Annotated in this window: 102 protein-coding genes, 1 tRNA gene and 1 pseudogene (1 of these 104 cut by a window edge); 59 read left to right on the plus strand and 45 right to left on the minus strand. The window is 64.5% G+C overall.

The window, feature by feature from the left end:
* Positions 1-81 precede the first annotated feature (81 nt).
* From Q358_RS0105850 to tnpC, 3 genes are read left to right on the plus strand one after another with little or no spacing between them, the layout of a single operon-like run.
* Positions 82-291, plus strand: coding sequence for a hypothetical protein (locus tag Q358_RS0105850; RefSeq protein WP_027961196.1), 210 nt, complete (start codon positions 82-84; stop codon positions 289-291).
* Positions 288-644, plus strand: a complete 357-nt coding sequence (gene tnpB / locus Q358_RS0105855; RefSeq protein ID WP_027961197.1) for an IS66 family insertion sequence element accessory protein TnpB — start codon at positions 288-290, stop codon at positions 642-644. Before Q358_RS0105850 ends, tnpB begins: the two co-directional genes overlap by 4 nt.
* 43 nt (positions 645-687) lie before the next feature.
* A complete protein-coding gene (gene tnpC, locus Q358_RS16665; RefSeq protein WP_027962263.1) occupies positions 688-2,289 on the plus strand; it encodes an IS66 family transposase in 1,602 nt (533 codons plus the stop codon).
* A gap of 36 nt (positions 2,290-2,325) precedes the next feature.
* On the opposite strand, the pseudogene Q358_RS16670 reads toward tnpC, so the two are convergent.
* Positions 2,326-3,111, minus strand: a pseudogene (locus Q358_RS16670) (IS256 family transposase); the annotation flags it as partial.
* A gap of 398 nt (positions 3,112-3,509) precedes the next feature.
* Here Q358_RS16670 and Q358_RS0105870 point away from each other — a divergent pair.
* Positions 3,510-4,001, plus strand: a complete 492-nt coding sequence (locus Q358_RS0105870; protein ID WP_156940865.1) for a hypothetical protein — start codon at positions 3,510-3,512, stop codon at positions 3,999-4,001.
* 758 nt (positions 4,002-4,759) lie between these two features.
* Here Q358_RS0105870 and Q358_RS19105 read toward each other — a convergent pair.
* Positions 4,760-5,092: a 5'-methylthioadenosine/S-adenosylhomocysteine nucleosidase family protein gene (locus tag Q358_RS19105; protein WP_211248314.1), complete on the minus strand. Its 333-nt coding sequence runs from the start codon at positions 5,090-5,092 to the stop codon at positions 4,760-4,762.
* 70 nt (positions 5,093-5,162) lie between these two features.
* Between Q358_RS19105 and Q358_RS0105885 the strand changes: the two genes are divergently transcribed.
* Positions 5,163-6,152: an IS481 family transposase gene (locus Q358_RS0105885; RefSeq protein WP_027961200.1), complete on the plus strand. Its 990-nt coding sequence runs from the start codon at positions 5,163-5,165 to the stop codon at positions 6,150-6,152.
* On the opposite strand, the gene Q358_RS18140 is transcribed toward Q358_RS0105885, so the two are convergent.
* Complete coding sequence (locus Q358_RS18140) at positions 6,127-6,729, minus strand: 5'-methylthioadenosine/S-adenosylhomocysteine nucleosidase (protein WP_084286455.1); 603 nt, start codon at positions 6,727-6,729, stop codon at positions 6,127-6,129. The two genes, Q358_RS0105885 and Q358_RS18140, sit on opposite strands and share 26 nt — an antisense overlap.
* A 544-nt stretch (positions 6,730-7,273) precedes the next feature.
* Here Q358_RS18140 and mgrA point away from each other — a divergent pair.
* A complete protein-coding gene (gene mgrA, locus Q358_RS0105890; protein ID WP_027961201.1) occupies positions 7,274-8,302 on the plus strand; it encodes an L-glyceraldehyde 3-phosphate reductase in 1,029 nt (342 codons plus the stop codon).
* Positions 8,303-8,486: 184 nt separating this feature from the next.
* On the opposite strand, the gene Q358_RS0105895 is transcribed toward mgrA, so the two are convergent.
* Positions 8,487-9,038, minus strand: a complete 552-nt coding sequence (locus Q358_RS0105895) for a PRC-barrel domain-containing protein (protein ID WP_027961202.1) — start codon at positions 9,036-9,038, stop codon at positions 8,487-8,489.
* 303 nt (positions 9,039-9,341) lie between these two features.
* Between Q358_RS0105895 and Q358_RS16680 the strand changes: the two genes are divergently transcribed.
* Together Q358_RS16680 and Q358_RS0105905 are read left to right on the plus strand one after the other, a co-directional pair.
* The gene (locus tag Q358_RS16680) at positions 9,342-9,803 is read left to right on the plus strand and encodes a MarR family winged helix-turn-helix transcriptional regulator (protein WP_043487745.1); all 462 of its coding nucleotides are present in this window, start codon (positions 9,342-9,344) and stop codon (positions 9,801-9,803) included.
* Complete coding sequence (locus Q358_RS0105905) at positions 9,796-10,545, plus strand: siderophore-interacting protein (protein WP_027961203.1); 750 nt, start codon at positions 9,796-9,798, stop codon at positions 10,543-10,545. The genes Q358_RS16680 and Q358_RS0105905 overlap by 8 nt, the downstream gene beginning before the upstream one ends.
* A 27-nt stretch (positions 10,546-10,572) precedes the next feature.
* On the opposite strand, the gene Q358_RS0105910 is transcribed toward Q358_RS0105905, so the two are convergent.
* The 3 genes from Q358_RS0105910 to Q358_RS0105920 all read right to left on the minus strand — a co-directional run bounded on the left by Q358_RS0105910 (position 10,573) and on the right by Q358_RS0105920 (position 13,077).
* Positions 10,573-11,853 carry a Y-family DNA polymerase gene (locus Q358_RS0105910; RefSeq protein ID WP_043487765.1) on the minus strand — a complete coding sequence of 427 codons (1,281 nt, stop codon included), beginning with the start codon at positions 11,851-11,853 and terminating at the stop codon, positions 10,573-10,575.
* 2 nt (positions 11,854-11,855) lie between these two features.
* Positions 11,856-12,296, minus strand: coding sequence for a LexA family protein (locus tag Q358_RS0105915; RefSeq protein ID WP_027961205.1), 441 nt, complete (start codon positions 12,294-12,296; stop codon positions 11,856-11,858).
* A gap of 97 nt (positions 12,297-12,393) precedes the next feature.
* The gene (locus Q358_RS0105920; RefSeq protein ID WP_027961206.1) at positions 12,394-13,077 is read right to left on the minus strand and encodes a DUF3047 domain-containing protein; all 684 of its coding nucleotides are present in this window, start codon (positions 13,075-13,077) and stop codon (positions 12,394-12,396) included.
* A gap of 360 nt (positions 13,078-13,437) precedes the next feature.
* Between Q358_RS0105920 and Q358_RS0105930 the strand changes: the two genes are divergently transcribed.
* From Q358_RS0105930 to Q358_RS0105945, 4 genes are all read left to right on the plus strand, one after another.
* Complete coding sequence (locus tag Q358_RS0105930; protein ID WP_027961207.1) at positions 13,438-13,878, plus strand: DUF411 domain-containing protein; 441 nt, start codon at positions 13,438-13,440, stop codon at positions 13,876-13,878.
* Positions 13,879-14,159: 281 nt separating this feature from the next.
* Entirely contained in the window at positions 14,160-16,727 is a 2,568-nt protein-coding gene (locus tag Q358_RS0105935) for an EAL domain-containing protein (RefSeq protein WP_027961208.1), read from the plus strand.
* A 127-nt stretch (positions 16,728-16,854) separates the two neighbouring features.
* Entirely contained in the window at positions 16,855-18,837 is a 1,983-nt protein-coding gene (locus Q358_RS0105940; protein ID WP_051530208.1) for a diguanylate cyclase, read from the plus strand.
* A gap of 98 nt (positions 18,838-18,935) precedes the next feature.
* On the plus strand, positions 18,936-19,988 hold the full coding sequence (locus Q358_RS0105945; protein WP_084286457.1) for an Ldh family oxidoreductase: 1,053 nt from the start codon (positions 18,936-18,938) through the stop codon (positions 19,986-19,988).
* Here Q358_RS0105945 and Q358_RS0105950 read toward each other — a convergent pair.
* The 7 genes from Q358_RS0105950 to Q358_RS0105980 form a co-directional block, all read right to left on the minus strand.
* The gene (locus Q358_RS0105950) at positions 19,985-20,308 is read right to left on the minus strand and encodes an AzlD family protein (protein ID WP_027961211.1); all 324 of its coding nucleotides are present in this window, start codon (positions 20,306-20,308) and stop codon (positions 19,985-19,987) included. The genes Q358_RS0105945 and Q358_RS0105950 overlap by 4 nt on opposite strands.
* Positions 20,298-21,014, minus strand: coding sequence for an AzlC family ABC transporter permease (locus Q358_RS0105955; protein WP_027961212.1), 717 nt, complete (start codon positions 21,012-21,014; stop codon positions 20,298-20,300). The genes Q358_RS0105950 and Q358_RS0105955 overlap by 11 nt, the downstream gene beginning before the upstream one ends.
* Positions 21,015-21,093: 79 nt before the next feature.
* Complete coding sequence (locus Q358_RS0105960; RefSeq protein WP_027961213.1) at positions 21,094-22,473, minus strand: L-serine ammonia-lyase; 1,380 nt, start codon at positions 22,471-22,473, stop codon at positions 21,094-21,096.
* A gap of 92 nt (positions 22,474-22,565) precedes the next feature.
* Positions 22,566-23,789 (minus strand): serine/threonine transporter SstT, encoded by a 1,224-nt coding sequence (gene sstT / locus Q358_RS0105965; RefSeq protein WP_027961214.1) that lies wholly within the window; start codon positions 23,787-23,789, stop codon positions 22,566-22,568.
* 140 nt (positions 23,790-23,929) lie between these two features.
* Positions 23,930-25,045 (minus strand): glycine cleavage system aminomethyltransferase GcvT, encoded by a 1,116-nt coding sequence (gcvT, locus tag Q358_RS0105970; protein ID WP_027961215.1) that lies wholly within the window; start codon positions 25,043-25,045, stop codon positions 23,930-23,932.
* Between the two features lie 377 nt (positions 25,046-25,422).
* Positions 25,423-27,156 (minus strand): isocitrate/isopropylmalate family dehydrogenase, encoded by a 1,734-nt coding sequence (locus Q358_RS0105975; protein WP_027961216.1) that lies wholly within the window; start codon positions 27,154-27,156, stop codon positions 25,423-25,425.
* A gap of 88 nt (positions 27,157-27,244) precedes the next feature.
* Positions 27,245-28,492 carry a threonine ammonia-lyase gene (locus Q358_RS0105980; RefSeq protein ID WP_027961217.1) on the minus strand — a complete coding sequence of 416 codons (1,248 nt, stop codon included), beginning with the start codon at positions 28,490-28,492 and terminating at the stop codon, positions 27,245-27,247.
* A gap of 155 nt (positions 28,493-28,647) precedes the next feature.
* On the opposite strand from Q358_RS0105980, the gene Q358_RS0105985 reads away from it, so the two are divergent.
* The 3 genes from Q358_RS0105985 (at position 28,648) to Q358_RS0105995 (ending at position 30,542) form a co-directional block, all read left to right on the plus strand.
* Complete coding sequence (locus tag Q358_RS0105985; RefSeq protein WP_027961218.1) at positions 28,648-29,406, plus strand: tellurite resistance TerB family protein; 759 nt, start codon at positions 28,648-28,650, stop codon at positions 29,404-29,406.
* Positions 29,406-29,879: a phosphatidylglycerophosphatase A family protein gene (locus tag Q358_RS0105990; RefSeq protein WP_027961219.1), complete on the plus strand. Its 474-nt coding sequence runs from the start codon at positions 29,406-29,408 to the stop codon at positions 29,877-29,879. The genes Q358_RS0105985 and Q358_RS0105990 overlap by 1 nt, the downstream gene beginning before the upstream one ends.
* Before the next feature lie 96 nt (positions 29,880-29,975).
* Positions 29,976-30,542: an NnrU family protein gene (locus Q358_RS0105995; protein ID WP_027961220.1), complete on the plus strand. Its 567-nt coding sequence runs from the start codon at positions 29,976-29,978 to the stop codon at positions 30,540-30,542.
* An 86-nt stretch (positions 30,543-30,628) separates the two neighbouring features.
* Here Q358_RS0105995 and Q358_RS0106000 read toward each other — a convergent pair whose 3' ends face one another.
* From Q358_RS0106000 to Q358_RS16685, 3 genes are read right to left on the minus strand one after another with little or no spacing between them, the layout of a single operon-like run.
* Positions 30,629-31,978: a sensor histidine kinase gene (locus Q358_RS0106000; protein WP_027961221.1), complete on the minus strand. Its 1,350-nt coding sequence runs from the start codon at positions 31,976-31,978 to the stop codon at positions 30,629-30,631.
* Entirely contained in the window at positions 31,975-32,646 is a 672-nt protein-coding gene (locus tag Q358_RS0106005; RefSeq protein WP_027961222.1) for a response regulator transcription factor, read from the minus strand. Before Q358_RS0106005 ends, Q358_RS0106000 begins: the two co-directional genes overlap by 4 nt.
* Positions 32,643-33,008, minus strand: coding sequence for a PepSY domain-containing protein (locus tag Q358_RS16685; RefSeq protein WP_043487748.1), 366 nt, complete (start codon positions 33,006-33,008; stop codon positions 32,643-32,645). The genes Q358_RS0106005 and Q358_RS16685 overlap by 4 nt, the downstream gene beginning before the upstream one ends.
* A gap of 112 nt (positions 33,009-33,120) precedes the next feature.
* On the opposite strand from Q358_RS16685, the gene Q358_RS0106015 reads away from it, so the two are divergent.
* Complete coding sequence (locus Q358_RS0106015; protein ID WP_043487750.1) at positions 33,121-33,600, plus strand: PepSY domain-containing protein; 480 nt, start codon at positions 33,121-33,123, stop codon at positions 33,598-33,600.
* 66 nt (positions 33,601-33,666) lie between these two features.
* On the opposite strand, the gene Q358_RS0106020 is transcribed toward Q358_RS0106015, so the two are convergent.
* A complete protein-coding gene (locus Q358_RS0106020) occupies positions 33,667-35,322 on the minus strand; it encodes an FMN-binding glutamate synthase family protein (RefSeq protein WP_043487752.1) in 1,656 nt (551 codons plus the stop codon).
* Positions 35,323-35,378: 56 nt separating this feature from the next.
* Positions 35,379-35,948 (minus strand): gamma-glutamylcyclotransferase, encoded by a 570-nt coding sequence (locus Q358_RS0106025; RefSeq protein WP_027961225.1) that lies wholly within the window; start codon positions 35,946-35,948, stop codon positions 35,379-35,381.
* Positions 35,949-36,306: 358 nt separating this feature from the next.
* Here Q358_RS0106025 and Q358_RS0106030 point away from each other — a divergent pair, with 358 nt between their 5' ends.
* From Q358_RS0106030 to Q358_RS0106040, 3 genes are all read left to right on the plus strand, one after another.
* A complete protein-coding gene (locus Q358_RS0106030) occupies positions 36,307-36,513 on the plus strand; it encodes a cold-shock protein (RefSeq protein ID WP_027961226.1) in 207 nt (68 codons plus the stop codon).
* Positions 36,514-36,651: 138 nt separating this feature from the next.
* Positions 36,652-37,320, plus strand: coding sequence for an alpha/beta hydrolase (locus Q358_RS0106035; RefSeq protein WP_027961227.1), 669 nt, complete (start codon positions 36,652-36,654; stop codon positions 37,318-37,320).
* Positions 37,321-37,461: 141 nt separating this feature from the next.
* The gene (locus tag Q358_RS0106040) at positions 37,462-37,686 is read left to right on the plus strand and encodes a hypothetical protein (RefSeq protein ID WP_027961228.1); all 225 of its coding nucleotides are present in this window, start codon (positions 37,462-37,464) and stop codon (positions 37,684-37,686) included.
* Between the two features lie 14 nt (positions 37,687-37,700).
* Here Q358_RS0106040 and Q358_RS0106045 read toward each other — a convergent pair whose 3' ends face one another.
* Positions 37,701-39,095, minus strand: a complete 1,395-nt coding sequence (locus Q358_RS0106045; RefSeq protein WP_027961229.1) for a PhoH family protein — start codon at positions 39,093-39,095, stop codon at positions 37,701-37,703.
* Positions 39,096-39,418: 323 nt separating this feature from the next.
* The gene (locus tag Q358_RS16690) at positions 39,419-40,141 is read right to left on the minus strand and encodes a murein L,D-transpeptidase catalytic domain family protein (protein ID WP_156940866.1); all 723 of its coding nucleotides are present in this window, start codon (positions 40,139-40,141) and stop codon (positions 39,419-39,421) included.
* A gap of 84 nt (positions 40,142-40,225) precedes the next feature.
* Here Q358_RS16690 and Q358_RS0106055 point away from each other — a divergent pair, with 84 nt between their 5' ends.
* Positions 40,226-41,884, plus strand: coding sequence for a L,D-transpeptidase family protein (locus Q358_RS0106055; RefSeq protein WP_027961230.1), 1,659 nt, complete (start codon positions 40,226-40,228; stop codon positions 41,882-41,884).
* Between the two features lie 127 nt (positions 41,885-42,011).
* Here the strand turns inward: Q358_RS0106055 and Q358_RS0106060 are convergent, their stop codons facing one another.
* Both Q358_RS0106060 and Q358_RS0106065 read right to left on the minus strand, forming a co-directional pair.
* Positions 42,012-43,859 (minus strand): ABC transporter ATP-binding protein, encoded by a 1,848-nt coding sequence (locus tag Q358_RS0106060; RefSeq protein WP_051530209.1) that lies wholly within the window; start codon positions 43,857-43,859, stop codon positions 42,012-42,014.
* Positions 43,860-43,942: 83 nt separating this feature from the next.
* Positions 43,943-45,742: a peptidoglycan DD-metalloendopeptidase family protein gene (locus Q358_RS0106065; RefSeq protein ID WP_027961232.1), complete on the minus strand. Its 1,800-nt coding sequence runs from the start codon at positions 45,740-45,742 to the stop codon at positions 43,943-43,945.
* A 339-nt stretch (positions 45,743-46,081) separates the two neighbouring features.
* Here Q358_RS0106065 and Q358_RS0106070 point away from each other — a divergent pair, with 339 nt between their 5' ends.
* The 3 genes from Q358_RS0106070 (at position 46,082) to Q358_RS0106080 (ending at position 50,028) form a co-directional block, all read left to right on the plus strand.
* Positions 46,082-47,089 (plus strand): glutathione S-transferase family protein, encoded by a 1,008-nt coding sequence (locus Q358_RS0106070; protein ID WP_027961233.1) that lies wholly within the window; start codon positions 46,082-46,084, stop codon positions 47,087-47,089.
* A 169-nt stretch (positions 47,090-47,258) separates the two neighbouring features.
* The gene (gene hslO / locus Q358_RS0106075; RefSeq protein ID WP_027961234.1) at positions 47,259-48,134 is read left to right on the plus strand and encodes an Hsp33 family molecular chaperone HslO; all 876 of its coding nucleotides are present in this window, start codon (positions 47,259-47,261) and stop codon (positions 48,132-48,134) included.
* Positions 48,135-48,474: 340 nt separating this feature from the next.
* Entirely contained in the window at positions 48,475-50,028 is a 1,554-nt protein-coding gene (locus Q358_RS0106080) for a phosphoenolpyruvate carboxykinase (RefSeq protein ID WP_027961235.1), read from the plus strand.
* 167 nt (positions 50,029-50,195) lie between these two features.
* Here Q358_RS0106080 and Q358_RS0106085 read toward each other — a convergent pair whose 3' ends face one another.
* Entirely contained in the window at positions 50,196-51,905 is a 1,710-nt protein-coding gene (locus Q358_RS0106085) for an AMP-binding protein (RefSeq protein ID WP_043487753.1), read from the minus strand.
* Positions 51,906-52,135: 230 nt separating this feature from the next.
* Here Q358_RS0106085 and Q358_RS0106090 point away from each other — a divergent pair, with 230 nt between their 5' ends.
* The 3 genes from Q358_RS0106090 to Q358_RS0106100 all read left to right on the plus strand — a co-directional run bounded on the left by Q358_RS0106090 (position 52,136) and on the right by Q358_RS0106100 (position 56,814).
* Entirely contained in the window at positions 52,136-54,508 is a 2,373-nt protein-coding gene (locus Q358_RS0106090) for a Tex family protein (RefSeq protein WP_027961237.1), read from the plus strand.
* A gap of 180 nt (positions 54,509-54,688) precedes the next feature.
* Complete coding sequence (gene gshA / locus Q358_RS0106095; RefSeq protein ID WP_027961238.1) at positions 54,689-56,299, plus strand: glutamate--cysteine ligase; 1,611 nt, start codon at positions 54,689-54,691, stop codon at positions 56,297-56,299.
* Between the two features lie 5 nt (positions 56,300-56,304).
* Entirely contained in the window at positions 56,305-56,814 is a 510-nt protein-coding gene (locus tag Q358_RS0106100) for a disulfide bond formation protein B (RefSeq protein WP_027961239.1), read from the plus strand.
* Positions 56,815-56,925: 111 nt separating this feature from the next.
* Here Q358_RS0106100 and Q358_RS0106105 read toward each other — a convergent pair whose 3' ends face one another.
* From Q358_RS0106105 to Q358_RS0106125, 5 genes are read right to left on the minus strand one after another with little or no spacing between them, the layout of a single operon-like run.
* Positions 56,926-57,606 carry an ABC transporter ATP-binding protein gene (locus Q358_RS0106105; protein WP_027961240.1) on the minus strand — a complete coding sequence of 227 codons (681 nt, stop codon included), beginning with the start codon at positions 57,604-57,606 and terminating at the stop codon, positions 56,926-56,928.
* Positions 57,607-57,609: 3 nt separating this feature from the next.
* The gene (locus Q358_RS0106110) at positions 57,610-58,353 is read right to left on the minus strand and encodes an ABC transporter ATP-binding protein (protein ID WP_027961241.1); all 744 of its coding nucleotides are present in this window, start codon (positions 58,351-58,353) and stop codon (positions 57,610-57,612) included.
* Positions 58,346-59,377 carry a branched-chain amino acid ABC transporter permease gene (locus tag Q358_RS0106115; protein WP_084286459.1) on the minus strand — a complete coding sequence of 344 codons (1,032 nt, stop codon included), beginning with the start codon at positions 59,375-59,377 and terminating at the stop codon, positions 58,346-58,348. The genes Q358_RS0106110 and Q358_RS0106115 overlap by 8 nt, the downstream gene beginning before the upstream one ends.
* Positions 59,370-60,290: a branched-chain amino acid ABC transporter permease gene (locus Q358_RS0106120; protein ID WP_027961243.1), complete on the minus strand. Its 921-nt coding sequence runs from the start codon at positions 60,288-60,290 to the stop codon at positions 59,370-59,372. The genes Q358_RS0106115 and Q358_RS0106120 overlap by 8 nt, the downstream gene beginning before the upstream one ends.
* A gap of 13 nt (positions 60,291-60,303) precedes the next feature.
* Entirely contained in the window at positions 60,304-61,446 is a 1,143-nt protein-coding gene (locus Q358_RS0106125) for an ABC transporter substrate-binding protein (protein WP_027961244.1), read from the minus strand.
* 231 nt (positions 61,447-61,677) lie between these two features.
* Here Q358_RS0106125 and Q358_RS0106130 point away from each other — a divergent pair, with 231 nt between their 5' ends.
* A complete protein-coding gene (locus Q358_RS0106130) occupies positions 61,678-62,178 on the plus strand; it encodes an Rsd/AlgQ family anti-sigma factor (RefSeq protein WP_027961245.1) in 501 nt (166 codons plus the stop codon).
* A 152-nt stretch (positions 62,179-62,330) separates the two neighbouring features.
* On the opposite strand, the gene Q358_RS0106135 is transcribed toward Q358_RS0106130, so the two are convergent.
* Together Q358_RS0106135 and Q358_RS0106140 are read right to left on the minus strand one after the other, a co-directional pair.
* Positions 62,331-65,399: an efflux RND transporter permease subunit gene (locus Q358_RS0106135; RefSeq protein WP_027961246.1), complete on the minus strand. Its 3,069-nt coding sequence runs from the start codon at positions 65,397-65,399 to the stop codon at positions 62,331-62,333.
* 1 nt (position 65,400) lies between these two features.
* A complete protein-coding gene (locus Q358_RS0106140) occupies positions 65,401-66,525 on the minus strand; it encodes an efflux RND transporter periplasmic adaptor subunit (protein ID WP_027961247.1) in 1,125 nt (374 codons plus the stop codon).
* A 239-nt stretch (positions 66,526-66,764) separates the two neighbouring features.
* On the opposite strand from Q358_RS0106140, the gene Q358_RS0106145 reads away from it, so the two are divergent.
* A complete protein-coding gene (locus Q358_RS0106145; RefSeq protein WP_027961248.1) occupies positions 66,765-67,739 on the plus strand; it encodes a malate dehydrogenase in 975 nt (324 codons plus the stop codon).
* Between the two features lie 224 nt (positions 67,740-67,963).
* Here the strand turns inward: Q358_RS0106145 and Q358_RS0106150 are convergent, their stop codons facing one another.
* Entirely contained in the window at positions 67,964-68,620 is a 657-nt protein-coding gene (locus Q358_RS0106150) for a histidinol-phosphatase (RefSeq protein WP_027961249.1), read from the minus strand.
* A 153-nt stretch (positions 68,621-68,773) separates the two neighbouring features.
* On the opposite strand from Q358_RS0106150, the gene Q358_RS0106155 reads away from it, so the two are divergent.
* Together Q358_RS0106155 and ptsP are read left to right on the plus strand one after the other, a co-directional pair.
* Positions 68,774-69,265 carry an RNA pyrophosphohydrolase gene (locus Q358_RS0106155; RefSeq protein WP_027961250.1) on the plus strand — a complete coding sequence of 164 codons (492 nt, stop codon included), beginning with the start codon at positions 68,774-68,776 and terminating at the stop codon, positions 69,263-69,265.
* 96 nt (positions 69,266-69,361) lie between these two features.
* Positions 69,362-71,620 carry a phosphoenolpyruvate--protein phosphotransferase gene (ptsP, locus tag Q358_RS0106160; RefSeq protein ID WP_027961251.1) on the plus strand — a complete coding sequence of 753 codons (2,259 nt, stop codon included), beginning with the start codon at positions 69,362-69,364 and terminating at the stop codon, positions 71,618-71,620.
* Between the two features lie 236 nt (positions 71,621-71,856).
* On the opposite strand, the gene Q358_RS0106165 is transcribed toward ptsP, so the two are convergent.
* Positions 71,857-72,624 (minus strand): NRDE family protein, encoded by a 768-nt coding sequence (locus tag Q358_RS0106165; RefSeq protein WP_027961252.1) that lies wholly within the window; start codon positions 72,622-72,624, stop codon positions 71,857-71,859.
* 167 nt (positions 72,625-72,791) lie between these two features.
* Here Q358_RS0106165 and Q358_RS0106170 point away from each other — a divergent pair, with 167 nt between their 5' ends.
* The 7 genes from Q358_RS0106170 to Q358_RS0106200 all read left to right on the plus strand — a co-directional run bounded on the left by Q358_RS0106170 (position 72,792) and on the right by Q358_RS0106200 (position 79,995).
* Entirely contained in the window at positions 72,792-73,586 is a 795-nt protein-coding gene (locus Q358_RS0106170; protein ID WP_027961253.1) for a sulfite exporter TauE/SafE family protein, read from the plus strand.
* 214 nt (positions 73,587-73,800) lie between these two features.
* Positions 73,801-74,592, plus strand: a complete 792-nt coding sequence (lgt, locus tag Q358_RS0106175) for a prolipoprotein diacylglyceryl transferase (RefSeq protein WP_027961254.1) — start codon at positions 73,801-73,803, stop codon at positions 74,590-74,592.
* Positions 74,593-74,792: 200 nt separating this feature from the next.
* Positions 74,793-75,566: a thymidylate synthase gene (locus Q358_RS0106180; protein ID WP_051530217.1), complete on the plus strand. Its 774-nt coding sequence runs from the start codon at positions 74,793-74,795 to the stop codon at positions 75,564-75,566.
* Positions 75,563-76,087 (plus strand): dihydrofolate reductase, encoded by a 525-nt coding sequence (locus Q358_RS0106185; RefSeq protein ID WP_027961256.1) that lies wholly within the window; start codon positions 75,563-75,565, stop codon positions 76,085-76,087. Before Q358_RS0106180 ends, Q358_RS0106185 begins: the two co-directional genes overlap by 4 nt.
* 102 nt (positions 76,088-76,189) lie before the next feature.
* Entirely contained in the window at positions 76,190-77,305 is a 1,116-nt protein-coding gene (locus Q358_RS18910) for a ProQ/FINO family protein (RefSeq protein ID WP_084286460.1), read from the plus strand.
* 401 nt (positions 77,306-77,706) lie between these two features.
* Positions 77,707-78,840, plus strand: coding sequence for a porin (locus Q358_RS0106195; protein ID WP_027961257.1), 1,134 nt, complete (start codon positions 77,707-77,709; stop codon positions 78,838-78,840).
* Positions 78,841-78,945: 105 nt separating this feature from the next.
* A complete protein-coding gene (locus Q358_RS0106200) occupies positions 78,946-79,995 on the plus strand; it encodes a hypothetical protein (RefSeq protein WP_027961258.1) in 1,050 nt (349 codons plus the stop codon).
* 94 nt (positions 79,996-80,089) lie between these two features.
* On the opposite strand, the gene Q358_RS0106205 is transcribed toward Q358_RS0106200, so the two are convergent.
* The 4 genes from Q358_RS0106205 to Q358_RS0106220 all read right to left on the minus strand — a co-directional run bounded on the left by Q358_RS0106205 (position 80,090) and on the right by Q358_RS0106220 (position 84,338).
* Positions 80,090-81,259, minus strand: a complete 1,170-nt coding sequence (locus tag Q358_RS0106205; protein ID WP_027961259.1) for a DcaP family trimeric outer membrane transporter — start codon at positions 81,257-81,259, stop codon at positions 80,090-80,092.
* A gap of 354 nt (positions 81,260-81,613) precedes the next feature.
* Positions 81,614-82,417 (minus strand): 5-deoxy-glucuronate isomerase, encoded by an 804-nt coding sequence (iolB, locus tag Q358_RS0106210; protein ID WP_027961260.1) that lies wholly within the window; start codon positions 82,415-82,417, stop codon positions 81,614-81,616.
* An 18-nt stretch (positions 82,418-82,435) separates the two neighbouring features.
* Positions 82,436-83,431: an inositol 2-dehydrogenase gene (gene iolG / locus Q358_RS0106215; protein ID WP_027961261.1), complete on the minus strand. Its 996-nt coding sequence runs from the start codon at positions 83,429-83,431 to the stop codon at positions 82,436-82,438.
* A 43-nt stretch (positions 83,432-83,474) separates the two neighbouring features.
* Positions 83,475-84,338 carry a MurR/RpiR family transcriptional regulator gene (locus Q358_RS0106220; RefSeq protein ID WP_027961262.1) on the minus strand — a complete coding sequence of 288 codons (864 nt, stop codon included), beginning with the start codon at positions 84,336-84,338 and terminating at the stop codon, positions 83,475-83,477.
* Between the two features lie 203 nt (positions 84,339-84,541).
* Between Q358_RS0106220 and Q358_RS0106225 the strand changes: the two genes are divergently transcribed.
* The 10 genes from Q358_RS0106225 (at position 84,542) to Q358_RS0106270 (ending at position 97,120) form a co-directional block, all read left to right on the plus strand.
* Positions 84,542-85,480, plus strand: coding sequence for a sugar ABC transporter substrate-binding protein (locus Q358_RS0106225; RefSeq protein WP_027961263.1), 939 nt, complete (start codon positions 84,542-84,544; stop codon positions 85,478-85,480).
* Positions 85,481-85,533: 53 nt separating this feature from the next.
* Complete coding sequence (locus Q358_RS0106230) at positions 85,534-86,664, plus strand: ABC transporter permease (protein ID WP_043487755.1); 1,131 nt, start codon at positions 85,534-85,536, stop codon at positions 86,662-86,664.
* 1 nt (position 86,665) lies between these two features.
* Entirely contained in the window at positions 86,666-87,484 is an 819-nt protein-coding gene (locus tag Q358_RS0106235) for an ATP-binding cassette domain-containing protein (RefSeq protein WP_027961265.1), read from the plus strand.
* Positions 87,485-87,526: 42 nt separating this feature from the next.
* The gene (locus Q358_RS0106240) at positions 87,527-88,657 is read left to right on the plus strand and encodes a Gfo/Idh/MocA family protein (protein WP_027961266.1); all 1,131 of its coding nucleotides are present in this window, start codon (positions 87,527-87,529) and stop codon (positions 88,655-88,657) included.
* A gap of 19 nt (positions 88,658-88,676) precedes the next feature.
* Positions 88,677-89,507 carry an SDR family oxidoreductase gene (locus Q358_RS0106245; protein WP_027961267.1) on the plus strand — a complete coding sequence of 277 codons (831 nt, stop codon included), beginning with the start codon at positions 88,677-88,679 and terminating at the stop codon, positions 89,505-89,507.
* Positions 89,508-89,604: 97 nt separating this feature from the next.
* Positions 89,605-90,777, plus strand: coding sequence for a phytanoyl-CoA dioxygenase family protein (locus tag Q358_RS0106250; RefSeq protein ID WP_245598281.1), 1,173 nt, complete (start codon positions 89,605-89,607; stop codon positions 90,775-90,777).
* A 46-nt stretch (positions 90,778-90,823) separates the two neighbouring features.
* A complete protein-coding gene (locus Q358_RS0106255) occupies positions 90,824-92,770 on the plus strand; it encodes a bifunctional 5-dehydro-2-deoxygluconokinase/5-dehydro-2-deoxyphosphogluconate aldolase (RefSeq protein WP_027961269.1) in 1,947 nt (648 codons plus the stop codon).
* Between the two features lies 1 nt (position 92,771).
* Entirely contained in the window at positions 92,772-94,619 is a 1,848-nt protein-coding gene (iolD, locus tag Q358_RS0106260) for a 3D-(3,5/4)-trihydroxycyclohexane-1,2-dione acylhydrolase (decyclizing) (protein ID WP_027961270.1), read from the plus strand.
* Positions 94,620-94,678: 59 nt separating this feature from the next.
* Positions 94,679-95,581: a myo-inosose-2 dehydratase gene (gene iolE / locus Q358_RS0106265; protein ID WP_027961271.1), complete on the plus strand. Its 903-nt coding sequence runs from the start codon at positions 94,679-94,681 to the stop codon at positions 95,579-95,581.
* 36 nt (positions 95,582-95,617) lie between these two features.
* Positions 95,618-97,120, plus strand: a complete 1,503-nt coding sequence (locus Q358_RS0106270) for a CoA-acylating methylmalonate-semialdehyde dehydrogenase (RefSeq protein WP_027961272.1) — start codon at positions 95,618-95,620, stop codon at positions 97,118-97,120.
* 369 nt (positions 97,121-97,489) lie between these two features.
* Here Q358_RS0106270 and Q358_RS18915 read toward each other — a convergent pair whose 3' ends face one another.
* Both Q358_RS18915 and Q358_RS0106280 read right to left on the minus strand, forming a co-directional pair.
* Entirely contained in the window at positions 97,490-97,708 is a 219-nt protein-coding gene (locus tag Q358_RS18915; protein ID WP_027961273.1) for a hypothetical protein, read from the minus strand.
* A 304-nt stretch (positions 97,709-98,012) separates the two neighbouring features.
* A tRNA-Arg gene (locus Q358_RS0106280) sits at positions 98,013-98,089 on the minus strand.
* Positions 98,090-98,223: 134 nt separating this feature from the next.
* Between Q358_RS0106280 and Q358_RS16700 the strand changes: the two genes are divergently transcribed.
* Positions 98,224-99,090, plus strand: a complete 867-nt coding sequence (locus tag Q358_RS16700; RefSeq protein WP_051530211.1) for a methyltransferase domain-containing protein — start codon at positions 98,224-98,226, stop codon at positions 99,088-99,090.
* Positions 99,087-100,118, plus strand: coding sequence for a methyltransferase (locus tag Q358_RS0106290; RefSeq protein ID WP_027961274.1), 1,032 nt, complete (start codon positions 99,087-99,089; stop codon positions 100,116-100,118). The genes Q358_RS16700 and Q358_RS0106290 overlap by 4 nt, the downstream gene beginning before the upstream one ends.
* Here the strand turns inward: Q358_RS0106290 and Q358_RS0106295 are convergent, their stop codons facing one another.
* The 3 genes from Q358_RS0106295 to greB are packed head-to-tail and all read right to left on the minus strand — an operon-like array spanning position 100,119 to position 101,149.
* Entirely contained in the window at positions 100,119-100,373 is a 255-nt protein-coding gene (locus Q358_RS0106295) for a DUF2442 domain-containing protein (protein ID WP_027961275.1), read from the minus strand.
* On the minus strand, positions 100,342-100,599 hold the full coding sequence (locus tag Q358_RS0106300; protein WP_027961276.1) for a DUF4160 domain-containing protein: 258 nt from the start codon (positions 100,597-100,599) through the stop codon (positions 100,342-100,344). The genes Q358_RS0106295 and Q358_RS0106300 overlap by 32 nt, the downstream gene beginning before the upstream one ends.
* Before the next feature lie 10 nt (positions 100,600-100,609).
* Complete coding sequence (gene greB, locus Q358_RS0106305) at positions 100,610-101,149, minus strand: transcription elongation factor GreB (RefSeq protein WP_084286462.1); 540 nt, start codon at positions 101,147-101,149, stop codon at positions 100,610-100,612.
* 154 nt (positions 101,150-101,303) lie between these two features.
* Between greB and Q358_RS0106310 the strand changes: the two genes are divergently transcribed.
* From Q358_RS0106310 to Q358_RS0106335, 6 genes are all read left to right on the plus strand, one after another.
* Positions 101,304-101,951, plus strand: coding sequence for a tetratricopeptide repeat protein (locus Q358_RS0106310; protein WP_027961278.1), 648 nt, complete (start codon positions 101,304-101,306; stop codon positions 101,949-101,951).
* 107 nt (positions 101,952-102,058) lie between these two features.
* Positions 102,059-102,697 carry an NUDIX domain-containing protein gene (locus Q358_RS0106315; RefSeq protein ID WP_027961279.1) on the plus strand — a complete coding sequence of 213 codons (639 nt, stop codon included), beginning with the start codon at positions 102,059-102,061 and terminating at the stop codon, positions 102,695-102,697.
* Between the two features lies 1 nt (position 102,698).
* Positions 102,699-103,148, plus strand: a complete 450-nt coding sequence (locus Q358_RS0106320) for a DUF1249 domain-containing protein (RefSeq protein ID WP_027961280.1) — start codon at positions 102,699-102,701, stop codon at positions 103,146-103,148.
* A 23-nt stretch (positions 103,149-103,171) separates the two neighbouring features.
* Positions 103,172-103,918 (plus strand): phosphodiesterase, encoded by a 747-nt coding sequence (locus Q358_RS0106325; RefSeq protein WP_043487756.1) that lies wholly within the window; start codon positions 103,172-103,174, stop codon positions 103,916-103,918.
* A gap of 108 nt (positions 103,919-104,026) precedes the next feature.
* Positions 104,027-105,157, plus strand: coding sequence for an App1 family protein phosphatidate phosphatase (locus Q358_RS0106330; RefSeq protein WP_245598282.1), 1,131 nt, complete (start codon positions 104,027-104,029; stop codon positions 105,155-105,157).
* A gap of 72 nt (positions 105,158-105,229) precedes the next feature.
* On the plus strand, positions 105,230-105,904 hold the full coding sequence (locus Q358_RS0106335; RefSeq protein ID WP_027961283.1) for a zinc metallopeptidase: 675 nt from the start codon (positions 105,230-105,232) through the stop codon (positions 105,902-105,904).
* A gap of 15 nt (positions 105,905-105,919) precedes the next feature.
* On the opposite strand, the gene Q358_RS0106340 is transcribed toward Q358_RS0106335, so the two are convergent.
* From Q358_RS0106340 to cmoA, 3 genes are all read right to left on the minus strand, one after another.
* Positions 105,920-106,168, minus strand: coding sequence for a GlsB/YeaQ/YmgE family stress response membrane protein (locus Q358_RS0106340; RefSeq protein WP_027961284.1), 249 nt, complete (start codon positions 106,166-106,168; stop codon positions 105,920-105,922).
* A gap of 94 nt (positions 106,169-106,262) precedes the next feature.
* On the minus strand, positions 106,263-107,255 hold the full coding sequence (gene cmoB, locus Q358_RS0106345) for a tRNA 5-methoxyuridine(34)/uridine 5-oxyacetic acid(34) synthase CmoB (RefSeq protein ID WP_027961285.1): 993 nt from the start codon (positions 107,253-107,255) through the stop codon (positions 106,263-106,265).
* 3 nt (positions 107,256-107,258) lie between these two features.
* Entirely contained in the window at positions 107,259-108,041 is a 783-nt protein-coding gene (gene cmoA / locus Q358_RS16705) for a carboxy-S-adenosyl-L-methionine synthase CmoA (RefSeq protein ID WP_051530212.1), read from the minus strand.
* A gap of 83 nt (positions 108,042-108,124) precedes the next feature.
* On the opposite strand from cmoA, the gene pgi reads away from it, so the two are divergent.
* The 4 genes from pgi to parC all read left to right on the plus strand — a co-directional run.
* Positions 108,125-109,783 (plus strand): glucose-6-phosphate isomerase, encoded by a 1,659-nt coding sequence (pgi, locus tag Q358_RS0106355; RefSeq protein WP_027961286.1) that lies wholly within the window; start codon positions 108,125-108,127, stop codon positions 109,781-109,783.
* 28 nt (positions 109,784-109,811) lie between these two features.
* Positions 109,812-110,438: a YqiA/YcfP family alpha/beta fold hydrolase gene (locus Q358_RS0106360; protein ID WP_027961287.1), complete on the plus strand. Its 627-nt coding sequence runs from the start codon at positions 109,812-109,814 to the stop codon at positions 110,436-110,438.
* A gap of 15 nt (positions 110,439-110,453) precedes the next feature.
* Positions 110,454-112,334: a DNA topoisomerase IV subunit B gene (parE, locus tag Q358_RS0106365; RefSeq protein ID WP_027961288.1), complete on the plus strand. Its 1,881-nt coding sequence runs from the start codon at positions 110,454-110,456 to the stop codon at positions 112,332-112,334.
* 182 nt (positions 112,335-112,516) lie between these two features.
* On the plus strand, positions 112,517-113,236 hold the 5' end (the start) of the coding sequence (parC, locus tag Q358_RS0106370; RefSeq protein WP_027961289.1) for a DNA topoisomerase IV subunit A. Its footprint extends 1,542 nt past the window's final position; only the first 720 of its 2,262 coding nucleotides appear in the window; the start codon lies at positions 112,517-112,519; the stop codon falls past the right edge of the window.

The raw sequence follows: 113,236 nt of genomic DNA on the forward strand, positions 1-113,236 counted from the left end.
GGTAAGCGCTCCACCAACCCCATCTTCTGCCGCTGAATAGTGTCCGTCAGACTGGTGTCATTCGATAGCAAGGAGGACACCATGACCGACCTGACTTCGACGCAGGCCCTCTGGTTGGGCCATCTGTTCCATGCCTCGTCTCGACAACTGCCGCTGAGCGAGTACGCCGAGGAGCAAGGACTTGAGCTGGCGTCACTGCTGGCGTGGGAGCAGCGTCTGGTGGTGCAGGATGTGCCTGTGCCGCCGCGGCATCGGCCGCAGCGCTTCGTCGCCGTGGAGGTAGCGCCATGATTCGGCCAGATACCGGACTGCGAGTCTATCTGTGCCGCGAGCCGGTCGACATGCGCAAGCAGATCGACGGACTGGCCCTGCTGGTTCAGGAGGCCATGGAGCTCAACCCTTTCGAGGAGGCCGTGTTCGTGTTCGGCAACCGCCAGCGCGACAAGGTGAAGCTGCTGTTCTGGGAGCGCAACGGCTTCGTGGTCTGGTACAAGCGCCTGGAACGGGAGCGCTTCAAGTGGCCGGACCGACTGGAGGGCGACACGGTCACCCTCTCGGGTCAGGAGCTGAATTGGCTTCTGGATGGCTATGACCTCAGCGCCATGCAGCCCCACAAGGCCTTGGATTTCCAGGCAGTGGGTTGATGTTTTTGCTGCCTCCGGTGGCACTGCTTGGTAAAATATCGGCATGACTTCGTCGACCTCGACTTCCTCCGCCAGCGTCTCCCAGCTGCAGCGCCAAGTGCGTTCTCAGCAGGAGGAAATCGCGCGTCTCCATCAACTGATGGAGAAGAAGGAAGCGGAGTGGGAAGCCGCCAAGGCGGCGCTGTTCGAGCAGTTCCGCCTGGCCATCGAACGTCAGTTCGGTCCCTCCACCGAAAAGTACCGTGTCGCGCAGGGAGACCTGCTCATCAACGAGGCGGAAGTGGCGGCCGACGAGGAGGAGGCCGGCGCCCAGGATGACACGGCTGGCCACGAAGCTGATGTGCCGGTTGAACCCCAACAGCCGGCCAAGCGCCGCAGCCGTGGCGGCCGAGTGGCTTTGCCGCCCGAGCTGCCTCGCGTCGAGGTCGTCCATGAGCTCCCCAAGGAGGCCCGGCATTGCCACGATGACGGCACCGAGCTCAAGGAGATCGGCAAAGAGATCAGCGAGGAGCTGCATGTGGTGCCAGCGCGGGTCGAGGTGATCCGCCATGTGCGCGTCAAGTACGGCTGCCCCGCCTGCGAAGAGGGCGTACAGATTGCCCCGGCACCCGCCAAGCTGCTGCCGAAGAGTAACGCCAGCCCGACGTTGCTCGCCTATGTGGCCACCGCCAAGTACCAGGACGCCTTGCCGCTCTACCGGCAGAGCCAGATCTTTGCCCGTCACGGCGCCGAGATCCCGCGCAACACCCTGGCCCGTTGGATGGTGCAAACCGGCGAGCGAATGACACCGCTGATCGAGGCGCTACGCCGACACCTGCTGCAAGCCCCGCTGATCCACATGGACGAGACCACACTTCAGGTCAACACGGAACCCGACCGGCCGGCGAGTTCAACGTCCTATATGTGGCTACAGCGCGGTGGCCCACCTGGCCAACAGGTGGTGCTGTTTGACTATGACGCCAGCCGCGCCGGACGAGTGCCCGTACGCCTGCTGGGTGACTATGCCGGTCGCCTGGTCACCGATGGCTACGAGGGCTATGCCGAGGTGGTGCGCAAGAATGGTATCATCCATGCCGGCTGCTGGGCGCACGCCCGTCGCAAGTTCGTCGAGGCGCAGAAGGTGCAGCCCAAGGGCAAGACCGGCAAGGCCGACTGGGCCCTCAATCAGATTCGCAAGCTTTATGGCGTGGAAAAGCAGGCTAAGGGCCTGGCACCCGAAGCGCGCCAGTCGCTGCGCGAGCAGAAGAGCCGCCCGCTGATCACCCAGCTACGCACCTGGCTCGACAAGTCGCTGACTCAGGTGCTGCCGAAGAGCGCACTGGGCAGAGCGTTGCACTACCTGGATGGCCAATGGCAGCGCCTGACCCGCTTCCTCGATGACGGGCTGATCCCGCTCGACAATAACGCCGCGGAAAATGCCATCCGCCCCTTCGTCGTCGGCCGCAAGAACTGGCTCTTCAGCCACACACCGAGCGGTGCCCAGGCCAGCGCCGCCATTTACAGCCTGATCGAGACGGCCAAGGCCAATGGCCTCTCGTCCTACGAGTACCTGCAGTTCGTGTTCGAAACGCTACCGACACTCGGCGAGGACGACGACCTCAACACGCTGCTCCCTTGGCGCTGGAAAGACACACTACCGATCTAACTCACGCCACAGAAGGTGGGGTTGGTGGAGCGCTTACCAGCAGCGCTGATGGTCGGTTGCCGGGTAGATCTTGCTCAACGCCGCCCAGAACCCCATGGCGCCGTCGCCTACCGCCAGCTTGGGAGCCGTGGTCAAGCCGCGCTCGCGCAGGCCTGTCAGCAGCGTCTCCCAGCTGTCCGCCGACTCGCGGAAGCCGTCCTCGACGGTCACCAGCTCCTTGCGGCCCTGCTCGGTGACGCCGATGATCACCAGCAAGCACAAGCGGTCATCCATGCGGACATTGCTGTAGATGCCGTCGGCCCACCAGTAGACGTAACGCTGGTCGGCCAGGTCCCGTTTCCGCCACTCGGTATGCTCGCCTTCCCACTGCTTCTTGAGCCGTGACACCGTGTTGGCCGACAGGCCCTTGGCCTGCTCGCCCAGCAGCGCCGCCAGGGCCTCCTGGTAGTCGCCGGTGGAGATCCCCTTCAGGTAGAGCCAGGGGATCAGCTCCTCGATGCTGCGGGCCCGCTTCAGGTAAGGCGGCAGCAGGCTGCTGTTGAAGCGAACGCCACCCCCACTGCGGTCACGCACCTTGGGCACCTGCACGCTGACATCCCCGACCCCGGTCTGCACCGTGCGCTCGGGCAGATAGCCGTTGCGGACCACGGCCTGGCGCCCATCGTCGAGCCGCTGATCGGCATACTGGGTCAGAAAGGTGGCCAGCTCGGCCTCGACGGCCTTGGCGATCAGGTCACGGGCACCTTGGCGCAGTAGCTCGTGCAGCGGGTCAGTGACTTGGGGTTCTGGTTGTGAAAGAGCCTGGAGGGTAGAATCGGTCATGGCGTATCCACTCGTGTTGGTTGAGATCTTGGTCGTGATCAATCAACAGGATACGCCACCCTTCCTACCTCCTCCCATACACCAGACTTGAGCTTAACTCAGCGTTATCTGATACTAAATATACTTGGCGCACTTTGTCGGGTATAAGCAAGGATGCAAGTTGCGCCGAGTCAGAGGCATGGGCAGCTTTGGTGTCTTTAGTGAACAATGAACTCGTTCGCGTCGCAAACAAGAATAAAACGGGCGAAATGATATGGGCCCTGACAAGTGAGGGGCGCCAAATTGCGACGAGAAATTCATAACCAAGCCAGGCACGGCGACGCTTTTTCGTTGAGGCTTCGCTTTCACTACAAAGCCGCGCATGCTGGCGGCGTTATCTGTAATCCTATGAGGTGTTCATGACACAGGAAAAATATCGATTTTGGACCATAGTCATTGCTGCAGCCGCCGCCATCGGCGCGGTGTTACCAATAGTTGCCGGGTATTTTCAGTATGCAAGCAGCGTAGAGAAAACCTATAAATCCCCGTTTTGGACCAGCCAAATGGAAACTTGTCGTGCAATAACAATGACTTCTTCCGATATTGCTGTGTCCGCAAACGATGGGATTGTTCCTCAGGAGCTGATTGACCAGCTTTTTTCGATATTCTACGGAACGGGGCAGCTCTACTTGGATAACGAGACCCTTAAGGCAGTTGGGGCCGTAGGGTCTCGGGCGGTACAGTGCAATGCCGGTAACCTGGAGGGCAAAGAGTGTATCCAGCCACTATTCAATGCCTTCTCTATGAATGTCGCGCAGGCATGTAGGGATATGCTGACGGTCGCTTGGGGTGTTCCTTTAGATGAGTTGAACTCCGAGCTACTGAAGCCGGATTTTTCGCAAGCCAGATAACAAGTGCAGGCAAGGGACGCTCTCCCTGCTACAAGCGCTACATCAGCTCTGGCTGAGTGTCCCCTTTAGCCGTAAGCGGTCAGTAGAGGCAGTTTTGTGCTTCCTTCAGAGGCATGTTTGTCGATAGAGGGGAGGTCCTAATGGTACACTCCCGGTACACACACCAGCTTCGTATGCTATCCTCAAATTTCGCTAACCTACTGATTCCAAAGAACTGTGCCTTTCGCTCGATTACGGTTGCTTTTCCTTTGATATCAGCAACATATTGATTTACAAGCGAACTCATAATCCCTTGGTCGCTGGTTCGAGTCCAGCTGTGTAACGATAACGATCCTCTGGTTTCTGCACACACTACGCAACTGATGTTGAGTGTGCTCGGGATGCCTCATAGTCCAGGGATTGATGTGACTGCTCTTCGTTGTAGTATCGTGTCAAGCGATCGATCACCATCCTGGCTGACTCGAAGCGCTCGAGAAGTTCGTTCTGTTTTAGTGTATACGGCGTCTTGAATTTCTGCGTCAGCCTATAGGTCCTCGCAGTACCCGTGTAGTGCCGGCTGCTGAAGAACAGGCCTTTGTCGTCGCTCACCCTGTCCTCCCGATGACTGCACTATATCCTGTGCAGCTATGGAGGGGATTACTTTACCTGAGTGTTGCGGCTACTCCATGAATCAATAAAGCCGAGACTTGGTAGTCCTCGAAACTACCATGTCTCGGCTCATCCTGACGTATCTAGCCATGACTTCGGTGGCTAAATGATTACTTGCTCTTCAGGAACGAAATGTACTCCCGAACCACCTCATAGACATATTCTTGGTTCGCGGCTGCTGTTTCAGGGTTGTAGGCACCATTGTTTGTCTTGTTGTTCGACAAGATACGAATTGCCAGAAACGGTACATCGTAGGCCTTTGAAATCATCGCAGATGACGCAGATTCCATTTCTTCGACTGATGTGCCGTAATTTTCATGGAACCAGTTGATACGGTCTACCTCATTATTCCATAGATCAGCTGAGCCAATAGTCCCTTCTACTATTTTGCCTTTTGTGTAGCTGCCCTTTACTTTTCTAGCTGTAGGGTCCCGGATGATCAAATGAGCTATAGGAGTTATCCTTTGCTGGCAGCCAGAGAGCTTCTACAGCAATTCATCCGGGAGCAGGTTCATGGACATCAAGCTGCATAAGCAAGCGACCACGACACCGAAAATCCGTGCCGAGATCCAGGCAGCACCCTCCAGCATCACGGATAGCGAGTTGGCCCGTCAGTATGGCGTATCCGACTCGACCATACGCCGCTGGCGATACCGCGACGATGTCCATGACCGGCCTCATACACGCCACAACCTGCTGGCCACGCTCACTACCGAGCAGGAAGACGTGCTGATCGCCGCCCGTGAATTCCTCCGTCTCGGCCTGGATGACCTCCTCGTCGTGGCACGTGAGTTCCTGAACCCTCGGTTGTCACGCTCCGGCTTGCACCGCATGCTCAAGCGGCGTGAAGTGCCAACGCTGGCAGAACTGGCACGGCAGGATGCCGGCGATGACGCGAGACCTCGGCACAAGCCGTTCAAGGACTATGAGCCGGGCTTCGTGCACGTCGACATCAAGCACCTGCCCCAGATGCCTGACGAGCAGCAGAAACGCTACTTGTACGTGGCCATCGATCGGGCAACGCGCTGGGTGTATTTGGAAGTCAGACACAGCCAGTCCGCGAAGGATGCACGGGCGTTCATGAAGCGGGTGGAAGAGAAGAGCCCCTTCAAGATTCAGACAGTGCTGACCGACAACGGCAAGTCCTTCACGGATCGCTTCACAAGGGCCGGTGAACGCAAGCCCAGCGGCCGCCACCCCTTCGACCAGGAGTGCCAGGCCCATGGTATTGACCATCGCTTGATCAAGCCGGGAAGGCCGCAGACGAACGGTATGGTAGAGCGGTTCAACGGCCGAATCAGCGACGTGCTGGCAACCCGGCGGTATACCTCAGGCGAGGACCTGGAACAGACGCTCAAACGCTACGCTTGGCTGTACAATCACCACATCCCTCAGAAAGCACTGCATCATCAGTCACCGATCACGGCGATGAAGGAGTGGCAGGCCAAGCGAGCTGAGCTATTTACCAAACGGGTTGTCAATCACACGGGACCCGACATCTAGCCGCGGCTAAAAGATCCGGGTCCGCATCGTAGTAACGAGCCTTCTCAGCATTCGGGTCTTCACCGGCACTGCCTTCAGATGCCATAACGTCCATCGGCTTCCAGTCTGTCGCTACAATACCTTCACCTTCCGCACGATCTCCTGTTTTCATAGAGCCGATATTAACCGTGCGCTCACCTAGGACAATGTCGAAAACGTTGAGATCTGGGTCATGGCCGCCAGATGTGCCTTGATTGATAATGGCAGCAGGATTATATTTTAAAATCGCAACAGCAGTCGCTGCTGCTGTGTTTTCCATACCTTTTCCTGTCTTTGAAACAATGACAGGGTAGTCATCTACCGTGCCAGTGTAAAATTCAAAGGTTGAGCCTGACTCCTCTACTTTGACATCTTTAAGGCGGCTAGCAAAATCTTCTGCTTCAATTGGCATTGGCCCCTGTATCAATATCGGGCGCTTTGATTCTTCCTGGCCAGTAAGTTCGCCTGCTGTACTTGTTCCAGCTAAAGTAACAAAGCAAGATATAGATGCTATGGATGCTAGTATATACTTGCGAGTAGTCTTTTTTATCTTTCTCATGTTGCTTCTCCTAGTGTATGTAATGCTCTATCGATTGACCGTGGAAGTGTGTCTTTTATCAGTGCAGTGAGAAAGCTTATGGAGTCATATTGAAGGTTATGCATGATGCTCTTGAGTTTCAAGGAATTTTATTTTTGAAGTAATAGTAGCTTCTTTATGATATGTAGGGGTTTACAGCTTTTGTATGCCATGCTGGACCCGACATCTAAGGCATGCTATCCGTGATAGAGCCAGCGGGAGTCGACCATGAAGCCGGGAGGGACGGCTTCGATAATCAGCATTTTTGTGTACCTTGAGGTCACAAAATTGCTGAAAGATAAAGAGATAAGGCCCGCCAGACAACAAGACAGGGTAAGTGTCGGCGCAAGAAGGTCGCGCAACGGGCGTTCCATCAGATTCCGGGCCACTCCTGGCCGACCTTGGCTAAGAACGCCTGGCATCGCCAGCCGCCCGGTAAGATCCCATACTGAGTCTCACGCGGCCGCGGCAGGTCCGGTTCTGCCGGCGGCCAGGGAGACACGCGACCTTCGAGGAGAGGGACACCATGAGCTATACGCCCTCGGCAGACCGCTACGAGCGCATGCCTTATCACCGCTGCGGGCGCAGCGGCCTGAAGTTGCCGGCCATTTCGCTGGGGCTGTGGCAGAACTTCGGCGAGAACGCGAGCCCCGAGAATGCTCGGGCCATCTGCCGCACCGCCTTCGATCACGGCATTACCCACTTCGACCTGGCCAATAACTACGGGCCGCCGCCGGGCAGTGCCGAGGCGCTGTTCGGCCGCATCCTCCAGAGTGATTTCGCCGGCCATCGCGACGAGATGGTGATCTCCACCAAGGCGGGCTACTGGATGCATCCGGGACCCTACGGCGAGTGGGGCAGCCGCAAGTACCTGCTCTCCAGCCTGGATCGCAGCCTCGAGCGGCTCGGCGTGGACTACGTGGATATCTTCTATTCCCACCGCTTCGACCCCGAGACGCCGCTGGAGGAGACCATGATGGCCCTCGACCAGGCGGTGCGGCAGGGCAAGGCGCTCTACGCGGGCATCTCTTCCTACAATGCCCAGCGCACCCGGGAGGCGGCCGAGATTCTGCGCTCGCTGGGCACTCCCTGCCTGATCCATCAGCCGAGCTATTCGATGCTCAACCGGTGGGTCGAGAGCGATGGGCTGCTGGACACCCTCGATGAGCTGGGCCTCGGCTCGATCGTCTTCTCGCCGCTGGCTCAGGGCCTGTTGACCGGCAAGTACCTGAAGGGTGTGCCCGAGGATAGCCGTGCCGTCAGGGGCAAGGGCCTGAAGGATGAGCACCTCTCGCCCGAGAACCTGGCCCGGGTGCAGGCGCTTAACGCGATCGCCGAGCGCCGCGGCCAGAGCCTGGCGCAGATGGCCATCGCCTGGGTGCTGCGCAGCGGTCGCGTGACCTCGGCGCTGGTCGGCGCGAGCCGCCCGGAGCAGCTGATCGAAAGCCTGGGGGCCCTCGAGACCCCGGACTTCAGCGACACGGAGCTCGCCGAGATCGATCGCCATGCGGTTGATGGCGGCATCAACCTGTGGGCGGCCTCCTCCCGGGGATGATCGCCGTCCAGTGCCAGTGCCAGTGCCAGTACCAGCATCCCGGCGAGTGCCGTCCGGCAGCGCTTAAGGGCGTTCCAGGGCGGCGTCTCCGTAGGCGCGCACATGAAGCGGGCCCGGCCAATGGCCGGGCCCGCATCGTCACGCGGCGCTTCATACTGTCAGGCGCGTGGGCATCATGCGCCGATTACTCGGCGGCCTCCTGGGTCTTTCTGCCGACGTCCTCCAGGGCTTTGCCGATGCGGTCCAGGGCACGCGAGGCGCCTTCCTGGGTGGAGTCCCAGGCGCTGGCCGCTCCCTCCTTGGTCTGGTCCCAGGCGTCGTGGGCGCCCTGACGAGCGTTCCGCCACCAGTCGTTATCATAGGCCGGCTGCTGGCTGATCTGTGCGCCGTTCATGTCGACGGTTACGCGGTATTCGATGTCGTCGAGGTTGTCACCGTTATGGGTTTCCACGCTGAACTGACCGGCCTCGATGACGAACTCCTGTTCGCCGTTGATATCGAGGAGATCCCCGGTATCGACTACCAGGGCGCGCACCCTCATGTCGTTATCCAGCAGGATGTCTTCCACCTCACCGATCTCCCGGTTATCGGCCGCGGTGTAGACATCGGCGTCGAGCAACTCGTCGCTGGAGTAGAGCCCCTGAGGCTCCGCCATGGCCGAGGCGGATAACGCCAGGCTGCCGGCGGCCAGGAGGCTCACTGTGGCATTACGCAGGAGAGGCGTTCCATACAGCATGTGATCACTCCTTGTTCTCTTCCTTGTGTCAGGCCCACCGATGCGGACCGAATTCGGCGGTGTGTCGTAGTGCCGTATCTTATCTGTCGTGGAAAGGGCACATGAGTTCCCCCTTATAAGTAACAAAATGTTATGACGCGGCCCCGTCGGCGGCGCGCATTGCCGCGAGGTGGTGGGTGATTCGTGCCGGGCCAGGAAACCGACGCGGTGGGCTTTCCCCCATTCCTCTCTATAATTGAGAATGGTTGACATTATCTTGCATGCCTATATAGTGGACATAGGCAACCAATTGGGTACCAGCACATGGCGTCATCTTCCTTGAGCGAGGCATTGCATCGCCTGATGCATGCCTACAAATGGCGGCTTCGCGCCAATATTCGGCGGCACCAGATAACGCTGCCTATTACTCATATTCGCGTGCTGAAAGGCGTCGGGCGCCTACCCGACTGTACCGCTAGGGTCATCGTGCAGCGCATGGGGCAGGATAAGTCGCGAGTGACACGGGTGCTCAACGACTTGGTGAAAGAGGGGCTCGTCGAGCGGTCGGATAACCCGGAGGATCGCCGCAGCCAGCTATTGGCGCCAACAGATGCCGGCGTGGAGATGCTCGAGAAGGTCTCCGTGCTGGAAGGGGAGGCCGCGGCCTGCTTGACCGAAGGGCTCGACGCCGACGAATTGGATACCTTTCTGCGTATTGCCGCCACCATGACCACCAATGCCATGGGTCACACGACAGAGCCGCACAGGAGTCACAAGCATGGGTAAGCCCGAGAAGAGGGAACTGGAGGTGGTGCGCTCGACCCGGATCACGCCGCATATGCATCGCGTAACCCTGGGTGGGGAGGGGTTGGCGGGGTTTCCGGCGGACCAGGAAAGTGCCTATATCAAGCTGATCTTTCCGCGGGGGGAAGAAGAAAGCCCCTTGATGCGGACCTATACCATTCGGCATCAGCGCGCGACGGAGATCGATGTCGACTTCGTCCTGCACGAGCATATGGGTCCGGCGTCCGGCTGGGCCGCCAGTGCCAGGCCCGGCGATAGGATCCTGGTGGGCGGCCCTGGCGCCAAGAAGCTGATTCAGCCCCAGGCCGACTGGTTCCTGTTGGCCGGCGACATGACGGCCTTGCCCGCCATCAGCGTCAACCTTGCCGCGCTGCCCGACGATGCCCGGGGCCACGCGGTCATCGAGATTGCCGACCCGGCGGACAAGCAGCCCCTGGTGCATCCCGACAACCTCCAGGTGCATTGGATCATTAACCCTCGGCCGGATCCGACAGGCACGCCGCTGCTGGACAAGGTGCAAGGCCTGCCCTGGCTGGACGGCCAGCCCGCCGTATGGGCGGCCTGTGAGTTCGGGAGCATGCGGGCCCTGCGTCGCTGGCTCAAGCAGACGCATGAGGTGCCCAGGTCGCACCTGTATGTTTCAAGCTACTGGAAGATCGGCCAGACCGAAGACGGCCACAAGTTGGCCAAGCGGCAGGATGCCATGGCCGAGCCGGCGGGTTAGGGTATTCGTTGTCGGCGACGGCGCCTTTCAGCGCGCCGTGATAATCGGTAGCTCCTTCCAGCGCGTCGTCCACCGCGGCGAGCGATTGGCACAGCGTAGATGCCAGGCGGCGCCGGGGGAGGGCATACCGAGCTTGACGGTGCCGCGCCCCATGCGCTGGTTGAGGTCGTCCAGGGTCGCCATCAGCCGCTCGCTGCGCTCGCGTTCCGCGGCACTCCGGGGCGTTTCCAGCAGTGAAAGCTGCTGCCGATGGGTGTCTATCAGGTCGAGCAGCATCACCCCGGCCTTCATGAAGCGGTAGTGCGGCCGATAGATGGCAGCGAAGGCCTGGCCGACGGCGTGCAGGATCTCGCGGCTATCGTCGGTGGGGCGGGCCAGCTCCACCACGACGCCGGGCGAATACTGGGGCAGATCGGGTCGGTGCCGGTGGGTCCTCAGGAAGACGTAGACGGCTCGGGCCAGACTGTTCTGGGCGCGCAGCTTCTCGGCGCCGCGCTGCCCGAACTGGCGTAACGCTTCGTGGATCGCGTCGCGGTTGTCGGTCAGCTTGCCGAAGGAGCGCGAGGTCATGATGCGCTGGCGAGACTCGTCGGCGTCGTTCATCTCGGTACAGGGCACGCCGCGCAGCTCCAGGGCGGTGCGCTCCAGGGTCACCGAGAAGCGCCGGCGAATCGCCTTGGGGTCGGCCTGGGCCAGGTCCCAGGCCGTGCGGATGTCCATCAAGGCCAGCCGCTCCACCAGCCGGCGACCCACGCCCCATACCTCGCTCAGCTCGGTGTGCTGCAGGAGCCTCGCCGTTTCGGGGCTGCCCGCCAGCAGCACGCAGACGCCCCGGCAGCCGGGCACCTTCTTGGCCGCCCGATTGGCCAGCTTGGCCAGGGTTCGTGTCGGGGCCACGCCGACACTCACCGGGATGCCGGTGAAGCGCCGCACCTTGTGATGGAGCTCACGGCAGTGGGTCAGCAGCTGCTCGTGCTCGAAGCCGTGGAGGCGCACGAACATCTCGTCGATGGAATAGGGCTCCACCCCGGCGGAAAACTCCTCCAGCACCGCCTGCACCCGGGCCGACATGTTGCCGTACAGCTCGTAGTTGGAGGAGAGCAGCCGGATGCGTCCCTGGCGCAGCAGCCCCTTCAGCTCGAAGGCCGGGGTGCCCATCTCCACCCCCAGCGCCTTGAGCTCGTTGGAGCGGGCGATCACGCAGCCATCGTTGTTGGAGAGCACGCCGACGGGCAGCCCCTCCAGCCGAGGCTGGAAGACGCGCTCGCAGCTGACGTAGAAGTTATTGCAGTCGATCAGGCCGATCATGGTCACACCGGGTACTCGTGGATGACCGAGCGCACCACGCCCCACACCTGGCAGTCGAGGTCCTCGAGCGGGATCGGCGGGTAGGCCGGGTTGGCGGAGCAGAGGTAGGGCCGACGACCCTGCAGCTGGTAGCGCTTCACCGTGATCTCGCCCTCCACCAGGGCCACCAGGATATGGCCCGGCCGCGGCTCGATGGAGCGGTCGACCAGCAGCAGGTCGCCGTCGTGGATGCCCAGGGGGTCCATGCTGTCGCCGGTCACGGTCATGAAGAAGCTGGCCGAGGGGCGCTTCACCAGCCGCTCGTTGAGATCCAGGGTGCGCCCTTCATAGTCCTGGGCGGGGCTCGGAAAACCGGAGATGCCGGCCCGCGTCAGCGCCAGGGGATGGGGCAGCGCCAGGCCGGGTGGCGTCGGATGGGCGGGAATCAGGGTGTCGATGGTCATCGGGTGCCTCCTCTCTATGCTGTCATTTTATACAGTATAAGAGGGTGGCGACACCATGCCAGGAATCGATCGAGTCAGGCAGCCTGGTTCGCCGTCGTTACGGACAGCTGGGCGACACTGGACTTGCCGATAAGCCCAGCCCTGTGAACCAGGCCGTGGCATCGCCGCCGGCGTTGTCGCCGTCGGCCATCAGGGCGAGGCCATCGAGGCTTGTCGGCCGGGTACCGAAAAGCCGCTGATAGTCGTCGCGCACGTTGCGTACCTCTGCCACCCATTCGCCCACCCGGGCGCTACCGCTCTGCAGTGCCAGCAACCGGGCGCGGGAGGTGAAGGCGTTGGGCCAGCTTGTGCCGGCGGGCTCGCTCGAGGCCCACACGTAATTCACCGACTCCACCTGCCAGGGCAAAAGCCCCGTCTTGCGTGCCACATAGACCCGAGCGGGATAGTCGTCGCCGGCCTTCTGTCTTTCATCGAGGCCCGGGTAGGTGCCTGATATTCGCCAGCACCAGTGCAGGTAGGGTGTTTTATCGAGGTCTATCTCGCGCTCCAGGTATTTGGCCGAGGCCTGTTGTCGGGCTCGGGCTTGAAGTAGCGGGGTGCCGTTTTCCTCCGTTACCTGGTATTGGGTGTTGCCGTCAAACGAGCGCGTCGACCAGGTGATGATGTCGTCCGGCGAGAACGCCAGACGGTCTGCGGCCGTGGCGAGGCCGGTCAGCAGCATGCAGCAGCACAGCAGTGCGGTTCGGGTCATGTCCTTGAGCCTTCTATTGTTCTGGGTCATGGTCGTGATCCCCACTGCCGAGTGACAATGGCGTATTCATCCTGAGTGTCACCGCATGACAGGCAGAGTCGGATGTCCAAAGTTCGCCCGAGGAGCACGCCTGGTGGCGTTGTTCCTGGCGGTGCTGCTTCTGATATCCAGTCTGCCGGGGCATGCAACGATGGGCGACTGTGCCATCGACTGCGGCACCGGCCAGGCAACCTCCCGGATCCTGATAATATCCGACACCCGCTAGCCGGGTAGCGGAACGGCTTCCCGTTATTCGTGTTTTCTATTATTTGTTATATCCATTTGTCAGGAATCATGCCATATACGGCAATGAATGCTTCGTCCTGATGAGCTCGACCAAGAGGATCTTCCATGAACCATATCGCCCCTAGATTGTTCGTCTCTGTCGCGCTGCTTCTGGGCGCCGGCACCGCTCAGGCCGCGCTACCCGACGAGGCGACCCTCTACAAGAACCCCCAGTGTGGCTGCTGCGATGAGTACGCCCGCCAGCTTGAGGCGCGCGGGGTAAGCGTGGCGATCGTCGATGACATTCCGGTCGGCCAGGTCAAGGCGCGCGTTGGCCTGCCCTATGGCCTGGGTGCCTGCCATACCATCGAGATGGGAGAGTATGTCATCGAGGGGCATGTGCCCTTCGAGGCGGTGGAGAAGCTCTTCGAGGAGCGTCCCGACACCGATGGCATCGGCCTGGCGGGCATGCCCATCGGTACTCCCGGCATGCCGGGGCCCAAGCAGGAGGCGTGGAATATCTACCAGTTTCGCGACGGAGAGGAGCAGCCCTTCATCACGCTCTAGATCCCGAGTCGACGCATAGAGAGATAACCGCCCGGGTGATTGTTCTCACCCGGGCGGTTTTACGAGCCTGACGATGTCGCCATGGCTGGCGATAGGCATGATGCCAATGGATAAACCTCCCGAGGGTTGCCGGTAAGGGTTTGGCTCGTTCATTCTGGCGCCTGTTCGTTATGGCGGTTCAGTGGAAGAACACGCTTTTCTGTCGCTGTACGCTTGGCCGCGCTATCCACCATAGGGATAGCAGTAAAAGAGGACGTGACATACCGCATGGAGGTGCGCAATTGCTCGATGAACTAGCGCTAATGGAGGCCCAGCAAGAAGTCCATGAGCTTATTGCGTGTCAGGTGCCCCTTGAGGAGACGCTGGATGCCATTGCACGCTGGATAGAAGTACTGCTGCCAAGCGCCGTTGTGGCTTTCATGAGCTTCGATTCCCGGCGACAAACCCTCAGCCTCATTTCCAGCCGGCATTTTTCCAGGGCCTATCACGAGTGCCTCCAGGCGGTGCCTGTCGGGCCTGGTGTGGCATCCTTCGGTAGTGCGGCAGCCTGCCGTGAGCCGGTGGTCACCGCAGATATTCGCACCGATCCTCGCTGGGCGGCATTTCGTGATGCCGCCGACCATGAAGGGCTGCGCGCCTGCTGGTCCAATCCCGTGCTGACGTCCGAAGGGGAGCTGCTGGGGACCTTCGGCATCTATTTCCGCAAGCCGCAGCAGCCGACCGAAGCCAGTCACCGACGCATGAGGCAGGCGGCGGCGCTGGTCGCTTTGGCTATCCAGCGCGACCGAGATGCTTCCAGCCATCGAACGCTCTCCGAGTGGCATCGTTCGCTGTTCGCGAACCACCCCGATGGTGTCTATGAATTCGATCTGAAGGGGCGCTTCCAGCGAGGTAACGCGGCGCTGACGCGTATCACAGGCTATCCCGAGGAGGCCCTGATCGGGCGGCACTTCAACCGATTCATCGACCCGGCGTATCGCGAGCTGACCCAGGCCGGGTTTAATACCGCGAGAAATGGGGGCCATTACCAGTATGAGACCGTAGGAGTCCATCGCGACGGCCATACCTACCAGCTGGAGATTCTCAACTTTCCGGTTTCGGTCGATGGCAAGGTGGTGGGTGTCTACGGTATCTGTCGTGATATCACCGTCCACAAGCAGGAGGAGGAGTCCCGACGCCTGCTTGAGCGCGGCATTCAGGCGACACCCAACGGCGTCGTCATGGCCGATGCCGTGCGATCCGATATGCCGTTGGTATATGCCAATACCGCCTTCTACGAGCTGACGGGGTATACCGCCGACGAGGTCCTGGGTCGCAACTGTCGCTTTCTTCAAGGCCCGGAGAGTGATCCGGAGGCGCTCGACACGATTCGCGGGGCAATCGCTGAGCACCGGTCTACCGCGGTCACCATGATCAATTATCGCAAGGATGGCACGCCTTTCTGGAACCATCTGTCCCTGAGCCCGGTGTTCGACGCGGAGGGCGGCTGCACCCACTACATCGGGATCCAGCAGGACATCACTCGCCAGCGCATGCAGGAAGAGCAGATTGCCTACCAGGCCACTCACGATCCGCTAACCGGCCTGCCCAACCGCACCGCCTTCGATGAATGCTTGCAGACGGCTTTTGCGAGAGCCCGTAAGGACCAGCGGCTGTTGGTGGTAATGCACCTCGACCTGGACGGCTTCAAGGCGGTAAATGATGGGTTTGGCTACCATATCGGCACTCAGTTACTGGAGGCGGTAGGCAATCGGCTGCGCCAGTTGGTCAACGGTGGCGATACTCTCGCCCGGATGGCGGGTGACGAATTTGCCCTTCTGCTGCCTGACCTCGGCAGCCACCAGGTCGTCAGCGAGTTAGCGGAAGAAGTGCTGGAAGTGCTTTCCGCACCCTTCGAGATCGACGGGCAGTCGGTGCATATCAGTACCAGTATCGGGATTGCCTGTAACCGTGAAAATGTCGCGCATGCCGATGAGTTGATTCAGTGCGCCAACCTGGCGGTGACTGACGCCAAGCAGCAGGGTCGCAATACCTGGCAGTGGTATCAGGGCAACCTGCAGCGAGCCACTCGGGAGGCGGTGCTGCTACGCCACGATCTGCACACAGCGCTGCAGCACAACCAGTTCGAGCTTTACTACCAGCCCATCGTGGACACGGTGAGCGGTCGTATTCGGGGGCTGGAAGCATTGGTCCGCTGGCACCATCCCAGTCGAGGGATGATGTCACCCGGGGTTTTTATTCCACTGGCAGAGCAGACCGGACAGATCATTCCGCTGGGGCACTGGGTGCTGCATCGCGCCTGTCAGGATGCCGCGACCATGCAGGCTCAAGGCAGGCTTGCCGTGCCGGTTTCCGTGAATATCTCTTCGCTGCAGTTCCGCCGCGCAGGCTTCCTGGCGGGCATTCAGGCGGCCCTGGAGCATGCCGGTTTGCCGCCCGAGATGCTGGAAATTGAGGTCACCGAGAGCGTGTTCCTCGACGGCGTCGAGTCGGCCGTCGAACTGATTCGCTCGCTGAAGGCGATGGGGGTTCGGGTGGCGCTGGATGACTTCGGCACCGGTTTTTCCAGCCTGAGTTATCTGCGCGATCTGCCGATCCACAAGGTCAAGCTCGATCGTGCCTTTATTCGGGATATCGTCACCAACCGTAGCACCGCTGCCATCGTGCAGGGCATCATCACCATGGCTCATCACCTGAATCTGCTGGTAGTCGCCGAGGGCATCGAGGAAGAAGTGCAGCAGCAGGATCTGGAGCGGCGCCGCTGTGATCTGCTGCAGGGATTCTATTTTGCCAGGCCCATGCCGCGAGACGCCGTTATGGCGTTAGCGGATCGGCTGCCGGTGTCCTGATGCGCGGATAGCGAGCAGTCGGCCAGCCTTCCCATTCGCTCCGTGCCCCGGAGGATAATATTCGCGGGTAGTTATATAAGTAGTCAGCACATGCCAGAATGTAATAATGACGACTACATTTAAAAGGATGAGTCGGGGTCTCGTCACCCGTCCCCTCGGTCACCTGAAGTACGCGCTGCTCACGCTGCGTGGGCGCCTGCTGGTCGGTGCCGGGGTGCTGTGGGGCGTGCTGTGTATAACGCTGCTGACATACGGCTGGCAGGCGGGTTACATGTTGGTGGAAGAAACCAACCGCCAGCACCTCCACTATGAGGCCGAGCTGATACGCAACTCCATTGCGAACCAGGTCGATGAGCGTTTTCAGGCGCTGAAGGGGCTCGCACAGGATATCCCGGAGCCGACTCGGGGCGCGCTTGCTGCGGAACAGGCCAAGGCCTTGATGGCTTACTTTGAAAGCTTGGCGCTGTTCGATCTCGACAGTCGCGTCATGGATACATCATGGCCTACCGGCGAAGGGCGAGTGGGGGCCAGCTTTGCGGATCGTGATTATGCGCGCTTCATGCACGCCTTCCAGCGTCCTCACGTCAGCGAGCCTTTCGTATCGAGAGTCAGCGGCCGGTCCATGGTGATGCTGCTGGTACCGCTGCATGATGCCGAGGGGCGCTATACCGGGTTCCTGGGTGGAGCGATCGATATCAACAAGAGCCGTCTCTTCGAGGGGTTCAATCGCCTGCGCCTGGGAGCCGAGGGGCACGTCACCATTACCACCGCCTCTGGCCAGCGGCTCTACCAGCCCGGCCAGCAGCAGGGCGTCACCGAGCTATCCGACGACATTCTTCCGGCGCTGGATCGAGCGCTGTATGGCTGGCAGGGCGAAGCCAAGGGCACCACGGCTGCCGGGGAGCCCGCGCTGGTGGCATATCGTCAGGTTTGGTCGGCCGACTGGATCGTTGGCGTGCATCTGCCCAGGGCCCAGGCCGAAGTGCCGCTGATTGACGGCATGCAGCGGATCTCGCGTTACGCCCTGTGGACGATGGGGCTGGTCCTGCCCTTCGTCGTGGTGCTGATCTGGCTGGCGCTGTGCTCGTTGGCCCGTCTGGCAGAACAGGTGACGGCGCTTCGCGACCAGCGGCGTCACGTCCTCGATATCCCCACTCGCATGCCGGAACTGCGCCGGATTATCGACGTCATCAACGAAACCGAGCAGGCCCGAATGACCAGCTTGCGGGACCTCTCGCGCCGTGAGGCCCTGCTGCACTTTACGTTGAGGGCGTCTCCCCAGGGCATGTTTGTTACCGACTCCCTCGGACAGCCGACGTTTATCAACGAGGCGGTATACGAGGCCATTGGGCCTTCTGCATCGGAGGAGTTGGATACCTGGGTCGATCGCATCCATCCCGATGATCGCGCTTCGGTGGAAGCGGCCTGGATGCAGAGCCTCTCCCGGCAGCAGGAGTTTACGCGCCAGTTTCGCTTCCGGGATCACGTCGATCAGCTGCGCTGGGTCGATGTGCATGCCCGAATGATACATATTGACGGCGAGTTTGTTGGTGCTGTCGGCACCATCCGCGACATCACTCAACGGCGCAAGGATGCCGACCAGCGTCGCTGGGAAGCTGAGCATGATCCGCTGACCGGACTGCTCAACCGGCGAGGCCTGGTGCGCCGGCTGGAAGAGGCGCTGGCCGAATGGCAGAAAGCTGGCACCCAGGCATCGGTCATGGTCTTCGACCTGGATAACCTGAAGGAGGCCAACGACCAGGGCGGACACGCCCTGGGAGACCGTATGCTGCAGCAGGTCGCCGCCACGACGCGCGGCGTGATGCGCAGCAACGATCCTGTCGCACGCCTGGGCGGTGATGAGTTCGTCGTGTTGCTGCCAGGGTGCAGCATCGAGCGAGCACGGACTCTCGCTGAAATGCTGTGCGAACGCATTGCCTCTGACGTGATACAGCAGCAGGGACAATACTGGAAGGTAACTGCCAGCATCGGGGTCAGTGGCTTTAGACCGGACGACAGAAGCATCGATGCCATTCTCGACCGGGCTGATGCGGCCAGCTATCGCGTCAAGCACAGCGGTCGCAACAACGTGGCGCTAGCCGATGGTTAGAGAGCCGCTCGCCTTCCCCGCATTGGCGATGTGGCTGCCCGAACAGCTGAGTGGTCCGTCATGGTGACGAGCGTTGAACTTTTAAGGAGCAGGAACTCATGAAGGACCTTGAAGCGCGCCAAGAGGCGACTCTCCACCTCGACCGTGATGCACTGATGGCCCTGTGTCATCGGGTCCTGATACATCATGGCTTTAGCGAAGAACAGGCCGACGCCCTCGGTAGGACACTGGTGGCCGCACAGCTGGATGCGAGCCACTCGCACGGCATCTACCGGCTGCTGGGCATCATCGATACCGTCAGGAAGGGGGGCGCGGTTGCCGACGCGGTCCCCGAGGTAGCGGATGTGGCCCCCGCTGTGGTGCGCGTCGATGCCAAGGGGGGCTTTTCCCCCTGCGCCTTCGAGCGTGGCCTGCCGCACCTGGTGACCAAGGCGCGAGATGCGGGAATCGCCCTGCTGGCGATTAACCATTGCGTGCACTCCACGGCTCTGTGGGTCGAGCTCGAGAGGCTTGCCGAACAGGGGCTGGTGGCGATTGCCTGCAATCCTACCCAGGCTTATGTGGCGCCAAATGGTGGCAAGCAGCCGCTGCTGGGCACCAATCCCATTGCCTTTGGCTGGCCTTATCCCAGCGACGCACCCTTCATCTTCGATTTTGCCACCAGCACCATCGCACGGGGTGACATCGAACTGTATCGGCGGGAGGGGAGGGCGATCCCCGAGGCATGGGGCGTCGATCGTCACGGTGCCCCCTGCAGCGATCCCGCCGAGGTGCTCGATCATGGCGCCATGACCACCTTTGGGGAGCACAAGGGGTCGGCGCTGGCGATCATGATCGAGCTGATGGCCGGCCCGCTGATCGGCGACCTGCTCAGCGTCGAATCCAGTGAGCATGATGAGGGCCGGCTTGGGTTGCCCTACCATGGCGAGTTGATCATTGCCATTGATCCCTCGCGCCTGACGGGGCAGTCATCGACCGCCCACATGGAGCGTTCGGAGCTCCTGTTCGACGCGATACTCGGACAGGGGGCGCGTCTCCCTTCTCAGCGCCGCTATCGTGAGCGTGCCCGCAGCCTGGCGCATGGGGCGGAGGTGTCACTCGCGCTGGTCAAGGAGATCGAGGCTCTGCTCGCGACGGACCTGCATCACTAGGCCAGCATGGGCGAGAGCTGGCGAAACAGCGCCGCCACCAGGATGCCCCCGGCGATGGCCGGCAGGGGCTTCTTCAGCACCAGCATGATCACGGCGGTGGTCAGCAGGGCCAGGCGGGCACCGTTGTCACCGGTTACCGCCAGGGGCGCCAGCAGCGCCACCAATACCGAGCCGGACATGGCGTGAATGAATTGTCTGACTCGGTAGCCGATGGGCACGAAGGACATCACGAAAACGCCACCCCAGCGAGTCGCCAGGGTGGCTACCGCCATGGCCAGGAGGATGATCAATGTGCCCAGGCCGGTCGCTTCAATGTTCATGGTTGCGCTTCCCCCAGCTGAGGCCGGCCAGGCCACCGGCGATGGCACCTACCACCACGTGGCTGTTTTTCGGCAGATAGTAGAAGGCCAGCAGCGAGGCCCCCGCGGCCACCGCCCAGATCAGCAGCATGCGCAGGTTCTTCTCACCGCCGACCACCATGGCGAGCAGGAAACAGCCCATCACCATGTCGAGCCCCAGGCTGGCAGGGTCGCTGATGGCGCCGCCTACGTTCAGGCCCAGCCAGGTGCCGAGGACCCAGAAGATCCACAGGGCGATGCCGCCGCCCAGCATCAGCCCCAGCCCCGGCCGACCACGGGTGAATTCCTGTGTGGCCATGGCCCAGTTGGCATCGGAGGCGACCAGCATGATGCCGTAGCGCCTGGCGGGTGAGAGCGGTTCAAGCCATGGATAGAGGGTGGCGCCCATCAGCAGATGGCGGGCGTTGATGGCGAAGACAGTGATTATCATGGTGAAAAACGGAATCTGCGGTCCCCATAGCTCGAGGGCCGCAAACTGGGAGGCGCCGGCGAATACCAGGGTGCTCATCAGCATGATGGTGCCGTCGCCGAGCCCGATCTGGGTGGCCGCCAGGCCGAAGGCGGTACCGAAGATGGTGACGAATAGCGAGATGGGTAACAGTCTCTTGAATCCATCCCACACCAGTGCTTGGTCGAGGCGGTAGGGGTCCGCTTCCTTGCGTGTCATTAAAGGCTCCGTTGCCGTGATGCCGGCGGATAGAGTAAACCCCCTATATTAACAGAGGATACTGTCTGGCCGGGCCGCCTCAGCACTCGATGGCGTTGACGGCGAGGCCGCCGGTCGAGGTTTCCTTGTACTTGGCCTGCATGTCGGCGCCGGTGTCACGCATGGTACGAATCACCTTGTCCAGGGAGATAAAGTGCTCGCCGTCGCCGCGCAGCGCCATCTGGGCGGCGTTGATCGCCTTCACCGAGGCGATGGCGTTGCGCTCGATGCAGGGCACCTGCACCAGGCCACCCACCGGGTCGCAGGTCAGCCCCAGGTTATGCTCCAGGCCGATCTCGGCGGCATTTTCCACCTGGTCGACGTTGCCGCCCATCACCTCGGTGAGGCCGGCGGCGGCCATGGCACAGGCCGAGCCGACTTCGCCCTGGCAGCCCACCTCGGCCCCGGAGATGGAGGCGTTCTTCTTGCACAGGATGCCCACGGCGCCGGCCGTCAGCAGATACTCCACCACGTCGCGGTCGGTGGCGTCCTGGCGGAACTGCATGTAGTAGTGGAGCACCGCCGGGATGATACCCGCCGCGCCGTTGGTGGGGGCGGTAACCATGCGTCCGCCGGCGGCATTCTCCTCGTTGACCGCCAGGGCATAGAGGTTGACCCAGTCCATGGCCGACATGGTGGAGGCGATCAGCGAGTGGTCGTCCTGGCTCGCCAGCATGCTCTGATGCAGCTTACGGGCGCGCCGCTTGACGTTGAGCCCGCCGGGCAGCACGCCTTCGGCTTCCATTCCTGTCTTGATGCATGCCTGCATGGCCGCCCAGATGGCCAGCAGGCCCTCGTGGATTTCCGCCTCACTGCGCCATACCTTCTCGTTCTCCAGCATCAGCTCGCTGATGCTCAGGCCGTGCTCGTGGCACATGCGCAGCATCTCGTCGCCGGTCTGGAAGTCGAAGGGCAGCTGGGTCTGGTCGGTGTCCAGTGCTCCTTCGGCGGCCTGGGCCTCGTCGATCACGAAGCCGCCGCCCACCGAGTAGTAGGTGTTGCGGTAAAGCTCACCGCCATGGCCATGGGCGATCAGGCGCATGGCGTTGGGGTGGTGGGGCAGGTTCTCCTCGAGCATCTGCATGTCGCGGGCCCAGCGGAAGGAGACGCTGTATCGTCCACCCAGGCGCAGGGCCTCCGACTCCTGAAGCTCCTCGATGGAGGGACCGATGATATCGGGGTCGATGCTGTCGGGGCGCTCGCCCATCAGGCCCATGATCACCGCATGGTCGGTGCCATGGCCGATGCCGGTGGCGCAGAGTGAACCATAGAGCTGCACCTCCACCCGGGCGACACGGGACAGGAGGTCACGCTCATTGAGCTCGCCGATGAAATCGCAGGCGGCGCGCATCGGGCCCACGGTGTGTGAGCTCGAGGGGCCGATGCCGATCTTGAACAGGTCAAAGACGCTGATGGACATAGTCATTCACCTCTTGTTGTCAGGGTAGTCGTTCTTGTTATCTGAGTGGCGCGTGTTGTTTGAGCGGCACTTGTTGTCTGAGTGGCCGCCGATCAGTGTCGGCGGCGCTCGACGGCGCGGCAGGCGGCCGCGGTAAACAACACGTCGGTGGAGGAGTTCAGGGCCGTTTCGGTGGAATCCTGCACCACGCTGATCACGAAGCCGATGGCGACGACCTGCATGGCCACGTCGGTGGAGATGCCGAACAGGCTGGCGGCCATGGGGATCAGCAACAGCGAGCCGCCGGCGACGCCGGAAACGCCACAGGCGGCCAGCGCCGATACCACACACAGCAGCAGGGCGGTGGGAAAGTCGACGTTGATGCCCAGGGTGTTGGCCGCGGCCAGGGTGATCACCGAGATGGTGACCGCCGCACCGGCCATGTTGACGGTGGCGCCCAGCGGGATGGAGATGGCGTAGGTATCCGGGTCGAGCTCGAGGCGCTCGCATAGCGCCATGTTGACCGGAATGTTCGCCGCCGAGCTGCGCGTGAAGAAGGCGGTGATCGCGCTGCCGCGCAGGCAGGCGAAGACCAGCGGATAAGGATTGCGGCGGGTCTGCCAGAAGACGATCAGCGGGTTGGTCACCAGCGCCACGAACAGCATGCAGCCGACGATGATGCTAAGCAGTTGTCCATACTCGAGCAGCGCGCCCAGCCCGGCCTCGGCCAGGGTATTGGCGACCAGCCCGAAGATGCCCAGGGGGGCGAAGCGGATGACCACTCGCACGATGCCGGAGACCGCCTCGGAGAGGTCGTTCAAGGTATGGCGGGTGGCATCGCCGGCCTGGCGCAGCATCAGGCCGAGGCCGATGGCCCAGGCCAGGATCGCGATGAAGTTGGCCTCCATCAGCGCGGTCACCGGGTTGGCAACGGCATTGAGCAGCAGGTTGTGTAGAATCTCGATGACGCTGCCCGGCGGGTTGCCACTGACCTCGGGCATGTCGAGCGTCAGGGTGGTGGGGAAGGTGAAGCTGGCGACAACGGCGACGAGGGCCGCCACCAGGGTACCGACCACGTAGAGGATCAGCACGCCGCGAATATGGGTGGGCTGTCCCTTGCGGTGCCCGGCGATGGCGGCCGCGACCAGCACGAACACCAGGATGGGCGCCACGGCCTTGAGGGCCGAGACGAACAGCTCACCCAGCAGCGAGAAGGAGCCGGCAAGCTCCGGTGACACGGTGGCGAGCAGGATGCCGCAGGCGATGCCGATGGCAATCTGGGTGATCAGGCCCAGGCGTAGTACGGGGCCGAACAGGGCGTTGAGCGTGGCAGTCATCGAGGATCTCTCGGGGGTTGGAGGCTTGCCGTCGGTCGGGCCGGATCAGGCGGCCCGGATGTGGCGGCCCCATCCTGGCGTGGTGTCGCCGGGACGGGGCTTTGGGTCTTGTATCACCGCTGGGAAAGGTTCCTGGGGCGTTAGCTGCCGCGATGGTAGCCCGGGGTGACGAAGGGGGTCTTGCTGACGGTCATGGGCAGATGCTTGCCCCGGACCTCGGCGTAAACGGTAGTGCCGACCTCGGTGTTGGCCAGGGTCACATAGCCCAGGGCGACCGGCTTGCCTACGCTGGGGCCGAAGCCACCGGAGGTGACCCGGCCGATCTCGTTGCCATCGGCGTCGAGCAGCGGGGCGCCCTCGCGCACCGGAGCGCGACCCTCGCCCAGCAGGCCGACGCGCTTGCGCCGGTGGTCCTTCTCGGCCACCTGATGGAGTATCAGGTCGGCGCCGGGGAACCCGCCGTGGCGCTCGCCGTCGCGGCGGCGCGGCTTGCTGATGGCCCAGATCAGCCCGGCCTCGACCGGGGTCGTGGTGGTGTCGATATCGTGGCCGTAGAGGCACAGGCCGGCTTCCAGGCGCAGAGAGTCGCGGGCGCCCAGGCCAATCGCCTCGACTTCCGGCTCGGCCAGCAGGCGGCGAGTCAGGGTGTCGGTCTGGTCGGCGGGCACCGAGATCTCGAAGCCATCCTCACCGGTATAGCCGCTGCGGCTGATCCAGACTGGAATGCCGTCGATCTCGAAGTGACCATGCTGCATGAAGACCAGTTCGCTGACCTCGGGGCAGAGGCGCTTCAGGACCTCGGCGGTCCGGGGGCCCTGAATGGCGATCAGGCCGCGGTCCAGCTCCTCGAGCTCGTGTCCGTCGGGCAGGCCGCGGCGCAGGTGAGCGATATCCTGGGCCTTGCAGGCGGCATTGACCACCAGATACAGGTGATTGCCGGCGTTGACCACCATCAGGTCATCGAGGATGCCGCCATCTTCGCTGGTGAACATCGTATAGCGCTGCATGCCCTCCGGCAGGCCGACGATATCCCCCGGTACCAGGGTCTCCAGTGCCTCGGCGGGGGCGGGGCCGCGCAGCAGCAGCTGACCCATGTGCGAGACGTCGAACAGCCCGCAGGCCGTACGCGTGTGCTCGTGCTCCTTCTTGACGCCGAGGGGATACTGCACCGGCATCTCATAGCCGGCGAAGGGCACCAGCTTGGCGCCGAGCTCGACGTGCAGGTCATGAAGGGGGGTGTGCTTCAGCTCGCTCATGGGGGGCCTCCGATAACAGGGAAAACGCAGCGGCATGCCTCAAGGATAGCGGCAACCGGATAGCATGGTGCCTAGAGTAGACGATGTTTCCTATTGGAAACAATGGAGATGGGAATGAATTCCGGCTGGAATCCTGGAATATCGGCAAGGCGGAAGGGGAGGAAGGCATGACGGAAGCCCGCCAGGCAAGCTGAAAGCCCCGCAGGCAAGGCGAAGGACGGATCCCGGTTTTCTTATTGGAAACATCTCGGCGGCGGGTGGCCGCCGTGCCGCGGTCGCTTGGCGGGAGAGCGGTCGGCCGTTAGGGCCGCGCGTCTCGTTGGCATCGCCGATGGGGCCGGCGCAGGGGCCCCATCGGCATTACCGGCGTCCGGGGCTCAGAGCCGGCTGGCCACGGCGTCGAGGAAGCCCTGCATATCGACCAGCGTCTCGTTGGCCGGGTCGCTGGTCTTGCCCTTGAGGTCACCGGTAATGAAGCCGGCATCCACGGTCGCGATCAGTGCTTCCTTGAGGCGCTGGGCGTACTCCACCAGCGCGGGGCTCCCCTCGCGCTCGCCGAGGGTCTCCAGGGCGTTGGCCACGGCGAACAGCAGGGCGGAGGAGTTGAAGTGTGCCTCGCGGCCATCGGTCTCCAGGTACTTGAGGTAGAGGTCGTGGGCGGTGCCGTGGGGCGCCTCGAACAGCATGGTCCCGTCCTTGCTCTCGATGATCGAGCTGGCGGTGGCCAGGCTGCCACCGAGGGCGGCGGAGATATCCGAGAAGATGTCGCCGTCCAGGTTCTGCGCCGGATAGAGGGCGTTGCGGGGTGGGTCGGTGATCATCTTCATGAGCTGACTGGAGGGTCGCATGATCATGAACGAGGGAGGCGGGGTATCGTTGTCGGCCAGTTCGCGACGCACGTCGGTGATCACGGTGCTGAACACGTCGTCGTATTCCATGTATTCGCGCTTGAGGCCGAAGTAGACCTCCTTGCTCTTGCGCGAGGCATCGCGGAACACCTGCAGCACCCAGTCCTTGATCGCCGCGTGATCGTTGGACATCAGCAGGATCGGGTCACCCTTCTTGACGTGTCGAGCGTGCTTTTCCTCGCCGTCGACGATTACCTTGAGGATGCCGTTCTCGTCGGCGGGGGCGTTGAAGCTGCCATACTGGTCGCCGCCGCCGGCGCTCATGCGCGAGATGGAAACCTGGGCCTTGCGGTCGGGGATACCGAACGCCTTGAGCTGTTCGACCAGCTTGTAGAGCTTGCGACCGGTGTTGTTGTCGGGCACGCCCCAGATGGCCCGCTCCGGCGGGTTGGCGACCAGGCGTGCGGCCTGGGCGTCGATGAGCTCGTAGAAGTAGCCGAGGCCCAGCGCCTCGACTTGCCGGCGGTAGTGCTCTTCGAAGATGCTCTCGATGGCGGCACGCATCACGCCGTCATAGCCGGCGATGACGGTGTCCTTGAGGCCCAGGTAGATATCGCGCTTCTCGTCGATGGCGCGCTGGAAGAAGCGATGTGCCCAGGCCTTGACGTCTTCCAGGTCGTTGGTGGCCAGCAGCCAGGGGTCGCCCTTGCGCACCTCGCGGCGGTGCAGTTCCACCGGGTCGCCGCTCGAGCCCACGAACATCAGCTTGACCACGCCGGTGTCGCGGGAGAGCTCGTTGAAGCTGTCCTTGATGCCACCGACCTCCATGGTGTCGACCACGATATCGCGGCCGACCCACTCGGGACGCTTGACCAGGAGGTTGCGGAACTGGATGTCCTCGCGGGTGATATTGCCGCCGATTCCCTTGCGGATGGCGCCATTGGGGGACTTGGTGGCCAGCGGGTGCAGCCGGGTACCGTCGAGGTCGGGATGCTTGGCGAGCAGCTCGCCGAGCTGGGTGCGGTTGACCGTCATGCCGGCATTCTTGATGCCCACGCCGTGGCGCTTGAGTGCCTCGACGGCATCGATCACTACCTGGCCGTTGGTCACCAGACGGTTCTCGGCGGAGAGGTCGATCTCGACGAGCGGAATCTCTAGCCGGGAAGTCACGAAGGTATCGAGAATCTTCTCGAAGGCTACCTGGGCCATTTCGTCACCATGGAGGATAACCAGGGGGGCCTCGACTCTGATCTTGCTGCTCATCGCCTCGTCTCTTTTCTGCACGCTGGAAGGTGCCCATAGGGTACGCCGGAAGGTCGGGTGGCGCCATGCCTCCAAGGGGGCAGGCCCCTCAATCGTCGCTGCCGGCCCAGCGTTCGTCCGGGTGCACCTCGTTGGCGGGGAGTACCGGGTCGTAGCCGTCGCGGCGCAACGCCTCGATCACCTCGCGGGTGTGGTCGCTGCCCAGGGTCTCCAGGGTGGCTTCCACCTCGGTGGAGCGCAGCGAGAGGTCGGTGAAGGTGCGATGGTGGGCGATATGAATGACGTTGGCATGCTGTTCGGCGAGCTGTCTCGTCAGCTCGGCCAGGGCGCCGGGCACGTCGGGAATGGCGACGCGCACGCGCACGATACGCCCCGAACGCACCAGGCCGCGCTGGATGACCGAGGAGAGCGCCAGCATGTCGATATTGCCGCCGCACAGCACCAGTCCCACCTTGCGGCCGCGGTAGCGTTCCGGATCGGACAGCACCGCGGCCAGGCCGGCGGCGCCGGCGCCTTCTGCCACGCTCTTCTCGATCTCCAGCAGCAGCAGGATGGCGCGCTCTATCTCGGGCTCGTCCACCAGCACGATATCGCGCACCCGTTCGCGAATGATGGGCAGGGTCAGCGTGCCGGGCTGCTTGACGGCGATGCCTTCGGCCAGGGTGGCGAGTCCGCAATGGATCTCCTCTCCGGCCAGCGCCTGCTGCATGGCCGGAAAGCGCTGGGTCTGCACGCCCACGATCTCGATGTCGGGCTTGAGCTCGGTGGCGGCGATGGCGTTGCCGCCGATCAGCCCGCCACCGCCGACGGGGATCACCAGGGCATCCAGGTCCGGGGTATCCTCGAGCATCTCCAGGGCGATGGTGCCTTGCCCGGCGATGATGCGTTCGTCGTCGTAGGGGTGGACGAAGACCAGGTCGCGCTCGGCGGCCAGGCGATGGGCGTAGTCGCCGGCCTCGGCGACGCCCTCGCCCTCGAGGTGCACCTCCGCCCCGAGCTTGCGGGTATTGTGTACCTTGAGGTTGGGCGTATGCCGGGGCATGACGATGGTGGCGCGGATGCCCAGCCGTGCGGCGTGGTAGGCCACCGCCTGAGCGTGGTTGCCGGCCGACATGGCGATGACGCCGCGCTCTCTCTCCTGTTGGGAGAGTGTCAGCAGATGGTTCAACGCCCCGCGCTCCTTGAAGGCGGCGGTGAACTGGTGGTTCTCGAACTTGATGTAGAGCTCGCAGCCGGCGATTCGCGACAGGGTGTGCGAGATCAGGCAGGGGGTGCGCTCCACACTGCCCCGGATACGCTCGGCGGCGATACGGATATCATCGAGGGTAACGCTCATTAGGCGGCTCCTGTTCGTGTCCGGTTATCATTTTCATGATGCGGCGTCGCGGTGTGGATGTCGAAGTGGATCGCGAAACGGATGCTTAAACATCGAAGCCTGGGATAGAGTTCAGGCATGCCCGGTGGGGAGTGTTCTGCCATGAGGAGAGTGTGATGAACGCAAGCAAGATACTCGGACAACTGATGCAGCAGGCCGGTGGTCAGTCCGGTGGCCGGTCGAATGACGAGGGGGCGGGCGGCTCCGGCCTGGATATCAAGGGCATGCTCGACGGCCTCTCCCGCCAGTTCGGGGGTGGCCAGAGCCGCGACGGCCAGGACGGCGGCTCGGGGCTCGATGTGAAGAGCCTGCTGGGCGGTGGTGCCCTGGGGCTGCTGGTGGGCTCCAGGCGGGGGCGCAAACTGGGCGGCAAGGCGCTCAAGTATGGCGCCATCGCCGGCGTGGGGATGCTGGCCTGGAAGGCGTGGCAGAATTCACGCGGCGACTCGTCCACATCAGGCGAGCCGAGCGATGCGTCGCCCGCCGAGGGCGAACCGGTGGAGCAGCTGGGCGGCGAGGCCCAGGAGCAGCGTAGCCTGGCGCTGCTGCAGGCGATGATCATGGCCGCCCGCGCCGATGGCCATATCGATGACCAGGAGCGCGAGCTGATCGCCGGGCAGGTCGATGCCCTGGGGGCCGACCAGGAACTGCACGCCTGGATGGAGCGTCAGCTTCAGGCGCCGTTGGACGCCGAGGCCCTGGCGGCGCGGGTCGAGTCGCCCCAGGCGGCCCGGGAGATGTACCTGATCAGCGTCGCGGTGGTCGATGAACAGAACGCCATGGAGCGTGCCTGGCTCGACCAGTTGGGCAAGGCCCTGGCATTGCCCGACGACGTGACCGCGGAGCTCGAGCGCCAGGCCAGGGAGGCCGGCTGATGGCCGATCCCCTGATGGCGCTGGCCACCGGCTTCGGCCTGGGGCTCTCACCCTGGGCCTCGGGCACGGTGGGCTCGCTTCTCGGTCTGGTGCTGGCCTGGTGGCTGCTGGGGCGAACCCGGCGAGTGCAGGTGGCGGTCACGCTGGCGCTGCTGCTCGCCGCGGTGCCGGTGTGTCACCTGGCCGAGCAGGCACTGGGCGGCAAGGATGATGGGCGCATCGTGTTCGACGAGATCGTCGCCTTCCCCGTGGCGGTCGTGGGCCAGGCCGCGGCGCGCCAGCCCCTGGTACTGGCGTCCGCCTTCGTGGTCTATCGGGTATTGGATGCCACCAAGCCGCCGCCGGTGAGCCTGGCCGAGGCGGTTCCCGGCGGCGTCGGCATCGTGCTCGACGACGTGATCGCCGCGGCCATGACCTGGCTGGTGATGGCCGCGGGCCTGGCCCTCTGGCGCCGGCGTCAGGCCTCTTCCTGAGACACCGATAACCCTGGCCGCTGCCCAAGCAACCGACTACGCTGGCAGCGGCTGTGTTCCACGCCGTTCTTGTTTTCATTGATGGAGGTTTCGTTCATGACCGTGCTGCTGCTCGGGCTGTTGATCTTTCTCGGCGTACATTCGGTACGCATCCTGGCCGATGATTGGCGAGGTGCCCAGATCCAGCGGATGGGGGTGCTGCCCTGGAAAGCGGCCTACTCGGTGGCTTCGCTTCTCGGTTTCGTCCTGATGATCTGGGGCTATGGCCAGACGCGCCTGGACCCGGTGTGGGTCTGGCAGCCGCCGCAGGGCTTAAGCCATGTCGTGTCGCTGTTCATGATACCCGCCTTCGTGTTGTTGGTGGCGGCGTATGTGCCGCGCAATCATCTCAAGGCGAAGATGGGTCACCCGATGATCCTGGCGGTGAAGCTCTGGGCCTTTTCCCACCTGCTGGCCAACGGGCGGTTGGGCGATATCGTGTTGTTTGGCGCCTTCCTGGTTTGGGCAATCTTCGATTTTCGGGCGGCCCGTCGGCGTCCACCGGTCGAGATGGCCACCCCGAGCGTGGCAGGCACCGTTACGACCGTGGTGGTCGGCCTGGTGGCCTATCTCCTGTTCGCGTTCTACCTGCATGTCCGGCTGATCGGCGTACCGGTGATGTGAGTGTCCAGGCGTCACCGGCTTTATCACGCCACCATCCCGCTCGAGGACCGCAACGACTGCGCCGATACGCGGATGTGAGCGCCGGCTCACGAGGTTTCTTTCAGCGCGCTGCCGGCCAGCCATAACCGGGCGCGCAGCCCCCCCGACGGGGCCTCGTCGAGGGTGAGCCTGCCGCCGTGGAGTTCCGTCAGGTCCTCGACGATGGCCAGGCCCAGGCCGTTCTCCGAACGCCGCTCGTCGAGGCGCGAACCGCGGGCCATGGCGGCCTGGCGCTGGGCGGCGTTCATACCCGGGCCGTCGTCCTCCACCGCCAGCCACACGCCTCCGGCCTCCTGTCCGCCGCTGAGTTGGACCCGGGTTTCGGCCCAGCGCAGGGCGTTGTCGAGCAGGTTGCCGATCAGTTCCTGGAGATCCTGGGCATCCATGCGCAGATATAGCGGTGCCGGCAGCTCGGCATGCAGGGCGATACCGCGGCGCTGGGCCAGCCGGCCCAGCCCTTCGATGATCGGGGCCAGTACCTCGCCCACGGTGATGCGTGGGGCGAGGCCGGCGTCGCCTGCCGCCGTGGCCCGGGCCAGATGATGATGCACGGCGGAATCGATGCGGGCCAGCTCGTTGCGCAGCCGGGTACGGCGCGGCTCCTCGACACCGTCGGCGAGGGTGGTCAGCGTGCTGACGGGGGTCTTCAGGGCGTGGGCCAGGTTGCCCGCGGCATGGCGGGCATGGGTCATCAGGCGGCGGTCGCGCTCCAGCACGCCGTTCATGGCCGTTGCCAGGCGCGACAGCTCGGCGGGTAACCGGGTATCGAGACGTTCGGCGTCGCCATCCTCCACTCGGCGGAGGCCCCGGCGCAGTCGACGCAGCGGCGCCAGCCCCCAGTGGACCTGCAGCGCCAGGGCGGCCAGCAGCAGGGCACCCAGGCCAGTCAACGACAGCGCCACCAGGCGGTCGAACCGGGCGAGTTCGGTATCCAGGGGCTCACGCGAGATGGCCACGGCGACGTGTAGCGGTGAGGCCAGGGGGGCGAGCCGGATATCGCGTTCGATGACGCGTAGCGAGGCGTCGCGCGGCCCCTGGATATCCCGTAGGAGAACCTCGCGGCGGTCGACGGTGGCCAGGCGCTGGTCCCATAGCGAGCGCGATGCGAGGGTCTGCGCTCCGCCGTCGCTGACCTGCCAGTACCAGCCCGAGAACACTCGCGTGAAGCGTGGCTCGCCCAGGGTGCGTTGCTGGACCAGTTGGCCCGCCGCGTCATCCCAGGCCAGGCCGGCGATCACCACCCGCAGCAGCGATTCGAGTCGCTGGTCGAAGGCCTCGGTGGTGGTCGTCTGGAAGTGGCGAGAGAGGCCGATGCCGGCCAGCGGCAGTGAAAGGACCAGGGTCAGCAGGCTGGCCAATACCAGCCGGGTGGCAAGCGAAGGGTGGCGCAGGCTCATGGGGCCGGGGCGGCGTCGACCAGGCGATAGCCCTGGCCACGCAGGGTTTCGATGCGCGGCGCGCCCAGCTTGCGACGCAGGCGACTGATCTGCACATCGATAACATTGGAGTCGGGCTCGTGATCGCGATCGTAGACGTGTTCGGCGAGCTCGCTGCGGCTGACCACCCGGGGGGCGGCGTGGGCCAGGTAGGCGAGCAGGCGCGATTCCTGGGCGGTGAGGCTGATAGGGCGGCCGGCCAGGGTGACGCTGCCGCTGTGGGTGTCGAAGGTAAGTTCGCCGATTCTCAGCACCGGGTGGGCGTGGCCGTGGCTGCGTCGCACCAGGGCGCGTAGCCGGAACAGCACTTCGGCGGTCTCGAAGGGCTTGGTCACATAGTCATCGGCCCCGGCCGAGAAGCCGGCGGCCTTGTCGGCCCAGCGAGTGCGCGCGGTGAGCACCAGGACCGGCAGCTCGATGCCATCATCGCGCCATTCGGCGAGCCAGCGACTGCCATCGCCATCGGGTAGCCCCAGGTCGAGGATGACGGCATCATAGGCCTCGGTGCGCACCAGAAAGTCCGCCTCGCCGCCGTTCTCGGCCCGCTCGAGCAGCAGCCCGGCGTCGCCCAGCGCCTCACAGAGAGCATCACCCAGGGCACGATCGTCTTCCACCAGCAGCACCTTCATGGTGCATCCTCCCGGCGGCGCATGGCATCGATCCTTACCCCTTCCATGCCGACCAGCTCACCGCTCTCGGCATCGAACTCGAACTCCACCACCTGGCCCTGGGGGCCGAGCATCTCGATCTCGTAGGCGAGTCGGTCATCGTCGCGTTCCAGCTCTACCTCCAGTACCTGGCCCACATAGTGTGCCTCCAGCCAGTCGAGCAGCGTGGGCAGTGGCACGATACGCTCCTCGCGCACCGCCGCATGGAGGTCCTGCCAGTCGTTATCCGCCCAGGCGGGGGCGGTGCCCTGGAGCAGCAGGGCGGCCAGCATCGGCAAGCCAAGGCGCAGGAGAAAGCGAGGGAGAGGAGAGGCCGTCATCATGCTCACAGGGTGCCAGGGGGAACATGAACAGAGCATGAACGCTGGCGTCACCCTGGGGCAAGGTCACAGGGTGTGTAATGGCCCGGCAATCCCTGGAGAAGAGGTATTCATCATGCAACGCAATACGCAACGCCCCCTGGTCCTGGCCGGTTCGCTGGCCCTGTTGATGGGGGCCGCCGGCCTGGCCCAGGCCGCCGATGACCGCCTGGCGACAGAGCGCCTCGATGAGGTGCTGACCCAGGCCTCTGACTTCGGCTTTCAGGCCTTCGAGGAGATCGAGGCCAAGCGCGGCGGCCGCTTCGAGGTGGAAGGCTGGCTCGATGACGAATGGCAGGCCGAGGTGAGCTTCGACCCGGCCAGCGGCGAGAGCCTCAGGGAAGAGCGCAGGCGTCGCGACGGCGGTGCCTGGGGGCTCAGCGAGGCCGAGGTGCGCGACGCCATGGCGCTGGCCGTGGCCGAGGGCCTGGCCGAGTTCGAGGAGATCCAGGCCGATCGCGATGGTCGCGTCGAGATCGAGGGTTATGACGTCGATGGTCGCGAGCTGGAGGTCAAGAGCCGCGATGGCGAGGTTGTCGAGGTCGAATACGACTGACGGAAGAGGGCCCGGCGCGGAATGCGCCGGGCCCTCTTGTTGGGTGGCGTCGGGTAGCGAAAGGAGCTAGTAGAGCTTGCTGTCGCGCAGCCGCATCAGCGCCTCGGGCGGTGCGAAAGTGTCGGCCCGGGCGCTATCCCAGAAATCACGGAACACCGGGTGGTGCTCGGCGCCGCCCGCCAGCAGTTCGCCCGGCGTCAGGAAGTCGTGGAGCTCGGCGAAGCTTCTTATCTCGTGGCGCGAGAGGCGGTGTGACACATGCTCCGGGCCCAGTTCCGAGGAATGGTGAAGCCCCGCGGCGCCCAGCATCTCGGCCAGGGCGGCGAGGGTGTTGGCGTGAAAGCCGGCCACGCGCTGTGCCTTGGTGGGCACGTCCAGGCGGCTGCCGCGCAGGGGATCCTGGGTGGCCACGCCGCTGGGGCAGCGGTCGGTGTGGCAACTGCGGGCCTGGATGCAGCCCAGGGCGAACATGAAGCCGCGTGCGGCGTTGCACCAGTCGGCGCCCAGCGCCATGGTGCGCGCGATATCGAAGGCGTTGGTCAACTTGCCGGCCGCCGCCAGCCGTACCCGGTCGCGGAGGCCGGCACCCACCAATGTATTGTGTACCAGCAGCAGCGCCTCGTTCAGCGGCATGCCCAGGTGGTTGATAAATTCCAGGGGAGCAGCCCCCGTACCGCCTTCGCCGCCATCGACGACCACGAAATCCGGATGTTCACCGGCCTCGAGCATTGCCTTGACGATGGCGAACCACTCCCAGGGGTGGCCGAGGGCCAGCTTGATGCCGACGGGCTTGTCACCGGCCAGCTCGCGCAGGCGCACGATGAAGTCGACCATCTCGCGGGGCGTGGTGAAAGCCGTGTGGGCCGCCGGCGAGACGACATCGCGCCCCTCCGGGACGCCACGAGTGCTGGCGATCTCCTTGGTGACCTTGGCGCCGGGAAGAATGCCGCCATGGCCGGGCTTGGCCCCCTGGGAAAGCTTGATCTCGATCATCTTGACGGCGTCCTGACGGGCCGCCTCGCGAAAGCGTTCGGGGTCGAAGCCGCCGGCCTCGTCGCGGCAGCCGAAATACCCCGAGCCGATCTCCCATACCAGGTCGCCCCCGCGGCGGTGATAGGGCGAGATCGCGCCTTCGCCGGTGTCGTGATAGAAGCCGCCTTCCCGGGCGCCATCGTTGAGGGCGCTGATGGCATTGGCGGAGAGCGCGCCGAAGCTCATCGCCGAGATATTGAACACGCTGACTGAATAGGGATGGGTGCGCTCGGCGCCCACCGTGATGCGCAGGTCATCGGGCTCGATATGGGTCGGTGTCAGGGAAGGGCTCATCCACTCGTAGCCGGTGTGGTTCATATGGTGCAGCGAGCCGAAGGGGCGCTTGTCGCTGACGCCCTTGGCGCGCTGATAGATCAGACGACGCTGCTCGCGGGAGAAGGGCACCTCTTCGGTATCACTCTGGATGAAGTACTGCCGAATCTCCGGGCCGAACGACTCCAGGTTGTAGCGCAGATGGGCCAGGATCGGGTAGTTACGGCTGACCGTGTGGCCGTGCTGGCAGAGGTCATAGGTGCCCAGCGCGACCAACAAGCCGAAAATGAGCACTCCCCAGCCCCAGGCGCCACCGGCAACGCTCAGGCCTATCAGGCAGGCGATCAGCCCCAGCAAGCTGAGTCCATAGGCGCTGAAGCGCAGGGGAGGTGACGCGAGGTGGGGCAGGTAAGACATGAGGCACTCCGGGGCAATGAGAGACGGCCCCATTGCATGGGCCCCGTGGGGGAATGTCAATCGGCCGTGGGCAGGCGGGCGGCGAGGGCAAAGACGTGATCATCCTCGACCTCCAGGGCGCGGAGTGCCTCGGCGAGGTGCAGCAGGTAGTCCCGGTTGGGGCCACTGGGGCCATGGGAGGAGGCGATCTGTCGGGCGATGGCGTCCAGCGGCGCCTCGCCCAGGTAGGCGGCGTTATCGGCGCCGGCCAGGTAGACCAGCCCCCGGGTGCTGCCGCCGAGGGCATCATCGAAGCACAGCGTGGTCACCTCGCGCAGGTAGCCGTTCTTCTCCCGCACATCGAGGGGGGCGAGCACCTCGGGCGTGATGCGATAGGCCATGCCGTGGCAGACCGCCTTCGGCTCGGGCACCAGGGTGGCCACCCGACCCGGGGCCTCCGGCGTGCCGCGATGGTCATGGGAGCCCTGCCAGAAGCGGCGCACCCAGCCATGGATATGGGCCGGGCGGCGCTCGAGATAGGGGAAGTCGGCCTTCCAGATCAGCGAGCCGTAGCCGAACAGCCAGATGGCGTCGTGGCCGGCGAAGTGGTTTCTCTCGTGGTTCAGCCGAGTGGTGTCGTGGCTCATGGCGCTCCTCTTCTGTGTTTTACTCTATGTCTGTGTTTTGCTCTATGGCCCAGCGGTCAGCACAACATATCGCGATAACGCGCGCCATGGCCGTACCGGGATTCTGCCCGAGCCGCCACGCCATCCGCGATAGCCCCGTACGCCCTGCCAGATAGTCCGTAAAGATGGCCCCGTAAATAGTGTTTGACGTGCGCCCGGCGAGGGGGCATGCTTGGTAAAGTTGGTTAGCAAGTCGTAATACCCCAGGTAGGCATCGAACGCTCTGGCGCCTCGATTTTCCCGGGAACGTATCTTGTTTTACCCACTGCAACTCGGGTATTACCCGGCAAAATCAAAGTGCTATTAGAGGAATTCGATAATGGCTACCGGTACCGTCAAGTGGTTCAACGACACCAAGGGCTACGGCTTCATCTCTCCGGACGACAGCGGCGACGACCTGTTCGCGCACTTCTCCGAGATCCAGGCCGACGGCTTCAAGACCCTGCAGGACGGCCAGAAGGTCTCCTTCGAGGTCACTCAGGGCAAGAAAGGCCTCCAGGCCTCCAACATCCAGGTCATCGACTGATCGGATGTAGGCTGCTCTGCAGTTGATGAAAGGCTCGCCTCGGCGGGCCTTTCTGCTGTCTAGGGCATGGCATTTCCCGATGGTCAGCCCGGGCGCATTGCGCTAGGGTGATTCCTTTTGTGCTGGAGACCCTGACTCATGAGCGAGCCCGGTGAGTTGATCATCGATCCCAAGGGCGACAAGCCCGCCGACGCCTGCGTGTTTATCCTTCACGGCCTGGGGGCCGATGGCCGCGACTTCGAGCCGCTGGTACCGGCCCTGTCGCTGCCGGCCGATGCCAGCGTCCGATTTATCATGCCCCATGCGCCGCGCCTGCCGGTGACCGTCAATGGCGGCGTGGTGATGCCGGCCTGGTACGACATCCACGAGATGAGCCTCGACCGTCGCGTCGACGAGCCTCAGCTCAATGCCTCGGCCGAACGCATCCAGGCCCTGGTGCACGAACAGATCGAGCTCGGCATCGACAGTCGGCGCATTATCCTGGCCGGCTTCTCCCAGGGCGGGGCGGTGGCCTACCAGGCGGCGCTCTCCTTTGAAAAGCCGCTGGGCGGCCTCCTGGCGCTCTCCACCTACTTTGCCACCGCCGAGAGCATCACGCTTGCCGAGGCCAACCGTGAGCTGCCCGTCGAGGTGCATCACGGCAGCTTCGACCCGGTGGTGCCCGAGGCGCTGGGGCGCGCAGGTTTCGAGAAGGTCAAGTCCCTGGGCTATCCCGCCCACTACCGCCAGTACCCCATGGCCCATGCCGTCTGCCCCCAGCAGGTGGCGGATATCGGCCACTGGCTGAGTCAGCGCCTGGGGCTCTGAGTGGCGCCGGTACCGCCATGTCGCTCGACGGCGAGGCGTCGACCCGGCCCCGAGAACGCCTTGATGCACCCGGGGTGGTAATTCATCCTGAGCCTCGTCACGATTGAGGCATCCGTGTCCTGCCTAGAGGAGAATGACAACATGTCCGGACTCTCTGAAGACTTTCGCCTGCCGGTGCCCTGCCTGAGCTGCGGTAGCCATCTGATGCGTGTGTCCCGGGTGAAAAATCCCGACGACATGGTTCACTGCGCCTCCTGCGGCAAGCCGGTCTGCCTGTGGCACGAGGCCCAGACGGTGCTCAGGCAGGGGCCCGGCAGCGAGAGCGAGGCGCTGATCGAGGCGGCGGTCAATCGCTATCGCCACTGAGCCCCTGGGCCGGGCTAGAGGAGTTCCTCGCCGGCCAGTGCCAGACGCGAGCGCTCGACGCTCTTGAGGGTCACATGGCCGGCATGGGGCCAGTCCCGGAAGCGTTGTACCAGTGCGGCCATGCCGCAGGTGTTGGCGGTAAGGTAGGGCGTATCGATCTGCCCCACGTTGCCCAGGCAGACGATCTTGGTGTTGCGTCCGGCCCGGGTAATCAGTGACTTGAGCTGCTTGGGCGTGAAGTTCTGTGCCTCGTCGATGATCAGGAAGGTGTCATTCAGGGTGCGCCCGCGCATGAAGCCCGGGGCCCGAATCTGGACCCGGGCCCCGAGCAGCTGGCGGGTGGCGCCGTTTTCCCAGCTGGACTCGCCGTCCTCGTTGCGCAACAGGTTGTCCATGTTGTCGTGGAAGGCCCCCATCCAGGGCGACATCTTCTCTTCCTCGGTGCCCGGCAGGAAGCCGATATCCTCGCTCATGGAGATGGGGGCGCGGGTGAAGACCAGGCGCTCGAAGCGCTTGCTGTCCAGGGTCTGCTGGAAGGCCGCGGCCAGGGTCATGAAGGTCTTGCCGGTGCCGGCGCTGCCGGCGATGGTGACGAGGTCGATATCGTCATCCATCAGCAGATTGAAAGCGAAGTTCTGGTGGCAGTCGCTGGCGTGCACCCCCCATACGCTGGCGCCGTGCCGATAGTTGGTGGCAAGCTCCAGGCGGGCATAGCGCTCGCCTAGCTCGCGTACCACGGCCTCGAAGCCGGCTTCGGTGTCGGCAACCAGCATGCCGAGGTGCCAGTCGGCGGGGATCTCGCCGGTCAGATGGTAGATGACGTGCCGATGCTCGCGCTCCACTCTGACGTCCAGAGCGAGATCGTTCCACAGCTCGCCGCCGCCATTCGGGTAGACATGCACTCCTTCCAGCATGGCGTCGCTGTCGGTAAAGGCTCGATCGGTGAGGTAGTCCTCCACCGGTACGCCCAGGGCGGCGGCCTTGACGCGTAGATTGATGTCCTTGGTAATCAGGATCACCGAGGCGTCGCTGCGCTCACGGCGCAGGCGGCAGGTCTCGGCGAGGATGCGGTTGTCGGGGCTGTCATCCAGCGTTTCGAGGCCGCTCAGGTCGGAGTAGCAGAGCAGGCGCAGGCGGCCTTCGGGGCCATTGAGGCGTGCTATGGGGATGCCGTCGCGGATCTGCTCGAGGCCGACGTCGGCGGTAAGGTCGGACAGGGTGCGGCTGACCTGGCGCGCGGAGCGGGCGATCTCGCGGATGCCGTTCTTGTGCTTGTCGAGCTCCTCGAGCACGGTCATGGGAATGACCACTTCATGCTCGTCGAACTGATAGAGGGCAGCGGGGTCGTGCAACAGCACGTTGGTGTCCAGCACGTAAAGCCGGGTGGCTTTCTTGTCGATGCGTACCATCGGCGCAGCTCTCCTGATTGTCGCGAAACAGGCGTTCATGACGCCCTGGTATCGGCACTGTCGGCGCTCGACATCCGAAGATGACGATGGCCTGACAGCATCAGCGGCGCTGGGGGTTCCTCCTGTAGCTGGGGCATACTGCCTTGGACAAATGACGGAGCGGGTGGTGCCCCTTTTCACCGAGCATGGTGGGCGGGCCCTGGGCTGGCAAGGCGACGGGCTCGCGGAGTTTAAACGCAGGGCTCACTCTGCGTGCTGGCAGGCCTGCTCCCTGTTTGTCGCTTCGGTCGATGAGGCAGGGGCGTCGCCTGGCGGGAAGCGGCTCAGTTCAGCGCCAGGCGCTGTTCCTGGTCGCGGTTGCAGTCGAGGTAGGCGGAGTCTTCCAGCCATTCGGGGTCGGGGTAGTAGGCGAACAGATACTGCTCTTCCTTGAGGCTGTCGATCAGCGGGTAGGAAACCTCCTGACGGACCGCCGGGCAGCCCAGGCTGCGACCCAGGCGGCCGGTCTGCTCGATAAAGGACTCGCTGACATAGTCGGCGCCGTGCATCACGATGGCCCGATCATAGGCCAGATGATTGACGCCCGTTTCGAGCCCCTCGAGGCGCAGCGAATAGCCGTTGCGACCGTAGTAGGTATTCATGGTGCGAAACAGCCCCAGGCTCGACTGATGGCTCTCCGGCGTATTGGAGAAGCGCGAGGCCAGGGCGTTGCCGGAGCCGCGGCCGTGGGAGACGAGTTCCTCGAAGAGCAGCGTCTTGCGCGCCAGGTCGAAGACCCATAGTCGAGGTTCGCTGGAGGGCAGGGAGTAATCGATGACCGCCAGCCTGTCGGCATCGGGGTCGGCGCAGGACAGGGCGTTGGCGGCCAGCGTGAGCACCTCGCGGCTGGCCTGGGGCGCCAGGCGAGTGAGGGTCCGGGTCAGTGACTCGCCGTCCCGGGATCCGGGATTCAGGGCCTGGGCGAGAGTCGTTTCGGCGCAGGCGGGGGCGCCGGCCATCAGGCCTGTCGCACAGAGCAGCCAGGCGGCACGCGGTGGTCGCATCATGAAAACTTCCCTCCTGATTTCTCGCTATGATGAAAGGACGAGGCCGACTAATCAAGCTACCCATAAACGGTTCTGGAGGCGAACATGCGGCGATCTGTCGCGATAGTTGCAATAGGTGCGATGGCGCTGGGGGCCATGCTGACGTCCGGCATGGTCGTGGCGGAGCCGTCGACCGAACATTCGGCAGTTCAGTCGACCGAACATTCGACAGGGCAGGAGCCCGCCGTGACCTCGGTGGAGGCGCTCCTCGAGCAGCGAGACGGCGCCCTGGGCGACTTCTATGCATCGCGCGACTTCCAGGCGGCCTGGACCCGGGCGTCTCACGTGGAGGCGCTGGTCGAGTCACTGCAAGGGGTGGCCGAGGATGGCCTGGATCCTGCCGACTACGGCGCCGACCGTCTGCTGGCCGCGTATCGCAAGGCTCAGGCCGGCGACGACCGGGCCCGAGGGCGCTTCGATACCCGTGCGACTCGCGCCCTGTTGACGGCGCTGGGCCATCTGCATCATGGCAAGGTCGATCCACACAGCATCGATCCCGGCTGGGAGGTACCGATCAACGCGCAGCTGCCGCCGGCCGCGACGATCGCGGAGGCGGTGGAGGCCGAGGAGATCGCGGCGCTGTTCGACGCGGTGCGTCCGGCCTATGCCCCCTACCGGAAGCTCAAGCAGGGGCTGGCTCGCTATCGCCATATCCAGCGCCTTGGCGAATGGCCGGTGTTGCCCGAGAACGGGCCGGTTCTGCGCCTCGGCGAGGCGCACCCGGATGTCGCGATCCTGCGCGAACGCCTGGCCCGGATCGGCGAGCTGGAGGTCGTGGCGGCAGACGCCTCGATTCTGCCGTTGGCCGATCTGGAGGCGCCGGCCCCGGAGCATTTCGACGCCAGCCTGGAGGCCGCGGTAAGGCGCTTCCAGGACCGCCACCTGCTGGAGGCGGATGGTGTCGTGGGGCCGCGGACCCGGACGGCCCTCAATGTGCCGGTGGGCAAGCGTATCGATCAGGTTCGGCTCAATCTGGAGCGGGCCCGCTGGCTGATGCACGGCCTCCCCGAGGCCTTCGTGCTGGTGGATATCGCCGGCTATCGGGTGAGCTATTTCCGCCCCAACGGCGAGGTCTGGCGTTCACGCATCGTGGTGGGGAAGCCCTATCGACGCACCCCCACGCTACGCTCGAAAATCACCCACCTCACCGTCAACCCGACCTGGACGGTGCCACCGACCATCCTGCGCGAGGATGTGTTGCCCCGCGTGCGTCGCGACGCCAGCTATCTCTCGCAGCGCAACATGCAGGTGCTGACGCCCTCGGGGCAACGGCTCGACCCGAGCCGGGTCGACTGGTCGAACCCGGGCAATGTGATGATTCGCCAGGCCGCCGGGCCGGGCAATGCGCTGGGCCAGGTGGTGGTTCGCTTTCCCAACGACCACCTCGTCTATCTGCATGATACGCCGGCCAAGGGGCTGTTCGCCCGCCAGCAGCGAGCCTTCAGCTCCGGGTGCATTCGCGTGCAGGGCGTCATGGAGTTTGCCCAGCTGCTGTTCGACGATACCGGCAGCGAGCGCAATCTTCGCGCCCTGCTGGCGGATGGGCGAACCCGCAACGTGCCCCTGGCCGAACCGATGCCGGTTATCCTGCATTACTGGACGGTCCACCCGGACGCCGCCGGCCGAATGGTCTTTCGGCCCGATATCTATAAGCGCGACGAGGCCCTGCTGCGGGCACTGGACCGCCCGCTGACATCCTTGTAGGGGCGCAATTCATGATTGGTTCGACACATCGGCGATGGCCAGCGGCGCTACCGCCGACTCGTCTATCGGTCGCTGAATCGCCCGATAAATCGGGAACCTGCGGCGCGGTAAGGGCTAGGCGTAAGGATCAGGCATAGCCCCTGGCCTGGAGCCGGAAGAGCGTGGCATAGCGGCCGTTGGCGGCCATCAGGCTGGCGTGGTCGCCCTGCTCCAGGAGGGTGCCGCCATCGATGACCAGGATCTGGTCGGCGGCGCGCACCGTGGAGAAACGGTGGGAGATCAGGATGGTCATCTTGCCCTGGCTATGGTCGCGGAAGTCGGCATAGACGGCCGCCTCGGCGGCGGCATCCATGGCCGCGGTGGGCTCGTCGAGTACCAGGATATCGGCGCTCTCGCGCATATAGGCGCGGGACAGGGCGACCTTCTGCCACTGGCCACCGGAGAGTTCCTGGCCGCCCTTGAACCAGCGCCCCAGCTGGGTGTGATAACCGCCGGGCATCTCGGCAATGAAGTCGTCGGCCAGCCCCCGGCGAGCGGCTTCCTGCCAGCGTGATTCATCCTCGAAGGCGGTCACGTCGCCGGCCCCCAGGTTCTCGCCGACCTTCATCTGGTAGCGCACGAAGTCCTGGAAGATGACCCCGATGCGTCGGCGCAGCGTCTGAAGATCCCAGTCCCGCAGGTCGTTGCCGTCGAGCAGGATGCGCCCCGTGCTCGGCTCATAGAGGCGGGTCAGCAGCTTGATCAGGGTCGTCTTGCCCGAGCCATTGGCGCCTACCAATGCCAGGCTCTCGCTGGGCCTGAGATGCATCGAGATCCCCGAGAGGGCGGGTGTCTCGGCGCCGGGATAGGTAAAGCCCACGTTCTCGAAGCGAATGCCGTCGCCGGGGTGAGCGCCCTCGGTCAGGCGGCCGGCCTCCGGCGCCACCGGCTGTTCCAGATACTCGTAGAGATTGGAGAGGTAGAGGTTGTCCTCGTACATGCCGCTGATCGAGGTCAGGCTCGCCGACAGTGCCGCCTGGCCCTGCTTGAAGACCATCAGGTACATGGTCATCTGACCCAGGCTCAGGGTGCCGGTGATGGTCTCCACCACCACCCAGGCGTAGGCGCCGTAAAACGCCAGGGTGCCGAGCAGGCCGAGCACGAAGCCCCAGCTCTCCCGGCGCAGCGTGAGCCGGCGATCCTCGGCGTAGAGGGTGTCGAAGATCTTCCGATAGCGATCCAGCAGCAGCGGCTCCAGGCCGAACAGCTTGACCTCCTTGATGCTGTCCTCGCGGGCCAGCACGGTCTCCAGATACATCTGCATGCGAGTCTTGGGCGATCGCCAGCGGAACAGTCGGAAGGCATCGCCGGAGAACTTGGCCTCGGAGATAAAGACCGGCAGGGCACCGATCACCAGTACCAGCAGCGCCCAGGGAGAGAACTGCACCAGCAACACGCCGAAGCTGAACAGCGAGATGCCGTTCTGGGCCAGGGAGAAGGTCTTGTTGACCAGCCCCAGGGGACGGGTCGACGCCTCCCGGCGGGCCCGGGTGAGCTTGTCGTAGAACTCGGAGTCCTCGAACTGGGCCAGGCTCAGGGTGCCGGCCTTCTCGAGGATCATCACGTTGACCTTCTGGCCGAGCAGGGCACGCAGCAGCGACTGCTGAGCGGAGAGTGCGCGTTGAGCCAGGGCGATGGCGGCGATCACCCCGCCTTCGGCGAGCACATAACGCAGCACGGGCCACCACGCCACGCTGCCCGTCTCGGCGTGCTGCTCCATGGCGGCCACCACCGCATCGACGATCAGCTGGCCGAGCCAGGCCGCCACCGCCGGCAATACGCCGGCCACCAGGGTGGCAATGGCCAGGCCCAGGGTCAGGGCGCGTGAGGTCTGCCAGACCAGGGCAAGGGCGCGGCGGCTATAGCGAAAGACTCCCAGAAAGGCCGTCAGGCGGTTCTCGGGGGGCGGGGTGGGTCGGGGTGAGCGCGATGACACGGTGCTCTCCGTCAGGGGCAGAATCGAGGCGCCCCGCACAATGGCGGGGCGCAATGGAACAGCGAGAGTGTCGAGACGCGAGGTCAGCCTTCGTCGGACTCCTCATCCGAGTCATGCTCGCCGGTGCTGGCCACCACCGGGCCGGCTTCTCCGGACTGCAGGGTGACAAGCAGCGGTTCGGCTTCGCGCTGGAAGGCCATCAGACGATCCCCCGATAGGCTCTTGTTCTCCGGCAGCTTGACCTGCATGGCATCGACCTGATCGTCGTTGACCAGGACCTCGTAATGCAGGTGTGGGCCGGTGCTGCGGCCGGTGTTGCCGGAGAGGGCGATGCGCTGCCCCATGGTCACGCGGTCGCCACGGCTGACCAGCGGCTTGGAGAGGTGCAGGTAGCGGGTGCGATAGCCGTTGTCGTGACGGATCACGATGTAACGGCCGGCGGCGTAGTGGCTGCGAACCGACTCGACCTCGCCGTCGGAGGGAGCGGTGACCGGCGTGCCGATCGGCATCGCGAAGTCGGTGCCCTTGTGCGGGCTGACGCGTCCGGTTACCGGGTGCTTGCGATACGGGTTGAAGTTGGAGCTCAACCGGTAACTTCCCTCGAAGGGGTAGCGGTTGAAGGCGGGGTCGAGGCTTTCCCCCTCCGGCGTGTAGAAGTTGTTGTCGGCACTGTTGCGAATCAGGGTCAGGTCGGTGCGTTCTCCCTCGTACTGAACCGCCAGGATTCGCGGGTCGAAGCTCTCGCCCTCGATGACATCGGATTCGACCAGGACCTGAAAGTGGTCGCCGCGACGGGTGTCGCGGCGGAAGTCGAGCTTCTTGCCGAGCACATGGACCAGTCGCGAGACTTCGGCGCTGGACAGGCCGGTGGACTGGGCCGAGCGGGTGAAACTCCCGCTGACGGTGCCGGTAAACAGCCGCTGTGCGGCCTCACCGGTGTTCTCGATGCTCGCGACCTCGAAGGTATCGCCATTGCGTTCCGCCACGAAACCACTGCGTGCATCACGCATCATGCGCAGGGTCAGCAGCTCGCCGTCCTCGTCCAGCTTGTAGTCGAGGCGGCTGCCGATCTGCCAGCGTTCGAGCATGTCGCGGTCGGGCAGCTGGTCCAGCAGCGCCAGGGCCTTGCTGTTGCCCAGACCCAGATAGTTCTGGGCCATGCGGGTGAAGGCATCGCCCGGGGCCACGGTGTAGGTTTCCCACTCCGGGACATAGGGATCGAGGGCGGCAATTTCCTTCTCCAGAAATACCGGACCGTCGTCGAGGGTGCTCAGCTCCCCCTCGGGGATCTCTTCATAGGAAGTGGCATCCGCCACCAGGCCGTCGTCCTGCTCGAGCATGCCGGCACCGATGGTGCCGACCACCGTGGCGATATGCACGGCACCGCGGTCGAGTGTCTCGGCGTCTCGCGACGCCAGTCCGGCGGCCACTTCGACCACCCGTTCGTCCAGGATCTTGTCGGCCGGCGCCCGGGCCATCATCCGGGGACTATCGTTCGTTGCCGTTGTGTCATCGCCACGCCGAGCCAGCATGGGGGGCGCCGAATCGATACTGGTGGCATTAGCCTTGTCGATCAGTTCGAGGTCGACGACTTCGCTGACCTTCAACTGGGTAATGGGTACCCGCTGCTGGGTGGCATCCAGCGCCTGGTTGGCCATTTCAATGGCCTCACCCACGGAGCTTCGCTGAAGGTTCAGCGAGGGCAGCTGTGAGGAGGCATCGGCGTCGAGGGGAATGACCACGGTTTTCAGGGGTCCCGAGTCGCGCTGGACATCCTGATAGGTGGTAACGATCTTCTGTGCGCCCAGCACGGTGACCATGGTGGCGACGGGTAACAGCAAGAGCTTGTGCGCGCGGGGCAGCGAATGTAGGGCTCGCAACATGAGATAAAGGCCGGTAAAGATAGGTATAAGGCGAAAAAAGGCTTCTGAACGATAACTCATGGAGGGGGAATTGCCTAGGCTGTATACATGCACAGCAACTCCGCCCCGCGTGACCTTCTTGCAGTGTCACAGGGTGGCATGGAGAGTGGCGAACGCTGTTTTCTAACAGCGTATTGGAACGACCCTGGCCTGGAATTGCAACCCCCTCCAGTTGAGGGTCAATTCGCTGTTGTCGAATGAAGGCGCCCGTAAGGGGCGCTGAATCATCGAGGGTTTCGTTCTACGCTAGGGGGAAATACACAACCGGCGGCCCTGGCCGCCCCTTCGAGGAGGATTTCCATGGGCCTGTTGATCGACGGCGAATGGCACGACCAGTGGTATGACACCCAAAAGCACGGCGGCGAATTCGTGCGTGAGTCCGCGCAGCTTCGCGACTGGGTTACCCACGATGGCGGCGAGGGGCCCGATGGTCAGCCGGGTCGAGCCGCCGAGGCGGGGCGTTATCATCTCTATGTGTCGCTGGCCTGCCCCTGGGCCCATCGCGTGATGATCCTGCGCCGGCTGAAAGGCCTCGAGGGCCTGGTGGGCCTCTCTCATGTCAGCCCGCTGATGCTCGGCGAGGGCTGGAGCTATCATGAGGACGAAGGCTCGAGCGGCGACCCCATCAACGGCGCGGCCTATCATCGTGAGCTCTACACCCTGACCGATCCCCGTTATACCGGCCGGGTCACGGTGCCGGCGCTCTGGGATCGGCATGTCGGGGGCATCGTCAACAACGAGTCTGCCGAGCTGCTGCGCATGTTCAACGGCGCCTTCGATACCCTGACCGGCAATCGTCTCGACTTCTACCCGGCCGAGCTGCGCGAGACCATCGATGCGGTCAATGCCGATGTCTATGACCATATCAACAACGGCGTCTACAAGTCGGGCTTCGCCACCGAGCAGTCGGTCTACGAGAAGCATGTGGTGGCGCTCTTCGAGTCACTGGATCGCATGGAGGCGCGCCTGGCAGAGAACCGCTACCTGGCCGGCGAATGGCTGACCGAGGCCGATATTCGCCTGTTTACCACCCTGGTGCGCTTCGATGCCGTCTACCATGGCCACTTCAAGTGCAACCTGCGGCGCATCGAGGATTACCCCAACCTCTCGAACTACCTGCGCGAGCTCTACCAGTGGCCGGGCGTCAAGGAGACGGTGGACTTCGACCATATCAAGCGCCATTACTATTATAGCCACGACACCATCAATCCCACCCGCATCGTGCCCCGCGGCCCCGTGCTGGGCCTGGAGCGCCCCCACGACCGTGAGCGCCTGGCGGGGCAGGGGGTCTGGACCCGGGATTCCTGACGAGGCGGCCGGCACCGCGGGACTATCCCGGCGACCGGAGTCGATGGGTGCTGTAGGGCGAGCCTGGCGCTACACGCCATCTCCGGTAGTCCTGCCCCTCGCCGGAAAAGTGTCGGATGTTTTTGCTAGAATGCGCCCAACTTACCTCCCCCGATTCGATGCGAGACCCATGACCGACCAGATCCAGCGTTTCCTGTTCGACAACACCAACGTGCGCGGCGAACTCGTGACCCTCGAGCAAGCCTATGCCGAGGTCCTCGACCGCCATGACTATCCCCCCGCGGTGAACCGCCTGCTCGGCGAAATGCTCGCCGCGGTGGCCCTGCTGACCGACACCGTCAAGCTCGACGGCACGCTGAGCATCGAGGTACGCGGCGGCGGCGCCCTGTCGCTGTTGATGGCCGAGTCGAACCCCGGCGGCGAGCTGCGCGCCATCGCCCGCATGGCGGAGGAAGCGGAAGGCGTCGCCGACGAGGCCGGCTTCCGGGAACTGATCGGCGAGGGGCGGATCATGATCACCCTGGACCCCCGCGAGGGGCATCGCTATCAGGGGGTCGTCGCCCTGGACCGTGACAGCCTGGCCGACTGCCTGGCCGACTACTTCGCCCAGTCCGAGCAACTGCCCACGCGCCTGTGGCTGGCCGCCGACGGTCAGCGCGCCGGCGGCCTGCTGCTCCAGCGCATGCCCGACGAGTCCCGGAATCAGGATGTCGATGCCTGGGAACGCACCGTGCACCTGGCCGCGACGGTCAAGGAAGAGGAGTTGCTGGCCCTTGCCCCCGAGGAACTTCTCCGGCGCCTCTATCATGAAGAAACGGTACGAGTCTTCGACCCCAAGGCGCTGTATTTTGGTTGCACCTGCTCCCGTGAGCGCATCGCCGATGCCCTGGTGAGCCTGGGCGCCGAGGAGCTGCGTGACGTGCTGGCGGAGCAGGGCGGCATCGAGACGCAATGCCACTTCTGTCATACCCGCTATGCCTTCTCCGTCGAGGACGTCGAGACGCTGCTGGCCGGTTCCAGCGAGCCGCCCCCCATCCTGCACTAGCCGACTGACGGGGCCATCGCCGGGGCCGGTTCGTGAGGCGATGGCCCCGGGCCGGTGGGCACGGGGGTTCGTGCCGGCGCCTGTTGTGTCGGGTCAATGCTGCGGCGCACACAAGAAATGTAGCGAAATCCCCGCATGTTGTAGAAAAACTACATGAATTTCGCCTAAATAAGGGCGTTCCCCGCCGAGTTTCTTTTTGCCATAATGACGCCGCCCTCCAGGTGCGATCATGACCAGCAGATGGTTAACCGCACGGTATGATCGTTACAGCCCCTCTGCTTTTTGCGTCACCGCCGACGCCAGGCACATGAGAGAATCGGCCCACGGCCCAGGAATCGACATGACCACACCTCAAGCTTCCCACGCTCACGTCAACCTCAGCAGCGCCGAACTGATCGAGCGGTCAATCGCCGGCGGTGAAGGCCGCCTGGCCGCCAATGGCGCCCTGGTGGTGAGCACCGGCACCCGTACCGGCCGCTCGCCCAAGGATCGCTATATCGTCGACGAGCCGACCACCAGCGAGAAGATCGACTGGGATAGCGTCAACCGTCCCTTCGACGCCGACAAGTTTGCCGCCCTCTGGGATCGTGTCGCGTCGTACCTGGGCGACAGGAAGCATTATGTCTCCGAGCTGCATGTGGGCAGCGACCCCAATTATTACCTGCCGGTGCGCGTGCAGACCGAGACCGCCTGGCAGAACCTCTTCGGCCGCACCATGTTCGTGCGCCCCGAGGCCTACAACCCGGCCGCCAAGGACGAGTGGACCATCCTCAACGCCGCCGACTTCGCGTGTGACCCGGCTCGCGACGGCACCAACTCCGACGGTTGCGTGATCATCAACTTCGCCGAGAAGAAGGTGCTGATCGCCGGCATGCGTTACGCCGGCGAGATGAAGAAGGCGATGTTCTCGGTGCAGAACTTCCTGCTGCCCGAGTTCGACGTGCTGCCGATGCACTGCTCGGCCAACGTCGGTGAGGATGGTGAGACCTGCCTGTTCTTCGGCCTCTCCGGCACCGGCAAGACGACCCTCTCTGCCGACCAGGCGCGTTACCTGATCGGGGACGACGAGCATGCCTGGGGGCCGGGCACCGTCTTCAACATCGAGGGTGGCTGCTACGCCAAGTGCATCGACCTCTCCGAGAAGAACGAGCCGGTGATCTGGAAGGCCATCAAGTTCGGCACCGTGCTGGAGAACGTGGTGCTGGACGATCGCCGCGAGCCCGACTACGCCGACGACAGCCTGACCCAGAACTCGCGTGCCGCCTACCCGCTGGAGCACGTCGAGAAGCGCGTGGCCGAGAACCGTGCCGGCGAGCCCAATGCCATCGTGTTCTTGACCTGCGACATGTCCGGCGTGCTGCCCCCGGTCTCCGTGCTCTCCAAGGAGGCCGCGGCCTACCACTTCCTCTCCGGCTACACCGCCAAGGTGGGCTCCACCGAGATGGGCTCCTCCGAGGGCCTGGCCGCCACCTTTTCCACCTGCTTCGGGGCTCCCTTCTTCCCGCGCCCGGCCCGCGAGTATGCCGATCTGCTGATCAAGCGTGTGGCGGAGAAGGATGCCCAGGTGTATCTGGTCAACACCGGCTGGACCGGCGGCGCCTACGGCGAGGGTGGTGCCCGCTTCTCCATTCCCACCACCCGCGCCATCATCAGCGCCATCCAGTCCGGTGTGCTGCGTGAGGTCGAGACCCAGCGTCTCGACGGCCTCAATCTCGATGTGCCCACCGCGGTGCCGGGCGTCGACTCCAGCCTGCTCAACCCCCGCGAGACCTGGGCAGACAAGGACGCCTACGATCGCCAGAGCCAGGAGCTGGCCGCCCAGTTCGTCGACAACTTCAAGAAGTTCGAAGGCGTCAGCAACGAGATCATCAAGGCCGGCCCCAGCCTGACCTGATCGGGTCGGCAGGGCCTCGCGTCCGGCCGATGGCATGATCCAAACGACCCCGGTACCGCCAAGGCGGTGCCGGGGTCGCTTGTTATGTGAAACATGCAGGGATTTAACCCCCGTGTGAGCGCGATAAGTCGCGCTCACACGGAGGATCTAGCCGATCGTCCCCTTGCTCAGCCCTTGAGATCCGGGAAGTCTTCCTCGAAGAACTCCATCTCGTCGCGCTGGTCGCCGGTCTTGTCGACCTCGGCCTGACGCAGCTCCACGCGACGAATCTTGCCCGAGATGGTCTTGGGCAGGTCGGCGAACTCCAGCCGGCGAATGCGCTTGTAGGGCGCCAGGCGCTCGCGGGTGAAGGCGAAGATATCCCGGGCCAGCTCGGGGCTGGGTTCATGGCCGCCGGCGGGAATGATATAGGCCTTGGGCACCGAGGTCCGCACCGGGTCGGGGCTCGGCACGATGGCCGCTTCGCCCACCGCCGGGTGCTCGATCAGCACGCTCTCGAGCTCGAAGGGGCTGATGCGGTAGTCGGAGGCCTTGAAGACATCATCGGCCCGGCCCACGTAGGTGACATAGCCCTGTTCATCAATGCTGGCGACGTCGCCGGTTCGATAGTAGCCCCCCTGCATGGCGATGGCCGTGCGCTCCGGGTCGTTGGCGTAGCCCACCATCAGGCCGGCGGGGCGCTCCTCGCCCAGCGCCAGGGCGACCTCTCCCTCGCCGGCCGGCTTGCCTTCGGCATCGAGCATCGCCACGCGGTAGCCGGGCAGCGGGCGACCCATGGAACCGGACTTGAGGTCCTGGCCGGGCGAGTTGCCGATCTGGGCGGTCGTCTCGGTCTGTCCGAAGCCGTCGCGAATGGTCAGCCCCCAGGCCCGGCGCACCTGTTCGATGACCTCGGGATTGAGGGGCTCCCCGGCGGCCACCGCTTCACGCAGCCGCGTTTGGTGGGACGCCAGATCCTGCTGGATCAGCAGGCGCCAGACGGTGGGCGGCGCGCACAGGGTGGTGATCTCGTAGTGCGCCAGCACGTCGAGGAGGGCGGCGGCATCGAAGCGGTTATAGTTATACAGGAAGACGCAGGCGCCGGCGTTCCAGGGCGCGAAGAAGCAGCTCCAGGCATGCTTGGCCCAGCCCGGCGAGCTGATGTTGAGGTGGCGGTCCCCCGGCTGCAGGCCGATCCAGTACAGGGTCGAGAGGTGGCCCACCGGGTAGGACTGGTGGGTATGGGTGACCAGCTTGGGCTGCGAGGTGGTGCCGGAGGTGAAGTAGAGCAGCATGGGGTCGTCGGCGGGCGTCGGGCCATCCGGCGTATAGGCGTCACTGCTCTGGTGCGACTCGGCGAAATCATGCCAGCCGGGGGCGGCATGGCCCACCGCGATACGCGTCAGGTCGGGATGCTGACCCTCGAACTTCGCGAGGTGGTCCTCGCCGATGACCAGGTGCTTGACCTCGCCGCGGGAGATGCGGTCGTCGAGGTCCTCGGCGGTCAGCATGGGGGTGGCGGGGATGATCACGGCGCCCAGCTTGATGGCGGCCAGCATCACCTCCCATAGCGGCACCTCGTTACCCAGCATCAACAGTATCCGCTCGCCGCGCTTGACGCCCAGGGCGTGCAGCCAGTTGGCGACCTGGTTGGAGCGACCGGCCAGCTCGGCGAAGCTCAGGCGTGCCTCGCGGCCATCCTCCTCGACGATCCACAGCGCCGGGGCGTCATTGTCGCGGGCCATGACGTCGAAATAGTCCAGCGCCCAGTTGAACTCGGTAAAGCGTGGCCAGCGAAAGTCGCGGTAGGCGGTGGCGTAGTCTTCGCGATGCTCGATCAGAAAGTCGCGGGCGGCAAGAAAGTCGGACAGGTTGGATGCGCTGTCGGCTGTCGGCACGGCACGGCTCCTTTTGTTGTGATGTCGATGTGCTGTGATGTCGATATGCTGTGATATCGGTGTGCTGCGATATTTTTCAGCGTCACATGAATCTAGCTGGATTCGGTGCCGACTGTCCAAGAACCAAGCGAACGCTTGGACTAAAGTTGTTGAATGACCCGCGCGTGGCTCGTCACGGCGTTTGTGATACCTTGTCGCGATTGATTCTCGAGCATCAGTGAAGGGGTTACATGGACGCCACCAAACGCATCACCGCGCGCCTCGCCGAAGAGCTATCCATTCGTCCACAGCAGGTCACGGCCACGCTGGAGCTGCTCGACGGCGGGGCGACCGTGCCCTTCATTGCCCGCTACCGCAAGGAAGTGACCGGCGGGCTCGACGATACCCAGCTGCGCAATCTGCATGAGCGCCTGGGCTATCTGCGTGAGCTGGAAGACCGCCGGGCCACGGTGCTGGCCACCATCGAGGAACAGGGCAAGCTGACCGACGAGCTGGCCGGGCTGATCGGGGCCGCGGATACCAAGCAGCGCCTCGAGGACCTCTATCTGCCCTACAAGAAGAAGCGTCGCACCAAGGCGCAGATCGCGCGTGAAGCGGGGCTCGAGCCGCTGGCGGATGCCCTGCTGGCCGACCCCAGCCTCGACCCCGAGGCCGAGGCGGCGGGGTATCTGCGTCCCGCAGAGGGCGATATTGCCGCGGTGGAAGACACCAAGGCCGCCCTGGACGGCGCCCGCCAGATCCTGATGGAGCGCTTCGCCGAGGACGCCGAGCTGGTCGGCCGACTGCGCGAGCGGCTATGGAGCGAGGGCGAGCTCAGCGCCCGAGTCATTCCGGGCAAGGAGCACGAGGGCGCCAAGTTCTCCGACTACTTCGAACACGATGAACGCCTGGCCAAGGCGCCTTCCCACCGGGCGCTGGCCATGTTCCGCGGCCGCAACGAGGGCGTGCTGACGCTGGTGATTCGCCTGCCGGGGGAGGAGGAGGCGCCGATCCATCCGGCCCAGGTCGCCATCGCCAAGCACTTTGCCATCCGTGACGAGGGGCGTGCCGCCGACAAGTGGCTGCGCGACGTGGTGCGCTGGACCTGGCGGGTCAAGCTCTACACCCATCTGGAGACCGAACTGCTGGGGCGGTTGCGCGAGGGCGCCGAACTCGAGGCCATCGAGGTCTTCGCGGCCAACCTCAAGGACCTGCTGCTGGCCGCCCCCGCGGGGCAGAAGGCGACGCTCGCCATCGATCCCGGCCTGCGTACCGGCTGCAAGGTGGCGGTGGTGGATGCCACCGGCCAGTTCCTGGCTCACACCACCATCTATCCCCATGCCCCGCGCAATGCCTGGGACGCCTCGCTGGCCGAGCTCGCCAGGCTGGTGGAGCGCCACGATGTGGCGCTGATTGCCGTGGGCAACGGCACCGCCAGCCGCGAGACCGACCGCCTGGCCGGCGACCTGGTGAAGCAGCTGGCCGGCAAGCGCGCCCTCTCCAAGGTGATGGTCAGCGAGGCCGGCGCCTCGGTCTATTCGGCCTCGGAGTATGCCGCCCGGGAACTGCCCGATCTGGATGTCACCATCCGGGGCGCGGTCTCCATCGCCCGGCGCCTGCAGGACCCCCTGGCCGAGCTGGTCAAGATCGAACCCAAGTCCATCGGTGTGGGCCAGTACCAGCATGACGTCTCCCAGGTGCAGCTGTCGCGCAGCCTAGAGGCGGTCATCGAGGACTGCGTCAACGCCATCGGGGTCGATCTCAACACCGCCTCCAGCGCGCTGCTCTCTCGGGTGGCGGGTCTCTCGCCGGCGCTGGCCGAGGCCATCGTCGCGCGGCGCAATGCCGAGGGGCCCTTCGCCAGCCGCAAGCAGCTGCTCGATGTCGGCCGCCTGGGGCCCAAGACCTTCGAGCAGTGTGCCGGCTTTTTGCGCATCATGAACGGCGATAACCCGCTCGATGCCAGCGCCGTGCACCCCGAGGCCTACCCCGTGGTCGAGCGTATCGCCGAAAGAAGCCGCCGCGAGCTCGGCAGCCTGATCGGCGACAGCGCCACCCTCAAGGCCGTGAAGCCCACCGAGTTTGCCGACGAGCGTTTCGGGGTGCCCACCATTACCGATATTCTCGCCGAGCTCGACAAGCCGGGCCGCGATCCGCGACCCGAGTTCAAGGCCGCCGAATTCCGCGAGGGGGTCGAGACCCTCAAGGACCTGGAACCGGGCATGGTGCTCGAGGGTAGCGTCACCAACGTCACCCACTTCGGTGCCTTCGTGGATATCGGCGTCCATCAGGATGGCCTGGTGCATATCTCGGCGCTTTCCGACAAGTTTGTCGAAGATCCTCGTTCGGTGGTCAAGGCCGGCGATATCGTCAGGGTCAAGGTGATGAACGTCGACCTGGAGCGTGCGCGGATCGGTCTCTCCATGCGCCTCGACGACCAGCCGGACGAGCAGGACGCCGGCCGCCGTGGCGGTGAGCGGTCCCGAGCCGGCCAGCAGCCGGCAGGCAAGAAGCCGCAGCGCAAGGGCGCTCGGGGCGGCGGCGGTAGCCGCTCGCGGGACGACGAGCCGGGACAGGTAGGCGCCCTGGGTGCCGCGCTGCTCAAGGCGAAGCAGAAACACTAGCCGGCGTGCCGCCAGCCGGCAGGCGGGGTGAAGTCCCAAGCCGGCTAACCTTTGCATGGCGGCCGTCAGGTAGCATAATCAGCCTATCAATGGGCGCCGCTTGGGCGCCCGTCTCATTATCAGCGTGGCGAGCCGTCTCGGTGCCTTCCACCGCGCCTTCCCAACACAAGGGGTGCTACCTTGTCCGAATCACTCACCAATCTCGTTTCCCGCCTGGAGGGCTCAGCCCGTCAGGGTGAGTTCAGTCGACTGCGCCGCGGCCTCGAGAAGGAAGGGTTGCGCGTCGACCCCGAGGGACGCATCGCCCAGTCGCTGCACCCTCGGTCGCTGGGCTCCAAGCTGACTCATCCGCATATCACCACGGATTATTCCGAGGCGCTGCTGGAATACATCACGCCGGTGACCTGCCGGGCCGTCGATGCCATGGCGTTTCTCGGCGACCTGCACCGTTTCAGCTATCGCTACCTGGGCGATGAGCTGATCTGGCCGGCCAGCATGCCGGCGCGCCTCGACGGCAACGACAGCATTCCCATCGCCGATTATGGCGTCTCCAACGTGGGCACCATGAAGCGGGTCTACCGCCAGGGACTCGATGTTCGCTACGGGCGCATCATGCAGTCCATCGCCGGGGTGCACTACAACGTCTCGTTGCCCGACGACCTCTGGACGCTGCTGCGTGACCTCGAGGGTGTCGAGGACACGCCGCTGAACGACTACCGCTCGCAACGCTATTTCGGCCTGATTCGCAATTTTCGGCGCCACAGCTGGCTGCTGCTCTATCTGTTCGGCGCCTCGCCGGCCATCGATCGCAGCTTCCTGCCCGATGGCAACATTCCCGACAAGCTCGAGCCCCACGGCGAAGAGACGCTGGTGTCGCGCTATGCCACCAGCCTGCGCATGTCGGATCTGGGCTACCAGAACAAGGTGCAGGAGCAGCTCAAGATCTGCTTCAACTCGCTCTCCAACTACGTCAACACCCTGCGCCATGCCATCTCCACGCCGTGGCCGGCCTACGAGGCGTTGGGCGTCAATGCAAATGGCGATTGGCACCAGCTCAACGCCAATATCCTGCAGATCGAGAACGAGTACTACAGCGATATCCGCCCCAAGCGGGTGGCCCGCCACGACGAGACGCCAAGCCAGGCCCTGGAGGCCCGGGGCGTGGAGTATATCGAGGTGCGCTGTCTCGACCTCAACCCCCTGCTGACCCTGGGCGTGGATGAGACCCAGATCCACTTTATCGATACCTTCGTGATGTGGTGCCTGCTCTCCGAGAGCCCGTGGATCCCGGATGCCGAGTGCGACACCCTCGACGATAACCGCCAGCTGGTGGTGGAGCGTGGCCGCGACCCCGAGCTGCGTCTGAACCACGCCGGTAACGCGCGCAGCGTGGCCGACTGGGGCGGGGAGATCCTCGACGAGATGCGTGGCGTCGCCGAGCTGCTCGATGCGCTGGAGGAGGGCACGCCCCATGCCGATGCCGTGGCCGCCATGGCCCCGCGCCTGGACGACCCGGCGCTGACGCCCTCCGGTCAGCTGCTGGCGCGGTTGCAGGAGAATGGCGAAGAGTTCTCCGATGCCATCCTGTCCATCGCCCGGGAGCAGGCCGAGCAACTTCGCCATGAGCCCATCGACCCCGGTCGGGAGCGGCTCTTCGAGGAGCTGATCGAGACGTCCCATCAACAGCAGACCCAGATCGAGGGCGCCGATCGTGTCGCCTTTGCCGACTTCCTGAACGACTACTTCGAGCGGGCGCGGGAGTCGCGGGTGACCGCTGGGGCCGGCCAGTGAGCGGCCTGGCGCGGCTCGAGGTGCGTCACTGGAGCCTCGCCGGCCTGGCCTTCTGTGTCTTGATGATGGCGGTGGCCCTGGGGCTCGAGCATCTCGTGGGCCTGGAGCCCTGCCCGCTGTGCATCTTCCAGCGCGTGGCGGTCATCGCCGCGGGGCTCGTGTTCGCCGTGGCGTTGATCCATAACCCCGCCGGCCGCCTCGGGGCGGCCCTCTACGGCGTGCTGAGCCTGGCGGCCGTCGGCACCGGTATCGGTGTGGCCGGGCGGCACCTCTGGCTACAGTCGCTGCCCGCCGACGAGGTCCCCAGCTGCGGCCCCGGCCTCGACTACATGCTGGATATCCTGCCCCTGCAGGAGGTGGTCAATATGGTGCTCTCCGGCTCGGGGGAGTGTGCCGAGATCGACTTCCTGTTCCTGGGTGTCTCCCTGCCCGCCTGGACGCTGGTCGGCTTTATCGTGCTGGCGCTCGCGCCGCTGGGCCTGTTGACCCGCAAGCCGGCCATCGCCGAAGTGTAGGAGCCCGATTTATCCGGCGATAGGTGATCGATGTGGCTCTGTTGGGCATCGCCGAGGTGTCGGGCCAGCAGTCAATCGCGTTCCTGGGAGGCGGGTGTCCGCCCTGGTGCGCTACACCCCCAGATAGCGGTCGCGCAGAGACTCGGTGAGCGCGTCGGGCGGCCCGGTCCAGGCGCTGCGCCCCTTCTCCAGCAGCACGCAGCGGTCGGCCATGGGCAGCAGCTCCGAAAGGGTCTTGTCGACGATCAGGATCGCCAGGCCCTGGCCCTTGAGGCGGCGGATGGCGTGCCAGATTTCCTGGCGGATCACCGGGGCGAGCCCCTCGGTGGCCTCGTCGAGCACCAGCAGCCGTGGGTTGGTCATCAACGCCCGGCCGATGGCCAGCATCTGCTGCTCGCCGCCGGAGAGGGTGGCGGCGGACTGGCGGTCGCGCTCGCCGAGGCGTGGAAAGAGAGCCTCGACCTTTTCCAGCGTCCACTCCCCGGGGCGCGCCGCCACCAGCAGGTTTTCGCGTACCGTCAGGTTGGGAAAGCAGCGTCGCCCCTCCGGTACCAGGCCTAGCCCCAGCCGGGCGATGCGCTGGGGTGACAGGCGTCGCAGGTCGTGCCCCGCGAACCGGATGCGTCCGGCGTGGGCCGGCGTCAGGCCGAACAGTGAACGAATGGTGGTGGTCTTGCCCATGCCGTTACGCCCCATCAGCGCCACCATCTGGCCGGCCTCAACCTCCAGGTCCACGCCGAACAGGGCCTGGGCGGGGCCGTAGCGTGTCTCGATGGCTTCCATCTTGAGCATGGGTCACTCTCCCAGGTAGGCGTCGCGGACCCGTGGGTCACGGCGGATGGTGTCGCCGTCGCCATGGGCGATGACCCGGCCGGCGACCAGCACCGAGAGGCGTTCGGCGAGTCGGAATACCGCCTGCATATCGTGCTCGATCAAGAGAATGGGCACCTCGCGCTTCAACGACTCGAGCAGTTCGGTGAGCCGGGCGGAGCCTTCCGGCCCGAGGCCGGCCATGGGTTCATCCAGCAGCAGGGCGCGGGGCTCGAGCGCCAGGGCGCAGGCGACCTCCAGGGTGCGGCGCTCGCCGTGGGAGAGCTGCGCCACCGGCGTCCAGGCGCGATGCTCCAGCCCCATGCGGGCGAGGGCCGCCATGGCCGGCTCCAGCAGGCGGCGGTCGCGTTGCACCGGTGTCCAGAACTTGAAGCTGTGGCCACCGACCGCCTGCACGCCGATCATCACGTTACGGATCACCGTCAGCGGCTCGGCCAGCGACGAGACCTGGAAGCTGCGGCCCAGCCCGCGTCTTGCGCGGGCTGCGACGCTCAGGTCGGTAATCGCCTCGCCGCCGAGCAGGATGCGGCCGGCATCGGGCCGCAGGGTGCCTGCGATCTGGGCGATCAACGTCGACTTGCCGGCGCCATTGGGGCCGATCAGGGCATGGATCTCGCCGGGTTGCAGGGTCAGCGAGACATCGTCGGTGGCCGTCAGGGCGCCGAAGCGCTTGTGAAGCCCTTCGAGGACCAGTACCGCCTCACTCATGGGGTTCTCTCCCGGCCAGCCAGCCCATCACGCCGTGACGGGCGAACAGCACCACGCCCAGCAGCACCAGGCCCAGGAACAGCTGCCAGTACTCGGTCAGCCCGCCGAGCAGGGTCTCCATGCCGATAAACAGCACGGCCCCGGCCAGGGGGCCATAGAGGCGGCCGACGCCGCCCAGGATGACGATCACCATCAGCTCGCCGGACATGTGCCAGCTGAGCATGCTGGGGCTGACGAAGCCGTTGAGATCGGCATACAGCGCCCCGGCCAGGCCGGTGATCATCGCCGAGACCACGAAGGCCAGCAGGCGGATGGGGTAGGGGGAGACGCCGGCGGTGGCCAGGCGGGTTTCGTTGAGTCGCGCCATGGTCAGGGCCGCGCCGAAGCGAGAGCCCATCAGCCGTGAGGTGATCGCCATGGCCAGCACCAGGCCGGCGAAGCAGATCAGAAAGAAGGTCAGCGGGTCCTGGGTGTCGAGCCCCGGCAGCCGATTGCGCAGGTAGATGGGCAGGCCATCCTGGCCGCCGTAGGTCGGCCAGGAATTGGCGAAGTAATACACCATCTGGGCAAAGGCCAGGGTGATCATGATGAAGTAGACCCCGGAGGTGCGCAGCGAGACGGCGCCGATCAGCAGCGCCAGCAGGCCGCAGGCGAGCATCGCCAGGGGCCACAGCACCAGCAGGTTGTCGCTGCCGGGCAGCAGGCCCATGAAGGCGGTGGCATCGAAGGCATGGTAGGCGCCGATCCCGGCGACATAGCCGCCCAGGCCGAAGTAGGCGGCGTGGCCGAAGCTGATCATGCCGCCGTAGCCCAGCGCCAGATTGAGCCCCACCCCGGCCATGGCGATCAGGGTCAGACGAGAGGCGAGGGATACATAGTAGGGCTGCCCCAGCAGGTGGGCGACCACCGGTAGCGCCAGCAGCAGGGCCAGCATGACGAGCTGTATTCCCCCCTGGCGGCCGAAGCGGCGCGGTGAGGCGGGCGGTTCCAGGTGAGCGGTGCCGGAAGGCGTCGAATCAGTCATTGGCGGTGAAGAGTCCCTTGGGCTTGAAGGCCAGGATCACGGCCATGAGGATATAGATCAGCATCGAGGCCAGGGCGGCACCCACGTCGGTGGCCTCGGAGGGAGGCAAAAAGCCGCGGAAGAACAGCGGCAGGAAGACCCGGCCCAGGGTATCCACCATTCCCACCAGCAAAGCACCCAGCAGGGCACCCTTGATGGAGCCGATGCCGCCGATGACGATCACCACGAAGGCCAGGATCAGCACCGGCTCGCCCATGCCCACCTGTACCGACTGCAGCGCGCCGACCAAGGCCCCGGCCAGGCCGGCGAGCCCCGCGCCGAGGGCGAAGACCGCGGTATAGAGGCGCGAGATATCGATACCCAGGGCACCGATCATCTCCCGGTCACTCTCGCCGGCGCGTACGCGCATGCCCAGTCGGGTCTTCGAGATCAGCAGGTAGAGCGCCACCGCCACCGCGATGCCCACGCCGATGGTCACCAGCCGGTAGAGCGGATAGCGGGCATCGCCGGGCAGGGTGACATAGCCCGATAGCCACTCAGGCGTGTTCAGCCACAGCGGCGAGGCGCCGAACAGCCAGCGCGTGCCTTCGGAGAAGATCAGGATCAGGGCGAAGGTGGCCAGCACCTGGTCGAGGTGCGAGCGGTGGTAGAGCCGGCGGACGACGATCAGCTCCACCAGCGCCCCCACCGCGGCGGCGCCCAGCAGGCCCGCTCCCAGGCCCAGCAGGAAGGAGCCGCTGGCGGCGGTGACCGCCGCGGTCAGGTAGGCCCCCACCATGTAGAAGGATCCATGGGCCAGGTTGATCAGGCCCATGACCCCGAATATCAGGGTCAGGCCGCTGGCCATCAAGAACAGCATGGTGCCCAGCTGTAGGCCGTTGATCAGTTGCTCGAGAAACAGGGTGGCTGACACGTTCTGGGGTCCGTTACATCTTGCAGTCGACGTGATAGATATCCTGGATATCTTCCACGGCAATGCCGAGCAGGCGGTTGGTGGGTTCGCCATCCTCGCCGGCGACGACATCGCGTACGTAGATGTCCTGGATGGGGTGCTGGTTGGGGCCGAAACGGAATTCACCGCGGACCGAGTCGAAGTCCGCCTCGCGCAGGGCCTCGCGGAAGGCGTCCTGGTCGTCGGGGCGGGCCTGTTCCAGGGCGGCAAGGATCAGGTTGGCGGTATCGAAGCCCTGGGCGGCATACAGGGTCGGCATGCGCTCAAAGGCCTCCTGAAAGCTCTCGACGAAGGCACGATTGGTATCGTTGTTCAGGTCGTAGGCCCACAGGGACGTGTTCTTGGCGCCGATGGCGGCCTCGCCTACTGCCTTGACAAGAGTTTCATCGAAGGAGAAGGCGGCGCCGAATATCGGCATCTCCACGCCGGCGTTCTGCCACTGTTTCATGAAGGAGATGCCCATGCCGCCGGGCAGGAAGAAGAACAGGCTATCGGCATCGCTGGCGCGAATCTGGGCGATCTCGGCGGCGTAGTCGGTCTGGCCTATCCGGGTGTAGAGCTCGCCGGCGACCTCGCCTTCGTACAAGTGCTTGAATCCCGCCAGGGCGTCGGTACCCGCCGGATAGTTGGGGGCCAGGATGATCGGGTTTTCGAAGCCCTCTTCATGCATGTAGGCCCCCATGGCCCCGTGCAGGTTGTCATTCTGGTAGGCGACGTTGAAGTAGTTCTCGTGGCACATGCGCCCGGCAAGATCCGAGGGACCGGCATTGGGCGACAGGTAGAAGGTCCCCTGGCGAACCACGGAGGGCACCACGGCCATGGCCAGGTTGGACCAGATGATGCCGGTCATGAGGTCCACGTCGTCGCGCTGCATAAGCTCGTTGGACAGGTTGCGCGCCAGATCGGGCTTGCGGGCATCGTCCTTCACCAGCACCTCGATATCATCGCGACCCGACTGCTCGATGGCCAGCATGAAGGCATCGCGGACATCGACGCCCAGGTGAGAGCCACCCCCGGAAAGGGTGGTGATCATGCCGATCTTGACCTCTTCGGCATGGGCGGTGGCAGTGCCGGTGGCGAGCAGCAGGCCGAGACCCAGGCGAGCAAGCTGTTTCATGAAGAACCTCGAGAAGCGGGATATTGTTGGTGTCGACATAGACTACCAAGGAAATGCCCGTTCAAGGCAGTGGAAAAGGCCGCAATAGTCGTCTTGACGGCGTGGGCCGTCCACGTTCGAGCCTGCAGGATTGACAGCCCCATCCGGTAGCGCGACTCTGGTGCTGACCCGGCCGGGCGCTGGACGCCCTCGGCACCCATGAGCTTGCTCGACCCAATGATTGGAGGTCCCATGCTGGAGAACTGCAAGAGCGCCCTGGAGCGCTGGGGTGGTGTACACCAGCTGATCGATCGCTGGCTGGACCAGCGCCGAGACCTGTTGGTCAACCTCATCGAGCTCAAGGAGATCAGCGATGTCGAGCTGGAGGCGGTGACCAAGGAGCGCATCGATGCCTTCAGCGAACTGCTGATGGATTACATCAGCGCCGGCCATTTCGAGGCCTATCCCCAGCTGCGCGAGGAGGCCCGGGCCTTCGAGGACGATGCCGCCCTGACCCTGGCCGATAGCCTGCTGGCGCGCCTGGAGAACTCCACCGCCCTGATGCTCGATTTCGATGACGAGTATGCGAGCCCGGGGCGCGTACGCCAGAACCTCGTGCGTCTGCCCGCCTGGCTGGAGCGCCTGGCCCACGGCCTGAGCGAGCGTTTCGACCTGGAGGACAAGTTGATCGGACGAGTTCACGCCCGCCATGCGCCGGATGCCGCCCGGGCGGAGGCGGTCTCCCGCCCGTAGGAGCGTGATTTTAGCCCGCAGGGGACTGCCCGGGGACAGTCCCCTTAACCCCCGGGGACAGTCCCCCAACCCCCGGGGACAGTCCCCTTAACCCCCGGGGACAGTTCCCTTAACCCCCGGGGACAGTTCCCTTTGCTACGAGCGCCGGTTGATCATGCTTTCTTCCGGTGCTCGAAGCGTCCGCCGAGCACCAGCATGCAGGGCGTCAGCAGCAGCGTCAGGCCGGTGGCGAAGGTCAGTCCGCCGGCGATGGCGCTGGAGAGCTGGGTCCACCACTGGGTGGAGGGGGCGCCGATGCCCAGGCTGGGGCCAAGCAGGTCGACGTTGATCCCCATCACCATGGGGAGTAGGCCCAGCACCGTGGTCACCGCCGTCAGCAGCACCGGCCGCAGGCGCAGGCTGCCCGCCTCCAGGGCGGCATCGAACGGCGCCAGGCCCTCGCCGCGCAGCTGATTGTAGGTGTCGATCAGCACGATATTGTTGTTCACCACGATCCCCGCCAGGGCGATGATGCCCATCCCCACCATCACGATGCCGAAGGGCTGGGCGTTGGCCAAGAGCCCCAGCAGCACGCCCGCGGTGGAGAAGATGATCGCCGAGAGCACCAGCCCCGCCTGGTAGAAGCTGTTGAACTGGGTCACCAGGATCAATGCCATCAGCCCGATGGCAACCATGAAGGCCCCGCCCAGGAAGCGGCTGGCCTCCTGCTGGTCTTCCTGTTCGCCGGCCACATTCACCTGTACCCCCTCCGGGGGCTCGCCGGCGGCCTCGAGCAGGGCGTTCAGGCGCTCATCGGCGCTGGCGTCGGCGGCCACATCGGCCTCCAGGGTGATGGCACGGCGCCCGTCGATGCGATGCAGGGTGCCGACCTTGGGGGCCGGTTCCACCGACACGAAATGCGATAGGGGCACCTGGCCGCGAGAGGTGTTCAGGCTTAGTCGGCCCAGCTGGTCGAGGGTACGGTCGCCTTTTGGCAGGCGGATGCGGATATCGACTTCGTCATCGACCCCCTCGGGGCGATAGCTGGCCACCTGGACGCCGGTGGTCAGCAGCTGTACCGCGCTGCCCACGCTGGATACATCGGTGCCGAAGCGAGCCGCGGCCTCGCGGTCGACGATGACCCGCCACTCCACCCCGGGCAGGCTGCGATTGTCCTCGATATCGCGAAAGCCCCCCAGGTCGTTCATTAACTCGCGCAGGCGGTCCACCGCCTGGTTCGCCAGTTCCGGCCGCTGTCCGCCGATCTCCAGCACGATGGGCTTGCCTTCGCCGGGCCCCATCTGCTGTTTGCGAAACTCCAGCACCAGGCCGGGCAGGTCGGCGGTTCGCTCGCGCATCTCGTCGAAGACCTCGGCCAGCGGACGCCGCCGGTGCCAGTCGATCATCTGGAACTGCAGCAAGCCGATGACGTCGGCGCCGAGCTGTTCATTCGGGGTGGCGAAGGAACGCGCATAAAAGGTCTCGACCTCGCTCATGTCGCTCAGGCGAGCCTCCACTCGCCGCACCATGGCGTCCTTCTCCTCGACGGAGAAGTCACCGCGGGTACGCACCAGGACCTGGGCGGAGTCGGGCTCCACGCTGGGGAAGAACTCGACGCCGTGGTTCAGGCGCGCATAGGCGGTGTAGACCAGCGCCATCAGCAGCACCGTGAACAGCAGGGTCAGCGCCGGGTGGGCGAGCAGCCGCGACAGGGCGTGGCGATAGAGGCGTCCGCCGGCGGTGGCGCCGACCGGTGCCGAGCCTTGAGACGCCGCCCGCGCGCCGAACACACCGCCCAGGGTCGGCAGAAATACCAGGGCCATGGCCAGGGACGCGAGGAGACACAGGATCACCGTGGCGGGCAGATATTTCATGAACTCGCCGACCATGCCGGGCCAGAACAGCAGCGGCACGAATACCGCCAGGGTCGTGGCGGTGGAGGCGATCACCGGCCAGCCCATGCGGTTTGCCGCCTCCCGCCAGGCCTCCCGAGGCGCCATGCCCTGGCGCAGGTAACGGTCGGCCAGTTCGCTGACCACGATGGCGCCGTCGACCAGCATGCCGGCGACCAGGATCAGCGCGAACAGCACCACGATGTTGAGGGTGTAGCCCACCGCCCAGATCATCAGGATGCCGCTCAGGAAGGCGCCGGGGATCGTCAGCCCCACCAAGAGGGCGCTACGGGCGCCCATGGCGGCCAGGATCACGATCAGCACCAGCACCACCGCGGTGACCACATTGTTGAGCAGCTCCGAGAGCATGTCCTCGACGAACTCGGACTGGTCGGTGATGGTGGTGATCTCCAGGCCCTCGGGGATCAGGTTCCCGGCCTGTTCGAACAGCGCCTGTACCTGCTCCACGGTGGCGATGATATTGGCACCGGCGCGCTTCGAGATCTCCAGTACCAGGGCCGGCTGGCCGTCGATGCGCGCGTAGCCATCGGGGTCCTTGAAGGTCGGCCGGATGATGGCCACATCGCCGAAGGTGACGACGCGGTCGCCGTCCACCTTCACCGGCATGGCCATCACATCCTCGAGGGTCTCGATCACCCCGGGCACCTTGATGCCGAGCCGGCCGGCGCCGGTATCCAGGCTGCCGGCGGCCACCAGGCGGTTGTTGCGGCTGACCAGGTTGAACAGCGTGGAAAAGTCGATGCCGTAACTCTCCAGCACCAGCGGGTCGACCACGATCTCCAAAAGCTCTTCGCGGTCGCCGCCGATATCCACTTCCAGCACCTCGGCGATGCCCTCGATCTCTTCCTGAATCCGCCGGGCGATGGCCACCCGCTGGCTCTCGTCAACGGCGCCCGACAGGCCGATGGAGAGTACCGGGAACTCGCTGACGTTGACCTCCACGACCCGGGGCTCCTCGGCTTCGGAGGGCAGCTCCACCTTGGCGATATCGACCTTCTCGCGCACGTCGGAGAGCGCCTGGTCGGCATCGAAGCCGGCATCGAACTCCAGGGTGATCGAGGCGTGGCCCTCGCTGGATTGTGCGGTCGTCTTGCGCAGCCCCTCGATGCTGCGCAGCTCCTGCTCCATGGGGCGCACCAGCAGCCGCTCGCCGTCCTCCGGGCTGACCCCCTCCAGGGCCATGGCCACGTAGATCATGGGGATGGCGACGTCGGGGTTGGCCTCCTTGGGGATCGCCTGCCAGGCGGCCAGGCCCGCCAGCAGCAGGGCGGTCAGCAGCATCAGGGTCGTGCGGGCGCGGGCTTGAGCGGCCGCGATCAGCTGGCGCATCTCAGCGGGCCCCCACGTCGTTGGCGGTGTCGGTGTTCGCGGTGTCGTCCGCCGCGACCGGGATAACGCGCTGGCCGATCTCCACCATGCCGGCGCCGAGGGTGATCAGGCGCAGCGGGTCGGGTAGCCCGGCCACCCGGGCGCTCTCGAGGTCGGCATCCACCAGCGTGACCGGGGTCTGTACGACCCGGTCATCGGCGTCGAGATGCTTGACGGCCAGCTCCCCGTCGGGATTGAGCGCCAGCAGGGCAGGCGAGAGGCGGTGCACGCGGCGTTCGGGCAGGGTGATCGCCAGGGTGGCGCTGGCGCCGGCCAGGCGGCGGCCCTCGGGGTTGTCGGCGCTGACCTCGACGCGGAAGCTGCGCGTCGCCTCATCGGCGCGGCGGGCCACCAGGCTGACCCGGCCATTCAGCCGCGAGCCGTCCAGCAGCCGCAGCTCGGCGGGCTGGCCCACCTCGAGGGCGAGGGCATCCTGCTGTGGGGCCCAGGCCTGGGCCGTGAGCCGCGAGTCGTCGACCAGTCGCCCCCAGGTCTCGCCCGGCTGCAGCAGCTCGCCGATCTCCACGTCGAGCCGGTCCAGGGTGCCGGGGAAGGGGGCGGTGAGGCGGGTGTCATCGCGCTGGCGCCGCAGGGCGGCCAGTTCCGCCACGGCCCGGCTGACGTTGGCCTGGCGACGCAGGTATTCGGTCCGGGAGATCAGCTCACGCTGACGCAGGGAGTCGGCCCCCGACAGTTCGGCGCGGGCCAGGGCCAGGTCGTCCTCGGCCTGGGACAGGCGTGCGGGGAGCTCCTCCTGGGCCTGCTCCAGGAGAGGTACCCCCGCCTCGACCCGGCTGCCTTCCGCCACCGGCAGTGTCGCCACGCGGCCGGCCTGGCGGGCACGCAGTTCCAGGGCGCGGCGTGCCGCCAGCTCGCCCTGCAGCACCAGGGTAGGGGCGTGGGTCTCGGCATCGCGCGAGGCCACCTCTACTCGAGGCGCCTCGGCGTCGGCCTCGGCGGCGGGCTGCGTCTCCGGCGGAGCATCGCGAAAGCCCTGGATATCGCCCAGCAGCAGCCAGGCGAGCAGGATGATGACCAGCCCGATGGCAAGCAGGGCGGGGAGTGGCGGAAGACGATGTCGAGGCATGCGGTGTCCATCAGCGGGCATGAGAGCGCCAGCATACTATTCTCGCCGAAGGTTCTCATACACGCGTTTGTCGCACTCGCCCCTCACAAGCGCAGCGGCGCTAACCTTAGGTTGCATTGAGTTTTGTGCACTGCAGGCATAACATCTTGGCGGTCTGTTTTCAGGCCAGTGCGGGCCCGGTGCCCGCCCGGCTCATCCTCACGGCGACAACCCGCGCGTTGACAATCCAAGGAGCCACCATGAAAGACCCCGTTCGCATTGCCATTACCGGCGCCGCCGGCCAGATCAGCTACTCCCTGGCCTTCCGTATCGCCTCCGGCGACATGCTGGGCAAGGACCAGCCGGTCATCCTGCAGCTGCTCGAGATCACTCCGGCCATGGACGCGCTGAACGGCGTGGTCATGGAGCTCAACGACTGTGCCTTCCCGCTGGTGCAGGATATCGTCGCGACCGACGACGCCAATGTCGCCTTCAAGGACGCCGACTTCGCCCTGTTGGTGGGGGCTCGCCCGCGCGGTCCGGGCATGGAGCGCAAGGACCTGCTGGAAGCCAACGCGGCGATCTTCTCCGTACAGGGCAAGGCGCTGAACGACAACGCCAGCCGTGATGTCAGGGTCCTGGTGGTGGGCAACCCGGCCAACACCAACGCCCTGATCGCCTCCTGCAACGCGCCGGACCTGAATCCGGGCCAGTTCACCGCGATGATGCGTCTGGATCACAACCGTGCCAAGACACAGCTGGCGCAGAAGGTCGACAAGCATGTGACCGACGTGGAATCGATGATCGTCTGGGGCAACCACAGCGCGACTCAGTACCCCGATATCGCCCACTGCAAGGTGGATGGCAAACCCGCCACCGAGCTGGTCGATCAGGAGTGGTACGAGGGAACCTTCATTCCCACCGTGCAGCAGCGCGGCGCGGCGATCATCAAGGCGCGTGGCGCCTCCTCCGCGGCTTCTGCGGCCTCCGCGGCCATCGACCACATGCGTGACTGGGCGCTGGGCAGCGACGGCATCGTCAGCATGGGCATTCCCTCCGACGGCAGCTACGGCGTTGAGCCGGGCATCATCTACTCCTACCCGGTGACCTGCCAGGGCGGCAAGTACGAGATCGTCCAGGGCCTGGACGTCAGCGACTTCAGCCGCGAGCGGATGAACGCCACCGAGCAGGAGCTGCGCGAAGAGCGCGCCGCCGTGGAACATCTGCTGGGCTAACCTCGAGCTGTACGCCTTACGCTTTATGCGGTAAGTGAAAACCCCGCCAGGTCATGCCTGAGCGGGGTTTTGTATTGCGCTCGGGAACAGCCCCTCTGGCGTCGTTTCCCTACCGTCAGGGACAGTCCCCGGCTGAGCCATCAGGTCGGTATTCATGCACCTTGTCGGCATCGTTAACCCCGCCGGGGACTGTCCCTTTTACCGTCGAAGGTCCCATCGCCGGATCAGTCCCGCAGGCTCATGATTCGCCAGCCGCGCGACTTGGCGGCTTCGCGCAGGGTGGGGTCGGGGTCGACGGCCACCGGGTAGTCGATGATTTCCAGCAGCGGCAGGTCGTTGTGGGAGTCGCTGTAGAACCAGGCGTCGTCCAGGGTCTGCTCCTTGTCGGCCAGCCACTCTTCCAGGCGCGTGATCTTGCCCTCGCGATAGCTGGGGGTGCCGCTCACCCTGCCAGTGTATCGCCCCTCGATGACCTCGGGCTCCACGGCGATCAGGTCGTCGACGCCCAGGCGTTCGGCGATGGGCCCGGTGATAAAGCGGTTGGTGGCGGTGATGATCAGCAGGGTATCGCCGCGAGCGCGATGGCGTGCCAGCAGTTCTTCCCCTCTGGGCAGGATGTGCGGCTCGATCTTGCTGGCCATGAACTGCTGGTGCCAGGCGGCGAGCTGCTCGGGGGCGTGCTCGGCCAAGGGCTTGAGCGCCACTTCGAGAAACGCCTGCATATCCAGAGTGCCGGCCTCGTAGTCGGCCATGAAGCGGTCGTTGGCCTCGCGGTAGGCGACGGGGTCGACGGCGCCCTGCTCGAGCAGAAACTCGCCCCAGGCATGGTCGCTGTCGATCGCCAGCAGGGTGTTGTCCAGGTCGAAGATGGCCAGGCTCACTGAGACTCTCCAGGGTTGCAGACGGGTGGGTGAAAGGCCCGCGATTATGGCAGAAGCCGTATTCTCCTGCATCTTGTGGCGGAAGGCGTATTGATGCGCTTCACGGCCTTGTGGAAGAATGGCTGCAATACTGGTTTTAACAAGGTGAAGTCCGTGATCGACGCTGACGGCTTTCGCCCCAATGTTGGCATCATCATTGCCAACGATCAGGGGCAGCTGCTTTGGGCGCGTCGGGTAGGGCAGAATGCTTGGCAGTTTCCCCAGGGAGGCATCAAGGCTGACGAGACACCCAAACAGGCGCTATTTCGAGAGCTCCATGAGGAGATCGGCCTGACGGCCGAAGACGTCGAGATCCTTGCTTGCACCCGGGGTTGGCTGCGCTATCGCCTGCCGCGACGCATGATACGCACGCACTCCTGGCCGGTATGCATCGGCCAGAAACAGAAGTGGTTCCTGCTTCGGATCCGCTGTCAGGAGTATCGGATATGCATGGATCTTTCCGAGAAGCCGGAGTTCGACGGCTGGCGCTGGGTCAGCTACTGGCATCCGCTGGCACAGGTGGTGTCCTTCAAGCGTGAGGTCTATCGCCGTGCCCTGAAGGAACTTTCGCCACGCGCTCAGCGTCTGGCATTGGGCCACGGCTAGGCGCTGGCTTATGGCTAGGCGCCAGGAACGCGGGAGCCACTCATGATGGCAATGATGTAACCACAACGTTTAACGACAACAGGATACCCGCTCGACATGCTCGAGGTCTTGCGCCGCATCATCCAGGAAGTCAACGGGGCCCGCAGTCTGGATGCGGCGCTCTCCACCATGGTGCGGCGCATTCGCAAGGCGATGAAGACCGATGTCTGCTCCTTCTACATGTTCGATGAGGAGGTGGATCGCCTGGTGCTGATGGAAACCATCGGCCTGCGTAGCCAGGCGGTGGGGCGGGTGAGCCTGCCGGTCGGCGAGGGCCTGGTGGGCCTGGTGGCGAAGCGCGAGGAGCCGCTCAACCTGGAAGATGCCCAGGCCCACTCGCATTTTCGCTACTTTGCCTCTACCGGTGAGGAGCGCTATTCCAGCTTTCTCGGCGTGCCCATCATCCATCAGCGCCGCATGCTCGGCGTGCTGGTGGTGCAGCAGGCCGAGAATCGCCGCTACGGTGAAGAAGACGAGGCCTTCCTGGTGACCATGGCCGCCCAGCTGGGCGGCGTGCTGGCCCACTCGCTGGTGACCGGCAACCTGACCCGACCGGGGCGGCAGAGGCAAGTGCAATTCAAGGGGGTCGCCGCCTCGCCGGGCATGGCCATCGGCGAGGCGGTCGTGATCGCCGCGCCCGCCGATCTCAACAGCGTGCCCGACCTGATCCCCACCGACGTTGAATACGAGATTGCCCGCCTCAAGGAGGCGATCAGCCGCGTGCGCGAGGAGATTCGTGCCGCCGGCGCCCGCCTGGCCAGCCGTATTTCGGCCCAGGAGCTGGCGCTGTTCGAGGTCTATCAGCAGATGCTCAGCGAGGCGGCGCTCTCCCAGGAAGTGGAGAAGCGCATCCGCGAAGGGCAGTGGGCGCCGGGCGCCCTGGCCGACGTGGTCAAGCGCCATGTGCAGTACCTGGAGCGGGTCGATGACGACTACCTGCGCGAGCGCTCGGCCGATGTGCGCGACCTGGGGCGCCGAGTGCTGTCCCACCTGCAGGAAGAGACCCCCCAGAAACCCCGTGTCTATCCCGAGCGCACGATTCTGGTGGGTGACGAGCTGAGCGCGGCGCTGCTGGGCGAGGTCCCGCGTGACAAGCTGGTGGGCCTGGTCTCGGTGCGGGGTTCCAGCACCTCTCACGTGGCGATCCTGGCCCGCGCCATGGGCATCCCCACGGCGCTGGGCATGGTCGACCTGCCGCTGCCGAGGCTCTCGGGGTCACCGCTGATTCTCGACGGTCATCGTGGGCGGCTGTTCATGCGGCCCAGCCCGGAGCTGCTGACCCACTATGAGGGCCTGATCGCCGAGGAAGAGGCGCTGGCCAAGGTGCTCGAGCACGAGCAGCATCTGCCCAGCCGTACCCCGGACGGCTACACCATGCCGCTGATGGTCAATACCGGCCTGGCGGTGGATGCGGTCGCCTCGCTCAAGCCGCGTATCAGCGGGGTAGGGCTCTATCGCACCGAAGTGCCCTTCATGATCACCGAGCGCTTTCCCGGTGAGCAGGAGCAGACTCGCCTCTACCGTAACCAGCTCGAGAGCTTCTCGCCGCTACCGGTGGTCATGCGGACCCTGGACATCGGTGGCGACAAGGACCTGCCCTACTTTCCCATCGAGGAGGCCAACCCCTTCCTCGGCTGGCGTGGCATGCGCGTCACCCTCGACCATCCCGAGGTGCTGATGGTCCAGCTGCGCGCTATGTTGCGGGCCTCCCAGGGGCTCGACAACCTGCAGGTGCTGCTGCCCATGATCACCAATGTCGACGAGGTCGACGCCGCCCTGCGCCTGCTCGAGCGTGCCATCGTCGAGCTGAGCGAGGAGGGGGTCGTCGTATCCAGGCCCAGGGTGGGGGTGATGATCGAGGTGCCGGCAACGCTCTACCAGCTCGATGCCCTGGCCAGGCGTGTCGACTTCTTCTCGGTGGGCAGCAATGACCTGACCCAATACCTGCTGGCGGTGGATCGCAACAACCCGCGGGTCGCGGACCTCTATGATGCCTGCCACCCCGCGGTGCTCTCCGCCATGGCTCATCTGGCGGGGGAGGCGCGTCGGCTCGAGATACCCATCTCGGTGTGTGGCGAACTGGCCGGTGATCCGGCCGGCGCGCTGTTGTTGATGGGCATGGGCTTCGGTTCGCTCTCGATGAACGCCCCCAGCCTGCCGCGGGTACGCGCCGCCATTCGGCGCGTGTCACTCAAGGCGGCCCAGGACCTGGTCGACCAGACGCTCTATCTCGACACCCCCGGAGACGTGCGCCGGCACCTGAACCGGCGGCTGGGCGAGTGGGAGCTCGCCCATCTCTTGCCCCCCAGCGACTGACCCGGGCTTCGCCCGCCCCGGCTGAGCCGGGGCTATAAGCCTTACGCTGTAAGTGATACGAAAACCCCTTGTCGGGAGTTTCGGTGGCGATACCCTGGCTTACGGCTTACGGCTTACGGCTTACGGCTTACGGCTTACGGCTTACGGCTTTCGGCTTTCGGCTTACGGCTTACGGCTTACGGCTTACGGCTTACGGCTTACGGTGCCCCCTCCACCGGGGACTGTCCCCAGGGGGCCTAGGGCTCCACCGTCAACCATGTCTCGCCGTTGGCTGCACCCCCCGGCCCGAAACGCTTCTCGCCGATCTCGATGCGCCCGCTGGCGTGCCAGCCGACCGAGGTCATGGCCCGGGTGCCGTACTGCTCGCCGATGATAAAGGGCGAGGAGAGGGCGCGTTCCAGCTCGAGTTCCACACCGGTGTCCGGCAGGCGTGCGTCGTCGGCGGGGTGCGGGTCGGCCATCGCGGCCAGGGCGTCGGCCGGCCAGCGGCCATGACGCAGGGCGACGCCAAGACCCTGGCGGGCCTCGACCAGCTTCGGCCAGGGCGTATCGAGAGAGGCGTTGGAGAGGCCGTGAAGGCCGGGCGGCACCTCACGAAGCACCGCTCCTTCGAGACCGCGATGCAGATGCCACAGCCGCTCGCCGTCGCCGGCCAGCAGATTGAAGCCGGCATAGCGCAGTGCCTCGCCACGCTCCAGACGTGCCAGCCAGCTTTCAAGCTCGGGGTGGGTCAAGGCGTCATGGACCAGGCCGCCGCGGCTGGGAGCGCCTTCGGGCACCCGCAGGCGCGGCTCGCGGACATTGGTCACCGCGGCGAAGCGTCCCCCGCGGTGCACGGCCAGCCAAGTGCCGCCGGCTTCCAGGTCGCGCCCGCCGAGGACCTCGGGGGCGTCGTCCCAGGCGGCCAGCCCGGCGGTGGGGCGAGCGTGAAACTCGTCGCGGTTGGCGACCAGGCGCAGGGGCCAGGCGCTGTGAGGTCGATGGTCAAAGGCAATCAGGCACATGGGGCCAGCTTAATGGCTCACCGGCGGCCGGGAAAGCCCGCGATGACAGCATTCACGGGCCGGCGTACACTCGGGCCTCACCTCGTTAACGACCAAGGATGACGAATGCGAGACACGTTAGCCGAGCCGCTAGCCGATGAAGCCGGCCCCCGAGAGCTCCGTACATGATGACGCTATTGCTGGTCTTCGTCGGTTACCTGGCACTGGGAGTCGTCGCGGGAACGCTGGCCGGGCTGTTCGGTGTCGGCGGGGGGCTGATCATCGTGCCGGCCCTGGTCTTCGCCTTCGGCCTTCAGGACGTGCCCGCGGCGGTCACCATGCACCTGGCGATCGGTACGTCGCTTGCCACCATCGTGGTGACCGGCACTTCCTCGGCCTGGGGGCACTATCGCCGCGGCAGCATCCATCGGCAGTGGTTTCTGGCCCTGCTGCCCGGGCTGTTGCTGGGGGCCGTGGCCGGTGTCTTCGTCGCCGATGGCCTCTCCGCGGGTAGCCTGGGCACCCTGTTCGGGGTGTTCGTGCTGGTGATGGCGGCGCGCATGGCGCTCAGCCGGGGGCCGCGGCCCGGCAGCACGGCGCCGGGCCGAGCGGTCATGGGTGTTGCGGGCGGGGTGATCGGTGGCGTCTCGGCGCTGTTCGGCATCGGCGGCGGCACCCTGAGCGTGCCCTGGTTGACCCGCTGCGGGGCGCCGTTGACCCAGGCGGTGGGTACCTCCGCCGCCTGCGGTGTTCCCATCGCCCTGTTCGGGGCGGCCACCTTCGTGGTGCTGGGGTGGGGCAACTCGCTGCTGCCTGCCGGCGCCACCGGTTTCGTGATGTGGCCGGCCCTGCTGGGTATCGTGCTGGCCAGCGTGCCTTGCGCGCGCGTCGGCGTCTGGCTCGCCCACCGCCTGCCGGCCAAGGTGCTGCGCCTGGCCTTCGCTGCCTTGCTGGCCTCGGTGGGGCTTACCTTCATCTTGTAGTTTTAAGCGGTAAGAAAAAAGCCCTTGCCGCTGGGCTTGGTGTCGATATCCTGGCGTACGGCTTACGGCTCCCTCAGGGGACAGGCCCCGGCCAGGCCGCCTCGGCTCGTCCTGGTGCACCATGCTTACGGTGTTCCTTCCGTCGGGGCCTGTCCCCAGGGGGACGGCATCCAGCTGTCTGCTTCCTCCCAGTCTCCAGCTTTAAAGGATTTCCATGCTTTCGTATCCCGATATCGACCCCGTGGCTATCGCCCTTGGACCCTTCCAGGTGCACTGGTACGGGCTGATGTATGTGGTGGGCTTTATGGCCGCCTGGTTCCTGGGGCGTCGCCGCGCCGCGCGCATCGGCATGGTCCAGGATGATATCGGCGACCTGATCTTCTATGCCGCTCTGGGTGTGGTACTGGGAGGGCGCCTGGGCTATGCGCTCTTTTACGGCCTCGGCCAATGGTCGGCGGATCCGCTGTGGATCCTGCGGGTATGGGATGGAGGCATGAGTTTCCACGGCGGCCTGCTCGGCGTGCTGGTCGCCGCCTGGTGGTTCGCCAGGAAGAAGCAGCTGGCCTTCTTCACCCTCACCGATTTCGTGGCCCCGCTGGTGCCTATTGGCCTGGGCGCCGGGCGCATCGGCAACTTTATCAATCGCGAGCTGCCGGGGGCCGTCACCGAGATGCCCTGGGGCATGCCGTTCCCCGGTCTGGGCCCTGAGCCGCGCCACCCTTCATCACTCTATGAGGCGGCCCTCGAAGGGGCGGTGCTGTTCGTCGTGCTGTGGTGGGTCACCGCCACGCCACGCCGTCGTGGCGTGGCCTCGGGACTCTTCCTGGTGCTCTATGGGGCCTTCCGTTTCCTGGTGGAGTTCTACCGCCTGCCGGATGCCCATATCGGCTACCTGGCCTTCGGCTGGTTCACCATGGGCATGCTGCTGACCCTGCCGATGATCGCCGCGGGCCTGGCCCTGCTCGCCTGGTCGCGTCGCCAGCCGGTGGATGCAACGCGAACGTAGGAGCGCGCTGGCCCCCTAAGGGGACAGTCCTCAGCCATGTAAGGGGGCTGCCCCGAATAAGCGCGAAGGCTCGCTTCAGTCAGTATCGCTGGACGTGTAGAATCCTTGCTTCTACACGTCCAGCTCAGAAGAATGCCGTGACCGACGATACTCAGCCCGCCCTCGAACAGCCCGCTCTCGAGCAGCCCTACCTCGACCTGATGCGCCAGGTGCTCGACCATGGTGTGGAGCGTGACGACCGCACCGGGGTGGGTACCCGCTCGATCTTCGGCCATCAGATGCGCTTCGACCTGGCCCGCGGCTTTCCGCTGCTGACCACCAAGAAGCTGCACACCCGCTCGATCTTCCACGAGCTGCTGTGGTTCCTCGCCGGCGATACCAATATCGGCTATCTCAAGGAGCATGGGGTGCGCATCTGGGACGCGTGGGCCGACGAAAACGGCGACCTGGGGCCCATCTACGGGTATCAGTGGCGCAGCTGGCCCGACCCGCGGGGGGGCCATGTCGATCAGATCGCCGGCCTGCTCGAGCAGCTACGGGTGAATCCGCGCTCGCGGCGCCTGATCGTCTCCGCCTGGAACCCGGCCCAGGTCGATGAGATGCAGTTGCCGCCCTGTCACTGCCTGTTCCAGTTCTACGTGGCCGAGGGACGGCTTTCCTGCCAGCTCTATCAGCGCAGCGCCGATATCTTCCTGGGGGTGCCCTTCAATATCGCCAGCTACGCCCTGCTGACCCAGATGATCGCCCAGGTGGCGGGCCTGGCGCCCGGGGAGTTTATCCACACCCTGGGTGATGCCCACCTATATCTCAATCATCTGGAGCAGGCCGAGGAGCAGCTGGCGCGCACGCCGCGCCCGGCACCCCGGCTGGTGCTCGACCCCGGCGTCGACGACCTCTTCGATTTCCGTATGGAGCATATCGCCATCGAGGATTACGACCCCCACCCGCATATCAAGGCGGAGGTTGCCGTATGAGTGATGACACCCTCGTGCCCATTGCCATGATCGCCGCCATGGATCGCAACCGCGTGATCGGCATCGATAACCGCATGCCCTGGCATATCCCCGAGGATCTCAAGTACTTCAAGCGCATGACCCTGGGCAAGCCACTGGTGATGGGGCGCAAGACCTTCGACTCCATCGGCCGGCCGCTGCCTGGGCGATTGAATATCGTGGTCACCCGCGACAAGGGCTTCTCTCACGATGGTATCCGCGTCTGTCATGATATCGCCGCGGCGCTGACCCTGGCCGACCAGCAGGCTATCATCGAGGGGGTGGAAGAGATCATGGTGATGGGCGGCGCGGAGGTCTACGCCCAGTTATTGCCTCTGGCCAGCCGCCTCTACCTGACTGAAGTGGATACCGAGGTGGCGGGCGATGCCCGCTTCCCCGAGCTCGACCCCGCCGAGTGGGTGGAGGTTTCGCGGGTTCCCGGTAGCCCCGCCGAGGGTCAGCCCGCCTACGACTTCGTCGAGTATCGTCGTCGTGAGGGTTAGTGCCGGAAGAGCGTCGTCACCCGATGACATTTGTCATGGGCGCGCATCTGGCACAGACTTGAAGCACTGCCTGGATCACAGAGCCTGTGGGAGGAGAACGGTTTGGCCGAGCAACGCGTAGACTCGCTGCTGGACGCCCTGGATGGGCGGACACGATCGCTGCTGGAACGCCTGGCCCATGAGCGCGAGGCGCGCCGCCATGCCGAGAACGTGCAGGCGGAGTTGGCCCAGCGTCTCGGCGAGCTGGAACGCCGTTTGGCCGAAGCCGAAGCCAACCGCCTGGAGCTGGAGGAAGAGCGCCGAAACCTTAGCGAAAAGCGTCGTGAGCTAAGCGACAAGTGTCGCGAGATGAACGAGAAATGCCTCGAGCTGCAAGAGGAGTGCCGCGAGCTCGACGAGCAGAACGGCGAACTCGAGGCTCATAGCCGCCACCTCCAGCAACGCCTGGAAAGCGGTGAGCCCGCCGAGAACGGGTTCCGCCCAGGCCGCCGCTCCCAGGGGCTCTCCGCGCTGATCGGCCGGCGTGCCGAGCCTGCCGACTCTCACAGCGATGACTCAGGTCAGCCATCGCGTAGGAGCGCGATTTATCGCGCGATGGACGATACCCCATCGCCGGTGAGCCGTACCTCGGATACATCCGACTCCTACAAGGGCGCGGCCCCCGAGGCCGAGGCCACCGTATCGCCGGATACATCCGCCGCCTGCCCGACAACGACCCCCGCAGCCCCTGCCACGGCTCCGTCTCCCCAGGCACTGCTCGGCCAGTGGTATCAACGCTACCCCACCGCCTTCTTCAAGGGCCATACCCGCCCGCTGATGGTGGGTATCCACGAGGTGCTGGCCAGCCACGAACCCTGGCCCGAGAAGCTGGTGCGCCGAGCACTGGCCTGCTACGTCAATCTTCCCCGCTATCTCAAGGCGATGCGCAAGGACGCCGAGCGTATCGATCTCGACGGCCAGCCCGCCGGCAAGGTGGATGCCCAGGCCGCCGATTACGCCCACCGCAAGCTCGACCGCCTGCAGAGCGGGAAGCCTGCCAGTCAGGGACGTGGCAAGCCGGCCAGGGCCGCGGGTCAGGAGAAAGGCAAGCCGAAGAAGGGGCAGGGCGGTGGCACCCGCCAGGCAGCCCGAAAGCCTGCTCCCGAGCAAGCCGAGCCGGCACCCGCCACCATGGAAGAGAAGCTCTCGGCCCTGATGGCGAAGCATAACGAGCCATAAGCTGCTGATAAGAAACTGACTTTTAATACCGATCGCTCCACCATGCCGCCGTCGCCGGGTGCTGGTGAGCCCCGGCTTGTGTTCGTCATATTGGCAGGGCATCATGCTGGAACCGCCGAGAGGCGTGTGTTTGCAATGGCCGACAAAAGTTCCACATCAAAAGAGCGGTACGTAGGAAAACAGTGTTTTTTCTTCTTGCGTTCCCCCTTGAGCCGGTATAAGGTTGCCCCTGCGAGCATTGGAATATAACTAAGGCTTTGCCGAAGTGAGGCTCGCACCGGCACCCTTCGTGAGAAGGTCAGCCGAGACGAGCCGGCGCAGACCGGCCAGGCCTGCCGAATCGCCCAAGAGCGGACGGCAACAAACGATCGAAACAGACTGCTAGTCAAAGGAACATCATCATGAAAAAGACACTGTTAGCGACTGCTATTGCCGGTGCCATGGTTGCCTCCGGCGCCCAGGCTGCCACCATCTACAATCAGGACGACACCAAGCTCGACCTGTACGGCAACATCCAGATTGTTTACGCCAACACCAATAACGCTGCTGGCGACAGCGAAGATGAGCTGGCCGATAACGGTTCTACCCTTGGCTTCTCCGGCGAGCATATGATCAACCGCGGCCTGACCGGCTACTTCAAGGCCGAGTTCGAGCATGATGCCGACGAAGCCAAGACCGCTGGCGGCCTGAACACCGGCGACCAGGCCTATATGGGTCTGAAGGGCAACTTCGGTGATGTGCGTGTGGGTTCCTGGGATCCGCTGATCGACGACTGGATCCAGGATCCGATCACTAATAACGAATACTTCGATGTCTCCGACTCCAGCTACACTCGTAACCTCGATGCTGTCAGCATTGTTGGCATTGAGAATCGTGAAGGTAACAAGCTTGCCTATACTTCCCCGTCACTGAGCGGTTTCCAGTTTGCCATCGGTACGCAGTTTGAAGGTGATGCCGAGGGCTTTGAAGATACTGCACTCATCGACGAAGATCGTGTCAACAAGAAAGCTGACTCGAATGCTTCTGCCTTCGGTGGCGTTAAGTATACCGCTGGAGCCTTCTCCATCGCGGCTGTCTACGACAACCTCGATAATAACGATGGCACCTATCAGGCTTTCAATGAAGATGGTGATGTTACTAGTACCAGCGATTTGAAAGCAGGTGATCAGTACGGTATTACCGCCCAGTACACCATGAATACCCTGCGTGTTGCCGCCAAGATCGAGCGCTTCGAGTCAGATAACGAGTTCAGCGAAGACGCCAACTTCTATGCCTTGGGTGCCCGCTACGGCTACGGCATGGGCGATATCTACGGCGCCTACCAGTACATCGATGTGGGCGGTGATACCTTCCGTGACACATTCGGTGATGTCATTAAAGGCGATGCAGAAACCAGCGAGACCTATAACGAAGTTGTTATCGGTGCCACCTATAATGTCTCCGATGCCATGTACACCTTTATCGAGGGTGCCTGGTACGATCGTGAGGAAGATGCAAGCGACGGCGTTGCCGTTGGTGCTGTCTACCTGTTCTAATCCACTCGGTCGCAGGGCCTGACCCTGCCCCGATGGGTTTCGACATCGAAAGCCGATCCTCCGGGGTCGGCTTTTTTTATTACCGGCATGACCAAGCGAGGTTCCATGAACAAGCCTATCGTGACCGCCGGCCTGCTAAGCCTGGGGCTCGCCCTGGCGGGCTCTCAGGCGCTGGCCAGCGAGATGCAGGATCGCTTCCGCGAATCCGGCAAGCAGCTCGACCTGACCGGCTTCCTGCAGGCCGATACCGATGCCCGCAGCCGCAGCTTCCTCTATGGGGGCGTGCAGGAGCACGACTTCACCGTCAAGGAGAGCGGCACCTACCGTTTCGATAGCCGGGTACCGGCCGGAGAGTCCGCGGAGTATCGTGTCGAGGCGCTGCTGCTCGACGACCAGGGGCAGGTCATCGCCCGTGCTGAGGGGCTTGGCCAGAATGGCGGCCTGAGCTTCCAGCAGCGCCTTGAGCCGGGTGACTATGTGCTGCAGGTGCAGGGCAACAAGTTCGGGACCGTGCGGCGCGGCGGCAACAGCTTCTCGGTGAGTGTCTCCGGCCTGGATGTGGACGAAGACGTTTCGGCCGGCGAGGGGATCGCCTTTACCGGCACCAGCCGCGAGGGAGGCCGCAGCGCCTTTGTGCGCCGCCCGGATGTGGTGGCCGCCATCGCCGCGCCGTCGGCTGACAAGGCAGGCGAGGCTTCGCAAGCGGCTCAGCAAAAGACTCGGCCAGCGGCAGCGGGGTCCGCTACGGCAGCAACAGAGGCAGCCGATAGTCAGGCAGCTACTGCGGCGAGCGGTGCTTCTGTGGCCGCAGAGTCCGAGCCGGCCAAGGGTTTCGAGCGGGTCGTTACCGATGTGAAGATTCGTGCCCGCGGCGAGGTGCTGAGCTTCGAGGTGCTGGAGGCGGGCACCGTGGCCATCGCTACCTCCACCTTCCCCGGTAACGAGGGCACCTACCGCATCGAGGCCGAAGTGGTGGACGAGCAGGGGCGCGTGGTGGCACGCGATGCCGGCGAGGGCTTCGATGGCGACGTCGACCTGCGCACCGAGCTGGAGCCGGGCCGCTACACCATCCGGGTCAATGGCCAGAAGTTCGGCGGGGCGATGAGCGGCGTCAATAACTACGAGCTCGAGGTGCGCCAGCTGGATCGCCGCTAGGGCTCGACTGTTAACCCGCCTGTCCCATCGACTCACCGGGACCACCAAAAAAGCCCCGGCCAGTCGGCCGGGGCTTGAGCCATCATCGGCGCGCCTAGAAGCTGTACTTGACCATGCCCTGCAGGCGTACCGCGTCGCCGTCGCGGCCATCGACCACTTCGCGGGTATGGTAGGCCGCCTCGATGCCGTAGCTGACGCGCTGGATCGGTGACCAGATATAGTTCAGATGCACCGCCTGGAACTGCTCGTTGGCGCCATCACCGGTAGCAAATCCATTGGCATAGGCATCATCCAGGTCTGCCTGGGAGATACCGTAGCCCAGGTTGATGGCACCCGGGCCGGCGGCCAGGCTCATGCCGACGTTGACGCCCCAGGCCTCGACGGTCTCGATGCTGTTACCATCCCAGTAGCCCGGCGCCGAGGGGTTGTTCTGCAGGTATTCGCCGATGCCGTCGCCCCAGGTCAGCGCGCCGCGCAGGGTCAGGATGTCGCTTGCCGGGTAGCGGGCCGCCAGGTTGAGGCCATAGCCGGTGGCGCGATCATCGGCGCCGTTGATCTCCTCGACTTCCAGCTGGCGGACCATGGCGGCGGCGGAGTAGTGCAGGCCGGCGGTCTTGTTCTGATAGCGCAGTGTCAGGTCGGGCAGGCTGGTCTTGGCGTCGCCATGGACCTTCTTCTTGGCGCTGGGATTGGAGGCCGCTACGCCATCGGTATAGTCGTCCGGGTCCGGATTCTCCAGGGCGATATGCCAGTTGGCCCAGGAGTAGCGCAGCTGCGCCTTGCGGCCGACCTTGCTCTGGCCCGGCTGGGGCGCGAGGTCAATGGTCGGGGTCTTGCCCAGCAGGCTGCCGAAGTTGGTCCAGGTCTTGCCGGCGGTGATGCCGTTCCAGCTGCCGACGGCGTGGCGCAGGCGCAGGTCGCCACCTTCCGGGGCGTTATCGAACCAGTCCACCTCGACCATGGTGGTCAGATTGCTGCCGCCCATGGGGGTGGCGGTCTTGAAGCCCAGGCGACTCTGGTAGGCGTGCGTATTGAAGTGCCCGTCGCTGCTGGGCTCACCATCGAGCCCAATCTTTGGGCGTGCGGCCAGATTGCCGAGATCGTTGTCGACGTCGTAGATCATGTCCAGCTTGGCGTAGCCGTAGACGCTGGCGGTGGTATTGCCCACCTCGAAGTCGACGGCATGGGAGGCCGTGGCGATGGCCAGCGCCAGGGTGCTGCCGGCGAGCAGCGTGACGTGCTTGAGGCGGATGGGAGCTGTCATTGACTTTTCCTTCTTGCGGGACGCCCGGTGGGCGGAAGTAACTCGACGACGCCTGCGGGTTCCCTTGATGATTCCGCTTGCCGCCGATGATTGCCATGCTAACCATCCCGACGAGCCGCGCCCACCGCTGTGGTGCAGAAAAGTATTGATATGGATCAAGCAGTCGAAAGATCCAGGAATATGCCAGTATTCGGTAGAATTTTTTGCAAAAACAGCTTGTTAAGGGAGGGTTAACGCCATGATTGGGATCATGGCAGTGCTATAAAGCATGCCGGGTTAACGCAAAAAAACCCGGCCATGGGCCGGGGCGAAGAGACGTCAGGACGCCATGGGAACTTGCTCATCATGTGATGTTTACTGCTTCACAATCCATTCGTGATCCGGGTCGTTGGTGAACTTCCACACCCTTTTAGGGCCGGCCATCACGTTGAGGTAGTAAAGCTCGTAGCCGTGGGGGGCCCCCGCCGGATGGTAGCCGCGCGGCACCAGCACGCAGCAGCCATTATCCACCGCCATGGACTCATCCAGGCTGCGGTCATCGGTGTAGACACGCTGGAAGGCAAAGCCCTGGGAGGGGTTCAGGCGGTGATAGTAGGTCTCCTCGAGCTTCGATTCGTTGGGCAGGTCGTCCACGTCGTGCTTGTGGGGGGGGTAGCTGGACCAGTTTCCTGGCGGCGTGAATACTTCCACCACCAGCAGGCTATCCGCCGGCTCGGTCTCCGGCAGGATGTCCTGGATATGGCGAGTATTAGACCCGCTTCCACGGGTATTGCACTTTACCTGGTCGGGGCCGATGAGACGCGGCTCGTAGTTGCCGAAGCCCGGGGCGCTGCATACTGCCAGTTCCAACTCGGTGGTGGCCTCCACGGCATAGTTCACTCCGTTGGGCAGATAAACGGAGTAGGGCGGCATCTTCTCGAAGATATCCATCCGCTCGCCGATGTCCTCCCAGCGGTGCTCGCCGCTGGTGATGGTGGCACGTCCGGAGAGGAGTACCAGACACTGTTCGCGATCCGCGGTGGAGGCTTCGATGCTTTGGCCCTTGGATAGCCGATGGAGGCGAAAACCGACATGGTCCCAGCCGGCGGACTCGGGGGTGACTTCCAGCACCTTGCCCTGTTCGTCGGGTTGCTGGGGGCGTACCAGTAATGAACTCATGGATCACTCCTTCCGAAATCAGTCGATGGTATCCAGTGTGATGCGATGCCCCTCTTTCAGGGAGCGTAGCGCGGCCTCGGCCAGTCGTAAGGCCTCGAGGCCGTCGCGAGCACCGGCCAGTGGATCTCGCTGCTGCTTCCAGGCGTCGACGAAGTCACCTATCTCCCGGCGGTAGGCATCCGCATACCGTTCCAGGAAGAACCACTTGGGCGTCTCTTCCACCTGGCCGGGCTTGCCGGTGAAGCGCAGCCGAGTCTCGGTCTCGTTCTGCGCCTGTAGCATGCCGGTGCTGCCGAAAGCCTCGATACGCTGATCATAGCCGTAGCAGGCGCGGCGTGAGTTGTTGATATGACAGAGCCGCCCGCTGGCTGTGACCAGGGTGACCATGGCGGTGTCGATATCACCCGCCTCACCGATGGCGGGATCGATCAGGCAGCTGCCCTCGGCATGCACATGCACGATGGGTTCATCGAGGAGCCAGCGGGCCATGTCGAAGTCGTGGATCATCATGTCGCGGAACAGCCCACCGGAGGCCCCGACATACTCCGCAGGGGGCGGCGCCGGGTCCCGGCTGATGATACTCAGGGTCTCCAGCGCGCCGATCCGCCCCTCGACAAGCGCACTCTGCAAGGCGGCGAACTGTGGGTCATGGCGTCGGTTGAAGCCAAGGGCGCAGGTCACCGGGTGTGCCACCAGCACCTGCAGGGCGTCTCGGGTGCGGGCCAGGTCCAGGGCGATGGGCTTCTCGCAGAGCACCGCCTTTCCGGCACGAGCAGCCCGCTCCAGGTACTCGGCATGAGTGGGCGTGCTGGAGGCGATGAGGATGGCGTCGACCTCGTCATCCTCGAAGATGGCGTCGGGGTCGAGCATCCGGGCGCCATATTGACTGGCCAGTGCCTTGGCGGTCGGGGCATGGAAGTCGGCCACGGCGCTCAGGGTGACCTCAGGGTGGGCGTCGATGGCCTGGGCATGCACCTTGCCGATGCGCCCGGCGCCGATCAGGGCGATTTCCATAGGGTGTCCTCTTGTGGTCAGTGCGTTGGCATTGTGGTTAGCGTCAGGCGCGTTTTGCGTTGCCATTGGTTGACTTGCGGTCGCGTGCCTTGTCCTGGCGCACGCCCAGAGCGATGGCGAGGGTCTGGGTCAGGCAGAGTGAGGCGGTCATGCCGCGGAAGCTCTTGACCTCGGCCTCGTGGACCACCAGGGCCACATTGGCCAGGTGTGCCAGGGGACTCAGATTGGAATCGGTGATCACGATCAGTGGAATGCCCCGTTCGTGTGCCGCGCTCGCCACCTCGCGGGATTCCTCGGCATAGGGTGAGAAGCTCACTACCAGCAGGGCATCCTCGGCATCGATGACACGCACCTGCTCGCCATACATGCCGCCTAGACCATTAACCAGAAAGGTGCGCTTGTCGATGTGGTGCAGTGCGTAGGTCATGTAGCTGGCCACCACGAAGCTGCGGCGAGCCCCCATCACGTGGACGGCGCGAGCCCGCTCAAAGATGTCCAGAGCCAGTTCCAGGCTGCGAGGGTCGGTGCGCCCCGGTAACTGCTCCAATACCTCACGATTGGCGTTGGCAAACTCCCACAGTAACTGAGTGCTGTCGGGTGTCTCGCCGGTGGCCGAACGCACAGCCTGGATGCGTTCCGTGTAATTGGGCAGCTCGTCTACCAGCCGCGAACGGAACAGCTGCTGCATCTCCGAGAAGCCGGTGTAGCCGAAGTGATTAGCGAAGCGGATGAGCGTCGATGGCGTCACATCGGCCTGCGCGGCGAGCTTAGCTACCGTCGCGAATGCCACCTCCTGAGGGTTGTCCAGCAGGAAGCGCGCCGTCTGCTGCAGCCGTCGGCTCAATGACGGGTATTCGGCCGTGAGGCGTGCCTCCAATTGACTGTAGTCCTGCGGTATCTCGCTCATCGGTTTTCCTTCTTTGCCATCGCCTGAGTACGGCACGGCAGTGATCGTGATGATGGAGGTAGCTTAGATGATATGGAATAAAAATTCTAATAATACCAAAGTATAGAACGCATAATTTGCAAATGCAGCGAAATGGAATCTATATTCCAATACGTCAGGATCGGATGTGTATACCCACAACGACAATCACGAGGATTCCTCCCATGACACGCCTCTCCCAATGGCTACTCGCCTCTACGTCCGCAATAGCCCTCATGGCCGGTACGGCTCAGGCGCAGGATGATAACCGCTTCGTCGTGGTCACTCATGGCGTTCCGTCAGACCCCTTCTGGTCCGTGGTCAAGAACGGCGCGGAAGCTGCAGCCGACGTGGTCGGAGCAACCGTCGAGTATCGCGCGCCGTCCACGTTCGACATGGCCAAGATGCAGCAGCTAGTGGATGCGGCGGTGGCCTCGAACCCCGATGGCCTGATCGTCTCGTTTACCGACGAAGACGCCCTCGGCGGGGTTGTCCAGCGGGCCACCAACAACGGTATTCCAGTCATCACCATCAACTCCGGTGGGGAAGTGGCAAGAAAGTACGGGGCCCGACTCCATATCGGTCAAAGCGAATATGAGGCAGGTAAGCAGGCCGCCGAACACATGCAGGAGTTGGGCGTTGAGAAAGGTCTCTGCGTCAACCATGAGCAGGGCAACCAGGGGCTCGATCAGCGCTGCGACGGCTTCCTCGAGGGGTTTGACGGCAACGCTGAGCAACTGGCGACCACCTACGATCCGACTTCGATCCGTAATGCCATCGTTGCCTACCTCAACGAGAATAGCGATGTGCGCGGCATTCTGACTCTCGGGGCGTTGGCCGCCGAACCCATGATTCAGGCCATGCGAGAGCAGGGCGCGACCGACATGTTCACGCTCGGTACCTTCGACCTCTCACCCGGCATCCTGGAAAGCCTGGAACAGGGCGGTCTGGATTTTGCCATCGACCAACAGCAGTACCTCCAGGGCTACCTGCCGGTCATGTTCCTCGATCAATACGTAAAGAACGGCTTGTTGCCAGCAGGCGATGTGGCAACCGGTCCAGGATTCGTGACTCAAGAAGATGCCGCCCAGGTCATCGAGCTGAGCGAACAGGGCATCCGTTGATACTTGTTTAACCGAATGGGCCCGGGTTCACCGGGCCAGGGGAGTTGTCCGTCATGAAGTCCAATGAATCCACACAACCTTCCAGTGCGGTAGCGGAACAACAGGATGAGCGCCTCCAGAAGGTTTCATTCTGGAAGAAGGCCCTGAGTCGCCCCGAACTGGGCGCCCTGGCCGGCACGGTGCTGGTCCTTGCCTTCTTTATCGTCGCCGCCAGTGGCACCGGCATGTTCACACCGGCCGGTATCGTCAATTTCCTCGAGGTGGCGGCCCAGCTCGGCATCATCGCCACCGCGGCTGCGCTCTTGATGATCGGCGGCGAGTTCGACCTGTCCATCGGCTCGATGATTGGCTTGGCCGGCATCCTGATCTCCATTCCCGCCGTGCAGTATGGATGGCCACTGTGGGCCGCCATCCTGCTGGCCTTCGCCTGCGCGGGCCTGGTGGGCTGGATCAACGGCAACCTGGTCAACAAGACGGGGCTGCCCTCCTTCATCGTGACCCTGGGCTTCCTGTTTATCCTGCGCGGCCTGGCAATCGGTATCAGCCGCCTGTTGACCGGGCGCACTCAGATCGGCGGTGTGCATGAGCATATTCCCGGAGATTGGTTCGCGTCCCTTTTCTCAGGTGAGGTGGCCACCGGACTCTTCGCCTGGATGGCTTCTCAGGGCTGGATCGCCACCAATTTCGCCGATAATCCAGTCGTTACCGGCATACCGGTCTCCATCGTCTGGTGGCTGGCGCTGACCGCCATCGCGACCTGGGTACTGTTGTGCACCCCCTATGGCAACTGGATCTTCGCCAGCGGTGGTGACAAGAATGCCGCACGAAACTCTGGCGTGCCGGTGCAACGGGTCAAGATCTCGCTATTCATGTTCACCGCCTTCTCCGCCACTATTTTTGCCTGCCTCCAGGTAATGGACACTGGCTCGGCCGATACCATCCGTGGCCTGCTCAAGGAACTCGAGGCAATCATCGCCGTGGTCATCGGCGGCGCTCTGCTTACCGGGGGCTATGGCTCGGCGATCGGTGCGGCGCTGGGGGCCCTGATCTTCGGCATGGTGCAGATGGGTATCTTCTACACCGGCGTCAATACCGATTGGTTCCAGGTCTTCCTCGGCATGATGCTGCTGGTAGCCGTGCTCTTTAATAATTACATGCGCAAGAAGGCGATGGAGGCCAAGTGATATGAGCGAACGTACGCCAATGATCGAGATGCGCAACGTCAGCAAGCACTTCGGCAGCGTGATCGCCTTGAGCGATATCTCGATGAAAGTGTGCTCCGGCGAAGTCATGTGTCTTCTGGGTGACAACGGCGCCGGCAAGTCCACGTTGATCAAGACTCTCTCGGGTGTCCATAGTCCGTCGCATGGCGAGATGTACCTGGACGGCAAGGCCGTGCATTTCAAGTCTCCCGCCTACGCGCTGGATGCAGGTATTGCCACCGTCTTCCAGGATCTGGCGATGATTCCGCTGATGTCCATTACCCGTAACTTCTTCATGGGACGTGAGCCCACGGTGGGCTGGGGACCCTTGAAGCGCATCGACTGGAAGTACGCCGACCGGATCGCCAAGCAGGAGATGGCCAAGATCGGCATCGACGTACGCGACCCCAGCCAGCCGGTCGGCACCCTCTCAGGCGGCGAGCGGCAGTGTGTAGCCATCGCCCGCGCAGTCTACTTCGGCGCCAAGGTACTGATCCTGGACGAACCGACCTCGGCGCTGGGCGTCAAGCAGGCCTCGGTGGTTCTGCGCTACATCGCCAAGGCGCGGGCCGATGGTCTGGCGGTGATCTTTATCACCCACAACGTCCATCACGCCTTCCCCGTTGCTGATGCTTTCACGCTGTTGGCACGCGGCGGCAGCCTGGGCACCTTCCGGAAGGAAGACATCACTCGTGAAGAGGTACTCAACATGATGGCCGGCGGCGCCGAGCTCGAGAGCCTGGATGCCGAACTGGCCGAGTTCCAGCGCAGCGACCAACAGAAGAAGAGTCAGGTTGTCTGAAAACGATCCGTTGCATCCCTAAAGTCTCCTGGAGCCAACCCCATGACCTCCTTCCATTTTGGCCTAATAGGCACCGGCTACATGGGCAAGGCGCATGCCATTGCCCTGCACGCGGCTCCCCGGGTGTTCAACCTGTCCGCAACACCGGTCTGTGAGCTGCTCGCCGAGGTCGACGAGTCGCTGGCGATCCGCAAGGCTCAGGAACTGGGATTCGCTCGCGCCACCGGTGATTGGCGAGCGCTGGTAGCCGACCCTCGGGTCAATATAGTGGACATCTGCGCGCCGAACTTCCTGCACAAGGAGATGGCGCTGGCGGCCATCGCCCAGGGCAAGCATGTGTACCTGGAGAAGCCCATGGCACTGAATGATGCCGACGCCGTCGAGATGGTTGCCGCGGCTGAGCACGCCGGCGTCAAGACACTGGTCGGCTTCAACTATGTGCGTAACCCAGCCAGCCAGTTGGCTCGGGAGATCATTGCCAACGGCGAGATCGGCGAGGTGATTCACTTTTGTGGCCGTCACAACGAGGACTACCTGGCTGACCCGACCAAGCCCCACGACTGGCATACCTTTCGTGAAACCGCGGGCGCAGGTGCCCTAGGCGACCTGGGCTCCCACATTCTCAACATGGCCGAGTACCTGACCGGACAGTCCATCACCCAGGTCTGCGGCCAGTTCCAGACCGTGATCACGGAGCGCCCACTGGCGGATGGCAGCGGCATGCACCCGGTCGAGAACGATGATCATGCCCAGGCACTGCTGCGCTTCGACAGCGGCCTGATCGGCAGTATCGAGACCTCGCGTATCGCCTCTGGGCGAAAGTTGGGCCTCGCTTACACCGTCACCGGCACCAAGGGCGCCATTACCTTCGACCAGGAGCGCATGAGCGAGCTCAAGCTCTATCAGCAGGAGGGGCCACACGGCCGGCGTGGGTTTCGAACTCTGCTGATCGGCCCGGAGCACCCGGACTATGCCGACTTCTGCCCGGCCCCGGGGCATGGGCTTGGCTACAACGACCAGAAGATCATCGAAATCCGAGATCTGATCGAGGGGTTGGCAGGCCGTCAGCCGCTCTCTCCCGATTTCCGCCAGGCCAGGCGGGTCAATGCCCTGATCGATGCTATCGAGCGCTCGCACCACGATGGTGGCTGGGTGGCGCTGGATAACGACTAATCCTTGCGAGGCAATTCTGATGACACAACACACCTCACTCAGCGGCCAGGTCGCTGTCGTTACCGGATCCACACAGGGGCTCGGCGAGGCGGTCGCACGCCGCCTCTCGGGCTTGGGGCTGGCTGGACTGGTGCTCTGTGGACGCAACCGCAACAAGGGCGAGGCACTAGCGGCAGCCTTATCTACTGAGCACTGTCAGGCCGTCTTCGTGGCCGCCGATCTCGGCCGGGTTGCGGACTGCCGTCACATCATCGCCACTGCCGACGAGCGCTTTGGTCGCTTGGATGTGCTGGTCAACTGTGCCGGCAATACCGAACGCGGCACCTTGCTCGATACTGACGAGGCCGCTTTCGATCGACTATTCAACGTGAATACCAAGGCTCCCTTCTTCCTGATGCAGGAGGCCGCCAAGCTAATGATTCGCGACGGCACCGAGGGCCGCATCGTCAATATCCTCAGCATGTCGGGTCATGGCGGTCAGCCCTTTATAAGCGCCTACTGTGGCAGCAAGGGCGCACTCACAACCCTGACCCGCAACGCCGCCTTCTCACTGATGCGCAATCGCATTCGCGTCAACGGCCTCAACATCGGCTGGATGAATACCCCCGGTGAGGATCGTATCCAAAAGACCTTCCACGGCGCCGAGGACAATTGGCTCGAGCAAGCCACCAAGGCACAGCCCATGGGTCGCCTGCTTGAGCCAGGCGAGGTGGCGCGTGGCGTTGAGTTCCTGGTCACCGAGGCTTCGGGGATGATGACTGGGGCGATCATCGATTTCGATCAGAACGTGCTGGGCTGCTACGAGGATACGCCCCAACCCAAGGCTGCCATGACGCTGCCATCGGACTGACGTTGAGGCTCGCGCGCCTCTAGACGGGCACGACCATGCCCCCCTGAGAAGCACTTCGCCAGTCAGGGTGCTGGTTAACTTTCGGAGTAAGGCACTGATGATCATGACCCAACCTGTATCTCCATACTTCACCAAGTCTGAGGCACTGGACGTGGCCGCCTTCGAGGCGCTTTGTGATCGCCAACCCTCTGTCACAGACTACCCCATGGCTGCCCGGATCCAGTCACGGGTGCCCCTCTATGTCGCTCGTGACATCCTGGCCGCGAGCCAAGATGCCTCGACTCGTCGCGACCTGCTTGAGGAATGGCACCGTTGCCTGCTGGAAGGCCCCGGCGTGCTGGTCATTCAGGGCATGTACAGCGACACCCGGACGGTCGATGATGCCAGCGCCTGTTTTCTCGACATCATCGAAAGGGAAAAGGTCTCGGGGGAGCGCGGCGATCACTTTGCCCCGCCTGGTAGCAATGATCGCATCTGGAACGCCTTCCAGAAGCATGGTCTAGAAGATCCCAGCGGCTTCGTCGACTACTACGCGAACCCGCTGATGGCGCTGGTCTGCGAGGCATGGCTGGGACCTTTCTATCGAATTACCTCGCAGGTCAACGTGGTCAACCCCGGCGGCCAGGCGCAGAGCCCGCACCGGGATTACCATCTAGGCTTCCAGCCTGACGACATCGTGTCACGTTTTCCGATGTCGATGCAGATGGCTTCTCAGCTGCTGACGCTGCAAGGCGCTATCGCGCACACCGACATGCCGCTGGAGACTGGTCCGACGCAACTATTACCTTATTCCCAGCGCTATCCCCAAGGCTATTTGGCCTGGCGGGATCCCGAATTCCAAGCAGTGTTTGCCCAGCATCATGTTCAACTGCCGCTGACCAAAGGTGATGGTCTCTTCTTCAATCCAGCGCTCTTTCATGCTGCGGGTGCCAACCGCAGCGGTGATCGGCGCATGGCCAACTTGCTGCAGGTCTCCTCGGCATTCGGTCAGTGCATGGAAGCCGTCGATCTCCATGTGCTGGTGACCCATTGCTATCCGGCCTTGCAGGCACGTTACACGCAGGAGGGCTTGTCACCATCTCTTCAGGCCTGCATTGCTGCCATTGCCGAAGGCTACGCTTTCCCGGCCAATCTCGATCGCACCCCACCGCGTGATGGCATGGCTCCGGAAACGCCGCAACAGCTGCTTGAGCGCGCGCTTGCCGAGGGGTGGTCCTCCTCGCAGCTACAGGAAGGCATGCAGCAACAGCATCAGTCGCGTCAGCCCTGATTGCTTCCGACACCTAGGTCAACAACAAGCGACGTGGAGAATCATCATGTTTAACCCTTCTAAGGATCCGCAGTCACTGGATCTGATCTGCCTCGGCCGCGTCGCCGTCGACCTCTATGCAGAGCAGGTCGGCAGTCGCCTCGAGGACGTCACCAGTTTCGCCAAGTACCTGGGCGGCAGCTCCGGCAACGTGGCTTATGGCACCTCGCGGCTGGGGCTCAGGTCCTCGATGCTCTCCCGGGTGGGCGAGGAACAGATGGGCAATTTCGTGCGCGAAGAGCTCGAGCGCGTGGGCGTCGATACCACGGCCCTGCAGACCGACCCCGAGCGCCATACCGGCCTGGTGCTGCTGGCGCTGAAAGATCGCGACTCCTTTCCGCTGCTCTTTTATCGCCGCGACTGTGCCGACATGGCCATCGACGCGGATACCATCGATCCAGCCTTTATCGGCCGCGCGCGGGCGCTGGCCATCACCGGCACCCACCTCTCCACCGAAACGACGCGCCGCGCCTGTCGCAAGGCGCTGGATGCCGCTGCCGAACATGGCGTCAAGCGGGTGCTGGATATCGACTACCGCCCGGTGCTATGGGGCCTGACCGCACCGGGCGATGGCGAGACCCGCTTCATCGCCGATGAGACCGTCACTACTGGTCTGCAGTCGTGGCTGTCCAACTTCGACCTGATCGTGGGTACCGAGGAAGAGTTCCATATTGCCGGCGGAAGCACCGATACCCTCGAATCGTTGCGTGCGGTGCGCCGAGTCAGCGAGGCCACCCTGGTATGCAAGCTGGGCCCGCTGGGCTGCGTGGTCTTCGAGGGCGAGATCCCCGCGCGGATCGAGGATGGCATCCTGGTCAAGGGAGTCAAGGTCGAGGTGCTCAACGTGCTGGGCGCTGGCGACGCCTTCATGAGTGGCCTGCTGAGGGGATGGTTGCGAGGCGAGAGTTGGGAAACCAGTGCTTCCTACGCCAATGCGTGTGGGGCGCTGGTGGTTTCACGCCACGGCTGCGCCCCGGCCATGCCTACCGAGGAGGAACTGTTCGACTACCTGGCTCGCCGCGATACGGTGACGCGACCCGACAGGGACGACCACCTGAATCACCTGCATCGCGTCACCACCCGCAGCCCCGCCTCATGGACCGAGGTGTGCGGGCTGGCCTTCGACCACCGAAGCCAGGTGGCCGACATGGCGCGTGAGGAGCATGCGGATCCCGCTCGGCTGCCGACTCTCAAGCGCCTGCTGGTTCAGGCGGCCGAGGAAGGGGCACACCGCGGTGGGCTACAGGCGCCGGCGATCCTGGTGGATGACGTGCTCGGCGAGGATGCCCTCAACGAGGCTTCCGGGCGCGGTTGGTGGATCGGTCGTCCGGTGGAGTTGCCCGGTTCGCGGCCACTGCGCTTCCAGCATGGTGACGACCTGGGCAGTTGCCTGCGACATTGGCCCGGCGAGCACATCATCAAGTGTCTGGTGTTCTACCACCCGGACGATGCCCTCGCATTACGCTTGGAACAGGAGGCGCGAATCCGCCAACTCTATCAGGCGGCCTGTGCCAGTGGGTTGGAGCTGCTGGTGGAGGTGATTCCGCCGGCTGGCATGGCGGTGGATGACGCCACCCTGGCGCGAAGCCTGCAGCGGCTCTACAACCTGGGTATTCGTCCCGACTGGTGGAAACTGCCAGCCCTATCCGACGCCGCCTGGCGGGCCGTGGGCCGGATCCTCGACGCCGAGGACCCGCATTGCCGTGGCGTGGTGCTGCTAGGCCTCGATGCGCCCATGGAAGAGATGAAACGCGGTTTCGCTCCGGCTGCCCGTCAGTCGCACTGCAAGGGATTTACCGTGGGCCGAACCCTGTTCGCCGCGGCTAGCCGCGAGTGGTTGGCGGGCCGCATCGACGATGCGGCGTTGGTGGCTCGTGTAGCCGATAACTATGCCGAATTGATCCAGGAGTGGCGGCGGCTGCGCAGTGCCACACCCCAAGGGGAGGAATCCTGACATGAGCACCATTCGTCTGACCATGGCCCAGGCCCTGATCAAGTACCTGGCTGCCCAGCGTATAGAGTTCGAGGGTCGTGAGGTGTCGCTGTTTGAAGGTGTCTTCGCTATCTTCGGTCACGGCAACGTGGCCGGCCTGGGAGAGGCTCTCTATCACGCTCAAGAGGAGCTGCCTACACTGCGCGCCCACAACGAGCAGAGCATGGCCCATGCCGCCATTGCCTTCGCCAAGGCCAACGGGCGGCGTCGCCTGATGGCGGCCACTAGCTCCACCGGTCCCGGGGCCACCAACATGGTTACCGCGGCGGGTCTGGCTCATGCCAACCGCCTGCCGATCCTGCTGTTGCCGGGGGACACCTTTGCCACACGCGAGCCCGACCCGGTGCTGCAACAGGTGGAACATTTCGGCGACCCGGCTGTTACCGTCAACGACTGCTTCCGGCCGGTGTCACGTTACTTCGACCGCATTACCCGGCCTGAGCAACTGCTGACCAGCCTGCCTCAGGCCATCGCCACCTTGCTCGATCCCGAGCATTGTGGTCCGGCGACTCTGGCACTGCCCCAGGACGTTCAGACCTTCGCTCACGATTACCCCGAGAGCTTCTTTGTGCCCCGGGTGCATCGCATCCGGCGTCCCCAGCCGGATCCTCGTGAGCTGGAGGCGGCCATCGCTGCCCTGGCCCGCGCCGAGCGCCCGCTGATCATCGCCGGTGGCGGGGTGCACTACGCCGATGCCTGCGAGCGCTTGAGCGAGTTCGCCCGGTCGCATGGTGTGCCGGTGGCCGAGACCCAGGCTGGCAAGGGGGCCCTGCCCGACGCCCACCCCTGGGCGGTGGGGGCCATCGGCGTCACCGGCAGTGCCGCCGCCAACCACCTGGCCGAGGAGGCGGATCTGATCCTGGCGGTGGGCACCCGCCTTCAGGACTTCACCACTGGTTCGCGGGCACTCTTCGAGCGTGACGACCTGACTCTGGTGGCCTTGAACGTGGGGCGCTTCGACAGTCAGAAACATCATGCCCTGGCGTTGACCGGCGATGCCCTCGATGGCCTGGCGGCGCTGGACGCCGGCCTGTCCGAGTGGCGGGCCGCCGATGCCTGGCAGGAGAGGGCCGGTGGCCTCAAGCGCGACTGGGCCGAAGTGGTGGAGCGCGTGACTGCCGATGCGGGACGCAACCTGCCCACCGATGCCCAGGTGATCGGTGCGGTCAACCGCCAGGCCGGTGAAGACGGCGTCGTGGTATGCGCCGCTGGTGGCCTGCCTGGTGAGCTGCACAAGTTGTGGCAGTGCGCCGGCCCCGGTAGCTATCACGTGGAGTACGGCTACTCCTGCATGGGCTACGAGATTGCCGGCGGACTGGGCGTCAAGATGGCCCGCCCCGAGCGCGAGGTGTTCGTGATGGTCGGCGACGGTTCCTACCTGATGCACAACTCCGAGCTTGCCACCTCGGTGATGTTGGGCCACAAACTGGTCGTGGTGGTACTCGATAACCGTGGCTTCGGCTGCATCCACCGCCTGCAGCAGGTTACTGGCGGGGCCGGCTTCAACAACCTGCTCGCCGACTGCCGCACGGTGCCGGAGGGTGCTCCGAAGATCGATTTCGCCGCCCACGCCGGTGCCCTGGGCTGCCAGGCCGAGTCGGTCAGCGGCATCGAGGCCCTCGAAGCAGCGCTCACACGCGCTCGCCAGGCCAGCACGACCTATGTCATCGCCCTGGATACCGACCCTCTGCCCAGTACCGCCGAGGGCGGTGCCTGGTGGGAGGTGGCAGTGCCTGAGATTTCCCGGCGCGAACAGGTCAACGTGGCTTACGCGGGGTACCGCAAGGCCAAGCAACGTCAGCATCGCTGATTTTCAGTACACGAATAGCGAGGAAGGAGTGGCCATGCTCACCTCGCAAGGAGTATTCCATGTCTACCGTACGCCTGGGGATCAACCCGCTGACCTGGACCAACGACGACATGCCGTCGCTGGGTGGTGATACCCCGTTGGATGTGTGTCTCTCTGAGGGCAAGCAGGCCGGCTTCTCCGGCTTCGAGCTGGGCAACAAGTTTCCCCGCACCCCCGAGGTGCTGGGGCCGATCCTCGACAAGCACGGGCTCTCGCTGGTTTCCGGCTGGTACAGCGGCGGGCTCTTGACCCGCAGCGCCGAGGAAGAAATCGAGGCGCTCAAGCCGCACCTGCATCTGCTCAAGTCGCTGGGCGCCACGGCGATGGTGTTCTGCGAGGTGACACACTGTATCCATGGACAGCGTGAGACACCGCTGTCCCACTCGCCCCGGATGAGCGAGGAGGAGTGGAAGACGCTGATTCCGCGCCTTAACCAGGTAGCCGACTACTGCCTGGATCAGGGCGTGCAGATTGCCTATCACCATCACCTGGGCACGGTGATCGAGACGCCCGAGGAGATCGAGCGTCTGATGGCCGAGACCAAGTCCTCCGTCGGCCTGCTGTTGGACTCGGGCCACCTGGTGGGCGCCGGAGGTGACCCGGTCGCTGTCCAGCAGCGCTACGCCGAGCGGATCATCCACGTGCACTGCAAGGACATCCGCAAGGAAGTGCTCGTTGATGTTCGTAACCGTGACCTCAGCTTCCTGGATGGTGTATTGAACGGCATGTTCACCGTGCCGGGCGACGGTCACATCGACTACGCCCCCCTGTTCAAGGGGCTGCGAGAGAGCGGCTACGGGGGCTGGATGGTAGTCGAGGCCGAGCAGGACCCCGAGGTGGCCCGTCCGCTGAGCTATGCGCGTCTGGGCTATCGAAACTTGAGCTCATTGGCCGAACAAGCCGGCTTCGACATTACCAACTGATACTTTCCTGACACTGAAACTAGAGGGTTTGAATTCATGAATCAGATTCATCACTTCCTGAATGGCCGCATCGTCCCGGGCCAGAGCGGCCGCACCGCACCCGTCTATGACCCGTCCACCGGCGAGCAGAGCGCCAAAGTGGCGCTGGCTTCCGTCGATGAGACCCGCGAGGCCGTCCGCATCGCCGATGACGCCTTCGCCGGCTGGTCGAAGATGACGCCGGTGCGCCGTGCACGCATCCTGTTCAACTTCAAGGCGCTTGTCGAAGAACATATCGACGAGCTGGCACGACTGATCTCCGCAGAGCACGGTAAGGTCTTCTCCGACGCCAAGGGCGAGGTAACCCGTGGCATGGAGGTGGTGGAGTTCGCCTGTGGTATCCCGCACCTGCAGAAGGGCGAGCACTCCATGAATGTCGGCACCGGGGTGGACAGCTACTCGATGATGCAGCCGCTGGGTGTCTGTGCCGGCATCTCGCCGTTCAACTTCCCGGCCATGGTGCCGATGTGGATGTTCCCCATTGCCTTGGCCTGCGGCAACACTTTCATCATGAAACCGTCCGAGAAGGACCCGTCCACGCCGCTGCGCCTGGCCGAGCTGCTTAAGGAAGCCGGCCTGCCCGACGGCGTCTTCAATGTGATCAATGGCGACAAGGAGTCGGTGGACGTGCTGCTCACCGACGAGCGGGTCGAGGCGGCCAGCTTCGTCGGCTCTACCCCCATTGCCGAGTACATTTACGCCACCAGTTCGGCTCACGGCAAGCGCGTCCAGGCGCTGGGCGGGGCCAAGAATCATATGGTGATCATGCCGGATGCCGACCTGGACCAGGCCGTCGACGCGTTGATGGGGGCCGCCTACGGCAGTGCCGGCGAGCGTTGCATGGCTATTTCCGTCGCCGTGCCGGTAGGCGAGGATACCGCCCAGCGCCTGCGCGACAAGTTGGTAGCCGAGCTCGACAAGCTGACCATCGGTCCCGGAGTGGTGAAGGGACCGGACAATGACATGGGCCCGCTGGTCACTCGCGAGCACCTGGAGAAGGTCAAGGGCTATATTCAGACCGGCGTGGACGAGGGTGCCGAGCTGGTCGTCGACGGACGCAACACCGCCATCGAGAATGCCGGAGAGGGCTTCTTCCTGGGTGGCTCGCTATTCGATCACGTCACGCCAGGGATGCGTATCCACAGTGAGGAGATATTCGGGCCTGTGCTGGCCATCGCGCGTGCCGACAGCTTCGATGAGGCCGTCGCCATGATCAACGATCACGAATTTGGCAACGGCACCGCCATCTTCACCCGCGACGGCGATGCCGCTCGCCAGTACTGTGAGCAGATACAGGTCGGCATGGTCGGCGTCAACGTGCCGATTCCGGTGCCCATGGCGTTTCACAGCTTCGGTGGCTGGAAGCGTTCACTGTTTGGTCCACTGCACATGCATGGACCAGATGGCGTGCGTTTCAATACCCGCATGAAGACCATTACCCAGCGCTGGCCTAGCGGCATCCGGGGGGAAACCAACCACTTCACCATGCCGACGCACTGAGCAAAAAACGACAACACCCCGGTATCGTGAAAATGAACTGCACCCCGAAAATTGGACACCTATTCCAACCTTCGGGGTGTTTCTATGGGCAATAGATACGACCATTGGTTCAAGCTGCTGGTGGCAAAGGAGTGTTTTCACGATGGCACCAGCTTAAGAGAAGTAGCCCGCCAGCATGGCCTAGACCACTCCTTGGTACGGACATCACGCGATTCAAGAGGATCACTCGCCATGGGTGAAACCTAAACTCGTGAGATCGACCTCTACAATTATTATAAATTACTGATATTAATGGTAATATAGCGAATATCGCCAATCACCCAAACAGAGCCATACCCAACAATTGTCACCTGGTCCACGACACTGCTGTCACTGGTCGAGGCACCGATCGCCGCCGAGACGACACACGTCTACCTGGACATCGACACCTTCGGCATGGACAGCAATGAGCAATTCCACAGCGAGATCAAGGCCGACCTCGACCTGGAGCGGTTGTCGTCGGGCAAGTTCGCCACCAACGATTTGATCCTGCATCTCGCCCAGCTTCGCCGTCGAGCAGGATATCGGACGCAGAACGGTGTTGAACACCCTGCGAAGCCGCCTGTGCTATCCCCGAGGAACGCCATGCTGATCGCCTGTCGGGCCAAGGCACCACGCAGAGGGCTGACGGTTATCCGCAGCCAGCATCACCATGTGCGATGGATGGCAATTAAAGGTGTGCCGAAAGGCATGGAACGAGATGCTTGCGCGGTCACTGCGCGGGTGTTGAGTCACGCTGAGGATTCAGCTCGAGCAGGGGTAGTGCTACCGAAACGAGGGGGTGGATGAGGGAGAGAAAGCAGAATGGGAGAGAAGTTGCGGGCAATATGTGAGGGTAACTTGTTGAAATGATTGGCGCCCCCATCAGGATTCGAACCTGAGACCTTCCCCTTAGGAGGGGGACGCTCTATCCAGCTGAGCTATGGGGGCAACACGCGGCGCATTATAGAGAAATGCGCCGCGGAGGGAAACCGTGGCACCGGCATCGGCGTGTTTGCCGGGAAGAATATGAGCGAGGGGTGGCTTGCGGGTAGAATGCCGGCATCTTCGATCAAGGTAGCCCGATGACCGACCCTTCGTCTCCACTCTCCGCCCATGGCGATCGCCACTTCGACGACCTGGCCGACAAGTTCGCCGCCAGCCTCTACGGCGGCATACGCGGCGAGCTGCGCCTGGCGCTGCTCGACCGCCTGCTGCCCGAGATGCTCGACCTTCGCGGCCAGCCGCTGCTCGACGTGGGGGGCGGACTGGGTCAGCTGGCCGCCTGGTTCGCCGAGCGGGGCCATCCGGTCACCCTGGCCGAGCCCTCCGGCGAGATGCTCGAGCGGGCCCGCGAGGTGCTCCTGGAAATATCAGCAGGGCGAGAGGTGAGCCTCCTCTCGGCCCCGCTGCAGGCCCTTCCCGAACAGGCCCCTGGGCCCTGGTCGCTGATTGCCTGCCATGCGGTGCTGGAGTGGCTGGGGGATCCGCGGGCGGCGCTGGCCATCCTGGCCGGCCTGCTGGCCCCGGGCGGGCAGCTCTCGTTGATGGTCTTCAACCGCGATGCTCTGCGCTTTTCCAACGTGGCCAAGGGCAACCTGCAGAAGGCCCTGGATGACCGCCTGGAGGGGAAGGGGCTGGGCAAGCGCCTGACGCCGATCTCGCCGCTGACCCACGCCCAGATCATGGCCTGGAGCGCCGAACTGGGCCTGGAAGTGCGCGGGGTGGCGGGAGTGCGCGTCTTCCACGATTATCTGCGCAGCCCGCCCCAGAGCGATGCCGAGCGCGAGCGGCTGTTCGAGCTCGAGTGGCAGTACTGTCGGGTCGACCCCCACTGGCGGCTGGGCCGCTATCTGCTCTATACCCTGGTGCGCCGCGACACCCCTATTTCATCCGTCTCTTCACCCGCCTCTTCTCCAACCTCTTTACAAAACCAGGAGCCCCTGCCATGAATGTCGAGACACCCCGTGCCGAGCATCCTGTCTGCCAGCTGCTGGAGCGCCAGGATGCCGACTATCGCGGCTGGTGGTGGATAGCGCCGCCCCGGGATGCCTGGCTGGAGGCGGGGCAGGGCGTGGCGGTCAGTGCCGATCTGACGGTGCGCGAGGCCTGGCGAGGCGCCGGCGGAAAGGCGCACTCGCCGTTTTTCCCCGAGCCTGCGGGCGCCGAGGCCACCCCGGCCGGGGCGGTACTGTTCTGGCCCAAGAGCCATGCCCTGGGCGAATGGTGGCTGCTGTGGCTATGCGCCACCCTGCCCGAGGGCACCCCCTTGCGGCTGGTGGGCGAGAACCAGGGGGGCATCAAGCGAGTGCTCAAGGTGCTGGCCGCCCTCGGCCTGGGCTGCCGCAAGCTCGACGGCGCCCGGCGCTGCTCGCTGTTCGAGACCCGCCTCGGCCGCGTGGGCATCGACTCGGCGGCGGCCTGGACCACCTTCGATGCCGGTCTGGCTGGCGAGCCCTTAACCCTCGCCAGCCACCCAGGGGTGTTCGGCCACGGCAAGCTGGATGATGGCACCCGGCTGCTGCTGGAGGCCCTGCCCGGCACCCTGCCGTTCGAGGGCCGCGAGCTGCTGGATATGGGCTGCGGCGACGGTATTCTTGCCGCCCGGCTGGCGCGCCAGGGGGCCCGGGTCAGTGCGGTGGATGTCAACGCCTTCGCGGTGGAGGCAACCCGGCGTAGCCTGGCGGCCAACGGGCTGGCCGGCGAGGTGTTGGAAAGCGATGTCTACTCGGCGCTGGCGGGGCGTCGGTTCGACGCCATCATCAGCAACCCGCCTTTCCATCAGGAGCGCGCCATCGATTACGGCCCCGCGGCCCGGCTGATCGGCGAGGCCCCGGATCATCTGCGGCCCGGTGGGGCGCTGATCATCGTAGCCAATGCCTTTTTGCCCTATCCGGATCGGCTCGAGCGCGCCTTCGGTCGCTTCGAGATTCTCGCCGACGACCGCCGCTACCGGGTCTATCGCGCCATCAAGCGCTGATCAGGCGACGTGATCGTGATGCTGCGTGATGTCGCCTCGGCCGGCGAGCAGCCCGGCGATGGAGATGTCCTCATCGAGGGCATCCCAGTGAAGTCCCTTGCCTGAGTAGCTGATGCGACAGGCGTCGCGTTCGTCGGGAGTGGCGTGCAGCAGGCGTGGAAACCAGGCTAGTGGGATGCCCAGCGTTCTGCCATCGTTGAGCTCGACCCACATGGTGTAGTCGTCAAAGCTGACGGTCTTGGCGGAAATGCTCATTCCAGGCCTCCTCGATATCACGACGATGCTCTTCCACCAGCTGCATAAGCTGTGAGAGCTGCTTCCGATTGTAGCCAGCGCTGCTGGCGATAGCGACCTGCGGTTCCAGCCAGATCTTGGCTTCTCCATCTCCGCTTTCTGCATGAACATGGATAGGCTCGAGTGGGTTGCCTTCGTTGGAGTAGAAGAAGAACCTTATACCCTTGTAGCGGAAGATGACCGGCATGGTGGCACTCCTATGCCTGTGGGTCGCGGTAGTCGATCTCGGTAATGATATAGGTGGTCTCGCCGCCGGGGGCGGCCACGGTGACTTCCTCGTCCAGGGGCTTGCCGAGCAGCGCCCTGGCCAGCGGTGAGTCGACGCTGATCCAGTGCCGGTCCGGAGCGATCTCGTCGTGGCCGACGATGCGGATGCGCATCTCCTCGCCTTGTTCGTCCTCCAGGGTCACGAAGGCGCCGAAGTAGACCTTGCCGGTATCCGCCGGCAGGCGGTCCACCACCGTCAGCTCGTCGAGCCGCTTGGTCAGGTAGCGGATGCGCGCGATGACGCGGTTGAGCTCCTTCTTGTTATAGGTGTAATCGGCGTTCTCCGAGCGGTCGCCCAGGGCCGCCGCCTCGCCTACCTTGGTGGAGAGGGCGGGGCGCTTGACCCGTGCGAGATGGTCGAGGATGCCGCGCAGCCGCTCGGCGCCCTCGGCGGTGATCAGGTGGCTCTTGGGCTCCTGGCGCGGGTCCTTGGCCGGATCGCGCCAGCGGGTCATGTTACGGCCTTTCATCTTGGCACCTCGTGCTGCTGGGCTTTTACGGTATCTGGCGGGAACATACGCCAAGCGAGCGGTGTTGGCCAAAACGGATGCGACTGGCGGATCATTCAAACGTTCGTTACATTCGGGGTGGGATCACAATACCAACACCCGAAGGAGAGCCGAGATGATACGACGTCGACTGCTGACAAGCGCCATGGGGCTGGGCATCAGCCTGGGCCTGAGCGTGCTTCCCCTGGCCGCGGCACAGGCCTGGGAAGCGAGCGTGGAGGGCATGAAGAACCACTGGGAGCGGGTGGTGACCGAGCAGCCGGAAGGCGAGCGCGGCGCTGGGCTCAAGGCCCTGGCCGGCCAGGCCGAGCGGCTGGTGGAGGCGCATCCCGATGCGGCGGTGCCGCTGGTATGGCAGGGCATCATCGAGGCCTCCTGGGCGCGCGAGCGCGGTAGCCTCGGCGCGCTCTCCAGTGCCAAGAGTGCGCGCACCGCCCTGGAGCGGGCGGTGGAGATTGACCCCCGGGGGCACAACGGTTCTGCCTACGTGACCCTGGGCGCTCTCTACGACCGCGTGCCCGGCGGCCTGATAGGCTTCGGCGACAGCGAGACCGCCGAGCGCATGTTCCAGCAGGCGCTGTCGATTCGTCCCGACGGCATCGACGTCAACTTCTACTATGCTGCCTTCCTGAAGGAGGAAGATCGCCTGGATGAGGCCCGCGAGCACGCCCGGCGCGCCGTGGACGGACAGGTTCGGCCGGAACGCAAGGCATCCGACGAAGCGCTGCGTGGCGAGGCCCGCGAGCTGCTGGTCAGCCTCTAGGCTGGGGCTCTCAAACCCTGCGTGCTCGCCCAGGGGTGTGGCGTTCGAGGTTGGCATCGCCGGTGGTGATCACGATAATGGAGCCTTTCCTGTGACCGGAGAGTGCCATGCGTGACCCATGCGAGACCCCGGACCCGACTGCGGCACCCTTCACCCGTGATGACGTGGAGCTGCAGGAGCGTCGCTGTCTCTATCAGGGGTTCTTCCGCCTGGAGGCCCTGCATCTGCGTCACCGCCTGTTCGAGGGGGGCTGGAGCCAGCCCATGGTGCGCGAGGTTCACCAACGCCATGATGCGGTAGGGGTGTTGCTGTATGACCCCGAGCGCGATGCCGTGGTGCTGGTGGAGCAGTTCCGCGCCGGCGCCCTGGGCGACCCCGAATCCCCCTGGAAATTGGAGGTGGTGGCCGGCCTGGTGGAGTCCGGCGAGAGCGTTGCCGAGGTGGCGCGTCGTGAAAGCCAGGAAGAGGCGGGCTGCGAGGTGGGCGAGCTGCTCGAGCTGCACACCTATTACCCCAGCCCGGGCGCCTGCAACGAGCGGGTGACGCTGCTCTGCGGCCTGGTCGACAGCCGTGACATCGGCGGGGTGCATGGCCTGGACGAGGAACACGAGGACATTCGCGTGCATGTGATGTCGTTTGCGCGGGCCTGGGAACTCCTGCAGGCTGGTCGACTCGATAATGCCATGTGCCTGATTGCCTTCCACTGGCTGGCGGGCGAGCGGGCCTCATTGCGGGCAAGGAGATAGCGTGTCGACGAGAAACGCCTATGTGACCGACCTGAAGAGCCTGCAGGGCGAATGCAGCGCCAATTATCTGCGACTCGTCCGCCTGATGAGCGAGCTGGAGCCGGGGGAGACCCGTGAGGTGGAGCTGATCAGCAATGGACGCCGCGTGGGTGAGCTGTGTCTCAAGCTGCAGGAGCGCGCGCCCTATACCAGTATCATCCGGGTCTCGCAGCGTGGCATTCTCGATGAGTACCTCGAGACTCCCCGCATGCGCGTGCACCTCTATCACGATGTCCGCATGGCCGAGGTCACCGATTTCCAGCGCCAGCGCCACTTTCACGGCCGCTATCGTTATCCCAACGCCCAGATGCACCAGCCTGACGAGAAGCTGCAGCTCAACCGTTTCCTCGGCGAGTGGCTGGAGCACGGCCTGGCCCACGGCCACTCCCTCGACCTGCCCGAGCTGCGTTAAGCGGCTTATCCCCGGAGCCCGCCATGCCCCGCCTGGTTCAGATCAGCGACTGCCATCTGTATGCCGACCCTGACGCCCGCGGCAGGCGCGGGGTGCCACTACGCCAGTTCGAGGCGGTGGTGGAAGCCGTCAACCGGGAGTGCCCGGACCTGGTGCTGGTTACCGGGGATATCAGCAACGATGACAGCGCCGCCTCCTATGCCCTGGCCGGGCGCACCCTGGATACCCTCGATGCCCCCTGGGAGTGGCTGCCCGGCAACCACGATGTACTCGAGCCCATGGCCGCCGTTCGCCCCCTGGCCACCGAGCTGACCCTGGGCGCCTGGCGCCTCCTGCTGCTCGACACTCATGTGCCCGGCAAGCCCCATGGGGAACTCGGTGATGAGGCCCTGGAGGCGCTGGCCGGGCGCCTCGCCGCCGATGCGTCGCGGCCGGTGTTGATCGCCATGCACCATCCACCCCTGGCGGTAGGGTCCACCTGGCTGGATGCCATCGGCCTGCGGCGTGCCGAGGCGTTCTGGCGGACTCTGGCGCCGTATTCCCGGGCTCGGGCGATACTCTGCGGCCATATCCACCAGGCCTTCGTCGGGCGCCAGGCGCTGGAGGAGGGTGAGGTCAGGGTCTACGGCTGCCCCTCCACCGTCGACCCCTTCTTGCCGGGCAGTGAAGACTTTGCCGTCGACCCGGTGGCTCGACCCGGGTATCGCGTCGTCGATCTGGATGGCGACGCCTTGACGACGCGGGTAGAGCGGGTCGATTTCTCTGCTTAAGTTATCAACATGCGGCCGAGAGGAGCATTACTCGCGGCTGGGGGCCTGGGTTCGGGTGATCCTGGACGGTAAGGAAAGTCGACAAGTTGCAAGGAGCCTCTGCGCCTCATGAAATCCCCCATTGTGCCCGTTCGGCACGTTCTGGACTTTATCAAGCGGCTGGTGCGTACCGTCGCCAGTCCCATGAAGCGTGACCATGGGCGTGGTGGCGTGATGGTCCAGCCGTATCGAGGATACGGCTCCCGCAAGCAGGTCTTTCTGATGGGCCGCGTGTTCCGTCAGGCACGCCTCGGCCGGATGATCCCCCGCCACGGCATGCTGCGCGACACCGCCGATGTCGTGCGGCGAATCGCTCGCCGCGGCTACACCGATGCTCAAGTGGAGATACGCCTCGGCGACAATACCGTCACTGTCACCACGGACAGGGATGGCTATTTCGATGCCCAGCTGCCCATCATCCATCCGCTGCCCGGAGAGAGAGCCTGGCACCGAGCGGGCCTTGTGGTCACGGCAGGCGGCGAGCCCCCCGTCCAGGCTGGCGTCGATGTCTTCGTGGCCTTGCCCGAGACGGACCTGATGGTGATCAGTGATATCGATGACACGGTCATGTTCACCGGGGTCGCCGACAAGCTGCGCATGCTGTATCGACTGTTCGTCGAAAAGCCTCATCGGCGCACCGCCTTTCCCGGCGCCGCCTCGCTTTATCAGGCGCTGCATCGTGGTGCGGATGGCCAAGCCCAGCGCCCCATCATCTATGTATCACGCGGCCCCTGGGCGATATACGAGGTCCTGGAGACCTTCTTCCAGCTCAACCATATTCCCGTGGGACCGATCCTGTTCATGCGCGAGTGGGGCATTTCCCTGCGTCGTCCCTGGCCGCGTCGCGCCGAGGATCACAAGCGTGAGCTGATTACTCGCATGCTGGCACTGTTCGAGGAGATGCCCTGTATCCTGATCGGCGATAGTGGTCAGCACGACCCCGAGATCTATACCCAGATCGTCGAAGCCCATCCCGACCGTATCGAGGCAATATATATTCGCCGCGTGGATGACAAGCCGGGCCGCGAACGTGCCATTCAGCGGCTTCGCGACCAGCTCCGTCATACACGCTGTGAGCTGGTGCTGGCCCCCGACAGCACCCTGATGGCGGAGCATGCGCATGCCAATGGCTATATCTCTTGCTACGGCGTGGAGGCCGTGCGTCGGGATATCGCCGACAGCGAAGGCGATCCGGCGTGACCGGCCTCCTGATGAAGCGCCCCTCCTGATACCCTGAATGTCTCTATCGCCAGTTTGCCTCGGGTGCCCGTGATGATTGTCTTGGTGATCGTTCTGCTGTTGGCTATCTTCCTGCTGCCCAATGTCTGGGCCCAGTGGGTGCTCAAGCGCCATGCGCGCGGTCGAGATGATTACCCCGGCAGCGGAGCAGAGCTGGCCGAACACCTGCTGCGCCGTCTCGGCATCGAAGGCGTACGGGTGGAGGCGACCGAGCGGGGAGATCACTACGACCCCGAGGCGCGCTGCGTGCGGCTCTCCCCGGAGGTGTACCAGGGGCGCTCGCTGACGGCGGTGACGGTGGCGGCCCATGAGGTGGGCCATGCCATTCAGCATCATCGGGGATATGCGCCGCTGCTGGCGCGTTCGCGGCTGGTGGCGGTGGCCCAGAAGGCCGAAAAGCTGGGAGCCCTGCTGATGATGGCCGCTCCCTTCCTGTTCGTGCTGACCCGGCTGCCCGGCGGGCTTGTCATCGTGGTGGCCGCGGCGGTGATCAGCTTCGGCACCGCCGCACTGGTGCATCTGGTGACCCTGCCGGTGGAATTCGATGCCAGCTTTCAGCGTGCCCTGCCGCTGCTCAAGGAATACATCCCGCCCGGGGACATGGCCGGGGCCCGCCATGTGCTGACCGCCTGCGCCTTCACCTATGTGGCGGCGTCGCTGTCGAGCATTCTCAATCTGGGGCGCTGGCTGGTCATCCTCAGACGTTAAAGGCTGGCCCCGCCATCACTTTCTGATCATGCGGTAGGCGCCGAGCAGGACGATGGCACCGAGGATGGCGGTGATAAAGCTGCCCAGGCTGAAGTCACCCATGGAGCCCATGCCGACCATCGAACCCAGCCAGCCGCCTACAAAGGCACCGCCGATACCGATCAGGATGGTGACGATGATGCCACCGGGATCCCTGCCGGGCATGATCCACTTGGCCAGTACACCGGCGATCAGGCCGAACAGAATCCATGCGAGTATGCCCATGTTGCTCTCCTTGCTTGCGGGTAGTGGAGCTTGCAGTCTGGCATACCTTGTTATCTGATCCCAAGGTCTTCGGGTAGCTTGCTCCCTCCCGGTATTATGTTCCCCGGTTGGCGATGATCACCGCGCGACGCGGGGCGGGGTAGCCCTCGCGGGTCCGGGTGGGGTCCTCGGGGTCTAGAAAGTCGGCCAGGGATTGAAAGGTCATCCAGTCGGTGGCGCGCTGCTCGTCGGTGATGGTAACGGCCTCGTCCACCACGCGCACGTTCTCGAAGCCCCAGCGCTCGAGCCAGTGACAGAGGGCGGTGGAGGAGGGCAGGAAGTAGACATTGGGCATGGCGGCGTAGCGCTCGCCGGGGAGCAGCACCGTGGTCGCGTCACCCTCGACGACCAGCGTCTCCAGCACCAGCTCGCCACCGGGCCGGAGCGTCTCCTTGAGCTGCTGCAGGTGTTCCAGCGGGGAAGGGCGGTGATAGAGCACGCCCATGGAGAACACCGTATCGAAGAAGCCGAGACCCGCGGGGACCTCCTCGATGCCGACCGGCAGGAAGTGGGTGCGATGTTCATCGGCGTCGCCGACGAAGTGGCGGACTGCCTGGAACTGCCAGAAGAAGCGCGGTGAGGGGTCGATCACCAGCACGAAGTCGGCCCCCGCGCCGGCCATTCGCCAGCCGTGGTAGCCGCTGCCGCCGCCCACATCAAGGATGCGTCGGCCGGAAAGCGGCGCCAGATGAGGGGCGACGCGCTGCCATTTCCAGTCGGAGCGCCACTCGGTATCGATATGGATGCCGCCCAACGAGAAGGGGCCCTTGCGCCAGGGTGCGAGCTGTTTCAGCAGGTTCTCGCACTGGCGGCGACGACTCGCGTCGAGCGCGAGGTCGACGCTGACAGTATCGGCATTCAGCTGCACCCGGCGCTCGTCGGGCAGTGCCGGCAGCTTGGCCACCGCCTTCTCCCAGGCGGGGAGGTCGCCGAAGCGCTTGCGGTCGAGCCCGGCGGCGAGCTGTTCGGGCAGTTGGGCCAGCCAGGTGTCGAGGCCCTGGTCGATGAAGGCTCGATAGAGGTCGCGGTGCTCGGCGGCGATCGGCATGGTTCAGGCCTCCAGTGGCGTCGGCGTGGCGGCGTCCTTGAAGGCCTCGTTCTTGAAGGCCACCAGAGAGGCGAAGTTGAGCAGCTGGAACCAGGTATGGGTGCGCGGGAAACCGGCCCGGGCCAGGCGGGCGTGATGCTCGGCCAGGGTATCGGGTACCAGCACATTCTCCAGCGCCGTGCGCTTCTGGCTGATTTCCAGGTCGCTGTAGCCGTTGGCGCGCTTGAAGTCGTGATAACGCTCGACCAGCCAGGCATTCTCCTGCTCGTCCTCGGCGCGAATCTTCTCCGAAAGCACCAGCACGCCGCCGGGTTCCAGGGCGGCAAACAGGCGTGCCACCAGGGCGTCGCGGTCCTCGGGCGGCAGGAACTGCAGGGTGAAATTGAGCACGATCATGCCCGCCGGCTGATACTCCAGGTGGCGAATATCGCCTTCGAGCACCGTCATGGCATGGTCGGGACACTCGGCGGCCAGCGTCTCCCGGGCGCGGGTGGCCATGGCCGGCGAGAGGTCGATGCCGGTGTAGCAGAAGGCATCCGGGGCGAGCTGGCCGGCCAGGGCCAGGCCGCCGGCGCCCAGCGAGCAGCCCAGGTCATAGACCCGGGCGCCGTGGCGCAGGTGACGCTGGGCAATCAGCCCCAGCATGCCGAGTATCTGTCCGTAGCCCGGCACCGAGCGTCGGATCATATCGGGAAAACAGGCGACGACCCGCTCGTCGAAAGAGAAGCGGGCCACCCGGTCGAGGGGTGTCGAAAAGATCGCGTCACGGTAAGATGCGTTACTCATGATCGGGCCAGATAGACGGGAACGGCCGCCATTCTACGCGTGCCGCCTCGCCCTCGCACCCGCCGCTTTCAAGGAGTAGAAAGATGAACAACGAGAGCGCCGCCTGGCGTGAGCTCGAGGCGCATGCCGAAGAAGTGGGCAAACGCCACCTGCGCGAGCTGTTTGCCGCGGAACCCGAGCGTCAGCCCGACTTCACCCGCCACGCCGCGGGCCTCACCCTGGACCTCTCCAAGCAACGCTGGTCCGCCGAGACCCTCCGGCGCCTGCTGGCATTGGCCGAGCAGGCCGAGGTGCCTGGCGCGATCGAGCGCCTGCTGGCCGGTGAGCGAGTCAACATCAGCGAGGATCGTCCGGCACTGCACACGGCGCTACGCCTGCCTGCCGATGCCTCCCTGGTGGTGGAGGGGGAGGACCTGGTGCCCTCGGTTCATCATACCCTGGCGCGCATGGCTGATATGGTGGAGCAGTTCCATGCCGGCCAGTGGCGAGGCGCCACGGGCAAGCCGATCCGCGATGTGGTCAATCTGGGGGTCGGTGGCTCGGACCTCGGCCCCCTGATGGTGACCCATGCCCTGGCCGACTATCGCCCCAAGGGCGTGCATGCCATCGAGGTTCACTTCGCCTCGACCATGGACGGCTCCCAGCTGGTCGATTACCTGCGGCGGTTGAACCCCGAGACCACGCTGTTCGTGCTGTCGTCCAAGTCATTTACCACCATCGATACGCTCTCCAATGCCAACACCGCCCGTGACTGGTTGATTAGTCGCCTGAGAGACAGTGATGGCGTCGATGGCGAACTGGTCATGCGACAGCACTTTATCGGCGTCTCGGCCAGCGCCGAGAAGATGAGCGAGTGGGGCATTGCCGAGGCGCACCAGCTGGAGTTCTGGGAGTGGGTGGGCGGGCGCTATTCGCTATGGGGAGCCATCGGCCTGCCCATCGCCCTGGTGACCGGCATGCCGAACTTCCGGGCGCTGCTGGCCGGCGCTCATGCCATGGACCGCCATTTTCGCGAGGCGCCCCTGGCCGACAACCTGCCGGTGCTGCTGGCCCTGGCGGGCATCTGGAACGTCAACTTCCTGGATATACGGGCCCACTCCATCCTGCCTTATGACGGACGGCTGGAGTATTTCGCTGCCTACCTCGAGCAGCTGGAGATGGAGTCCAACGGCAAGTCGGTGACCCACGATGGCCGCGAGGTGAGCTACGCCACCTGCCCGGTACTGTGGGGCCAACTCGGCCCCAATGCCCAGCATGCCTTCTACCAGCTGCTTCACCAGGGCACTCAGGCGGTGGAGTGTGACTTCATTGCCCCGCTGCGGCGCTACGATGGCGTCGAGGATGACGCCACCCGAGCCCATCTCAAGGGTCAGCATCGCCTGACGCTGGCCAACTGCTTCGCCCAGTCCCGCGTGCTGATGCTGGGGGATGACGCCATCGCCGACGATGGCCCACGCCCCGGTCACAAGCGCTATCGCGGCAACCAGCCCTCCAGCACCCTGCTGCTCGACGAGCTGACGCCGACCACCCTGGGGGCGCTGATTGCGCTTTATGAGCACAAGGTGTTCGTCCAGGCCACGATCTGGGGGATCAACCCCTTCGACCAGTGGGGGGTCGAGCTGGGCAAGAAGATCGCTGGCGAGACCCAGCGTATCCTCGAGAGTCGCGAGGGGCTCGCGACCATGGATGCCTCCACCCGCGCCTTGATCGAGGCGGCCTGGGCGGCGGAGGCATCCTCGTGAGGCTGGCTACCCATACAGGTGTTGCGGTATGCTGAGCGGACCAAATCGGCCGGTACCCGCGACCGGGGTGCTCTATCTGCATGGCTTCAACAGCGGCGCCGCCTCGCCCAAGGGAGTGGCGATGCGTCGCGCCTGCGAGGCCGTGGGATTGCCCTGTATCACGCCCCAGCTGCCCCATCATCCGTGTGAGGCGCTGACGCTGGCCGAGGCGTGCCTGGCCGAACTGGGGGAGCGCCCGCTGGTGGCGGGAAGCTCCATGGGCGGCTTTCTTGCCACCTGCCTGGCCGAGCGACTTGAGCTTGCCGGGGTACTGATCAACCCGGCGGTGCGCCCGGCGGATCTGGTGGCCGACTGGGTGGGCGAGCACTTCGTCAATGACCATACCGGCGAGCGCTTCACGGTCAGCGAGCAGCATCTGGCCGAGTTGGAGGCGCTGACGCCCGAGTCGGTGACCCCCGAACGCTACCTGCTGCTGCTGGGCACCGCCGACGAGGTGCTCGCCCCGGCCGATACCTGCTCGCTCTATCGCGGGGCAAGGATGCTGCTGCACCCCGGGGCCGACCACGCCTTTACGGTACTCGCCCGGCACCTGCCGGCGGTGCTGGCCCACGCTGGCCATGCCCTGCCGGCGGACGACCAGGCCAGCCAACACTAAGGAACCGGACGACTCATGACGCAATACAGTGCCAGCTCGATCGAGGTGCTTTCCGGCCTGGAGCCGGTGCGCAAGCGCCCGGGCATGTACACCGACACCAGCCGTCCCAACCACCTTATCCAGGAGGTGGTCGACAACAGCGTCGACGAGGCGCTGGCCGGTCACGCCAGCCGCGTCGTCGTGCGCCTGTTCGAGGACGGCGGCATCGAGGTCTTCGACGACGGCCGGGGCATGCCCATCGATATCCACCCCGAACATGGTGTCTCGGGGGTGGAGCTGATCCTCACCCGGCTGCATGCCGGGGGCAAGTTCTCCAATAGCAGCTATCAGTTCTCCGGCGGCCTTCACGGGGTCGGAGTGTCGGTGGTCAATGCCCTGTCCCGGCGCCTGGAGGTAGAGGTGTTGCGCGGTGGCAGCCGTCATGCCATCGCCTTCGAGCATGGTGAGCCGGTCTCCGGGCTTGCGGTGATCGGCAGCGTGGGCAAGCGCAACACCGGAACGGTGCTGCGCTTCTGGCCCGAAACGAGCTACTTCGACAGCCCGCACCTGGCCCTCGCTCGTCTCAGGCACCTGCTGCGTGCCAAGGCGGTGCTCTGCCCGGGGCTCGAGGTGAGCCTGGTGGAGCCCGATGGCACCGAGAGCACATGGCAATATGCGGATGGTCTTCGCGACTATCTGGCCCAGGCGACCGACGGCTTCGAGGTGTTGCCCGCCTCGCCCTTTATCGGCCACTTCGCCGATGACGAGCATGGCGTGGACTGGGCGATCCAGTGGCTGCCCGAAGGGGGAGAGCCGCTGATGGAGAGCTACGTCAACCTGATACCCACGACCCAGGGAGGCACCCACATCAACGGCCTGCGCGCCGGTCTGCTCGAGGCGCTGCGTGAATTCTGCGAGTATCGGAGCCTGCTGCCGCGAGGCGTGAAGCTAAGCGCAGAGGACCTCTGGGAGCGCGTCTCCTATGTGCTCTCGGTCAAGATGCTCGACCCACAGTTTGCCGGCCAGACCAAGGAGAGGCTCTCCTCGCGGACCGTGGCGGGATTCGTCTCCGGCGTGGTCAAGGATGCCTTCTCGCTGTGGCTCAACCAGCATGTGGGCCAGGCCGAGGCGCTGGCCGAACTGGTGATCAGTGCCGCCCAGCGTCGCCAGAAGAGCTCCAGGAAGGTGGCGCGCAAGAAGGTGGCATCGGGTCCGGCGCTGCCCGGCAAGCTGGCCGACTGCTCCGGCCAGGACCCCGCCGCCAGCGAGCTGTTCCTGGTGGAGGGTGACTCCGCCGGCGGCAGCGCCAAGCAGGCGCGTAACCGCGAGACACAGGCGATCCTGCCGCTGCGTGGCAAGATACTGAATACCTGGGAGGTGGAATCCCACGATATCTATGGCTCCCAGGAGGTCCACGATATCGCCGTGGCCGTGGGCATGGACCCCGGCAGCGACAACCTTGCCAAGCTTCGCTACCACAAGATCTGCATTCTTGCCGATGCCGACTCCGACGGCCTGCATATTGCCACCCTGCTGTGTGCGCTGTTCGTGCGTCACTTCCCGGCGCTGGTCGACGCCGGCCATGTCTTCGTGGCCATGCCGCCGCTCTACCGCATCGACCTCGGCAAGGAGGTCTTCTACGCCCTGGACGAGAGCGAAAAGGCGGCGATCCTGCGCAAGCTGGAGGGCAAGCGGGGCACCGTGAACGTCCAGCGCTTCAAGGGCCTGGGCGAGATGAGTCCGCTGCAGCTGCGCGAGACCACCATGGCCACGGAAACACGCCGCCTGGTGCAGCTCACCCGCGAGGTCGACGACGGCACCATGGAGATGATGGACATGCTGCTGGCCAAGAAGCGCGCCGCCGATCGCAAGAGCTGGCTCGAGGACTATGGCAATCTGGCGGATATCGAGGTATGACCCGGCTTGAGCTTTTGGGGTCAGACCCCAAAAACGATCTGGCGGATATCGAGGTGTGATCCGGCTTCGCCGGGAGCTTCACGGCTGGGGTCTGACCCCAAAAAAGCGGCCTTGGCGGCAGAGTCAAATCGGGCATCCGCGTTGTACGGCAGTAGTCATGCAATCATGAAAGAGGTCACCGAATGACCATGGATATCCAGGTGGCGGAGGGCGACGTCGAACGCCTTTCGCTGCGCGAATACACCGAGAAGGCGTACCTCGACTACTCGATGTACGTGATTCTCGACCGGGCGCTGCCGCATATCGGCGACGGCATGAAGCCGGTGCAGCGCCGTATCATCTACGCCATGCGCGAGCTGGCCCTCAATGCCAGCGCCAAGTACAAGAAGTCGGCGCGTACCGTCGGCGATGTGCTGGGCAAGTTCCACCCCCACGGCGATAGCGCCTGCTACGAGGCCATGGTGTTGATGGCCCAGCCGTTCAGCTACCGCTACCCGCTGGTGGATGGCCAGGGCAACTGGGGCAGCCCCGATGATCCCAAGTCCTTCGCGGCCATGCGCTATACCGAGGCGCGGCTGGCGAAGTTTGCCGAGGTGCTGCTCGCCGAACTGGGCCAGGGCACCGTGGACTGGGCCCCCAACTTCGACGGCACCATGAATGAGCCCGTGGTGCTGCCGGCCCGGCTGCCGCACGTGCTGCTCAACGGCGGCACCGGCATCGCCGTGGGCATGGCGACGGATATTCCCCCGCACAATGTGAACGAGGTGGTCGAGGCCACCTGCCACCTGCTGCGCCACCCCGAGGCGACCACCGCGGATCTGATCGAGCACCTGCCGGCACCGGACTTCCCCTCGAAGGCCGAGATCATCACGTCGCGTGCCGACCTGCGCAAGGTCTACGAG

This window comes from Halomonas halodenitrificans DSM 735, from assembly GCF_000620045.1.
Taxonomy (GTDB): domain Bacteria; phylum Pseudomonadota; class Gammaproteobacteria; order Pseudomonadales; family Halomonadaceae; genus Halomonas; species Halomonas halodenitrificans.

What these genes read in the sequence shown, in the direction of transcription:
- lgt (WP_027961254.1), top strand. Translation starts at nt 73,801, where the DNA reads ATGCTTTCGTATCCCGATATCGACCCCGTGGCTATCGCCCTTGGACCC.
- Q358_RS0105985 (WP_027961218.1), top strand. Translation starts at nt 28,648, where the DNA reads ATGAACGCAAGCAAGATACTCGGACAACTGATGCAGCAGGCCGGTGGT.
- Q358_RS0106170 (WP_027961253.1), top strand. Translation starts at nt 72,792, where the DNA reads ATGACGCTATTGCTGGTCTTCGTCGGTTACCTGGCACTGGGAGTCGTC.
- Q358_RS0106295 (WP_027961275.1), bottom strand. Translation starts at nt 100,373, where the DNA reads ATGAGCATTTCCGCCAAGACCGTCAGCTTTGACGACTACACCATGTGG.
- iolD (WP_027961270.1), top strand. Translation starts at nt 92,772, where the DNA reads ATGAGCACCATTCGTCTGACCATGGCCCAGGCCCTGATCAAGTACCTG.
- Q358_RS0106250 (WP_245598281.1), top strand. Translation starts at nt 89,605, where the DNA reads ATGATCATGACCCAACCTGTATCTCCATACTTCACCAAGTCTGAGGCA.
- Q358_RS0106225 (WP_027961263.1), top strand. Translation starts at nt 84,542, where the DNA reads ATGACACGCCTCTCCCAATGGCTACTCGCCTCTACGTCCGCAATAGCC.
- Q358_RS0106045 (WP_027961229.1), bottom strand. Translation starts at nt 39,095, where the DNA reads ATGGTACGCATCGACAAGAAAGCCACCCGGCTTTACGTGCTGGACACC.
- Q358_RS0106130 (WP_027961245.1), top strand. Translation starts at nt 61,678, where the DNA reads ATGCTGGAGAACTGCAAGAGCGCCCTGGAGCGCTGGGGTGGTGTACAC.
- Q358_RS0105910 (WP_043487765.1), bottom strand. Translation starts at nt 11,853, where the DNA reads ATGATCGGCCTGATCGACTGCAATAACTTCTACGTCAGCTGCGAGCGC.
- Q358_RS16685 (WP_043487748.1), bottom strand. Translation starts at nt 33,008, where the DNA reads ATGATGACGGCCTCTCCTCTCCCTCGCTTTCTCCTGCGCCTTGGCTTG.
- Q358_RS0106080 (WP_027961235.1), top strand. Translation starts at nt 48,475, where the DNA reads ATGACCACACCTCAAGCTTCCCACGCTCACGTCAACCTCAGCAGCGCC.
- Q358_RS0106065 (WP_027961232.1), bottom strand. Translation starts at nt 45,742, where the DNA reads ATGTTGCGAGCCCTACATTCGCTGCCCCGCGCGCACAAGCTCTTGCTG.
- Q358_RS0106090 (WP_027961237.1), top strand. Translation starts at nt 52,136, where the DNA reads ATGGACGCCACCAAACGCATCACCGCGCGCCTCGCCGAAGAGCTATCC.
- Q358_RS0106165 (WP_027961252.1), bottom strand. Translation starts at nt 72,624, where the DNA reads ATGTGCCTGATTGCCTTTGACCATCGACCTCACAGCGCCTGGCCCCTG.
- Q358_RS0106055 (WP_027961230.1), top strand. Translation starts at nt 40,226, where the DNA reads ATGCGGCGATCTGTCGCGATAGTTGCAATAGGTGCGATGGCGCTGGGG.
- Q358_RS16680 (WP_043487745.1), top strand. Translation starts at nt 9,342, where the DNA reads ATGGCGTCATCTTCCTTGAGCGAGGCATTGCATCGCCTGATGCATGCC.
- Q358_RS0105995 (WP_027961220.1), top strand. Translation starts at nt 29,976, where the DNA reads ATGACCGTGCTGCTGCTCGGGCTGTTGATCTTTCTCGGCGTACATTCG.
- Q358_RS0106180 (WP_051530217.1), top strand. Translation starts at nt 74,793, where the DNA reads ATGCGCCAGGTGCTCGACCATGGTGTGGAGCGTGACGACCGCACCGGG.
- Q358_RS0106325 (WP_043487756.1), top strand. Translation starts at nt 103,172, where the DNA reads ATGCCCCGCCTGGTTCAGATCAGCGACTGCCATCTGTATGCCGACCCT.
- Q358_RS0106330 (WP_245598282.1), top strand. Translation starts at nt 104,027, where the DNA reads ATGAAATCCCCCATTGTGCCCGTTCGGCACGTTCTGGACTTTATCAAG.
- Q358_RS0105990 (WP_027961219.1), top strand. Translation starts at nt 29,406, where the DNA reads ATGGCCGATCCCCTGATGGCGCTGGCCACCGGCTTCGGCCTGGGGCTC.
- Q358_RS16700 (WP_051530211.1), top strand. Translation starts at nt 98,224, where the DNA reads ATGACCGACCCTTCGTCTCCACTCTCCGCCCATGGCGATCGCCACTTC.
- sstT (WP_027961214.1), bottom strand. Translation starts at nt 23,789, where the DNA reads ATGACTGCCACGCTCAACGCCCTGTTCGGCCCCGTACTACGCCTGGGC.
- cmoB (WP_027961285.1), bottom strand. Translation starts at nt 107,255, where the DNA reads ATGCCGATCGCCGCCGAGCACCGCGACCTCTATCGAGCCTTCATCGAC.
- Q358_RS0106195 (WP_027961257.1), top strand. Translation starts at nt 77,707, where the DNA reads ATGAAAAAGACACTGTTAGCGACTGCTATTGCCGGTGCCATGGTTGCC.
- Q358_RS0106105 (WP_027961240.1), bottom strand. Translation starts at nt 57,606, where the DNA reads ATGCTCAAGATGGAAGCCATCGAGACACGCTACGGCCCCGCCCAGGCC.
- Q358_RS0105915 (WP_027961205.1), bottom strand. Translation starts at nt 12,296, where the DNA reads ATGACCATCGACACCCTGATTCCCGCCCATCCGACGCCACCCGGCCTG.
- Q358_RS0106000 (WP_027961221.1), bottom strand. Translation starts at nt 31,978, where the DNA reads ATGAGCCTGCGCCACCCTTCGCTTGCCACCCGGCTGGTATTGGCCAGC.
- greB (WP_084286462.1), bottom strand. Translation starts at nt 101,149, where the DNA reads ATGAAAGGCCGTAACATGACCCGCTGGCGCGATCCGGCCAAGGACCCG.
- gcvT (WP_027961215.1), bottom strand. Translation starts at nt 25,045, where the DNA reads ATGAGCGAGCTGAAGCACACCCCCCTTCATGACCTGCACGTCGAGCTC.
- Q358_RS0105930 (WP_027961207.1), top strand. Translation starts at nt 13,438, where the DNA reads ATGAACCATATCGCCCCTAGATTGTTCGTCTCTGTCGCGCTGCTTCTG.
- Q358_RS0105895 (WP_027961202.1), bottom strand. Translation starts at nt 9,038, where the DNA reads ATGCTGTATGGAACGCCTCTCCTGCGTAATGCCACAGTGAGCCTCCTG.
- pgi (WP_027961286.1), top strand. Translation starts at nt 108,125, where the DNA reads ATGAACAACGAGAGCGCCGCCTGGCGTGAGCTCGAGGCGCATGCCGAA.
- Q358_RS0106310 (WP_027961278.1), top strand. Translation starts at nt 101,304, where the DNA reads ATGATACGACGTCGACTGCTGACAAGCGCCATGGGGCTGGGCATCAGC.
- Q358_RS0106135 (WP_027961246.1), bottom strand. Translation starts at nt 65,399, where the DNA reads ATGCGCCAGCTGATCGCGGCCGCTCAAGCCCGCGCCCGCACGACCCTG.
- Q358_RS0106005 (WP_027961222.1), bottom strand. Translation starts at nt 32,646, where the DNA reads ATGAAGGTGCTGCTGGTGGAAGACGATCGTGCCCTGGGTGATGCTCTC.
- Q358_RS0106205 (WP_027961259.1), bottom strand. Translation starts at nt 81,259, where the DNA reads ATGACAGCTCCCATCCGCCTCAAGCACGTCACGCTGCTCGCCGGCAGC.
- Q358_RS0105905 (WP_027961203.1), top strand. Translation starts at nt 9,796, where the DNA reads ATGGGTAAGCCCGAGAAGAGGGAACTGGAGGTGGTGCGCTCGACCCGG.
- Q358_RS0105870 (WP_156940865.1), top strand. Translation starts at nt 3,510, where the DNA reads ATGACACAGGAAAAATATCGATTTTGGACCATAGTCATTGCTGCAGCC.
- Q358_RS0106025 (WP_027961225.1), bottom strand. Translation starts at nt 35,948, where the DNA reads ATGAGCCACGACACCACTCGGCTGAACCACGAGAGAAACCACTTCGCC.
- Q358_RS0105885 (WP_027961200.1), top strand. Translation starts at nt 5,163, where the DNA reads ATGGACATCAAGCTGCATAAGCAAGCGACCACGACACCGAAAATCCGT.
- Q358_RS0106240 (WP_027961266.1), top strand. Translation starts at nt 87,527, where the DNA reads ATGACCTCCTTCCATTTTGGCCTAATAGGCACCGGCTACATGGGCAAG.
- Q358_RS0106035 (WP_027961227.1), top strand. Translation starts at nt 36,652, where the DNA reads ATGAGCGAGCCCGGTGAGTTGATCATCGATCCCAAGGGCGACAAGCCC.
- Q358_RS0106030 (WP_027961226.1), top strand. Translation starts at nt 36,307, where the DNA reads ATGGCTACCGGTACCGTCAAGTGGTTCAACGACACCAAGGGCTACGGC.
- Q358_RS0106270 (WP_027961272.1), top strand. Translation starts at nt 95,618, where the DNA reads ATGAATCAGATTCATCACTTCCTGAATGGCCGCATCGTCCCGGGCCAG.
- Q358_RS0106245 (WP_027961267.1), top strand. Translation starts at nt 88,677, where the DNA reads ATGACACAACACACCTCACTCAGCGGCCAGGTCGCTGTCGTTACCGGA.
- Q358_RS0106360 (WP_027961287.1), top strand. Translation starts at nt 109,812, where the DNA reads ATGCTGAGCGGACCAAATCGGCCGGTACCCGCGACCGGGGTGCTCTAT.
- Q358_RS0106140 (WP_027961247.1), bottom strand. Translation starts at nt 66,525, where the DNA reads ATGCCTCGACATCGTCTTCCGCCACTCCCCGCCCTGCTTGCCATCGGG.
- cmoA (WP_051530212.1), bottom strand. Translation starts at nt 108,041, where the DNA reads ATGAGTAACGCATCTTACCGTGACGCGATCTTTTCGACACCCCTCGAC.
- Q358_RS16690 (WP_156940866.1), bottom strand. Translation starts at nt 40,141, where the DNA reads ATGATGCGACCACCGCGTGCCGCCTGGCTGCTCTGTGCGACAGGCCTG.
- Q358_RS0105980 (WP_027961217.1), bottom strand. Translation starts at nt 28,492, where the DNA reads ATGAGCGTTACCCTCGATGATATCCGTATCGCCGCCGAGCGTATCCGG.
- Q358_RS0106315 (WP_027961279.1), top strand. Translation starts at nt 102,059, where the DNA reads ATGCGTGACCCATGCGAGACCCCGGACCCGACTGCGGCACCCTTCACC.
- Q358_RS0106070 (WP_027961233.1), top strand. Translation starts at nt 46,082, where the DNA reads ATGGGCCTGTTGATCGACGGCGAATGGCACGACCAGTGGTATGACACC.
- Q358_RS0106040 (WP_027961228.1), top strand. Translation starts at nt 37,462, where the DNA reads ATGTCCGGACTCTCTGAAGACTTTCGCCTGCCGGTGCCCTGCCTGAGC.
- Q358_RS0106125 (WP_027961244.1), bottom strand. Translation starts at nt 61,446, where the DNA reads ATGAAACAGCTTGCTCGCCTGGGTCTCGGCCTGCTGCTCGCCACCGGC.
- Q358_RS18140 (WP_084286455.1), bottom strand. Translation starts at nt 6,729, where the DNA reads ATGAGAAAGATAAAAAAGACTACTCGCAAGTATATACTAGCATCCATA.
- Q358_RS0105940 (WP_051530208.1), top strand. Translation starts at nt 16,855, where the DNA reads ATGAGTCGGGGTCTCGTCACCCGTCCCCTCGGTCACCTGAAGTACGCG.
- Q358_RS0106290 (WP_027961274.1), top strand. Translation starts at nt 99,087, where the DNA reads ATGAATGTCGAGACACCCCGTGCCGAGCATCCTGTCTGCCAGCTGCTG.
- iolG (WP_027961261.1), bottom strand. Translation starts at nt 83,431, where the DNA reads ATGGAAATCGCCCTGATCGGCGCCGGGCGCATCGGCAAGGTGCATGCC.
- Q358_RS0106185 (WP_027961256.1), top strand. Translation starts at nt 75,563, where the DNA reads ATGAGTGATGACACCCTCGTGCCCATTGCCATGATCGCCGCCATGGAT.
- iolB (WP_027961260.1), bottom strand. Translation starts at nt 82,417, where the DNA reads ATGAGTTCATTACTGGTACGCCCCCAGCAACCCGACGAACAGGGCAAG.
- tnpC (WP_027962263.1), top strand. Translation starts at nt 688, where the DNA reads ATGACTTCGTCGACCTCGACTTCCTCCGCCAGCGTCTCCCAGCTGCAG.
- Q358_RS0106230 (WP_043487755.1), top strand. Translation starts at nt 85,534, where the DNA reads ATGAAGTCCAATGAATCCACACAACCTTCCAGTGCGGTAGCGGAACAA.
- Q358_RS0105975 (WP_027961216.1), bottom strand. Translation starts at nt 27,156, where the DNA reads ATGAGCAGCAAGATCAGAGTCGAGGCCCCCCTGGTTATCCTCCATGGT.
- Q358_RS0106255 (WP_027961269.1), top strand. Translation starts at nt 90,824, where the DNA reads ATGTTTAACCCTTCTAAGGATCCGCAGTCACTGGATCTGATCTGCCTC.
- Q358_RS0106110 (WP_027961241.1), bottom strand. Translation starts at nt 58,353, where the DNA reads ATGAGTGAGGCGGTACTGGTCCTCGAAGGGCTTCACAAGCGCTTCGGC.
- Q358_RS0105945 (WP_084286457.1), top strand. Translation starts at nt 18,936, where the DNA reads ATGAAGGACCTTGAAGCGCGCCAAGAGGCGACTCTCCACCTCGACCGT.
- hslO (WP_027961234.1), top strand. Translation starts at nt 47,259, where the DNA reads ATGACCGACCAGATCCAGCGTTTCCTGTTCGACAACACCAACGTGCGC.
- Q358_RS0105950 (WP_027961211.1), bottom strand. Translation starts at nt 20,308, where the DNA reads ATGAACATTGAAGCGACCGGCCTGGGCACATTGATCATCCTCCTGGCC.
- Q358_RS0106200 (WP_027961258.1), top strand. Translation starts at nt 78,946, where the DNA reads ATGAACAAGCCTATCGTGACCGCCGGCCTGCTAAGCCTGGGGCTCGCC.
- tnpB (WP_027961197.1), top strand. Translation starts at nt 288, where the DNA reads ATGATTCGGCCAGATACCGGACTGCGAGTCTATCTGTGCCGCGAGCCG.
- Q358_RS0106115 (WP_084286459.1), bottom strand. Translation starts at nt 59,377, where the DNA reads ATGACTGATTCGACGCCTTCCGGCACCGCTCACCTGGAACCGCCCGCC.
- Q358_RS0106300 (WP_027961276.1), bottom strand. Translation starts at nt 100,599, where the DNA reads ATGCCGGTCATCTTCCGCTACAAGGGTATAAGGTTCTTCTTCTACTCC.
- Q358_RS0106020 (WP_043487752.1), bottom strand. Translation starts at nt 35,322, where the DNA reads ATGTCTTACCTGCCCCACCTCGCGTCACCTCCCCTGCGCTTCAGCGCC.
- Q358_RS0105850 (WP_027961196.1), top strand. Translation starts at nt 82, where the DNA reads ATGACCGACCTGACTTCGACGCAGGCCCTCTGGTTGGGCCATCTGTTC.
- Q358_RS0105960 (WP_027961213.1), bottom strand. Translation starts at nt 22,473, where the DNA reads ATGTCCATCAGCGTCTTTGACCTGTTCAAGATCGGCATCGGCCCCTCG.
- Q358_RS0105920 (WP_027961206.1), bottom strand. Translation starts at nt 13,077, where the DNA reads ATGACCCAGAACAATAGAAGGCTCAAGGACATGACCCGAACCGCACTG.
- Q358_RS0106335 (WP_027961283.1), top strand. Translation starts at nt 105,230, where the DNA reads ATGATTGTCTTGGTGATCGTTCTGCTGTTGGCTATCTTCCTGCTGCCC.
- parE (WP_027961288.1), top strand. Translation starts at nt 110,454, where the DNA reads ATGACGCAATACAGTGCCAGCTCGATCGAGGTGCTTTCCGGCCTGGAG.
- Q358_RS0106220 (WP_027961262.1), bottom strand. Translation starts at nt 84,338, where the DNA reads ATGAGCGAGATACCGCAGGACTACAGTCAATTGGAGGCACGCCTCACG.
- iolE (WP_027961271.1), top strand. Translation starts at nt 94,679, where the DNA reads ATGTCTACCGTACGCCTGGGGATCAACCCGCTGACCTGGACCAACGAC.
- ptsP (WP_027961251.1), top strand. Translation starts at nt 69,362, where the DNA reads ATGCTCGAGGTCTTGCGCCGCATCATCCAGGAAGTCAACGGGGCCCGC.
- mgrA (WP_027961201.1), top strand. Translation starts at nt 7,274, where the DNA reads ATGAGCTATACGCCCTCGGCAGACCGCTACGAGCGCATGCCTTATCAC.
- Q358_RS0106015 (WP_043487750.1), top strand. Translation starts at nt 33,121, where the DNA reads ATGCAACGCAATACGCAACGCCCCCTGGTCCTGGCCGGTTCGCTGGCC.
- Q358_RS0106145 (WP_027961248.1), top strand. Translation starts at nt 66,765, where the DNA reads ATGAAAGACCCCGTTCGCATTGCCATTACCGGCGCCGCCGGCCAGATC.
- Q358_RS0106235 (WP_027961265.1), top strand. Translation starts at nt 86,666, where the DNA reads ATGAGCGAACGTACGCCAATGATCGAGATGCGCAACGTCAGCAAGCAC.
- Q358_RS0105955 (WP_027961212.1), bottom strand. Translation starts at nt 21,014, where the DNA reads ATGACACGCAAGGAAGCGGACCCCTACCGCCTCGACCAAGCACTGGTG.
- Q358_RS0106340 (WP_027961284.1), bottom strand. Translation starts at nt 106,168, where the DNA reads ATGGGCATACTCGCATGGATTCTGTTCGGCCTGATCGCCGGTGTACTG.